This window comes from Bradyrhizobium sp. S3.12.5 (assembly GCF_040548225.1).
Classification (GTDB): domain Bacteria; phylum Pseudomonadota; class Alphaproteobacteria; order Rhizobiales; family Xanthobacteraceae; genus Bradyrhizobium; species Bradyrhizobium cytisi.
This window is the reverse complement of record NZ_JBEPRF010000018.1, coordinates 1-111,667: the sequence shown is the minus strand read 5'-3', so window position 1 is coordinate 111,667 and position 111,667 is coordinate 1. Positions and strand designations below refer to the sequence as shown.

At 64.7% G+C, this 111,667-nt stretch carries 107 protein-coding genes (1 of these 107 cut by a window edge); 58 read left to right on the top strand and 49 right to left on the bottom strand.

The features are described 5' to 3' along the window. A protein-coding gene (locus ABIC09_RS25615; RefSeq protein WP_354111005.1) for a lytic murein transglycosylase crosses the window boundary here: on the bottom strand, nucleotides 1-1,030 show its 5' portion. The gene continues 272 nt to the left of window position 1, outside the view; only the first 1,030 of its 1,302 coding nucleotides appear in the window; the start codon lies at nucleotides 1,028-1,030; the stop codon falls past the left edge of the window. Nucleotides 1,031-1,217: 187 nt separating this feature from the next. Here ABIC09_RS25615 and htpX point away from each other — a divergent pair, with 187 nt between their 5' ends. Together htpX and ABIC09_RS25605 are read left to right on the top strand one after the other, a co-directional pair. Beyond that, the gene (gene htpX / locus ABIC09_RS25610; RefSeq protein ID WP_354111004.1) at nucleotides 1,218-2,174 is read left to right on the top strand and encodes a zinc metalloprotease HtpX; all 957 of its coding nucleotides are present in this window, start codon (nucleotides 1,218-1,220) and stop codon (nucleotides 2,172-2,174) included. Nucleotides 2,175-2,309: 135 nt separating this feature from the next. Beyond that, nucleotides 2,310-2,951 carry a tetratricopeptide repeat protein gene (locus tag ABIC09_RS25605; protein WP_354111038.1) on the top strand — a complete coding sequence of 214 codons (642 nt, stop codon included), beginning with the start codon at nucleotides 2,310-2,312 and terminating at the stop codon, nucleotides 2,949-2,951. A 166-nt stretch (nucleotides 2,952-3,117) separates the two neighbouring features. On the opposite strand, the gene ABIC09_RS25600 is transcribed toward ABIC09_RS25605, so the two are convergent. Together ABIC09_RS25600 and ABIC09_RS25595 are read right to left on the bottom strand one after the other, a co-directional pair. Next, nucleotides 3,118-3,471 (bottom strand): hypothetical protein, encoded by a 354-nt coding sequence (locus ABIC09_RS25600; RefSeq protein WP_354033723.1) that lies wholly within the window; start codon nucleotides 3,469-3,471, stop codon nucleotides 3,118-3,120. Between the two features lie 176 nt (nucleotides 3,472-3,647). Continuing rightward, nucleotides 3,648-4,460, bottom strand: coding sequence for a M90 metallopeptidase family protein (locus tag ABIC09_RS25595; protein ID WP_354111003.1), 813 nt, complete (start codon nucleotides 4,458-4,460; stop codon nucleotides 3,648-3,650). Nucleotides 4,461-4,686: 226 nt separating this feature from the next. On the opposite strand from ABIC09_RS25595, the gene ABIC09_RS25590 reads away from it, so the two are divergent. Next, nucleotides 4,687-4,980: an antibiotic biosynthesis monooxygenase gene (locus ABIC09_RS25590; RefSeq protein WP_045005289.1), complete on the top strand. Its 294-nt coding sequence runs from the start codon at nucleotides 4,687-4,689 to the stop codon at nucleotides 4,978-4,980. A gap of 144 nt (nucleotides 4,981-5,124) precedes the next feature. Here ABIC09_RS25590 and ABIC09_RS25585 read toward each other — a convergent pair whose 3' ends face one another. Then, the gene (locus tag ABIC09_RS25585) at nucleotides 5,125-6,570 is read right to left on the bottom strand and encodes a helix-turn-helix domain-containing protein (RefSeq protein ID WP_354111002.1); all 1,446 of its coding nucleotides are present in this window, start codon (nucleotides 6,568-6,570) and stop codon (nucleotides 5,125-5,127) included. A gap of 208 nt (nucleotides 6,571-6,778) precedes the next feature. Between ABIC09_RS25585 and ABIC09_RS25580 the strand changes: the two genes are divergently transcribed. The 3 genes from ABIC09_RS25580 to ABIC09_RS25570 all read left to right on the top strand — a co-directional run bounded on the left by ABIC09_RS25580 (nucleotide 6,779) and on the right by ABIC09_RS25570 (nucleotide 9,388). Continuing rightward, the gene (locus ABIC09_RS25580; RefSeq protein WP_354111001.1) at nucleotides 6,779-8,413 is read left to right on the top strand and encodes an isocitrate lyase; all 1,635 of its coding nucleotides are present in this window, start codon (nucleotides 6,779-6,781) and stop codon (nucleotides 8,411-8,413) included. 22 nt (nucleotides 8,414-8,435) lie between these two features. After that, complete coding sequence (locus ABIC09_RS25575; protein ID WP_008137787.1) at nucleotides 8,436-8,645, top strand: DUF4170 domain-containing protein; 210 nt, start codon at nucleotides 8,436-8,438, stop codon at nucleotides 8,643-8,645. A gap of 188 nt (nucleotides 8,646-8,833) precedes the next feature. After that, nucleotides 8,834-9,388 (top strand): hypothetical protein, encoded by a 555-nt coding sequence (locus ABIC09_RS25570; protein WP_354111000.1) that lies wholly within the window; start codon nucleotides 8,834-8,836, stop codon nucleotides 9,386-9,388. 97 nt (nucleotides 9,389-9,485) lie between these two features. Here ABIC09_RS25570 and ABIC09_RS25565 read toward each other — a convergent pair whose 3' ends face one another. After that, nucleotides 9,486-10,367, bottom strand: coding sequence for a metallophosphoesterase family protein (locus ABIC09_RS25565; RefSeq protein ID WP_354110999.1), 882 nt, complete (start codon nucleotides 10,365-10,367; stop codon nucleotides 9,486-9,488). A 92-nt stretch (nucleotides 10,368-10,459) separates the two neighbouring features. Between ABIC09_RS25565 and ABIC09_RS25560 the strand changes: the two genes are divergently transcribed. The 9 genes from ABIC09_RS25560 (at nucleotide 10,460) to ABIC09_RS25520 (ending at nucleotide 18,592) form a co-directional block, all read left to right on the top strand. After that, nucleotides 10,460-10,951 (top strand): NUDIX domain-containing protein, encoded by a 492-nt coding sequence (locus tag ABIC09_RS25560; RefSeq protein WP_354033714.1) that lies wholly within the window; start codon nucleotides 10,460-10,462, stop codon nucleotides 10,949-10,951. A 47-nt stretch (nucleotides 10,952-10,998) separates the two neighbouring features. Beyond that, complete coding sequence (locus ABIC09_RS25555; RefSeq protein WP_354110998.1) at nucleotides 10,999-12,150, top strand: hypothetical protein; 1,152 nt, start codon at nucleotides 10,999-11,001, stop codon at nucleotides 12,148-12,150. After that, complete coding sequence (locus ABIC09_RS25550) at nucleotides 12,147-13,082, top strand: glycosyltransferase family 2 protein (RefSeq protein WP_354110997.1); 936 nt, start codon at nucleotides 12,147-12,149, stop codon at nucleotides 13,080-13,082. Before ABIC09_RS25555 ends, ABIC09_RS25550 begins: the two co-directional genes overlap by 4 nt. Nucleotides 13,083-13,136: 54 nt before the next feature. Further along, nucleotides 13,137-13,652 carry a GNAT family N-acetyltransferase gene (locus ABIC09_RS25545; protein ID WP_354110996.1) on the top strand — a complete coding sequence of 172 codons (516 nt, stop codon included), beginning with the start codon at nucleotides 13,137-13,139 and terminating at the stop codon, nucleotides 13,650-13,652. A 6-nt stretch (nucleotides 13,653-13,658) separates the two neighbouring features. After that, the gene (locus ABIC09_RS25540; protein ID WP_148755617.1) at nucleotides 13,659-14,126 is read left to right on the top strand and encodes a DUF1801 domain-containing protein; all 468 of its coding nucleotides are present in this window, start codon (nucleotides 13,659-13,661) and stop codon (nucleotides 14,124-14,126) included. Between the two features lie 126 nt (nucleotides 14,127-14,252). Further along, nucleotides 14,253-15,023 (top strand): IclR family transcriptional regulator, encoded by a 771-nt coding sequence (locus ABIC09_RS25535; RefSeq protein WP_148755618.1) that lies wholly within the window; start codon nucleotides 14,253-14,255, stop codon nucleotides 15,021-15,023. 189 nt (nucleotides 15,024-15,212) lie between these two features. Beyond that, nucleotides 15,213-16,532, top strand: a complete 1,320-nt coding sequence (locus ABIC09_RS25530) for an MFS transporter (protein WP_354110995.1) — start codon at nucleotides 15,213-15,215, stop codon at nucleotides 16,530-16,532. Between the two features lie 10 nt (nucleotides 16,533-16,542). After that, the gene (locus tag ABIC09_RS25525) at nucleotides 16,543-18,168 is read left to right on the top strand and encodes an N-acyl-D-amino-acid deacylase family protein (protein WP_354110994.1); all 1,626 of its coding nucleotides are present in this window, start codon (nucleotides 16,543-16,545) and stop codon (nucleotides 18,166-18,168) included. 40 nt (nucleotides 18,169-18,208) lie between these two features. Next, nucleotides 18,209-18,592 (top strand): RidA family protein, encoded by a 384-nt coding sequence (locus ABIC09_RS25520; RefSeq protein WP_148755621.1) that lies wholly within the window; start codon nucleotides 18,209-18,211, stop codon nucleotides 18,590-18,592. A gap of 54 nt (nucleotides 18,593-18,646) precedes the next feature. Here the strand turns inward: ABIC09_RS25520 and ABIC09_RS25515 are convergent, their stop codons facing one another. The 6 genes from ABIC09_RS25515 to ABIC09_RS25490 form a co-directional block, all read right to left on the bottom strand. After that, the gene (locus ABIC09_RS25515) at nucleotides 18,647-20,914 is read right to left on the bottom strand and encodes a TonB-dependent receptor (RefSeq protein WP_354110993.1); all 2,268 of its coding nucleotides are present in this window, start codon (nucleotides 20,912-20,914) and stop codon (nucleotides 18,647-18,649) included. 148 nt (nucleotides 20,915-21,062) lie between these two features. Continuing rightward, nucleotides 21,063-21,461: a DUF2946 domain-containing protein gene (locus ABIC09_RS25510; RefSeq protein WP_354110992.1), complete on the bottom strand. Its 399-nt coding sequence runs from the start codon at nucleotides 21,459-21,461 to the stop codon at nucleotides 21,063-21,065. A 138-nt stretch (nucleotides 21,462-21,599) separates the two neighbouring features. Further along, nucleotides 21,600-23,663, bottom strand: a complete 2,064-nt coding sequence (locus ABIC09_RS25505) for a hypothetical protein (protein WP_354084831.1) — start codon at nucleotides 23,661-23,663, stop codon at nucleotides 21,600-21,602. A gap of 7 nt (nucleotides 23,664-23,670) precedes the next feature. Beyond that, nucleotides 23,671-26,484 (bottom strand): DUF4159 domain-containing protein, encoded by a 2,814-nt coding sequence (locus tag ABIC09_RS25500; RefSeq protein ID WP_354110991.1) that lies wholly within the window; start codon nucleotides 26,482-26,484, stop codon nucleotides 23,671-23,673. Continuing rightward, a complete protein-coding gene (locus ABIC09_RS25495; RefSeq protein ID WP_354110990.1) occupies nucleotides 26,481-27,425 on the bottom strand; it encodes a DUF58 domain-containing protein in 945 nt (314 codons plus the stop codon). The genes ABIC09_RS25500 and ABIC09_RS25495 overlap by 4 nt, the downstream gene beginning before the upstream one ends. Continuing rightward, entirely contained in the window at nucleotides 27,425-28,423 is a 999-nt protein-coding gene (locus tag ABIC09_RS25490; protein WP_354110989.1) for an AAA family ATPase, read from the bottom strand. Before ABIC09_RS25490 ends, ABIC09_RS25495 begins: the two co-directional genes overlap by 1 nt. Nucleotides 28,424-28,727: 304 nt before the next feature. Here ABIC09_RS25490 and ABIC09_RS25485 point away from each other — a divergent pair, with 304 nt between their 5' ends. From ABIC09_RS25485 to ABIC09_RS25465, 5 genes are read left to right on the top strand one after another with little or no spacing between them, the layout of a single operon-like run. After that, nucleotides 28,728-29,339 carry a DUF1285 domain-containing protein gene (locus tag ABIC09_RS25485; protein WP_354033691.1) on the top strand — a complete coding sequence of 204 codons (612 nt, stop codon included), beginning with the start codon at nucleotides 28,728-28,730 and terminating at the stop codon, nucleotides 29,337-29,339. Next, complete coding sequence (locus ABIC09_RS25480) at nucleotides 29,336-30,016, top strand: CoA pyrophosphatase (RefSeq protein ID WP_354110988.1); 681 nt, start codon at nucleotides 29,336-29,338, stop codon at nucleotides 30,014-30,016. Before ABIC09_RS25485 ends, ABIC09_RS25480 begins: the two co-directional genes overlap by 4 nt. Beyond that, nucleotides 30,013-30,276, top strand: coding sequence for a DUF6111 family protein (locus ABIC09_RS25475; RefSeq protein WP_148755630.1), 264 nt, complete (start codon nucleotides 30,013-30,015; stop codon nucleotides 30,274-30,276). Before ABIC09_RS25480 ends, ABIC09_RS25475 begins: the two co-directional genes overlap by 4 nt. Nucleotides 30,277-30,298: 22 nt before the next feature. Continuing rightward, the gene (locus ABIC09_RS25470; RefSeq protein WP_354110987.1) at nucleotides 30,299-31,567 is read left to right on the top strand and encodes a CCA tRNA nucleotidyltransferase; all 1,269 of its coding nucleotides are present in this window, start codon (nucleotides 30,299-30,301) and stop codon (nucleotides 31,565-31,567) included. Further along, nucleotides 31,564-32,334, top strand: coding sequence for a sulfite exporter TauE/SafE family protein (locus ABIC09_RS25465; protein WP_148755632.1), 771 nt, complete (start codon nucleotides 31,564-31,566; stop codon nucleotides 32,332-32,334). The genes ABIC09_RS25470 and ABIC09_RS25465 overlap by 4 nt, the downstream gene beginning before the upstream one ends. A 53-nt stretch (nucleotides 32,335-32,387) precedes the next feature. Here the strand turns inward: ABIC09_RS25465 and ABIC09_RS25460 are convergent, their stop codons facing one another. Next, nucleotides 32,388-33,209 (bottom strand): outer membrane protein, encoded by an 822-nt coding sequence (locus tag ABIC09_RS25460; protein ID WP_354110986.1) that lies wholly within the window; start codon nucleotides 33,207-33,209, stop codon nucleotides 32,388-32,390. A gap of 206 nt (nucleotides 33,210-33,415) precedes the next feature. On the opposite strand from ABIC09_RS25460, the gene ABIC09_RS25455 reads away from it, so the two are divergent. Next, the gene (locus tag ABIC09_RS25455; RefSeq protein ID WP_354110985.1) at nucleotides 33,416-34,489 is read left to right on the top strand and encodes a TauD/TfdA family dioxygenase; all 1,074 of its coding nucleotides are present in this window, start codon (nucleotides 33,416-33,418) and stop codon (nucleotides 34,487-34,489) included. Nucleotides 34,490-35,015: 526 nt separating this feature from the next. Here ABIC09_RS25455 and ABIC09_RS25450 read toward each other — a convergent pair. After that, nucleotides 35,016-35,261: a DUF3551 domain-containing protein gene (locus ABIC09_RS25450; protein ID WP_354033684.1), complete on the bottom strand. Its 246-nt coding sequence runs from the start codon at nucleotides 35,259-35,261 to the stop codon at nucleotides 35,016-35,018. 826 nt (nucleotides 35,262-36,087) lie between these two features. On the opposite strand from ABIC09_RS25450, the gene ABIC09_RS25445 reads away from it, so the two are divergent. The 4 genes from ABIC09_RS25445 to ABIC09_RS25430 all read left to right on the top strand — a co-directional run bounded on the left by ABIC09_RS25445 (nucleotide 36,088) and on the right by ABIC09_RS25430 (nucleotide 38,713). Further along, nucleotides 36,088-36,948, top strand: coding sequence for a L,D-transpeptidase (locus ABIC09_RS25445; RefSeq protein WP_354110984.1), 861 nt, complete (start codon nucleotides 36,088-36,090; stop codon nucleotides 36,946-36,948). A gap of 540 nt (nucleotides 36,949-37,488) precedes the next feature. Beyond that, the gene (locus ABIC09_RS25440) at nucleotides 37,489-37,683 is read left to right on the top strand and encodes a hypothetical protein (protein ID WP_354110983.1); all 195 of its coding nucleotides are present in this window, start codon (nucleotides 37,489-37,491) and stop codon (nucleotides 37,681-37,683) included. 246 nt (nucleotides 37,684-37,929) lie between these two features. After that, nucleotides 37,930-38,139 (top strand): hypothetical protein, encoded by a 210-nt coding sequence (locus ABIC09_RS25435; protein WP_354110982.1) that lies wholly within the window; start codon nucleotides 37,930-37,932, stop codon nucleotides 38,137-38,139. A gap of 127 nt (nucleotides 38,140-38,266) precedes the next feature. Further along, nucleotides 38,267-38,713, top strand: coding sequence for a methyltransferase family protein (locus ABIC09_RS25430; RefSeq protein WP_354110981.1), 447 nt, complete (start codon nucleotides 38,267-38,269; stop codon nucleotides 38,711-38,713). A 178-nt stretch (nucleotides 38,714-38,891) separates the two neighbouring features. On the opposite strand, the gene ABIC09_RS25425 is transcribed toward ABIC09_RS25430, so the two are convergent. From ABIC09_RS25425 to ABIC09_RS25415, 3 genes are read right to left on the bottom strand one after another with little or no spacing between them, the layout of a single operon-like run. After that, on the bottom strand, nucleotides 38,892-39,116 hold the full coding sequence (locus ABIC09_RS25425) for a GDCCVxC domain-containing (seleno)protein (RefSeq protein ID WP_354110980.1): 225 nt from the start codon (nucleotides 39,114-39,116) through the stop codon (nucleotides 38,892-38,894). A gap of 4 nt (nucleotides 39,117-39,120) precedes the next feature. Continuing rightward, complete coding sequence (gene merP / locus ABIC09_RS25420) at nucleotides 39,121-39,405, bottom strand: mercury resistance system periplasmic binding protein MerP (protein ID WP_354110979.1); 285 nt, start codon at nucleotides 39,403-39,405, stop codon at nucleotides 39,121-39,123. 13 nt (nucleotides 39,406-39,418) lie between these two features. Continuing rightward, complete coding sequence (locus ABIC09_RS25415) at nucleotides 39,419-39,799, bottom strand: mercuric transporter MerT family protein (protein ID WP_354110978.1); 381 nt, start codon at nucleotides 39,797-39,799, stop codon at nucleotides 39,419-39,421. Between the two features lie 51 nt (nucleotides 39,800-39,850). Between ABIC09_RS25415 and ABIC09_RS25410 the strand changes: the two genes are divergently transcribed. Beyond that, on the top strand, nucleotides 39,851-40,285 hold the full coding sequence (locus ABIC09_RS25410) for a MerR family transcriptional regulator (protein WP_354110977.1): 435 nt from the start codon (nucleotides 39,851-39,853) through the stop codon (nucleotides 40,283-40,285). Nucleotides 40,286-40,480: 195 nt separating this feature from the next. Here ABIC09_RS25410 and ABIC09_RS25405 read toward each other — a convergent pair whose 3' ends face one another. Next, nucleotides 40,481-42,262, bottom strand: coding sequence for an adenylate/guanylate cyclase domain-containing protein (locus ABIC09_RS25405; RefSeq protein ID WP_354110976.1), 1,782 nt, complete (start codon nucleotides 42,260-42,262; stop codon nucleotides 40,481-40,483). 299 nt (nucleotides 42,263-42,561) lie between these two features. Between ABIC09_RS25405 and ABIC09_RS25400 the strand changes: the two genes are divergently transcribed. Both ABIC09_RS25400 and ABIC09_RS25395 read left to right on the top strand, forming a co-directional pair. Further along, a complete protein-coding gene (locus ABIC09_RS25400; protein WP_148750116.1) occupies nucleotides 42,562-43,092 on the top strand; it encodes a DUF2380 domain-containing protein in 531 nt (176 codons plus the stop codon). Between the two features lie 234 nt (nucleotides 43,093-43,326). After that, nucleotides 43,327-44,304, top strand: coding sequence for an ABC transporter substrate-binding protein (locus tag ABIC09_RS25395; RefSeq protein ID WP_354110975.1), 978 nt, complete (start codon nucleotides 43,327-43,329; stop codon nucleotides 44,302-44,304). A 130-nt stretch (nucleotides 44,305-44,434) separates the two neighbouring features. Here the strand turns inward: ABIC09_RS25395 and ABIC09_RS25390 are convergent, their stop codons facing one another. From ABIC09_RS25390 to ABIC09_RS25365, 6 genes are all read right to left on the bottom strand, one after another. Continuing rightward, complete coding sequence (locus tag ABIC09_RS25390; RefSeq protein ID WP_354033672.1) at nucleotides 44,435-44,647, bottom strand: YodC family protein; 213 nt, start codon at nucleotides 44,645-44,647, stop codon at nucleotides 44,435-44,437. A gap of 313 nt (nucleotides 44,648-44,960) precedes the next feature. Continuing rightward, nucleotides 44,961-45,701 (bottom strand): HAD family hydrolase, encoded by a 741-nt coding sequence (locus ABIC09_RS25385; protein WP_502917701.1) that lies wholly within the window; start codon nucleotides 45,699-45,701, stop codon nucleotides 44,961-44,963. Beyond that, nucleotides 45,692-46,591 carry an oxygen-dependent coproporphyrinogen oxidase gene (hemF, locus tag ABIC09_RS25380; RefSeq protein WP_354110973.1) on the bottom strand — a complete coding sequence of 300 codons (900 nt, stop codon included), beginning with the start codon at nucleotides 46,589-46,591 and terminating at the stop codon, nucleotides 45,692-45,694. Before hemF ends, ABIC09_RS25385 begins: the two co-directional genes overlap by 10 nt. Nucleotides 46,592-46,595: 4 nt before the next feature. Then, nucleotides 46,596-46,961 (bottom strand): 6-pyruvoyl trahydropterin synthase family protein, encoded by a 366-nt coding sequence (locus ABIC09_RS25375; protein ID WP_354110972.1) that lies wholly within the window; start codon nucleotides 46,959-46,961, stop codon nucleotides 46,596-46,598. A gap of 17 nt (nucleotides 46,962-46,978) precedes the next feature. Continuing rightward, entirely contained in the window at nucleotides 46,979-47,611 is a 633-nt protein-coding gene (queE, locus tag ABIC09_RS25370; protein ID WP_354110971.1) for a 7-carboxy-7-deazaguanine synthase, read from the bottom strand. An 18-nt stretch (nucleotides 47,612-47,629) separates the two neighbouring features. Beyond that, entirely contained in the window at nucleotides 47,630-48,088 is a 459-nt protein-coding gene (locus tag ABIC09_RS25365) for a tRNA (cytidine(34)-2'-O)-methyltransferase (protein ID WP_354110970.1), read from the bottom strand. A gap of 278 nt (nucleotides 48,089-48,366) precedes the next feature. Here ABIC09_RS25365 and petA point away from each other — a divergent pair, with 278 nt between their 5' ends. The 7 genes from petA to ABIC09_RS25330 all read left to right on the top strand — a co-directional run bounded on the left by petA (nucleotide 48,367) and on the right by ABIC09_RS25330 (nucleotide 55,356). Further along, nucleotides 48,367-48,897: a ubiquinol-cytochrome c reductase iron-sulfur subunit gene (gene petA, locus ABIC09_RS25360; protein ID WP_148750101.1), complete on the top strand. Its 531-nt coding sequence runs from the start codon at nucleotides 48,367-48,369 to the stop codon at nucleotides 48,895-48,897. A 62-nt stretch (nucleotides 48,898-48,959) separates the two neighbouring features. Then, nucleotides 48,960-51,023, top strand: coding sequence for a cytochrome b/c1 (fbcH, locus tag ABIC09_RS25355; RefSeq protein ID WP_354110969.1), 2,064 nt, complete (start codon nucleotides 48,960-48,962; stop codon nucleotides 51,021-51,023). A gap of 148 nt (nucleotides 51,024-51,171) precedes the next feature. Continuing rightward, the gene (locus ABIC09_RS25350; RefSeq protein ID WP_354110968.1) at nucleotides 51,172-51,846 is read left to right on the top strand and encodes a dienelactone hydrolase family protein; all 675 of its coding nucleotides are present in this window, start codon (nucleotides 51,172-51,174) and stop codon (nucleotides 51,844-51,846) included. Between the two features lie 56 nt (nucleotides 51,847-51,902). Continuing rightward, the gene (locus ABIC09_RS25345; protein WP_354110967.1) at nucleotides 51,903-52,118 is read left to right on the top strand and encodes a hypothetical protein; all 216 of its coding nucleotides are present in this window, start codon (nucleotides 51,903-51,905) and stop codon (nucleotides 52,116-52,118) included. Nucleotides 52,119-52,158: 40 nt separating this feature from the next. Then, nucleotides 52,159-52,407: a type II toxin-antitoxin system RelE/ParE family toxin gene (locus tag ABIC09_RS25340; RefSeq protein ID WP_354111037.1), complete on the top strand. Its 249-nt coding sequence runs from the start codon at nucleotides 52,159-52,161 to the stop codon at nucleotides 52,405-52,407. A 234-nt stretch (nucleotides 52,408-52,641) separates the two neighbouring features. Then, entirely contained in the window at nucleotides 52,642-54,807 is a 2,166-nt protein-coding gene (locus ABIC09_RS25335) for an anthranilate synthase component I (protein ID WP_354110966.1), read from the top strand. A 9-nt stretch (nucleotides 54,808-54,816) separates the two neighbouring features. Further along, nucleotides 54,817-55,356 (top strand): adenine phosphoribosyltransferase, encoded by a 540-nt coding sequence (locus ABIC09_RS25330; RefSeq protein WP_027529190.1) that lies wholly within the window; start codon nucleotides 54,817-54,819, stop codon nucleotides 55,354-55,356. Between the two features lie 16 nt (nucleotides 55,357-55,372). Here ABIC09_RS25330 and ABIC09_RS25325 read toward each other — a convergent pair whose 3' ends face one another. From ABIC09_RS25325 to ABIC09_RS25285, 9 genes are all read right to left on the bottom strand, one after another. Further along, complete coding sequence (locus ABIC09_RS25325) at nucleotides 55,373-55,705, bottom strand: GIY-YIG nuclease family protein (protein WP_354033664.1); 333 nt, start codon at nucleotides 55,703-55,705, stop codon at nucleotides 55,373-55,375. Nucleotides 55,706-55,795: 90 nt separating this feature from the next. Then, on the bottom strand, nucleotides 55,796-56,464 hold the full coding sequence (locus ABIC09_RS25320; RefSeq protein WP_354110965.1) for a P-loop NTPase family protein: 669 nt from the start codon (nucleotides 56,462-56,464) through the stop codon (nucleotides 55,796-55,798). Between the two features lie 62 nt (nucleotides 56,465-56,526). Beyond that, nucleotides 56,527-57,279: a P-loop NTPase family protein gene (locus ABIC09_RS25315; protein ID WP_148750091.1), complete on the bottom strand. Its 753-nt coding sequence runs from the start codon at nucleotides 57,277-57,279 to the stop codon at nucleotides 56,527-56,529. Between the two features lie 207 nt (nucleotides 57,280-57,486). After that, the gene (locus ABIC09_RS25310) at nucleotides 57,487-58,707 is read right to left on the bottom strand and encodes a M48 family metallopeptidase (RefSeq protein ID WP_354110964.1); all 1,221 of its coding nucleotides are present in this window, start codon (nucleotides 58,705-58,707) and stop codon (nucleotides 57,487-57,489) included. 32 nt (nucleotides 58,708-58,739) lie between these two features. Beyond that, nucleotides 58,740-59,300 carry a LemA family protein gene (locus ABIC09_RS25305; RefSeq protein ID WP_354033662.1) on the bottom strand — a complete coding sequence of 187 codons (561 nt, stop codon included), beginning with the start codon at nucleotides 59,298-59,300 and terminating at the stop codon, nucleotides 58,740-58,742. 135 nt (nucleotides 59,301-59,435) lie between these two features. Further along, nucleotides 59,436-60,416, bottom strand: coding sequence for a small ribosomal subunit Rsm22 family protein (locus ABIC09_RS25300; protein ID WP_354110963.1), 981 nt, complete (start codon nucleotides 60,414-60,416; stop codon nucleotides 59,436-59,438). Between the two features lie 146 nt (nucleotides 60,417-60,562). Beyond that, nucleotides 60,563-64,027, bottom strand: coding sequence for a chromosome segregation protein SMC (gene smc, locus ABIC09_RS25295; protein ID WP_354110962.1), 3,465 nt, complete (start codon nucleotides 64,025-64,027; stop codon nucleotides 60,563-60,565). A gap of 216 nt (nucleotides 64,028-64,243) precedes the next feature. Continuing rightward, complete coding sequence (locus ABIC09_RS25290) at nucleotides 64,244-64,915, bottom strand: DsbA family protein (RefSeq protein ID WP_148750082.1); 672 nt, start codon at nucleotides 64,913-64,915, stop codon at nucleotides 64,244-64,246. Nucleotides 64,916-65,053: 138 nt separating this feature from the next. Continuing rightward, complete coding sequence (locus ABIC09_RS25285) at nucleotides 65,054-65,545, bottom strand: DUF721 domain-containing protein (RefSeq protein ID WP_354110961.1); 492 nt, start codon at nucleotides 65,543-65,545, stop codon at nucleotides 65,054-65,056. Nucleotides 65,546-65,668: 123 nt separating this feature from the next. Here ABIC09_RS25285 and mutY point away from each other — a divergent pair, with 123 nt between their 5' ends. Both mutY and ABIC09_RS25275 read left to right on the top strand, forming a co-directional pair. Further along, nucleotides 65,669-66,766 carry an A/G-specific adenine glycosylase gene (gene mutY / locus ABIC09_RS25280; protein ID WP_354110960.1) on the top strand — a complete coding sequence of 366 codons (1,098 nt, stop codon included), beginning with the start codon at nucleotides 65,669-65,671 and terminating at the stop codon, nucleotides 66,764-66,766. Between the two features lie 75 nt (nucleotides 66,767-66,841). Then, nucleotides 66,842-67,270: a PaaI family thioesterase gene (locus ABIC09_RS25275; RefSeq protein WP_148750077.1), complete on the top strand. Its 429-nt coding sequence runs from the start codon at nucleotides 66,842-66,844 to the stop codon at nucleotides 67,268-67,270. A gap of 203 nt (nucleotides 67,271-67,473) precedes the next feature. Here the strand turns inward: ABIC09_RS25275 and ABIC09_RS25270 are convergent, their stop codons facing one another. Further along, nucleotides 67,474-68,754, bottom strand: coding sequence for a flavin-dependent oxidoreductase (locus ABIC09_RS25270; protein WP_354110959.1), 1,281 nt, complete (start codon nucleotides 68,752-68,754; stop codon nucleotides 67,474-67,476). 127 nt (nucleotides 68,755-68,881) lie between these two features. Here ABIC09_RS25270 and ABIC09_RS25265 point away from each other — a divergent pair, with 127 nt between their 5' ends. Further along, nucleotides 68,882-69,502 (top strand): glutathione S-transferase family protein, encoded by a 621-nt coding sequence (locus ABIC09_RS25265; RefSeq protein WP_354033654.1) that lies wholly within the window; start codon nucleotides 68,882-68,884, stop codon nucleotides 69,500-69,502. 55 nt (nucleotides 69,503-69,557) lie between these two features. On the opposite strand, the gene ABIC09_RS25260 is transcribed toward ABIC09_RS25265, so the two are convergent. Both ABIC09_RS25260 and ABIC09_RS25255 read right to left on the bottom strand, forming a co-directional pair. Further along, nucleotides 69,558-70,256 (bottom strand): FkbM family methyltransferase, encoded by a 699-nt coding sequence (locus ABIC09_RS25260; RefSeq protein ID WP_354110958.1) that lies wholly within the window; start codon nucleotides 70,254-70,256, stop codon nucleotides 69,558-69,560. A gap of 91 nt (nucleotides 70,257-70,347) precedes the next feature. Next, a complete protein-coding gene (locus ABIC09_RS25255; protein ID WP_148750069.1) occupies nucleotides 70,348-71,262 on the bottom strand; it encodes a LysR family transcriptional regulator in 915 nt (304 codons plus the stop codon). Between the two features lie 91 nt (nucleotides 71,263-71,353). Between ABIC09_RS25255 and ABIC09_RS25250 the strand changes: the two genes are divergently transcribed. Beyond that, on the top strand, nucleotides 71,354-71,797 hold the full coding sequence (locus tag ABIC09_RS25250) for a nuclear transport factor 2 family protein (protein WP_354110957.1): 444 nt from the start codon (nucleotides 71,354-71,356) through the stop codon (nucleotides 71,795-71,797). Nucleotides 71,798-72,093: 296 nt separating this feature from the next. Next, nucleotides 72,094-74,103, top strand: coding sequence for a methyl-accepting chemotaxis protein (locus ABIC09_RS25245; protein ID WP_354110956.1), 2,010 nt, complete (start codon nucleotides 72,094-72,096; stop codon nucleotides 74,101-74,103). A gap of 52 nt (nucleotides 74,104-74,155) precedes the next feature. On the opposite strand, the gene ABIC09_RS25240 is transcribed toward ABIC09_RS25245, so the two are convergent. Both ABIC09_RS25240 and ABIC09_RS25235 read right to left on the bottom strand, forming a co-directional pair. Beyond that, nucleotides 74,156-74,836, bottom strand: a complete 681-nt coding sequence (locus ABIC09_RS25240) for a glutathione S-transferase family protein (RefSeq protein WP_354110955.1) — start codon at nucleotides 74,834-74,836, stop codon at nucleotides 74,156-74,158. A gap of 335 nt (nucleotides 74,837-75,171) precedes the next feature. Continuing rightward, a complete protein-coding gene (locus ABIC09_RS25235) occupies nucleotides 75,172-76,302 on the bottom strand; it encodes a site-specific DNA-methyltransferase (protein ID WP_354033648.1) in 1,131 nt (376 codons plus the stop codon). Nucleotides 76,303-76,717: 415 nt separating this feature from the next. Here ABIC09_RS25235 and ypfJ point away from each other — a divergent pair, with 415 nt between their 5' ends. Then, nucleotides 76,718-77,665, top strand: a complete 948-nt coding sequence (ypfJ, locus tag ABIC09_RS25230) for a KPN_02809 family neutral zinc metallopeptidase (protein ID WP_354110954.1) — start codon at nucleotides 76,718-76,720, stop codon at nucleotides 77,663-77,665. Nucleotides 77,666-77,826: 161 nt separating this feature from the next. Then, nucleotides 77,827-78,390, top strand: a complete 564-nt coding sequence (gene moaB / locus ABIC09_RS25225; RefSeq protein WP_354110953.1) for a molybdenum cofactor biosynthesis protein B — start codon at nucleotides 77,827-77,829, stop codon at nucleotides 78,388-78,390. A gap of 208 nt (nucleotides 78,391-78,598) precedes the next feature. On the opposite strand, the gene ABIC09_RS25220 is transcribed toward moaB, so the two are convergent. After that, nucleotides 78,599-79,528 carry a bifunctional helix-turn-helix transcriptional regulator/GNAT family N-acetyltransferase gene (locus ABIC09_RS25220; protein ID WP_354110952.1) on the bottom strand — a complete coding sequence of 310 codons (930 nt, stop codon included), beginning with the start codon at nucleotides 79,526-79,528 and terminating at the stop codon, nucleotides 78,599-78,601. Between the two features lie 61 nt (nucleotides 79,529-79,589). Then, a complete protein-coding gene (locus ABIC09_RS25215; RefSeq protein WP_354110951.1) occupies nucleotides 79,590-80,165 on the bottom strand; it encodes a glycosyltransferase family protein in 576 nt (191 codons plus the stop codon). 304 nt (nucleotides 80,166-80,469) lie between these two features. On the opposite strand from ABIC09_RS25215, the gene ABIC09_RS25210 reads away from it, so the two are divergent. Next, nucleotides 80,470-81,309: an RMD1 family protein gene (locus ABIC09_RS25210; protein ID WP_354110950.1), complete on the top strand. Its 840-nt coding sequence runs from the start codon at nucleotides 80,470-80,472 to the stop codon at nucleotides 81,307-81,309. 23 nt (nucleotides 81,310-81,332) lie between these two features. Here ABIC09_RS25210 and ABIC09_RS25205 read toward each other — a convergent pair whose 3' ends face one another. The 3 genes from ABIC09_RS25205 to ABIC09_RS25195 all read right to left on the bottom strand — a co-directional run bounded on the left by ABIC09_RS25205 (nucleotide 81,333) and on the right by ABIC09_RS25195 (nucleotide 85,492). Then, the gene (locus ABIC09_RS25205) at nucleotides 81,333-81,665 is read right to left on the bottom strand and encodes a GIY-YIG nuclease family protein (RefSeq protein WP_354033643.1); all 333 of its coding nucleotides are present in this window, start codon (nucleotides 81,663-81,665) and stop codon (nucleotides 81,333-81,335) included. A gap of 213 nt (nucleotides 81,666-81,878) precedes the next feature. Continuing rightward, nucleotides 81,879-83,069, bottom strand: coding sequence for an acetate/propionate family kinase (locus tag ABIC09_RS25200; RefSeq protein ID WP_354110949.1), 1,191 nt, complete (start codon nucleotides 83,067-83,069; stop codon nucleotides 81,879-81,881). A gap of 8 nt (nucleotides 83,070-83,077) precedes the next feature. Continuing rightward, a complete protein-coding gene (locus tag ABIC09_RS25195) occupies nucleotides 83,078-85,492 on the bottom strand; it encodes a phosphoketolase family protein (protein WP_354110948.1) in 2,415 nt (804 codons plus the stop codon). Between the two features lie 210 nt (nucleotides 85,493-85,702). Between ABIC09_RS25195 and ABIC09_RS25190 the strand changes: the two genes are divergently transcribed. The 3 genes from ABIC09_RS25190 to ABIC09_RS25180 all read left to right on the top strand — a co-directional run bounded on the left by ABIC09_RS25190 (nucleotide 85,703) and on the right by ABIC09_RS25180 (nucleotide 89,346). Further along, nucleotides 85,703-86,866 (top strand): PA0069 family radical SAM protein, encoded by a 1,164-nt coding sequence (locus ABIC09_RS25190; RefSeq protein ID WP_354110947.1) that lies wholly within the window; start codon nucleotides 85,703-85,705, stop codon nucleotides 86,864-86,866. A gap of 86 nt (nucleotides 86,867-86,952) precedes the next feature. Beyond that, nucleotides 86,953-87,738, top strand: a complete 786-nt coding sequence (rnhB, locus tag ABIC09_RS25185) for a ribonuclease HII (protein WP_148750044.1) — start codon at nucleotides 86,953-86,955, stop codon at nucleotides 87,736-87,738. A 99-nt stretch (nucleotides 87,739-87,837) separates the two neighbouring features. After that, nucleotides 87,838-89,346: a glycosyltransferase family 39 protein gene (locus tag ABIC09_RS25180; RefSeq protein ID WP_354110946.1), complete on the top strand. Its 1,509-nt coding sequence runs from the start codon at nucleotides 87,838-87,840 to the stop codon at nucleotides 89,344-89,346. A 36-nt stretch (nucleotides 89,347-89,382) separates the two neighbouring features. Here ABIC09_RS25180 and ABIC09_RS25175 read toward each other — a convergent pair whose 3' ends face one another. Further along, nucleotides 89,383-90,189 (bottom strand): uracil-DNA glycosylase, encoded by an 807-nt coding sequence (locus ABIC09_RS25175; RefSeq protein WP_354110945.1) that lies wholly within the window; start codon nucleotides 90,187-90,189, stop codon nucleotides 89,383-89,385. 136 nt (nucleotides 90,190-90,325) lie between these two features. On the opposite strand from ABIC09_RS25175, the gene ABIC09_RS25170 reads away from it, so the two are divergent. The 3 genes from ABIC09_RS25170 (at nucleotide 90,326) to ABIC09_RS25160 (ending at nucleotide 95,061) form a co-directional block, all read left to right on the top strand. Further along, on the top strand, nucleotides 90,326-91,987 hold the full coding sequence (locus ABIC09_RS25170) for an electron transfer flavoprotein-ubiquinone oxidoreductase (protein ID WP_148750038.1): 1,662 nt from the start codon (nucleotides 90,326-90,328) through the stop codon (nucleotides 91,985-91,987). Nucleotides 91,988-92,293: 306 nt separating this feature from the next. After that, nucleotides 92,294-94,090 carry a tetratricopeptide repeat protein gene (locus ABIC09_RS25165; RefSeq protein WP_354033632.1) on the top strand — a complete coding sequence of 599 codons (1,797 nt, stop codon included), beginning with the start codon at nucleotides 92,294-92,296 and terminating at the stop codon, nucleotides 94,088-94,090. An 86-nt stretch (nucleotides 94,091-94,176) separates the two neighbouring features. Then, nucleotides 94,177-95,061 (top strand): 4-(cytidine 5'-diphospho)-2-C-methyl-D-erythritol kinase, encoded by an 885-nt coding sequence (locus ABIC09_RS25160; RefSeq protein WP_148750034.1) that lies wholly within the window; start codon nucleotides 94,177-94,179, stop codon nucleotides 95,059-95,061. Between the two features lie 94 nt (nucleotides 95,062-95,155). Here the strand turns inward: ABIC09_RS25160 and ABIC09_RS25155 are convergent, their stop codons facing one another. The 5 genes from ABIC09_RS25155 to ABIC09_RS25135 all read right to left on the bottom strand — a co-directional run bounded on the left by ABIC09_RS25155 (nucleotide 95,156) and on the right by ABIC09_RS25135 (nucleotide 99,758). Beyond that, nucleotides 95,156-96,025 carry an alpha/beta fold hydrolase gene (locus tag ABIC09_RS25155; protein WP_354110944.1) on the bottom strand — a complete coding sequence of 290 codons (870 nt, stop codon included), beginning with the start codon at nucleotides 96,023-96,025 and terminating at the stop codon, nucleotides 95,156-95,158. A 6-nt stretch (nucleotides 96,026-96,031) separates the two neighbouring features. After that, a complete protein-coding gene (locus ABIC09_RS25150) occupies nucleotides 96,032-96,664 on the bottom strand; it encodes a LysE family translocator (RefSeq protein ID WP_354033629.1) in 633 nt (210 codons plus the stop codon). A gap of 43 nt (nucleotides 96,665-96,707) precedes the next feature. Beyond that, nucleotides 96,708-97,970 (bottom strand): beta-ketoacyl-ACP synthase II, encoded by a 1,263-nt coding sequence (fabF, locus tag ABIC09_RS25145; RefSeq protein ID WP_148750029.1) that lies wholly within the window; start codon nucleotides 97,968-97,970, stop codon nucleotides 96,708-96,710. Nucleotide 97,971: 1 nt separating this feature from the next. Then, nucleotides 97,972-98,487: a winged helix-turn-helix transcriptional regulator gene (locus ABIC09_RS25140; RefSeq protein ID WP_354083550.1), complete on the bottom strand. Its 516-nt coding sequence runs from the start codon at nucleotides 98,485-98,487 to the stop codon at nucleotides 97,972-97,974. A gap of 263 nt (nucleotides 98,488-98,750) precedes the next feature. Further along, on the bottom strand, nucleotides 98,751-99,758 hold the full coding sequence (locus ABIC09_RS25135; RefSeq protein ID WP_148750027.1) for a polyprenyl synthetase family protein: 1,008 nt from the start codon (nucleotides 99,756-99,758) through the stop codon (nucleotides 98,751-98,753). Nucleotides 99,759-99,877: 119 nt separating this feature from the next. Between ABIC09_RS25135 and ABIC09_RS25130 the strand changes: the two genes are divergently transcribed. From ABIC09_RS25130 to glyS, 6 genes are all read left to right on the top strand, one after another. Beyond that, a complete protein-coding gene (locus ABIC09_RS25130; RefSeq protein WP_354110943.1) occupies nucleotides 99,878-100,105 on the top strand; it encodes a putative signal transducing protein in 228 nt (75 codons plus the stop codon). Beyond that, a complete protein-coding gene (locus ABIC09_RS25125; protein ID WP_148750025.1) occupies nucleotides 100,098-100,865 on the top strand; it encodes a tRNA1(Val) (adenine(37)-N6)-methyltransferase in 768 nt (255 codons plus the stop codon). Before ABIC09_RS25130 ends, ABIC09_RS25125 begins: the two co-directional genes overlap by 8 nt. A gap of 216 nt (nucleotides 100,866-101,081) precedes the next feature. Then, nucleotides 101,082-101,990: a S49 family peptidase gene (locus ABIC09_RS25120; protein WP_354110942.1), complete on the top strand. Its 909-nt coding sequence runs from the start codon at nucleotides 101,082-101,084 to the stop codon at nucleotides 101,988-101,990. A 106-nt stretch (nucleotides 101,991-102,096) separates the two neighbouring features. Beyond that, a complete protein-coding gene (locus ABIC09_RS25115; RefSeq protein ID WP_008131462.1) occupies nucleotides 102,097-102,288 on the top strand; it encodes a hypothetical protein in 192 nt (63 codons plus the stop codon). A 163-nt stretch (nucleotides 102,289-102,451) separates the two neighbouring features. Beyond that, nucleotides 102,452-103,399: a glycine--tRNA ligase subunit alpha gene (locus ABIC09_RS25110; protein ID WP_354110941.1), complete on the top strand. Its 948-nt coding sequence runs from the start codon at nucleotides 102,452-102,454 to the stop codon at nucleotides 103,397-103,399. Further along, nucleotides 103,399-105,498, top strand: a complete 2,100-nt coding sequence (gene glyS, locus ABIC09_RS25105; protein WP_354110940.1) for a glycine--tRNA ligase subunit beta — start codon at nucleotides 103,399-103,401, stop codon at nucleotides 105,496-105,498. Before ABIC09_RS25110 ends, glyS begins: the two co-directional genes overlap by 1 nt. Before the next feature lie 232 nt (nucleotides 105,499-105,730). Here the strand turns inward: glyS and ABIC09_RS25100 are convergent, their stop codons facing one another. After that, nucleotides 105,731-106,084 (bottom strand): DUF1236 domain-containing protein, encoded by a 354-nt coding sequence (locus ABIC09_RS25100; protein WP_148750018.1) that lies wholly within the window; start codon nucleotides 106,082-106,084, stop codon nucleotides 105,731-105,733. A gap of 221 nt (nucleotides 106,085-106,305) precedes the next feature. Between ABIC09_RS25100 and ABIC09_RS25095 the strand changes: the two genes are divergently transcribed. From ABIC09_RS25095 to ABIC09_RS25085, 3 genes are all read left to right on the top strand, one after another. Continuing rightward, a complete protein-coding gene (locus ABIC09_RS25095) occupies nucleotides 106,306-106,461 on the top strand; it encodes a DUF3096 domain-containing protein (protein ID WP_084291949.1) in 156 nt (51 codons plus the stop codon). Between the two features lie 96 nt (nucleotides 106,462-106,557). Continuing rightward, nucleotides 106,558-109,467 (top strand): pyruvate, phosphate dikinase, encoded by a 2,910-nt coding sequence (gene ppdK, locus ABIC09_RS25090; protein WP_354110939.1) that lies wholly within the window; start codon nucleotides 106,558-106,560, stop codon nucleotides 109,465-109,467. 517 nt (nucleotides 109,468-109,984) lie between these two features. After that, on the top strand, nucleotides 109,985-111,445 hold the full coding sequence (locus ABIC09_RS25085; protein ID WP_354110938.1) for a cell wall hydrolase: 1,461 nt from the start codon (nucleotides 109,985-109,987) through the stop codon (nucleotides 111,443-111,445). Nucleotides 111,446-111,667 lie beyond the last annotated feature (222 nt).

The following is a 111,667-nucleotide window of genomic DNA, read 5'->3' as shown; positions in this document are numbered from 1 at the left end:
AGGCAAGATAACCCGCGGTGGTCGAATAGATCAGCGAGTTATTCCATTCGGTATAGGCCGCGAAATTGGCATACGCCATGAAGGCCGGCCCAAAGCGTCCCATCGGCAGCAGCACGGACGCCGCGAGATTGTCATTCGGCAGTGGACGGCCGTCGGGATAGGTGACGCCGAACTGCGCCCATTTCGAGCGCGGCAGCTGCACGCTGAGGTCGGTCTGATCCCATGGCAGGCTCGAGGGCACCTTGATCTCTTCCAGCCACGGCTCGCCGCGCCGCCACTTCAAGCCCTTGGCGATGTAGTTCGCTGTCGAGCCGATCACGTCGTCCTCGCTGCGCAACAGGTCGCGCCGGCCGTCGCCGTCATAGTCGACGGCATAGTTGACGTAATGCGTCGGCAGGAACTGCGTCTGGCCGAGCTCGCCGGCCCAGGAGCCGATCATCTCGTCGGGCGTGAGATCGCCGCGGTCGATCACCTTCAGCGCGGCGATGGTCTCGTTCGCGAACATCTCCGAACGGCGGCAGTCATAGGCGAGCGACACCAGCGATTTCAGCGTCGGCAGATTGCCCATGTTGACGCCGAAGTCGCTCTCCAGGCCCCAGAACGCGGCGATCACCGCCGGCGGCACGCCGTACTCTTTTTCGGCACGGGCGAACGCCGCAGCGTGTTGCTTGATATGCTGCTGGCCGTTCTGCATGCGATAGGGCGCGGCCATGCGGCCGGCAAATTCGGTGAAGAGCTGGCCGAACACGCGCTGGCCGCGGTCGCGGTTGACGATGCCCTGGTCGTAGACGAGGTAGGGCGAAGCCTCCGCTATCGTTCGCTGCGACACGCCGGCCGCAACCGCCTGCTGTTTCAGGTCGGCGAGGAAGCGATCGAAGCTCTGCCCATTGTGGCACGACGCCGCGCGCGACGAGGGCACCGTGGCCTTGGGCGCGGCAGGCCTTGCGGGTGGCGGCGCGATCTGGGCGGAGGCGGTTGAAGAGAGCGCGAACAGAGCGGCGGCCGCGATCGCAAATCGGGTCTTGGACATGAGGTTTCCGAAAGGGGGAGGAGACGTTTGGATTCTTGACGAAGTTTAATGGAATGCTCGAGCTCAAACCAGTGCCGCGGCTCCGCGACGCACCCTAGAACCTTGCATCCGGGCCGGGGTCATCCCTACCTCGTGTTTGCCGGCCTGCCACGCGTCCAGCGGCCATGGCCGGCTCCAGGAGACGGCCATGAACTATCTGCGTACCGCAATGCTTCTCGCAGGCCTCACCGCCCTGTTCATGGGCGTGGGCTATCTGATCGGCGGCGCCGCTGGCACCATGATCGCGCTCGTGATTGCGGCGGCGACCAATCTCTTCACCTACTGGAACTCCGACCGCGCGGTGCTGTCGATGTACGGTGCCCATCAGGTCGACCGTCAAAGCGCGCCGGAACTGGTCGGGCTCGTTGCCGAGCTTGCGGGCCGCGCAGGCCTGCCGATGCCGCGCGTGTTCGTGATGGACGAAGCGCAGCCCAACGCGTTCGCGACAGGCCGCAATCCCGAGAACGCCGCCGTGGCCGTCACAACGGGCCTGATGAACCAGCTCAGCCGCGAGGAGCTTGCCGGCGTGATCGCGCACGAGCTCGCGCACATCAAGAATCACGACACCCTGCTGATGACTGTTACCGCCACCATCGCCGGCGCCATCTCGATGCTGGCGCAGTTCGGCATGTTCTTCGGCGGCAACCGCGACAACAACGGCCCCGGCATCGTCGGCTCGATCCTGATGATGATCCTGGCGCCGCTCGGAGCCATGCTGGTGCAGATGGCGATCAGCCGCACCCGCGAATACGCCGCCGACGATCTCGGCGCGCGCATCGCGGGACAGCCGATGTGGCTGGCGTCGGCGCTGGTGAAGATCGAGGGCGCCGCGCATCAGGTGCCGAACTATGACGCCGAACGAAATCCCGCGACCGCACATATGTTCATCATCAACCCGCTGTCGGGCCATGGCGTCGACAACCTTTTCGCCACCCATCCCTCGACGCAGAACCGCATCGCGGCGCTCCAGCAACTGGCGGCCGAGCTCGGCGCGCGAGCGACGCCGTCGGTCGGCGCCAACGAGAATTATCCGCCGCAGGGCCCGTGGGGCCGCTCGTCTTCACGGGGTCCCTCGGATCGGCCTTCACGTGGACCTTGGGGCTGATGCGGAATCCGCCGGATTTTGGCTGGCTTTGTGACCTGGCGCACACAGGGCCGGTCTCGCCGGTGTTAACACCTGATCGAGAGTGTTCCTTCGAAAGGGGATGCGTGGCCGGCCCGTCGCCGGTCACCGTCGATGATGACCAGAGCTGCGGTGCCATTGTTGATCGTGCTGGGCGTGGCCATTGGCCTGTCCACGCATACGGTCGTGAATTGCGGTGATGAGGACGAGCCCGACATCTGCTCGGCCGTGATCGGCTTCTCGCCGTTCCGTGGCTCCCTAATCGCCTTCGCCTATGAGGGGCGCGGACGGATCGCGCTGCGCCACGGCGACAACGGCCGGGCGATCGCCGATTTCAACGAGGCCATCCACCTCAATCCCAACCGCGCCTCGCTCTATCGCGACCGCGCGCAGGCGTACCGTCAGAACGGCGAGCTGAGCCTCGCGATTGCCGATTTTGACGAAGCGATCGCGCTCGATCCCAGGCCGGCGCCGCCCTATCACGAGCGCGGCCTCGCTCTCGCCGCCAAGGGTGATCTCGACCGCGCGATTCTGAGCTACAGCACCGCCGTCCGCCTCGACCCCTCCGACCCGCAGGCCCGCCTCGACCGCGGCCTTGCGTTCCTCGCCCGCGGCCAGGCCAACGATGCGCGTGCAGATTTCGAAGCCGCTGTTGCGTTGCCGCCCGGCAAGGACGGCCGCACACGCGCCGCCGCGCGCGCAAAACTCGCCGAGCTCTCGAGCGCCGGGCCGGCCCGCGTCTCGGCGCCGACGCGGTGAGAGGTGTTCTCCCTCGCCCCGTTCTTACGGGGAGAGGGTTGGGGTGAGGGGCTCTATCCGAGAAGATGGTGAGAGTTGGATCTGCGGAGACTCCCCCTCACCCGGATCGCAAGAGCGATCCGACCTCTCCCCGCAAGCGGGGCGAGGTGAAGGGCGCAAGCGTCGGCTACTTCGCCTTCTTGGCTTTGGCCTTCTTGGCCTTCGCGGCCTTCTTCGCCGGCTTGTCCTTGGCCGGCTTCTCGGCCTTCGCCTCGATGGGCGTGCTGGCGGCCAGCCGCATGGCGCGGGAGTAGCTGTCGGCGACATTGTCGGCGGACATCTGGAGGCGCCTTGCGGCGGTGGTGGCCTGCTCCATGGTGGCCTTGGCCATCATCTTGAAGCGGGCGCCGGTCTCCTTGCCCCTGGCCTTGGCCGCAAGGCCGCTGAAGCGATCCCGCCGCTGCTTGGCGCGGGTCATCAGGCCCGTCTGCAGCTGTCTGGCCAGTTGCCGGATCACGACATCCAGGTCGGCGTCCGCCATGTCTTTTATCCTCTTCGAAACAGTCCCAATCGATGCGGCGGGACTATGCAGATCGGGCCCCACCTTGGCAATTCCTGCCCGGGCGTCATCCGCAGCTTCCGGTTACCAAAACTGAAAAGCCGCGCATGTCGCGCGGCTTTTGGCATTGGCTTGGCGCGAGGTGCGCCGTGCCGGCCTTATTTCAGCGAGGCGACCGGTCCGCTTGAGCTTGCTGCCGGATCGGGGTCGAAGCCGAACACGCCGACCAGATATTTGTAATAGTCCGGCATCTTCTCCTTGAGCGCCTCGCGGGTCTTGGGATCGTGGAATTCGCTCTTGCCGGCCAGGAAGATGCTGGCGGTGACCGCAAAGAACTCCATGTGGTTCTTCAGTGCATAGGCTTCCTTGGGCAGGAAATCCTTGGACTTGGCATAGGCGTAATAGCCGATCACGCCCTTGTTGGCGTAGCCGTCCGGCAGCAGGCGCGCGTGATAGGCGTGCAGCATCTCGTGGAGCAGCACGGCCTCTTTCTCGTAACGCATCATGTCCGGCCGGACCATGATGACGCCGAGCCCGGAATCGACCGCGAGGTCGACGGCGTTCGGGTTGGTCCAGCGCTGCTTGTCGTGGTCCCACACCGTTAGCGTCCGCGGGGTGGTGCGCTGGATATCCGGCGTGACCCGGCCGTAGCAGGCGGTTGCGGCGCCTTCGTCGAGGCAGGCCAGCTCGCTCGCGATGATCGGGACGGTACGGAAGAAGCGAAGCACGCGCGGCGAGAACCCGGCGCCTTCGACCACGTCGATCTGCTGCTTCAGATTCTCGGTGAGCTTGTCGACGTCCTTGCGTTCGGAATTCTCCGACACGTCGAACATGTAGCCGCGGTAGCTCTGGAAGCCGGGCGGCAGCGCCTTCGCGGCATCGGCGGACGCGACATCGAGCGAGCCGGCGGTGGACGGATTGGCGAACAGCGCGCCGACAACGGTCGCGGTCAGCAGCAACGCAATGCGCATGATGAACCCCCTGATGTCACTTCACGCGGCAGGATAGGCTGCCGTTGTTTGCGAAAAGTGAGTGGGGCGAGACTAAGGCAGCGATGTTGAGGCGTGCTTAATCCTTGGTTGCAGATCGCGAAGGCGGATTAGGGCAGGGTTAACCAAGCCGTAGATCGGCGGCGCGCTTGGGCGTAACATGCCGCTCGGGCATCAAGCCCGGATCAGAAGCCGAAGGGAGGATGCCATGTATGCCGCCATCCGTCAGGCCAAGGCGAAGAGCGGAAGCGCCGAAGAGCTGGCGCGCCGCATCAAGGACGGCGCCGTTCCGATCATCAGCGACGTCGACGGCTTCAGGGCCTATTACGTCGTCTATGCCGGCGACGACACGGTGACCGCGATCTCCATCTTCGACAAGTTCGAGCAGGCGGAGGAGGCGAACCGGCGTGCCATTGCCTGGATCGAAAAGGATCTGGGGTCGCTGTTGGCGGGGCATGCGAGCGCCGCCGCGGGGCCGGTGATCGTGCATACGCTGGCGTAGTTGGTTGGATCGCTCGCGCCTCAAACTCAACGGTCATCGCCCGGCTTGACCGGGCGATCCAGTACTCCGAGACGGCTATGATTGAACCGATGGCCGCGCCGTACTGGATGCCCCGCTTTCGCGGAGCATGACAACGGAGAGGGGTTACAACTCCCTCGCATTCGAGAACGCGAACGAGCTCACCCGTCGCGTGGTCTCGTCCAGGATCAACGTGCGTGTGATCGGCGGCTCGGCGCGCTGGGCGCAGTTTTCGCGCTCGCAGAGCCGGCAGTTGACGCCGATCGGCGTGCCTTCCGTCTTCTCCAGGTCGATGCCGGTGGCGTAAGTCAGGCGCGCGGCGTGGCGGATCTCGCAGCCGAGGCCGATGGCGAAGCGCGGCTGCGGCTGCGGGTGCGGCGCGACGGGCCGGCGCACCATCTGGGCGATCGAGAAATAGCGCGTGCCGTCGGAGAGCTCGATCACCTGCTTCAGCAGGCGATCCGGCGTGTCGAAGGTCGAGTGCACGTTCCACAGCGGACAGGTGCCGCCGAATTTCGAGAACGGGAAGGTGCCGGAGGAAAAGCGCTTCGACACGTTGCCGGCATTGTCGACGCGCAGCAGGAAGAACGGAATGCCGCGTGCGTTCGGCCGTTGCAGCGTGGTGAGGCGATGGCAGACCTGCTCGAAGCCGGAATTGAAGCGCTGCGCCAGCACGTGGATGTCGTAGTTGAGGGCTTCGGCCGCCGCGAGGAAGGCCGGGTAGGGCATCATCACGGCCGCTGCAAAGTAGTTGGCGAGCGTGATGCGGAACAATCGGCGCGGCGTATCGTCGAGCGGGCCGGCGCGGCCGATGATGGTCTCCAGGGCTTGCGTGCATTCGCCGAGGCCGAGCTGGAAGGCGAGCTGGAAGGCGCGACCCGGAGGGTCGACCAGCTCCGAGATCAGGAGCTGACGGCGGTGACGGTCGAAACGGCGGAGCGTTTCGCGCATCACGTCGACCGGCATGATCCGGGTCTGGATCGAATGCTTTTCGCGCAGGCGCGCGGCGAGCGCGGCATAGAGCCCTTCGGCCGGCACGTTCAACTCGTCCCGCAAGGTTTCGGCGGCCTGCTCGAGCTCCGGGAAATAATTGCGGTTGGCCTCGATCAGCTCGCGCACGCGCTCGACCGGATTGGCCTCGTAGCGCGTGCCGACATCGCGGTCGGCCATTTGCGCTGCCGCCAGCGTCTCGCCCTGGCGCGCCTCGGTATAGGCCGCGTAGAGCCGCTGCAGCGCGTGCGTCACGCCGGGACAGAGCTCGGCGAGGTCGCGCAGCTCCTGCTTGGGGACCTCGATCTGGCGGAACAGCGGATCGGAGAAGACCTCGTTGAGTTCGGCGAAGAAGCGGTCCTCGTCGGCAGTGGCGAGATCGCGCAGATCGAGGTCGTAGGTTTCGGCCAGCCGCAGCAGGATCTGCGCCGTCACCGGGCGCTGGTTCCGCTCGATCAGATTGACATAGCTCGGCGAGATCCCGAGCCCCTCGGCGATCTGGGTTTGGGACAGTCCCAATTGCTGCCGGATCCGCCGGAAGCGCGGACCGACGAACAGCTTTTTCCCGGATACGGCGGGCATTTTCAGGCCTCCAGACGCGCTAAGGACAGATAAGCTGACTTATAATTTTACAAGATTGACAAAATAACATCTATTACATGTTCCGATGTTACATGACATCACCATTCGAATACAAGGCCTCTGTACGAACTTCCCTTTCTCGCGTTTAGCTCCTGTCACGCATTTCGCAATGCACTGTCAAAAATGTCGAGAGACGAGAGAGACGAACATGAACTATCAGCCCCGTGGCATGAACTCCCTGCAGGGTCCGGCTTCGTATCAGAGCGAGATCGAGGCGGCCCAGGCGCTCCTCGAGACCAAGCCGACCTGGAATGGGGTGTCGGCCGAGGCCGTCGCGCGCATGCGCATCCAGAACCGCTTCAAGACCGGCCTGGACATCGCCCGCTACACCGCGGCGCTGATGCGGGCCGACATGGCGGCCTATGACGCCGATCCGACCAAGTATACCCAGTCGCTGGGCTGCTGGCATGGCTTCATCGCCCAGCAGAAGCTGATCTCGATCAAGAAGCACTTCGGTGGCAAGACCGATCGCCGCTACCTCTATCTGTCCGGCTGGATGATCGCGGCGCTGCGCTCCGAGTTCGGACCGCTGCCCGACCAGTCGATGCACGAGAAGACCTCGGTGCCGGCCTTGATCGAAGAGCTCTACACCTTCCTGCGTCAGGCGGACTCCCGCGAGCTCAACGACATCTTCCGCGCGCTCGACAAGGCGCGCAAGGAAGGCGACAAGGCCCGCGAGAAGGAGCTGATCGAGAAGGTCGACAACTTCCAGACCCATGTCGTGCCCGTCATCGCCGACATCGACGCCGGCTTCGGCAACGCCGAGGCGACCTATCTGCTCGCCAAGAAGATGATCGAAGCGGGCGCCTGCGCGCTGCAGATCGAGAACCAGGTCTCCGACGAGAAGCAGTGCGGTCACCAGGACGGCAAGGTCACCGTGCCGCACGAGGTCTTCCTGGCGAAGATCCGCGCCTGCCGCCACGCGTTCCTCGAGCTCGGCATCGAAGACGGCGTCGTCGTGACCCGCACCGACTCGCTCGGCGCCGGCCTGACGCAGCAGATCGCCGTCAGCCACAAGCCCGGTGACCTCGGCGACCTCTACAACAGCTTCCTCGACTGCGAGGAAGTGACGGCGCAGAACGCCCGCAACGGCGACGTCATCATCAACCGCAACGGCAAGATGATGCGTCCGAAGCGGCTGCCCTCGAACCTCTACCAGTTCCGCCCCGGCACGGGCGAAGATCGCTGCGTGCTCGACAGCATCACCTCGCTGCAGAACGGCGCCGACCTGCTCTGGATCGAGACCGAGAAGCCGCATATCGAGCAGATCGCCAAGATGGTCGACCGCATCCGCAAGGTCGTTCCGAACGCGAAGCTCGCCTACAACAACTCGCCCTCGTTCAACTGGACGCTCAACTTCCGCTGGCAGGTCTACGACGCGATGAAGGAAGCCGGCAAGGATGTCTCGAAGTATAACCGCGCCGAGCTGATGAAGCCGGAATACGACGATACGCCGCTGGCGATTGAAGCCGACGAGCGCATCCGCACCTTCCAGGCGGATTCGGCCAAGCGCGCGGGCATCTTCCATCACCTGATCACGCTGCCGACCTATCACACGGCCGCGCTGTCCACCGACAACCTCGCACGCGAGTATTTCGGCGAGCAGGGCATGCTCGGCTACGTCAAGAACGTCCAGCGTCAGGAGATTCGTCAGGGCATCGCCTGCGCCAAGCACCAGAACATGGCCGGCTCCGATATCGGCGACGACCACAAGGAATACTTCGCAGGTGAAGCCGCCCTGAAGGCGGGCGGCGCCCACAACACGATGAACCAGTTCGGCTAACGCCACGCAACAGGAGACTGATATGACCAAGGGCAGCAATTTCTGGGTGATCGGCGGCGAGTTCGGCTCGATGAACTTCCACAAGCTCGTCGAAGGCTCGGCCCAGGTGCAGGGTCCGTTCAAGACCCGCAAGGAAGCTGAAGACGCCTGGCGCTCGGTTTCGGAAGAGAACCGCCACAAGGCCGGCGTCCGTTTCTCGATCGTGGAAGAGCCGTCGCGGGTCTCGGCCTGACGGCTGCCTGACAAATAAGAAGACGTCCAAGGACGGAGGGTCCCATCCGGCGCAAGCCGGGTGGGATCGTCTGCTTTTGGCACACATCAACGGCCTGTGGGTGTCGTAAGTATCTGGAATGATAGGCCCTTTGCGGGCGCTTTGGTTGCTGATAGGTTAATGGCGGAAAGTCGAGGACCAGGCCGACAATGTCAGAGCCCGAGACCAGCGGGACCCATCCCAGCCAGCCGCGCCCGGTGCGGCTGCGCGATGCGCTGCTGCGCGCGCGGATCGAGGCCGCCGACCGGACCGGCGTCGTCGTCGATCTCAGGGATGCCGAGGTGGCGCGGCTCGAGATCCTCAACGACGCGCTCGACCCGCTGTTCGCCCAGGTTCCGGATCAGATCGATTTGTTCGACCGCGGCATCAGCCAGGGCGATACGCCGCGGCTCTGGATCGACGTCGTCGCGCACATCATGATGGGGCGCGACAAGCGGCTGTACCGCTTCGTCCAGGACAGCCGCTTCGGCCGCATCGTGCTCGCCGAATCGCACGACACTGCGGTGATCGTTGACGCCGTGACCGACTACGTCGCCCGCCGCATGATCGAGCGCGAGCGCGCGATGGTGGTGCTGCCCGAGCCGAAGCCGGAGGTCGCGGAGCCGCCCCGCCGCTCGCGCGTCTGGCCGTTCGTGTTCGGCTTCATCCTCGGTGCCGCCGCGCTGTTCGGCGTCGCCGTGCTCGCGGCGCTGCGGAGCTGGTGAGATTTCGTCATTGCGAGGAGCGAAGCGACGAAGCAATCCAGGCTGTCTCCGAGGAAGCAGTCTGGATTGCTTCGCTTCGCTCGCAATGACGGCAAGGCTAAACCACCCGCGCGCGCTTGATCTCGCGGATCTGCAGGTCATGATCGATGCTTCGCACGATCTGCTCGCAGTGCCAGCCGGCATTGTCCTTCTCGATCGCGAACAGATTGTAGGCCGCCGCTGGATGTCGCCCGTGCGCGAGCGCCGAGGCCGACGGCACGCCGATCGCGGGAATGTTGCCGTTCCGACCTGCGAACCACATCGTCGAATGGATGTGGTCGTGCCCGTGCAGGATCAGCTCGACGCCGTGGCGCTTGAGCAGCGCCAGCAGCGCCGCGGAATCCGTCAGCCGCTTCTGCCATGCGCTGGACTTCAGGGGGTGATGCACCAGCAGCACGCGGAAGACGTCCTCGGCCGCGAGCTGATCGAGCACCCGTTCGAGTGCGGCGAGCTGATCGTGCCCGAGCGTGCCCGTCGCCATCAAGGGCGGCGTCGGCACGGCGCTGGAGAGGCTGATCAGCGCAGCCGGCCCGCGCCGGCGCACACCGGGAAAGCCGGTGTTGCCGTCGTCGTCTGCAAGATAGGGCGCAAAGGTCTCGCCGAAGCGATGGCGCGTGACGCGGACATAAGCGTCGTGATTGCCGGGAATCGTGGTGACGCGATCGGGCGGCCCGACCCCGTCGAGCCAGGCGCGCGCCGGCGCGAACTCCGCCTCCATCGCCAGATTGACGAGATCGCCTGTGACCGCGATGTGGTCGGGCGCCTGCGCCTTGATGTCGGCGACCAATGCATCGAGCACCTCGCGGCGGTGGTAGTTGTGACGGTTGCGCGTCCAGTTGACGTAGCCGAGCGCGCGCTTGCCGGCGAGCTCGATCAGCCGCGGCTTCGGCAGCGGCGGCAGATGCGGGTCGGACAGATGGGCGAGCGTGAAAGGTGCCATGGCGCGCGGTTGCCTCGCTATTCGCACGCTGTAATGGCAAGGTCGCCGGCAACGTGCAAGGGACGCTTGAAAGGGCGCTTCAGGAGAGCCTGATGGGGGAACGCCTGGACAAGATCCGACGCAGATTCGAGCCGCTGCTGCGGCGTGTCTTCCACGCCTATTTCCTGCTGGTCCGCGGTATGACGCTCGGCGTCCGCGCCGTGGTGCTCGATGCCGACAACAAGGTGTTTTTGGTCAAGCACAGCTACGTCTCGGGCTGGTATCTGCCGGGCGGCGGCGTCGACTATGGCGAGACCATGGAGCAGGCGATGCGCCGCGAGCTCAAGGAGGAGGGCGATATCGACCTCACCGGGGAGGCCGTGCTGCACGGCGTCTTCCTCAACAGCCACATCTCCCGCCGCGACCATGTCGCGGTCTATGTCGTCAGGCATTTCCGGCAGGACAGGTTGCCGGCGCCCAACCACGAGATCATCGAATGCGGCTTCTTCGACACCGCCGCGCTGCCGGAGGAGGCGACCCCCGGCACGCGGCTGCGGATCGCGGAAGTGCTTCACGGCAGGCCCGTGATTGCGACGTGGCGCTGAGGGCGGGCTATGCTAGTACCAGTCCGAATGGGCGCCACGGAAACCTGATGAAAGCCGCAAAACTCGCCTTCGGCTTGATCTGCCTCGCGATCCTCGCCAGCAACATTGCGACAATGTCGCGCTGGAGCGAGGCGCGCGGGGTCTATGACGACATCTGCTATCTCCGGCAGGCGCATCTGTTCCAGCGCTTCGGCGCCGGTGGGCTCGACACCAACGCGGTCAGGGACGACGACCGCTATTTCGAAGGCAAGCTGAAGGACATTGCCTTCGCCGAATGGAAGGATCCGATCCGCTGGCCCTGCCACAATCCGATGCCGGGCGGCAAGGTCGTGTTGCAATATCCGCCGGGCACCGGCTTTCTGCTGGCGCTGTTTCCGCAAGGCCATCAGGTCGTGCCGCTCTACATTGCGGCGAGCCTGATCCTGTGCGGCCTCGCGCTATCAGGCATTGCCATGGCGCGGACGCTGCCGTCGATCCTGGGCGCTGGCGTGTTCGGCGCGCTTGCCGTCTATCTCATGATCAATCCGGCGAAAGCGAGCTATTCGGTCGCGCCGACCATGGCGCTGTGCGCGGTCGCGGGCTTGCTGACAGCGCTGTGGCTGGCCAGGGGCAAGCGCAGTGTCTTACTGATTGCGCTGATCGGCCTCCTGCTCGGCGCATCCGTGAATTTCAGGCTGCCGAATGCCTTGCTCGCGGCCGGCTACTTCCTCTTCCTCGGCATTCCCTTCCTGTGGACGCGTTCGCTTGCAACGTTTGTGCAGGGCCTCGCCTTCGGTGCCGGCGTGCTCGTCGGCATGGCGCCGACGCTGGCCGCCCAGGCCATCAACGCCGGCAGTGCGCTGTCGACGACCTATGGCAGCGCCGATCTGGTCGCGCCGGCGTTCGATCTTGCGGTTTTCGGTCAGTATTTGCGCGACATGCAGATCGTGCTGATCGTGCTTGCGATCGGCGCGACGCTCTCGCTGTTGTGGTCGCGCGAGGGGCATATGCAGCAGGCTGCCTTCGTCGTTGCCGGCAACCTCGCCGTCAATCTCGGCTTCTTCCTGAGCCATCCGATTTTCACACCGTACTACGTCGTGCCGATTGCGATGTTGTCGCTGTGGACGCTGTCGTTTGCCCGGCTGCTTCAGCCAGCCGAGGCGCGCGAGGCTGCATCGGTCCGGCGCGAGCCGGCCAGTCTGGGAGCGCTGCCGCGATGACATCCGCTCAATCCCGCATCGCCGTGCTGGTGCCCTGCTACAATGAGGAGGCGGCGGTCGCGACTGTCGTCGCCGACTTCCGCAAGGCGCTGCCCGCGGCGGAAATCTATGTCTACGACAACAATTCGCGCGACCGCACCGCTGCTGTCGCGCACGAGGCCGGCGCGATCGTGCGCAGCGAGCGGCGGCAGGGCAAGGGCCACGTGGTGCGTCGCATGTTCGCCGATGTCGAGGCCGACATCTACGTGCTGGTCGACGGCGACGCCACCTACGATGCGCCGAGCGCGCCGCCCATGATCGACAAGCTGCTCGACGAACATCTCGACATGGTGGTGGGCTTTCGCATCGACCAGTCGCAGGCCGCCTACCGTCTCGGCCATCGCACCGGCAACCGCATGCTGACCGGCTTCCTGTCCTCGACCTTTGGACAGGAGTTCAAGGATATCCTGTCCGGGTACCGCGTGTTCTCGCGGCGCTTCGTCAAATCGTTCCCCGTGCTGTCTGATGGCTTCGAGATCGAGACCGAGCTCGCGGTCTACGCGCTGGAGCTGTCGCTGCCGGTTGCCGAGGTCGAGACACCCTATTACGCGCGCCCGGAAGGTTCGTTTTCGAAGCTCAACACCTGGCGCGACGGCCTTCGCATTCTCGGTACCATTCTGAAGCTGTACCGCTCGGAGCGGCCGCTGCGCTTCTTCACCGTGATCGGAATCCTGCTGGCGCTGGCCGCGATCATCCTTGCGATCCCGATCGTCGTCACATTCATCGAAACCGGCCTGGTGCCGCGCCTGCCGACCGCCGTGCTGTCGATGGGATTGACGATCATGGCGCTGCTGTCGATCTCGTCGGGCCTCGTGCTCGATACCGTGACGCGGGGGCGACGGGAGATGAAGATGCTGGCCTATCTGTCCCAGCCGGCGCCGAAAAGGAACTGAAGTCGGGCGCTGCCATGGACTGCCGAACGTCCAGATGCTACTCCGCGAAACAACATGAACGATCTCTCAATCACCATCAGTCCCGAAGCTGCGGGCGACGCCCAGGCGATCGAGCGGCTGCACGAGCGCACCTTCGGCCCCGGCCGCTTCGTGCTCAGCGCCTACCGCATCCGCGAACACGTCGACCATCTGCTCGACGTCTCCTTCACCGCCCGCATCGGCACGCTGCTGGTCGGCTCCGTCAGGCAATTACCGGTCGTGATCGGTGAGACGCCGGCGCTGCTGCTCGGGCCGCTCACCGTCGAGCCGCCATTTCGCAGCCGCGGCATCGGCCGCATGCTGATGGAGCGGGCGCTGAAGGACGCCAGGGACAAAGGCCATCGCCTCGTGCTGCTGGTCGGCGACGAGCCCTATTACAGCCGCGTCGGCTTCAAGCTCGTCCCCAAGGGACGCGTGACCATGCCGGGCCCGGTCGATGCCGCCCGCGTCCTGGTGTTCGAGCTCGTCGACGGCGCCTTCGAAGGCGTCTCGGGCAAGGTCGCTCCCGACTGGAGCAAGGCGCGCGGGTAGGCTCACATGTTCCGGGTGACAGCCGACACATTGCAGGCCTACCTCGATTTCGATCCGCAGCGAAGGCGAGATCTGACCGAACTGCACAAGCTGGTCGTCTCGGTTGCGCCGACCCTCAAGCGCTATTTCCACCGAGGAACGCCCGCGGGAGAGGCGGGAATGCGCATGAAGATGATCGGCTACGGCAAGTTTCGCTACGCCGTCAAGTCGGGAAAAAGCACGGAGTGGCCGGTGATCGGTGTTGCGCTCCAAAAGAACTACATCAGCGTGTACGTGGCGGTTACCAGGCAAGGTGCGCCGATCGTCTCCCGTTATGCGGGAGAGCTCGGCGAACTGCGGATGGGGGGCAACAACTTCAGTTTCGAGCGGTTCGAGGATCTCGATCAGGATGCCGTATCGACCCTCGTCGCGGAAGTTGCCGGCATCTTCAAAGCGGATCCTGAAAACCCCGTTCGCTATATGCAGGGCTCGTGACTCGCCGGTGCCCGGCAAATAGCTCTGGGGCGTTATTCTGAACGCGGAAAGCCGGGCACGCTGTACCGTCGGCGCGGTTTATGCCAAAAACAGCAGGCCGCGAAGCTGACGAAGGACATGTGAAGTTTGGCCGCATCCAAAAAGGGCACCTCGCCCGCGGAACGCCAGAATGGGATTGATCGGACCATCGATCTCCTGGAAGCGCTGCTGCATTTGCGCGCGCCCTCCAGGCTCAGCGACCTCGCCAAGCAGATGGGCGCGCCGCGCTCGACCGTCTATGCCATCGCCAACCGCCTGATCGAGGCGGACCTGCTGGAGAGCGTTGGCGAGGGCGGTCAGGTCTATTTCGGCAAGGCGGTGCATCTCTACGGGCGGGCCTATGCGGAGGCCAATCCCCTGCATCGCCGATGCCGCGAAGCCCTCGACCGGCTGGCGACCCAGCATAGTGCCACCGCGCAACTCTGCGCGCTGCGTGGCCGCAAATATGTGGTGGTCGATACGCGGGACGGGTCGGGCCTGTTCCGGATCACGACGGATGTCGGCATCGAGGTGCCGCTGCCGTGGACTGCATCCGGCAGGTTGCTGCTGGATCACATGAGCCCGGCAGAGATTCGCGCGTTCGTTCCGAAAGAGGATTTTCGCCTTCCGGACGGCCGCGTCCTCGATATCGACGATTTCATCAAGGACGTCGCACGCGCGAGACGTGACGGCAAATGCGTGACGACGGCGCTGTCCGATCGGTTTACGTCGTGTCTTGCCGCCCCCATCCGCGACAAGAAGGGTGTCGCGGTCGCGACGCTCTGCTTCGTCGTTCCCGCGGATTCGGTGAAGGAGCGTAGGACCGCGCTGCTCGACGACCTCGTTGCCACCGCAACCGAACTCTCGGATCGCCACTGAACCCAGTCGACCGGCAGCGCCACGGCCGATGCACTGGCATCGGGCCGTCGCGGCCCCGCGTGTCCACTCTTGACATCATGCCGCTGCAATATCTAACGTAATGCTATAAGATAATGTTGTCCGTTATAAGAGACAATGTAGCAGCCGGCCGTAAGAGGCGCGACCCTGCGTTCCAGGCGAGGATTCGAAATGGCAAATGCAAGACGACAGGTACCCGGGCGACGCTGGCTGATCGGTTGTCTCCTCGGCGTCGGAATTCTCATCAACTACATCGATCGCGTCGGGCTGTCCGCCGCGACGCCCGAGCTCACCAGTGAGCTTGGCCTCACCGCCACCGATATCGGGCTGCTCGGCAGCGCGTTCTTCTGGACCTATTCGCTGCTGCAAGTCCCCGGCGGCATGGTGCTCGACCGCTTCGGCGTCACCATGGTCGGCCGTGCCAGCAGCTTCCTCTGGGCGGTCGCCGCCACCATCACCGCGCTCGCCAGCGGACTTTGGGGAATCGCCGGCGCGCGCCTGTTGCTCGGCGTCGCGGAAGCACCGGCCTTTCCGGCCAGCCAGAAGGCGACCGGGCACTGGTTTCCGCTCGATGAGCGCGCGCGCTCGACTGCGATCTTCGATTCCGCCGCCAAATTCTCCAACGTGATCGGCGTGCCGCTGGTCGCCTATGTGATCTTTCTCTACGGCTGGCGCTGGGGTTTTGGCGTCACCGCGCTGCTGAGCTTGCTGTATTTCGTCGCCTACTACGTCATCTATCGGAATCCGAGCGAGGATCCGAAGCTGTCCAAGACGGAGCATGACTACATCGTCGCCGGCGGCGGCACGCCGGAAGGCCCGGCCACGGCAGGGCAGAGCCGCATGCTCGGCTACCTCTTGCGCAACCGCAAGGTCTGGGGACTGACCATCGGATTCTCCGCCTATGGCTACACCTTCTATCTCTTCCTGACCTGGTTGCCGGGCTATCTCGCGCAGACCATGCATATGAATCTGATGTCGGCCGCGGGCTATTCGACGATTCCCTGGATTTTCGCGACGTTGTCGGACCTCCTGATCGGCGGCTTCCTGGTGGATCATTTGATCGCCCGTGGTTACGACAGCACGCGGGTGCGCCAGTCGGTGATCATCGTCGGCATGCTGATGGGGCTTGCCGTCATCGGCGCCGCCTTCACCGTGAAGCCGGGCTGGGCGCTGCTGTGGCTGTCGATCGCGATCTCGGGATTGTCGGCCGCGGCGCCCGTGGGGTCCTCGATCGTGTCGCTGATCGCGCCGAAGGGCGGGGCGGGAACGGTCGGCGGCATTCTCAATTTCACCAACAACATGATGGGCGTGCTCGCACCGATCGTGACTGGTATAGTCGTCGACTGGACTCAATCGTTTGCCGGCGCCTTCATGATCGCCGGCGTGGTGCTGCTGATCGGCATCTTCTTCTATGTCGTGGTGCTGGGGCGGATCGAATCGATTCCCGATTTCGCCGAGGCACCGCCGCCGGACGCCGTGCCGGTCCACTGAGGAGAGGGCCATGCCCCAAGGAACAAGCCAAAGCAGAGCCAGGGACACTCTCATCCGCAATGCCCGGCTGATCGACGGCACCGGCGCGCCGTGGTTCGAGGCCGACCTGCGCATCAGCGGCAGCCGCATCGCGGCGATCGGCGCCTCGCTGCCGGCGGAGGAGGCCGACATCATCGACGCGCGCGGATGCTATCTCGCGCCGGGTTTCATCGACGCCCATTGCCATGACGACCTGATCTGCCTGCGCGAGCCTGACAGGCCCGAGAAGGCGTTGCAGGGCGTGACCACGCTCGTGGTCGGCAATTGCTGCTTCTCGCTCTATCCGGCGACCGCAGGCTCCGCCGAGATGCTGCGCCTGCACTTCTCGGGTCTCGCCGGCGAAACCCGCTCGAACGAAGTCTTCGACAGTTTCGACGGCTACCGGCTGGCGCTGGAAGGGCCAGGCGTGGCGCTCAACCTCGTCTCGCTGGTCGGACATGCCGCGATCCGGCTCGCGGTGCTCGGTTACGACCGCCGCGCGGCGACGGCGCAGGAGATCGCGGCGATGCAGGCGCTGCTCGCCCAGCAACTCAGGCAAGGCGCTGCCGGCCTGTCGCTCGGTCTCGTCTATCCGCCGAGCGCCTATGCCGACACCCATGAACTGTGCGCGCTGGCGGAGACGGTGCGCGCGCACGGTAAGCTGCTCACCGCCCATATCCGCAGCTACGAAGCGGGCCTGCTGAATTCCATCGACGAGTTCATCGCGATCCTGCGCGCCTCCGGAGCCGCGGGGCTGCTGTCGCATCTGCAATCGGCGGGAAAGCCGAACTGGGGCGCGATCCCCAAGGCGCTCGACCGGCTCGAGGCCGCGCGCGCAGAGGGGATCGATATCTCGTTCGACATGTATCCGTATCCCGCCGGCAGCTCCTACATGCTGCAATTGTTGCCGCCGGCGGCGCTGGAAGGCGGCATCGACGCGTTGCGCGCGCGGCTGCGCGATCCGGCCAGCCGCGAGGCGCTGCGCGTGCTGGTGGAGGAGGGCGATCCCGATCCGCATGCCGCGCAGTCCAAGATCGTGCTGATCGGCTGGCACAATGTGCGCATCTCCGGCACCGGCAATCCCGCGCTGAAGCCACTCGAGGGCAAGTCGATGGTCGATGCCGCGCGCGAGCTCGGCATCTCGCCGTTCGATCTCATGGTTCGGTGCATCGAGGAGGACCAGGGCCAGACCGGCATCATCATGTTCCAGCTCGATGAGGCCGATCTGCGCGCCGCCTTCACCCATCGCCTGCACATGGTCGGCTCCGACGGCATTCCGCGCCCAGGGACCAAGCCGCATCCGCGCGCCTATGGCAGCTTCCCGCGCGTCGCCGGCCGCCTGACACGCGAGCAAGGCTGGCTCACGTTGGAGGACGCCGTGCGGCGAATGACGGCGATGCCCGCCCAGCGCTTCGGCCTGTCCGACCGCGGCATCCTGCGGCCAGGCATGGTCGCGGATCTCACTTTGTTCGACGATACCATCATGGACAAGGCGACGTTCGAGACGCCGACGGAAATGCCCGCAGGCATCCGTTCTGTATTCGTCGCAGGCGAGGCCGTGGTTGCAGACGGACGCAGCACCTTCGCGCGGCCGGGCCGGGCCCTGATCACCGGATGACGGCCCTGCAGACATCATCACCACAGACAGGACGAGACCAATGACGCTGAAACGATATGGCGCGGCCGGCGGCACTGGTACCGGCGGCCAGCACCTTCCTTTTGCCCGCGCGGTCGAGGCCGACGGCTGGCTTTACGTTTCGGGGCAGACGCCGATGGAGAACGGCGAGGTGATCGAGGGCGGCATCATCCCCCAATCGCACAAGGCGATCCGCAACCTGCTCGCCATCCTGACCGAGGCCGGTTACGAGCCCAAAGATGTCGTGCGTTGCGGCGTCTGGCTCGACGATCCCAGAGACTTTCAAAGCTTCAACAAGGTCTTCGCCGAATATTTCGGCGCCAATCCGCCGGCGCGGGCCTGCGTGGTGTCGAGCATGGTGGTCGATTGCAAGGTCGAAATCGACTGCGTCGCCTATCGCAGGTGAGCCGGATTGTGCTGCGTCGGGGCCCGCAGGCGCCGACGCAGGCAAGCCGCACAGCTAGAACCGCTGCGACATGCCGACATAGAAGCCGCGCCGCGGTCCGTATTGCGGGGCGAACACGCCGATGCCGGAGCCGTCGCGGATCTGGTAGATCGTGTCGAACGCATTGACCACGTCGAAGCGCACCGTCGTCGGCTTGTTCGGCGCGACGATGTTGAAATCGTGCGACAGGCCGAAATTGACCTGCGTGTAGCCGGGCAGGTGATCGGTGTTGGCAAAGCCCGAGCGCAGGCCGCTGCCATAGATCATCGACACGCTGTAGCGCGTCCCCTCCCAGAGATAGGAGGCGCCGGCCGATCCCGACAGCATCTGGGCGTGGTCGGTGTAGATGTAATGGCCCGAGATGTAGGCAAGCTCGTCCGCGCCGAACAGATACTGGTTCGAGACGACGCTGGTCGCGATCTGCTTGGCCCAGGCAAGGTTGGCGTAGGCACTAAAATTGCCGTTGCGATAGGTCGACTTCAGCTCGACGCCGACGTTCTCGCCGCGATCGTAGTTGAAGCCGCTGAGCACATAGGCCGCGCCGAACTGGCCATCGTCGAGCAGGTCCCGCGCCTTCTTGTAGTAGGCGTCGGCGCCGACCTCGAGACCGGGGATCGGATAGATCTTCTGAACTACGCCGACATCGAACACGTGCGACCGCTCCGGCAGCACCGGGCTGTTCTGCCCGACCTCCGGCGTCTGCGTGTTGGCGGGCGCGCCGGGCGGGGTCACCAGCGCGAGATTGACCGGTGTCGCGATCACCTGCGAGGGCGGGGTGAAGTTGCGCGCGTAGCCGGCGTGGAAGGTGGTGCCGTCGAACGGCTTCCAGGTCAGGCTGACGCGCGGGCTGAGCTGGTTGGCATCGACAAATTGATACATCTGGTCGAAGCGCAGGCCGGCGTTCAGGGTCAGATTGTTGGTGATCTTCCATTCGTCCTGGACGTAGGTCCCGATCAGCCAGCCGGTCTTGGCGTTGGAATCGAACACCGAGAACGGAGCGTCGATCGTGCCCGCCGTCGGGTCCGCGGGATCGGCCAGCGGCAGCACCGTCGTTCCGCTGTTGACCAGCGTTCGCTCAGCGCTCACCGACAGGCCGAACCGCAGCGTGTGCGCGTAGCCGATGCGCCAGGCGGTGTCCTGCTGGATGCCGTTGACCACGCTCTGGCGATAGACGTCCGAGGAGACGCCGTTGAAGACGAGATCGCCGATCGGGTCGGGGTAGAAGTGCAGCTGGCTGTAGCGGTTGAAGTAGGAGGTCTGGGTATCGAACTCACCGTTCGAAGTCTGGTAGGAGACGACGTTGAACTGGTTGAACTCGTTCTGGTGCTCGTTGAGCCGGGACGAGTCGAAATCCGACACGCCGAAGGCGGTGAAACCCGGCGTCTGGCCGGGATTGTTCGGGATCTGGAACGTCGCATTCGACACGCCGCTCATGAAGGTGAGGCGGCTGGTCGGATCGATCATCGTCGAGAGATAGAGAAATCCCTTCTCCTGGTTGGTGCGGTCGTGGATCGCATTGACCGACGGGGTCGGGTTCTCGATGCCGAGATTGTTCTGGAGAAAGCGTCCCGACAGGAAATACTGCGTCTGCCCGGCGGTCCCGCCATATTCCACGTTGGTCGAGATGGTGCCGTGGCTGCCGCCATAGACGCCGACGACACCGGAATTGTTGAAGGCGTCCGCCTTGGTCGTGATGTCCAGCACGCCGGCGGTTCGCTGGCCGTATTGCGCCGGCAGCGCACCGGTGAGCAGACTGAGGCTGCCGACGATGCCGGTGTCGAGAATCTGCCCGAATGCGCCGACGCCGTCGGGAAGCATGACGCCGTTGATGCGATACTGAAGATTGGCGTGCTCGTTGCGGACGTGCAGATCGCCGCTCGCGGCCGAATCCTGGGTGACGCCGGGGAATTGCAGCAGCACCTTGTCCAGCGAAGCATTGGTACCCTGCGGCAGCGCCTCGATCGCCTGGTGATTGAGCGTGTGGGCCGTGGCGCCGCCGGGCGGAAGCACGCTTTGGCGCGCCGCGTCGAACCGGTCGCTCTGGCCCTCGACGGCGGCGGGAGCCTCGGTCTGTGGCCGTGCCTGCGTTGTCGCACGCCGCTTGGCAACGGCGACGCGAACCTTGGGGCGGCGCGGCGCCTGGGTCTGCTTGGGCGCATCGACTTCGACGCTCGGCAGCGTCGTGGTGGGAGCCGTCGTCTGCGCCATGGCGCTGCCGCCGGGATAGAACAGCGTGAGTGCGGCGAGGCTCGAGCCCGCCAATATTGCTTTTGAAGACACCATTGTCCTGATTTCCGATCGCGCACCGCCGCTTTCTTTTGGAGGCTTTGCGGGCGATACGCGCCGTCGACACGCGACGGATCAATTTCGATAACCTTGCGGGATCGGCGCGACGCGCGGCCGATGCCAAAGGCAGCTCAATCGATGGAGATCAGGACGCAGGTGGGGCGCGCGGCTGGAATGCCGTGCGGGCCGATTGCAGATGGATGAATTCGGCATCGGTGGTGCGGTAAAGCAGCTCGACCGCCTGCGGCAGCAACAGCAGGGGCGGCGTCGCGAACGTGACCGTGGCGGCCATCGCGACCAAGGCGCAGATCGCGCAATTGTCCTCGCCCGGCCGTTCGCGATCGGGATTTGTCGGGGACTGCTTCTGGACCGATGCGCTGTCGGTCGATGCGATGCTCTTGGCGCTGTCGGCCGGCTGAGACTGGGCGAGGGGCGCGGCCTGCGCGAACCAATGGCTATGACCGAAGGTCAGCGCGAACTGCACCAGCATCGCGAACAACGCGAGCCGGGCGCCGTGCCTGATATTCGACCGGAACCACTTCATCTGGAAACGCCACCCCGCATCGCGAGGCGCCGATCGGCGTCGCGATGTTATATTGTAACATCGCAGCAAGGGTCAGCGGATGTCAACCGCCGCCGCAACGGCCAAGGCGGACCGTTGTAAGATGTGTCGTTCCGGCAACTAACGCCCTTCGCGCACCCAGGTCGCGGCGAAGGCGCCGAGCAGCAGCAGCAGGCCGATCAGGCCGGCAAAGATCGGCAGCACGCCGACGCCCTTGACGACGCTGGCGTCGCGCATCCGCACGCCCATCCAGCCGTCACCGGCAAACACGCTGGTCGAGCGCACCGGCACGATGCGCGGCAGCTCGACGCTGCCGCCATCCGCGATCCGCACGGCGCTGCCGCCGGTCGCCTGGGTCAGCGGCTTCAAGGTCTCGGTGGTGGAGGTGACTTCCGAAAACTCCTTCGGATTGGTCGGGCCGACATTGATCAGTGCCTTCAGCGTGCCGTCGGTCGCCTGCCACAGGCCGAGCTCGCTCGCGGGAAGGCTTGCGCGCCACTCGCCGGGATCGCCGGGGCTGAGCGTCAGATCACGCGAGACGCCGGAGGGCGAGGTCACGCTCACCGGCTGCACGCTGTCCGCCATGGTCTGGCGCACCACGACGAGATCCTTGCCCTGCACCTGGAGCCGCAGCGCTTCCTCGTCGAGGTCCGGCTGCTTCATCAGCCAGTGCGACATCCGCCTGAGCAGATCGAGATGCGGACCACCGCCCTCGTAGCCGCGCGCCCACAGCCAGATGTGGTCGGACAGCAGCAGCGCGACGCGGCCCTCGCCGAAGCGCGACAGGAACAGCAGCGGCTTGCCGTCCGCGCCCGTCATCACCGGCGGGTTGACCGAATTGCGGGTCTCGACGGTGCGGAAGAAGCGGCTCCAGTGCGGCGGCTCGAACGCCGAGCCCTCCAGCCCGCGCGTGACGGGATGGCGTTTGCCGATGTCGGAAAGATGCGCATAGAACGGCTTCTCGGTGACGCCGACGGGTTCTGCCGGCAGCACCGTGTCGAGCGGCGTGCGCCAGATGCTGGTGGTCGAGGCATAGTCGGGGCCGGCCGACACCAGCACGGCGCCGCCGGCGCGCACGTAGCGCGCGATGTTGTCGAAATAAGCGATCGGCAGCACGCCCTGGCGGGCGTAGCGATCGAAGATGATCAGCTGGAATTCGTTGATGTGCTGCTGGAACAGCTCGCGGGTCGGAAACGCGATCAGCGACAATTCGTTGATCGGCGTGCCGTCCTGCTTCTCCGGCGGCCTTAGAATGGTGAAATGCACGAGGTCGACGCTGGCGTCGGACTTCAACAAATTGCGCCAGGTGCGTTCGCCGGAATGCGGCTCGCCGGACACCAGCAGCACGCGCAGCTTGTCGCGTACGCCGTCGATGGCGACGACGGCGCGATTGTTCACCGGCGTCAGCTCGCGCTCGAGCGGCGAGGCCTCGATCTCGACGATGTTCGGACCGGCATGCTTGATCTCGACGTCGACGCTGGCGCTCTGGCCGCTCGAGAGCGTGCGCTCGTTGATGACCTCGCCGTCGCGGCGGATCGTGACCTTGGCGCGCTCGCCGGTGACGCCCTGGTCGTCGAGCTTGTAGGTGATGGTCTGGTTCTGGCCGACGATGCCGAAGCGCGGTGCCGCCGTGATCGCGATGCGGCGGTCGCGCTCGTCCTTCTGTCCGGTGACCAGCGCCTGCACCGGCGCCTGGAAACCGAGCGCGGCGGCGTTGGCGGGGATATCGTGAACACGGCCGTCGGTGATCAGGAACGCGCCGGCGACGCGGTCGACCGGCACGTCCGACAGCGCGGAGGCCAGCGCGCCGAACAGCTTGGTTCCGTCGGTCTCGCCGTCGGCCTGTCCGGCATCGACGACGCGCACTTCAAGTCCCTTGATCTTCTTCAGGCTGTCGACCAGCGCCTCCTGCGCCTTCGCGGCTTCCTGGTTGCGCTTGCCGAAATTCTGGCTCGGGCTCTTGTCGACCACGACCGCGGCGACCGAGGTGAGGGGATCGCGGTCCTCGCGCGTGAAGGAGGGATTGGCGAGCGCGAGCAAGAACAGCGCCAGCGCCGCCACGCGCACCGCCGCGCCGCGCGCCCGCGCAACCAGCAGCACGATCGCGATGACCACGATGGCAGCGAGCGCGATCCACAGGACGATCGCGGGAACCAGCGGCGTGAACGCAATGCCGTAATTCATATCGATCCTATTGCCCCAGTCGCTCGATCAGGGCCGGCGCGTGCACCTGGTCGGCCTTGTAGTTGCCGGTCAGCGTGTACATCACGATGTTGACGCCGGCGCGATAGGCGAATTCGCGCTGACGCGGCTCGCCCGGGGTCAGCGGCAGCATCGGCTGGCCGTCGGGACGGAGCGCCCAGGCGCCTGCGAGGTCGTTGGAGGTGATGATGATCGGCGAGACGCCGTCGCCGCCGCGCGCGGGCCGTTGCGCGCTCTCGTCGTCGTCCTCGCGCGGCAGCGCTTCGACCCAGGTCTGGCCCGAGTTGAAGCGGCCGGGGAAGTCGCGCAAGAGATAGAAGGTCTTGGTCAGCACGTGCTCGCGCGGCACCGGCTCGAGCTCGGGCACGTCGAGCGAGGACAGGATCTCGCGCAAGGCCTGCATGCCCGGCGTCTGCGAGGCCCCGTTCTCGCCGGGCGGCGCTTCGACCGCGTCGCGGGTGTCGAAGATCACGGTGCCGCCCTGCTTCATATAGGCGTCGATCTTGTTGATGGCGTCCTGCGGCGGCTTCGGCGCGCCCGGCACGATCGGCCAGTAGATCAGCGGGAAGAAGGCCAGCTCGTCGCGCGCGGGGTCGACACCGACGGGATCGCCGGCCTCGAGCGCGGTGCGCTGCGCCAGGAACAGTGTCAGGCCGGACAGGCCCGCCTTGACGATGGAATCGACGTCGGCATTGCCGGTGACGACATAGGCGAGGCGGGTCTGCGAGGTCGACTTCATCGCGAACTCGTCCGACGCGCTGTCGGCGCGCGACGGCGTCGGCGTCAGCACGGCCATGCCTGCGAGCACGAAGCCAAGCAGGATCATGGCGGGCGCTGCGCGCCGGCGCAGCAGTGCGGCAAGGCCGCCGCCGAGCAGCGCCACGATGATGGCGTCCACCAGAAACAGCGCCAGCGAGCTCGACAGCAGCCAGCCGCGCAAGTCCCGCGGCTCGGCGTTGGTGTAGGTGGCGTGCCGGGCGCGGAGCCCTGCGGTGTTGAGGGCCGCGATGCGGTCGGCGGCTGCGAGCGTGTTCACGGCGAGCGGTCCTTCTGCCGGACCGTAGAAGCCGGGCGGATGATCCGGCGTGGCGCGGTCGCGATAATCAGCCGTCAGCGGCTTGGCGGTGGCCGGCGGCGGGCCGAAAGCGCCGAAGCCGTCGAGCAGATGCAGCGGCGCCAGCGTCTCGGTGCTGGCCTCAGCGGCAACGCCGGCGCCGGGCTTGGCAGTGTAGCCGGACATGTCGACGACGCGCCGGAGCATTTCGACGAAGGTGCCGGACATCGGCAGATCCGACCAGCGCATGTCGGCGCTGACATGGAACAGGCTGACGATGCCCTTGCCGCGATGCTCGCCGGTGACCAGCGGCGTGCCGTCTTCGAGCGAGGCCCAGCTCTTGGTGGCGAGCACCGCATCGGGCTCGGCCAGCACCTGGCGGCTCACGGTGACATCCTTGGGCGCGACGACGCCGGCAAACGGACCGTCGGCGGCGAAGCTGGCAAGATGCTGCGGCTTCTCCCAGGTCAGGCTGCCGCCGAGCGTGCGGCCGCCCTTGCGCAACTTGACCGGCACGAGATCGTCGTCGGCCTGCGCCAGCCGCGGGCCGGCGAACCGGACCAGCACGCCGCCCTGGTCGATCCAGGCGTTGAGACGCTCGCGCAATTCGGGCGCGACCGTGCCGACATCGGCGAGGATGATCATCGGCAGCTTCTGGTCGAGGAATTGGGTGATGCCCTGCTGCGGCGAGCCCTTGTCGGCGAGCCGCACGTCGGCGAACGGCGCCAGCGCGCGCGTCAGGTAGAAGGTCGGCGCCAGCAGCGGCTGCGCGGTCTCACTGGTCGCGCCCGAGACGATGCCGATGGCGCGCCGCCGCCAGCGCTTGTCGAGCAGCTGCACCGCGCCGGCCGAACGCTCGCCGGAGATCTCGAGCCGCGAGATGTCGTTGCGCAGTTCGACCGGCAGGTCGAACGCTGCCTCGACCTCCTTGTCCTGCGGGCCGAAGGTGAAGCGCGCCTCGCCGATCGGCGAGGCCTTCTGGTCCAGTGCCCGCACGGTGCCGGCGGCAATGCCGCTGTCGGTGCGCAGCACCTTCACCGTCATCCTCGCCGCCGCGTTTTCCGCCGCGACCAGCGCCAGCGGGGAGGAGGTGCCGCCTTCGAACACCGTCAAGCTGCGATCCCCTAGGGTCTTGCCGAGCCCCTGCACGAACTCTTCGCCGCGGCCGGTGTCGACGCCGTCAGACAGCCAGGCGATCTCGCAGTCGCCGGTCGCTTTCAGGAAACGATCGATTGCCGTGAGGGTTTCAACGCGCTCGATCGAATAGGGCTTTGGCACGATCTGCCGCAGCGCAACGCGCGCAGCGCCCGCCGGCATCAGCGTGATGTCGCGGTTCGGCTCGGACAGTGGCACCAGTGCGATCGCGCGGCGGTCATTGTCGGCATTGGCAATCAGCTCGTCGGCGGCCCGGATCCGCGTGTCCCAGTTCGAGGCGGCGCTCCAGCCGTCATCGAGCATGATCATCAGCGGCGCCTTGCTGGAGGCGAGGCCGGTTTGCGGATTCCAGATCGGGCCGGCGGCGGCGAAGATCACCAGGGCTGCGGCGAGCAGGCGCAGTGCGGTCAGCCACCACGGCGTCCGCGCTGGCGTCTCTTCCCGTGGTGCGATGTCGAACAACAGGCGGGTCGGCGGAAATTCGATACGGCGCGGCCGCGGCGGCATCACGCGCAACAGCCACCACAGCACCGGCAGGCTGACGAGGCCGATCAGGAGCAGCGGTTCGGTGAAGGCGAGCGGCAATCCCATCATGCGGCCGGCCCCGCCTTGATCGAGGTGGTGCGGGCGCCCGACTTGCTCACCTGCATGCCGGCGTGGAGGAACAGCAACAGCTCGGCAGCCGAGCGGTCGGTCGCGTGCGTCGCGAACAGCCAGTCGAGCTTGTTGGTCTCGGCGCGGATCTGGTCGCGATGCAGCGCCAGCCGCGTGGTGTAATCCTCCACCCAGCTCTCGGCGCGGCCGGCGGTGATCACGCCAAAGCCTTCCGGCTCGACGAACTCGACGCGGCCGGAATAGGGAAAACTCTCTTCGGCGGGATCGACGACCTGCACCAGCGTGCCATGCGCGCCGGATCCGGAGAGCCCTGCGAGGGTGGTCCTGATCTCCGCGAGCGGCGACCAGAAATCCGACAGCACGATGGTCTCGGCCAGCGCGGCAGGAACGAAGGACGGCGGCAGGCTCAGCCGGTCGGCGTCGTCGTGCAGCATCGCCTGCGCCATCTTGTCGATGACGCTGCGGCTTGCGGTCGGCGCCATCAATCCGGGAATGCCGACGCGCTCGCCGCCCGCGACCAGCAGCTCGGCCAGCGCGAACGCAACGATCAGCGTGCGCTCCAATTTGGAGTCACGCGCGGTCTTCGAGGCGAACGCCATCGACGGCGAACGGTCGGGCCAGATCCAGACCGTGTGCGAGGCCTCCCATTCGAGCTCGCGGACATAGAGATGATCGTCACGCGCCGAGCGGCGCCAGTCGACATTCTGCGCCGGCTCGCCGGAGACGAAGCGGCGGTATTGCCAGAAATTTTCGCCGGAGCCGGCGCGGCGCCGGCCATGCAGGCCGTGGATGACGTTGGCGGCGATGCGGCGGGCCTCGAGCACCAGGCGCGGCAGCGAAGCGGCGAGCGTACGGCTTTCGCCATCGGCACGTCGGATCGCTAAAGCCTCCTTTGCTGTGTGCCCGGTCTCTGCGGCCATCAACCGATCCGTGTCTTCAATTGCCGGATCACGTCCGGAATCGTACGTCCCTCGGCGCGTGCCTGGAACGTCAGCGCCATGCGGTGCTTCAGGATTGGCTCGGCGAGGTCGAGCACGTCGTCGACCGACGGCGCGAGACGTCCGTCGATCAGCGCGCGGGCGCGCACGGCGAGCATCAGCGATTGGCTGGCGCGCGGGCCGGGGCCCCAGGCGATGAACTTGCCGGCCTCGCCGCTCTCCTCGCCCGGACGAGCCGAGCGCACCAGCGACAGGATGGCTTCAACCACGGAATCGCCGACCGGCAGGCGGCGCACCAGCCGCTGCGCGGTGATCAGCGCATCTGCATTCATCGAGCCCTTGGCCAGCGTCTCTTCGGCGCCGGTGGTCTCGAACAGGATGCGGCGTTCGGCGTCGCGATCGGGATAGTCGACGTCGATCTCCATCAGGAAGCGGTCGAGCTGCGCCTCGGGCAGCGGATAGGTGCCTTCCTGCTCCAGCGGGTTTTGCGTCGCGAGCACGTGGAACGGTTTTGGCAGATCGTGGCGCGCGCCGGCCACGGTGATGTGCTGCTCCTGCATCGCCTGCAGCAGCGCCGATTGCGTGCGCGGGCTGGCGCGGTTGATCTCGTCGGCCATCAGCAGCTGCGCGAAGACCGGGCCGGAGATGAAGCGGAACGAGCGCTTGCCGGCGGTGCTCTCGTCGAGCACTTCGGCGCCGAGAATATCCGACGGCATCAGGTCAGGCGTGAACTGGATGCGCTTGGCATCGAGACCGAGCGTGACGCCGAGCGTCTCGACCAGCTTGGTCTTGGCAAGGCCGGGCACGCCGATCAAAAGCGCGTGGCCGCCGGAGAGGATGGTGACCAGCGTGTTCTCGATCACGCGATCTTGGCCGAAGATCACCGATGCGATCGCGTCCTTCGCCGCGCGCACCTGGCTCGACACCTGCTCGGCAGAACGGACGATGCCGTCTTCGAGCTTCTCGACACTTTCCGCCATCCGTTAGCTCCTTAAGCCTGTCACGCGGCAATCTTGCGTCGTCAGATCATCTGCCGTCACGTGATCTCGTCACGTGATCACATGGGCCCCATGCTAGACTTGCAGGAAGGCCATGTATTCGTTGAATTAACCTATCCCCACCTTATCGGCTTAGGGTTATGTAGGGCATCACGAAGTGGCGACCTCCACACCGGACTAATGCGGGGTGGAACCGCGCACTGATCTGCAACGTAGACTTACAAATCAGACTTGCACCAATCGTGCCAAACGACATACGTGCGAAATGACAAAGTCAGGGCAAACCATGGCGAACCAAGGGCAGAGCGCCGATCGCGGTCTTGAGGGGCTGACTGCCGCCGCCAAAACTGCTGCCAGTGCCGAAGGCGCCAAAAAGGGCCTGCCTCCGGTGCATTTGTGGAATCCGCCGTTTTGTGGCGATCTCGACATCCGAATCGCGTCCGATGGTACTTGGTTCTACATGGGCACGCCAATCGGGCGTCATGCGCTGGTGCGCCTGTTCTCGACCATTCTCAAGCGCGAGGACGACAAGCATTTCCTCGTCACGCCTGTGGAGAAGGTCGGCATCCGCGTCGACGACGCGCCGTTCATGGCGGTCGAGATGCAAAAGAGCGGCGAGGACAACCATCGCGTGCTGAGCTTCCGCACCAATGTCGACGACTGGGTCACCTGCGATGCCGCGCACCGGCTGCGCTTCGAGCAGGCCAGGGACGGCGGGTTGACGCCATACTTGCATGTCCGCGCCGATCTCTGGGCCAAGGTCACCCGCGCGCTCTATTACGATCTGGTTGACATGGGCGAGGAGCGGATGGTCGATGGCCAGCCGATGTTCGGCGTCGAGTCGGCCGGCGAGTTCTTCGCCATGGCCGACGCGGAGCAGGTGAGGGCCGCACTTTGAACAAGCCTATCTCCAGAAGCGAGAAGAGCGAGCCCGTCGCTTTCGGCGCGGCGGATTTCTTCGCCCGCTCCAGGGCGAAGCTCGGCTTCGACGTTCCGCCCGGCCTGTTTGACCCGAACATCATTCCGGCCTCCGGCGATCCCGGCACCGACAAGATGCTCGAGATCGTCGCGCGCGAGCAGCCGGTGCGCCCCGCAGCCGTCCTGATCGCGGTGGTCGACCATCCCGCGCCGACCATCCTGCTGACGCAGCGCTCGACGAACCTCAACGATCACGCCGGCCAGATCGCCTTTCCCGGCGGCAAGATCGACGCGACCGATTCCTCGCCGCTCGACGCCGCGCTGCGCGAGGCCGAGGAGGAGGTCGGGCTGTCCAGAGATTTCGTCGAGCCGATCGGCTATCTCGATCTCTATGGCACCGCGTTCGGCTTCCGCATCCTGCCGACGGTCGCCAGGGTGCGGCCGGGTTTTCAGCTCACGATCAATCATTCCGAGGTTGATGACGCATTCGAAGTGCCGCTATCCTTCCTCATGAATCCGGTGAACCACCAGGTGCACAGCAAGGAATTCCGCGGCATGGAGCGGTTTTACTATGCGATGCCGTTTGCAGAGCGCTACATCTGGGGTGCGACGGCCGGAATGCTGCGTGTGCTGTATGAGCGGATCTATTCGTCATGATCCGGCCGGTTCTGACCGAGATCGGAATCTTCCTCATCCCCTTTGCCGTCTATGCGCTGTTCCTGGCCGCCACGCGATCCGGCCTGTTCGTGCAATCGTCGTGGCCGATCACCGTCGTCGCGCGCCTCATCCTGGTGGCGCTGGTGCTTGTCATCGCCGGGTTGATCGGGCTGGCGCATTTCTCCGGCGCCGCACCGAACTCGACCTACATTCCCGCCCACATCGAGCATGGCAAGCTCGTGCCGGGCAGGGACAGCTGAATGGAAAGATAAGGGCTGGACAATGAGCGCGGAGCCGATCCTTGAGCCGGTCCTTGCCGGTGCGCCCTGGCTGACCGCGGGCGGGACCGCGCGCGTCCTGCAACTGCTTAACGCCGATGGCGAGGAGGCGCGCGTGGTCGGCGGTACCGTCCGCAACGCGCTGCTCGGCCTGCCGCCGGGCGATACGGATATCGCGACCACGGCGCGCCCCGACGAGGTGGTCCGGCGCGCGAAAGCTGCCGGCATCAAGTGCGTGCCGACCGGCATCGACCACGGCACCGTCACGCTGGTCATCGACAGCGTGCCTTACGAAGTCACGACGCTGCGCGAGGATACCGAAACGTTCGGCCGCAAGGCCAGGGTTGCCTTCGGCCGCGACTGGGTGAAGGACGCCGAGCGGCGCGACTTCACCATGAACGGCCTGTCGGTCGACGCGAACGGCGTCGTCTACGATTATGTCGGCGGCATCGCGGATGCGAGAGCGCGGCGCGTGCGCTTCATCGGCGACGCCGACCAGCGCATCGCCGAGGATTACTTGCGCATCCTGCGCTTCTTCCGCATCCATGCCGCGTTCGGCGCCGGCGAGCCCGATCGCGACGGCTATCTCGCCTGCATCCGCGGGCGCGCGGGCCTTGCCGCCCTGTCGGCCGAGCGCGTGCGCATGGAGATGCTGAAATTGCTGGTGGCGGGCGGCGCATCCGCAGCCACGCTCGCGATGGCCGATGCCGGATTGCTGCAAACGCTGACCGGTGGTGTCGCCTATGCCGGGCCACTGACGGCGATGATCGCGATCGAGCAAGAGCTGCGCTTGCCGCCAAGCGTAACGCGCCGTCTCGCCGCGCTGACGGTGGCCGTGACCGAAGACGCCAAGCGTGTCGCCATGCGCTTGAGGCTCTCCAATGCCGAGGCCAAGGCGCTGGATTCGATGGGCCATCGCTGGTGGCGCTTCGCCACCAAGAACGAGGCCAATGCACGGCGGCTCCTCTACCGGCTGGGGCCTGAGCGCTATCACGACCGTGTGTTGCTGGGCTGGGCGAGGGCCGGCGGCGACGTGACCTCGTCGCGCTGGCGCGAGCTCGCGGAGCTGCCGCAACGCTGGACCGCGCCGAAATTCCCGCTGCGCGCCGCCGACTTCATTGCGCGCGGCATGGCCGAGGGACCAGCGCTCGGACATGTGTTGACACTCGCCGAGGACGCTTGGCTTGCGGCGGATTTTCCACTAGACGAGGCCGCACTCGCTTCCATCGCCGATCAAGCTGCGGCACGCATCAGCCGCGATGAGAGAACGTGACCATCGTCTCAGGCTTCGCCGACATCTCGATGTTTCAGCTTCTGCTGGTCGCGTTGATGGCGTTGTTTGCCTCGATCATCGGTGGTCTTGCCGGTTACGGCACCGGCGCGTTGATGCCGCTGGTGCTGGTGCCGCTGGTCGGTGCCGAGCCGGTGGTGCCGATCATCGCGATCTCCGCACTCTTCACCAATTCCAGCCGTGCGGTTGCCTATCTCCGCTATGCCGATCGCCGCCGTGCGCTGATCGTGCTGGCCTGCGCGGCGCTGACCACCGCGCTCGGCGCCTACGGCTATACACGCCTCACCAATGCCGGAGCTGCACTCGTGATCGGCACCATGCTGATCCTGAGCGTGCCGCTGCGCCGTGTGCTGCGCCGCCGCGAGGTCAAGATCGGCGACACCGGTCTCGCCGCAGGCTCCGTCGGCTACGGCGTGCTGGTCGGCGGCACGTCAGGCTCGGGCGTGATCCTGCTCTCGCTCTTGATGGCCGCGGGTCTCGAAGGCGCCGCCGTGATCGCGACCGATGCGATGATCTCGCTCGGCACCGGTCTGATCAAGATCTCGGTGTTCGGCCTCGCCGGCGCCGTCACCGCGCAGGTGCTCGCCTTCGCGCTCCTGATCGGCGGCATCGCCATCCCCGGCGCGTTCATGGCAAAGGCCTTCGTGGAGCGGATGCCGGTGCACATCCACACCGCGATCCTCGATGTCGCCGTGATCACCGGCGGGCTGGTGATGATCTCCGCGGCGGCGAGGCAGCTGGTCACGTAGATGGCCGGCCCGATTGGCGTTCGTGCAGCGGCCGCCGAACGCCCCGTTCATCTCTAGAAGTTGTAGTTCAGGCCGACGCGCACCAGATTGCCGTTATTACGAAATCGGTACGTGATCGTATTGCCCGCATCGCCCGGAACCGGGGCGTAATCCAGGGTGAGGTTTTGCGTGCCAAGATCGTAGTAGAGGTATTCGAACTTGGCCCTCCAGTTGTTGGCAAATGCGTATTCCAGGCCGCCACCCGCCGTCCACCCGACGCGAACCGCCGCCGAGCTGGCGCTGATCAGAAACGGGCCAGCGCCGTTTGGCACGCCAATGGTATAGATGCTGTCATCGACCTTGCCATAGGCCAGGCCGCCGGTCACGAACGCAAGCAGCCTGTTGTTCAGGGTTGTGAACCCGAGGCGACCGCGTACGGTCCCGAGCCAGCCCAGCTTTTGTGTCGCGGATTCGGTATTGGCGTCGATGATGCCGCCGCCGATGAAAGGGGTCGCCGGGAACACGCGCGTGTCGGTCTTCTTCAGGCCGCTGTAGTTGATGTCGGCTTCAATACCTGCGACCCAATTTGACCCGAATTGGAAATTGTATCCAACCTGACCCCCGCCGGTGAAAGCGGTATTGCCGACGTCGAAGCTCGGAAATTGGCCAACGGCCTGGCGCCCGGAAAAGTCAACGCCGGTGGTCGTGAATGACACGGGGTCCACCCGCCGGTCGCTCCATATGACGCCCACGTTCCCGCCCAGGTAGAACCCGGACCAGCTGTAGGCGACCGGTGCCGCTCCCGCAGGCGCCTTGTACACAGGCGCGAGATCGGCCGCGTTGGCCGAACCAGCGATCAAAATCGTGGCGATAGCAGCAGGAACCCACGTCTGCACGGACCATCTCCCGTTACCCCGTGGGCTTATCTAACCACAAGCACGGGACGATACCTGTGCACTTCAGGCAACACCTTGTGAAATAGTGCAATCCCCTCTCGGTGAGCGGGCCGCCCCTTGCTCGGTGTATGGTGCGGTTGAAGGATTGAGCTGCGAAATTGAAGTTCCGACGTCTTACCTGGCGATCAATCTCAGGAGCCACCACGATGAATGCGGTCTCAGCGCCCGACAGGATCAATCGCCCTCCAGGGAAAATCGATATCCCGTCGGCCTGGCGAGGCGCCGAGATGAAGGCCAATCCTGATCGATGGCTGATATCGCTTGCGGCCAGCGAGATCACGGAACTTGAGAACGCGGCTGAATCCTATCTCGGCAGAAGCAAAGAGATCGCCGATATCACCAGGGACAGCTTTCCGCTTCCTCGCTTCGGCGCGCACCTGGAAGGGCTCAAGACAAGGCTGCTGGCCGGCCTCGGCTTCGAAGTCATCCGCGGCCTCCCGGTGGCAAACTACAGCCAGGAGTTTGCCGCCACGATATTCTGCGGGGTGGGCGCGCATCTGGGGTCGGCGCGGTCCCAGAATGCGGCGGGTCACATTCTCGGTCACGTCCGTGACACCGGCGCCGATGCCAGGGATCCGAACACTCGGATTTATCAGACGTCGGAACGGCAAACGTTCCACACGGATTCCTCCGACGTGGTGGGACTGTTATGCATTCGCGAAGCCATGGAGGGAGGCGATTCTCTCCTCGTCAGCACGTCGACCATCTACAACGAGATGCTCGAGAGGCGTCCCGACCTTGCCGCGCTCCTGTTTGATCCCATCGCGACCGACCGGCGCGGCGAGGTGCCCGAGAACGAAAAGCCGTATCTCGAGATCCCGGTGCTGAATTGGCACGCGGGATTCCTGACCGGGTTCTATCAGCGCCAGTATATCGACAGTGCGCAGCGCTTTGCCGATGCGCCGAGACTGACGCCGGCTCACGTCGAGGCGCTCGATCTGTTCGACGCGCTCGCAAATGATACCACGCTGCATTTTGGCATGCGGCTTCAGCCGGGTGACATGCAGTTCGTCTACAATCATGCCTTGCTGCATGACCGGACCGGATTTCGTGATTGGCCCAATGCAAGCCAGAAGCGTCATTTGCTGCGCCTCTGGCTCAGCATGGAAGGTGACCGGCCGCTGCCCGATTGCTTCAAGCAGCGCTATGGTTCGATCGAGATCGGCAACCGTGGCGGCATCATCACCAAAGGTGCCAGTCTGAACGTGCCGTTGGATTGATGGTCGAAGTCAGACGACGTCGCTCGCCTCGAGCATTACGGGCTGTGCACGGTGGCCAGAAATCGCTCCTTTTCGCCAGGCGCATAACCCTGACAAGCGCCGTAATACGGTTCAGGCTTGTCACAGGAGGGGGTGGACCGGAATTGGGCCGGCGGCGGCGGTGGCGCGTAGGCAAAGCTCGAAGCGGGACCTGGTGCGAACATGCCCTGTTGGGAGTGAACGACAGCGTGCCGGTGGGCGTGATGTACCGGCGCCGCGTTCGCAACGCCGCACAGGGCGATCAAAAGGCTCAAGGCCAAAATGGAACGCATCGCTTTTTCTCCAGCTGCCCTTCGCTCCGTACGTAACGCTCGGCCGCTGAGCCCCAAGGGATAACGGCTTCACGACTGCTCACATCCCCGGCATCATGACCGAAGGGACCAGTCTGGACGTACCGTTGGATTGACGTCCGCGCGTACGCGGTTGCGGGCAGAGAAGCGGACATTAGGGGAGCCGGAGCCGAGCACTCCGATCAGCGTTGCCGTGATCAGCGCGTTCGGGGCGTCCGGGGCGGAGCCGGCTGCTGCAGCTTGAACCGCACGCGTGGGTTGACATCGCAATAGGTGTTCCACCGTCCGGACGCCGAGGCCAGGCACTGTTCTCGCGTCACATACATGCACTCGCCGGGAGCGCCGAGCTCGCCGCCAAAGACGCACCAGGGATAGTCACGCTCTGCGTGCGCTGCGGGAGCAAGCCCCGCGACCATGAAGACAACCAGCGCGGCGATCCGCATGAGATACTCCATCAGTCAGCCGAACGGCGATCGCCGTGGCTGAATGTGGCTAACGAATTGTCGCCCCAGCCGCAAGGATCAATCCAGCGTTACACGACATCGTTCCTGATGAATTGCGAAAGCTGAATCATCAGTTTTTAGGAACGCCCCACATGCGGCCTCGGTTGACGAGCACACGTCGACCTCAAACGGAGTTGAAGAATGCGAAAGACGATTTTCTCAATGGCCATGTGCGCGTTGCTGGCCGCTGCGTCGATCGGTTTCGCCCACGCGCAGGCGGGCGGCAACGGTGCAGGTGGAGGAGCCGGAGGAGCCGGCGCAGGTGCGGCCGCTGGAACAGGCGCCGCTGGCGTGGGAGGAGCCGGGTCCGCGGCCGGTAACGGATCGGGCAGCGGCACAACCGGCATGGGCGGCGGCGCTGGCAGTGCCGGGGCCGGATCCGATGGAGGCACCAACAGCGGCCAGGGCGGGCCCCAGACGCTTCGTCCCGGCAGGAGCAACGATCCCACCGGTCGCTGACATCCTCGCCGCGTGATCTGACAAGAAAAAGGAGACTGCCGAGTTGCGCTCGGCAGCTTCTTTCCTATGAGGGCGTCTTCAGATTGTTCGGACCGCCCCACCGGACATCCGTACGCGCATCTTGCAGTCCGTCAGAAGCGCGTCGTCCACCTCGCGCCCTCGCTATGGAGCGGGACCGTCAAGTCCTGTTCGATCGAACAAGAGTTGGCGTTAACGGCGCTTAACGGTTCCAGTCTGAGCGGAATCGCTTCGAAGTTTGTTAAATTTTGCTGGGTACGTCTTCCAGGCAGTGATCTGGGGGAAAGATATGAGCAAGCGGGCCAAACGTGGAAAGGCAGAGACACTCGCACTCCCAATGGTCGGCAGAGTTGCAATCGGCGCCGTGGCCGTCGCCGCATTGGGGTACAGCTTGCTGTCTCGCCCGGCGAGCGTGCCACCGATACGAAAACCCTCCGCGCACCAGGCCCTGGCGTCGTCAACTCCGGTTTACGTGTCAACGCCGGTTCATGCATCAGCGCCAGCCCCAGCTCCGATTCCTGCTCCGGCGCCTCCGGTCGAACCACCAAAGGCCGCTGACGGTCCCGGAGCATTTGTTCGGCAGGTGGTTGACTACGCCAGCCACCAGACGCCGGGGACCGTGATCATCGATACCAAGAACACATTCCTTTATTTCGTCCTGAACGACGCACAAGCGATGCGCTACGGCATCGGTGTTGGCCGCGAAGGTTTCGCATGGTCCGGTGAGCAGACCGTGGCGCGTAAGACAGAATGGCCGGATTGGCGTCCGCCTGCAGAGATGGTTGTGCGTCAGCCTTATCTGCCGCGGTTTATGGCAGGCGGTCCCGGCAACCCGCTCGGCGCCCGGGCGATGTATCTGGGCGAGACCGAGTATAGAATTCACGGCACCAACAAGCCCGACACGATCGGGAAGCGGGTTTCGTCCGGCTGTATCCGGCTGACCAACGAGGACGTCGCGGATCTCTATGAGCGGGTGAAAGTCGGAGCGAAGGTGATCGTGCTTCCGGCAACCGCTGCCCGTCGACCCTCCCAGGAAGCGCCGCCCGACGCCGCGCTCCGATCGCCAGACCCGGCATCGCCGTCGAACCGGCCCTCGGCAACCAACGCGCAGATGCTGTCTTCTGAACCGAAGATCGCCGAGGCCCGGTAACTCAATCCCTCTTCCCCGGTCTGCAACTACCCGAAGCGGTCAAGCCGATGTTTATCTAAAATTGAGCGTCTGCGGCGCGATCGGTTGACATGCAGCGTACACGCAACCAAACGATGATGTAAGCCGCGTGTGAGGTCGCGAGGAAGGTCGGTAAAATGGGTTTGGCGCTTCTAACCCTTGCGGTCGGGATCATCGCCCTCTTCGCGGCATTGGCATTCTTGCTGCTACGAGCGCCCATTGCTGCCGACAGCTCAACAAGCGAGCAAGCAATAGCTCCGGTCGAAGCAAGCTCGACCTCCCCGAGGCCGGGTGGCGCTGGTTATACGTTGATCGCTGCTGCGGGCATTGGGATCCTTTGGTTTTTTGTTTGGAAGCTGACAGCAATCACGCTGCAGTACCTGTTTGTGAGCGGAAGCTCGTCGCGAGCGTTTCCAATAGTGCCCCTGTCTTTCGCGATTTCTATAGCGGCGATGTGCGCAGTGGTTCTACTTGCACGTCACGTCAACAAATGGCCCAACTCATGACCGACGGCGAACGCTGATGCAGCGCGCGATGATGGGTATAGGCTTGGCGCTCGCACTGCTTGTAGGTCTCTATTTCTACGGATCGCCGCAATACAGAGAACTGAAGAATGCGTGCATTGAAACCGGCATGGACCATTCGGATGCTCCATCGGACGATGATCTGCACCGCTTGTGGATGGCTTGCCGCAAGATAGGCTTTGGCGCTCCGTGATGAAACGAGGCAGGCGGATAAGGTCGGCTTGTGGCCCGTTTGAGATATGCCCACCAGCTCCGAGAATTTCGTTCACCCGGATAGACCCGAAGTCGCCAAGGTCCGGCCAAACCGACGCGAATGACCCGAAACGGAAACCGCGGCCGTAGGCTAAGTGAGCGATTGAGGCGATTTTGAACGTTCTTCGTAGTGAGAAGAACGGCAAATCTGGTATTGTCGTGGGCCCATCAGCGAGGCGATACGCTCATGTTCAAGGTGCTGGACTGGTTTAGATCGCACCCCGTACTGATCGGCCCCGCTCTGCTGCTGACGTCAATCGCGGCGGTTCTGTATTTGTTTATTGACCCCATCACCGTCCTGTTTGTCGCGGTCGTTTCTCTTGCCGCTGGTTTCGCCGCGCTGGTTGACCCAAAGACATACTCCCGTAAGCCGCCAACCGGAACGCACCAGCGTTGAGTGATCTCGGAAGTTCGCTTCTGGCAGAGCCGTGACGTTGCAGTGATTGGAATTACGGTGCACCGTGATAGCCCTCATCTGTGGCGAATGAGATATTATCGGACCGTCCGGTTGAGGTGGCTCAATCATGCTCAAGCTCGCTCCGCCAGTTTGGACGTTGATCTTCATCCTGCTCTGTGTCGCGCTGAGCTGGTTACTGCACTGGCCGGCAATTCCTGGCCTGCCGTTGCCAGCGCTGGGACTGGCGTTGGTGGGACTTGCGTTCATCCCGCCCGTCCTGGCTTTCCTCCTGTTCCGGAGCGAGGATACCGAAATCAATCCGGTGTCGCCGACCAACCGCAAACTCGTCACGCGCGGTCCCTACCGCTTCACCCGCAACCCGATGTATTTGGGCCTCGTCACTCTCGCTCTCGGCATTGCAATATGGATCGGCGCCTGGCCGATGTTCATCGCGCCCGTTGCCGTCTTCGCGACCGTCAACTGGGTCCACATCCCCTTCGAGGAGGCCAAAATGCGCCGCCAGTTCGGCACGGCCTATGATGACTATGTCGCGCGGGTGCGGCGCTGGCTGTGAGACGCCGGCCGTGCGTGCGCAGTGAGCGGATATCCTCAAGCCGGAATTACGGTGCAGTCCGGCACTGACGCCGTAATCGTGTCACCGTAATCTTAGGCATCCACCACGCCAGCAAGCTGGTGTGCACGCTGCCGAGCCAGTCGCGAGTGGTTTGGATCGGCGCGTTGGTCATCGCCTGTTATGCACAGCAGGCGGCCGCACCCGGTTCACCGGAGCGCACCGCCTGGATCGGCGGACACGGCACCGAGCCGTAGGAGCAGAACACGCAGCAATCGCCCGACTTGGGCTTCAGCTTTGTGCCGCAGCCGGTGCATTCATAGAAGAACTGGCAGGCATCGGTCGGCATGGTCTCCGATTTCGCGGCGGCGCAGTGCGGACAGGTGATGGTCGATTGAAGCAGCATCGGATCAGCTCTTGGGCGCGGACGGATAACCCGCCTTCGTGGTCGCCGATGTCAGTTGGTTCACATCGGCCTTGGCGTCGTCATAGATGACCGTTGCCGTCCTGTCCTTGAAGGACACAGCAACCTTGGCAACACCGGGCACGGCTTCGAGGCTACCTTTGACGATGGAGGGGCAGGCCGCGCAATCCATATTGTTCACGGCCAAGGTGATCGTCTTGTCGGCGGCCATCGCTGCTGGTGAGGCGATGATGGCGGCGGCACAGGCCGCGAGGGCGAGGATCTTGTTCATTGGGAATCTCCGGTTACGAATTGAGAAAGAGCGGTGCGATGAAGTCGAGGGCGAGCGCGGCGACGACGAGAATGGTTGCGAGGATGAGGCCCGTTTTGACGAGACGATTTGGCAACGGGCGCGCGCAGGCCTCGCCATCGGCGCAGGCGCGCATTGAGGATCGGTAGACCAGCCAATAGCCGTACCCGAGGAACGCAAGTGTCGCGGTGAGGAAGTACGGCTGGTAGGGGGCAAGCCGAGTGAAGTTCCCGATCCATGCTCCGCTGACCCCAAGACCGAACAGGGCGAGGGGCAAGATGCAACACGACGAAGCCGCGAGGGCCCCAACAAGGCCGCCGGCCGCCATGAGGGTTTGCCGCCGATCGTCGGCGATGTGATCAGCTTGCTTGATCATGATGGGCTAAACCATGCATCCTGTAGCGACTACAGGATCAAGGACTATTTCATGCGCACCATCACGCCTTCGGGAGCCGAAAGCATCTCAATTGGTGAGCTGTCCAGGGATAGCGGCGTGAACATTGAGACCATCCGCTATTACGAGCGGATCAAAATGTTGCCGGCGCCGCCCCGAACCGCAAGCGGTCGACGGGCATACGGACCAGCCGAAAAACGCACATTGGCTTTCATCCGGCGTTCCCGCGACCTCGGATTCACTCTCGAGGAGATTCGCGCCTTGCTGGTCTTAGGAGGGCCGGAGCGCGCTTCGTGTGCCGATGTGCACAAGATTGCCAGCACGCATCTGGCGAACGTTCGCAATAAACTCTCGGATCTTGTCAAGCTTGAAGCCATCTTGGCAGATACGGTCGCGCAATGCTCCGACGGCGCTACGCCCGACTGCCCGGTGCTCGACATTCTCGATGCCGGCAGGCAGAGCGCCTAGGCTCGGCCGATGTTTGACGCGCGTCGGGCTGCGCAAGTCCGATGGCCCATCAGCGAAGTAGCGGCGCACCTTGTTGAGGTCCGCTTGTTGAGGCATGGCGGACTAGATTTGCTCACGTTGAGTTCTTCGCATTTTGACCCAAAGCGGGCGTAGGGCAGGAACGCGCTGAAGTCGGCTTCTGACCGGAAGCGCCCATCACCCTTCCGGCACGCCAGCGAGGCGAAAGCCTTCACACGTGCGCTTGAGCCCGGCAAGAAAAGCCGGGTTGTCACTTTGTTGAGCAGCGACAAAACGACGGATGGTGAAACCTGAGTTGAGCGCAAGTCCCGTTCTCGCAGCAGTTCGCGCCTCATCGAGCGCGCCGGTCAGGCCCAACGCTGCGGCGAGCGACAAATGAGCGATAGGAAAGTTGCGGTTCGCCTCAGTGCTTTGTCGTAGCCAATTGACGGCTTCGACGTCCAAAACAAGCTGTAGCTTCGCCACGCCCACAAAACACGTCCACTGGTAGGCTTCAACGTCGCGAGGGGAGAGACGTAAAGCCTCGCGTATATGGCCTTCGGTCTCGGCAGCGCGACCCAAATAGAATTTGGCAAAACCAAGGGCGGCATGAGAGTTGGCCCTATTCGAGTCCAGCGCCAACGCATGCTCGAATTCACGGATGCCTTGGGCGGCCCGGTTCGTAAAGATCTGGACCCAACCCCGCGCCGAGTGGGCTGAAGTATAGTTCGGCCTGATCGACAATGCCTTATTCACCATCGCCTCAGCCGCTGCAAACCGCGCAGGCCCATCATCCGTGGTAAAGCTGGACCCAATTGCCGTATCAACAGTCGCCAGGCCAATCATTGCTTCGACGTTGCCGGGGTCGAACTCCAGAGCGCGTTCGAAGAAACTCCGCGCCTGCGTTACGTCTTCAGGGCTAAACCCCTTCATCAACCAGGCCCGGCCCTGGAAGTACAAGTCCATCGCATCGGGATGCAGCGTACGCTCGGCTCGTCGCGCCTCAGCCACGATGAGCTGCGCACCTAATGTATTGGCGAGCCTCGATACGATTTCGTCCTGCATGTCGAACAGGTTGACGACAGGTTTCTCGAAGCGCTCGGCCCAAAGATGCTGGCCGCTCCTGGCATCGATCAACTGCACGTTCATCCGAAGCCGCTTGCCACTGCGTTGCACTGAACCTTCGAATACGTAGCGAACGTTTAATTCGCGGCCGACTTGCCGTACATCGACTGGTCTACCCTTGTATGAGACGGCACTGTTTACAAATGAACCACTGATGCGCGACAAGTCCGTGGTCAAACTCTCGGTTACACCATCGACAAAGTAATCCTGCTCGGGGTCACCACTGAGGTTGACGAAAGGCAGCACGACGATTGAAAGACGCGGCGTTGAAAGCGGGCCCTGGCTTGCGCGTTCAACCTGTGTCGCGGAGCTTGGCCCATCCCGGACCACTGCATAAGTCCGGACCGGAAGGGCGATGTTTTTGAGGTTCTGCTCGCCCAAATCAGCGAACTCAACGCCGATTTTACCTCTGACGTGATCATGCACGGAAGACGAGATGCAGATACCACCTGGCTCTGCGATGCTTTCAAGCCGCGCCGCAATGTTCACACCGTCCCCAAAAATGTCATGCGGCTCAACTATTACGTCGCCTATATTGATCCCCGCCCGAAAGGCAATGCGATCGTCTTTGGCCTCGTCGATCGTAAGTTCGTGAGTCCGGGTCTGGAACTGCATCGCAGCTCTAACCGCCTCTACCGCGCTGGCAAACTCCGCCAAAAACCCATCGCCTGTGTTCTTCACGACGCGGCCACCGTGCTCGGCGATTGCTGGGTATACAGCCTCCACTAGGAGCGTCATTAGTTTGGCATGCGTACCCTCCTCGTCATGGTGCATGAGCCGCGAATAGCCCGCCACGTCGGCGGCCAAAATCGCCGACAATCTGCGCTCGACCCGCGACGGCCGCTCTTGCGCCATGAATACAGACCTTTCGACCTGCACGTTCTACGACAAATCCGGCTGCCGCGCCACGACCACTCAATCGAGTTCCCGAAGAAGGCAATAGTAGCGGCTTGATCAATCGGAATGGCCTCCAATCGGTTGCCCGTTCAGCCCAAAATCCGGGCGCGCGCCTAAGAAAAGCTTTGCCCATTGCTCGCCGTCGCAGACCGCCGCGCTGCCATGGACGGCCGCGTAGCGTTACCAAGGATTAATTTCTTCGACAGGAGACGGAAAGAAACGATCTGCTAAGATGGATTCGGCGGAGGAGCATCGCTATGCGCCGCAGCTCAATCCTGCACGCTGTTTCCGCAGCCGCTCTGTTCCTGGGATCCAGCCTCATCTCGGAAGCATCCGCCGAGACCCCCGGCCACGCCCTGGCTGTCTCCGTCGACGATTTCAAATATAAAGACACGTCGAACGAGCCAACCGATCAGACGGCCGTGCATGAAAAGCGATTGCGGGCCTTCATGACCGCGCTGCGGGACGATGTCACGGCGGACCACCGTTTTGAGCTTGTGCCGTCCTCCTGCGCTTCAAATTGTCCGACCGATGGACCGACGTTGCGCGATCGGCTGCGCGCGGCGTCACAGGACGGCGCACAGATCCTGATCATCGGCGGCTTTCATAAGATGAGCACGCTGGTGCAGTTTGCGCAGACCGTTGCTATCGATACAAAATCCCAGCGCATCCTGTTTAGGAAATACTTCCAGTTCCGCGGCGACAACGACGAGGCATGGCAGCGGGTGGAGCGCTTTGTATCGGAGGAGGTTCGCGACCGGCTGCTTGAAAGCACATCGCAGCAATAGACTGTGCATGGCACCGTTAGTCCGCTGCTGGCCCATCAGCGAAGTAGCGGCGCACCTCGTCGAGGTCCGCTGAGTGAGGCATGGCGGACTAGATTTGCGCAGGTCGAGTATTTCGCATTTTGACCCATTCGGACATCGGACCCTGTCAGCGCCTGAGCTGAGAGCCATGGATGGTTGCCCCAGCACCTGGGCTGCGATAGGCGTTTCGCGAGGCCTTTATTCCGCGAGGTTAACATGAGACGACGCGATTTCGTAGCCGGCCTTGGCGCCGCAGCGTTGCCTTTGCCGGCGCGCGCTCAATCGAAGAACGATCATATCGCCCGCGTCGCATACTTAGGTGTTGGTAGCCCGGGCGCCTTCGATCCTCGGCAGATCGCAGGGTTCAAACAAGGTCTGCTCGAGAATGGTCTTGTAGAGGGCAGAACGATTGAGGTTGATTACCTGTGGGGCGAAGGCGATCCAAACCGCGTCAAAGAGCTGGCAGCAGCTCTCGGACAGCGCGATCTCGACGTCATCATCACTGCCGGCTCAGAGGCGACACTTGCGCTCATCGCCACTGGAACCAAGACGCCCATTGTATTTGCAATCATCAGTGATCCGATTGGGACGGGAGTCGTTCAGAGCCTCAGCCGACCCGGCGGCAATGTCACCGGTTTGGCGATGTCTGGCACAGATTTGGAATCCAAACGGGTGGAAGTGTTGAAGGAGGCTGTACCAGCAGCTACAAGGATCATGGTCCTGCACGACCCGAAGGTAGGGCAGGCCGGAGTGGCTGAAGTACAGGTGACTGCGCGTGCGCTCAAGCTTGAACCAATGATCGTACAGGTCGCTGATCCCGGCGAATTTGACGGTGCATTCGCGCACGCGAAGGAACAAGGCGCGGATGCGCTTGTAACGATGGCATCTCCCTTCCTGAACTATAATCGCAAGCGACTGATCGAGTTGGCAGGACGCTATCGATTGGCATCGATTTGGTATGGCGCTGCCTTCGTCAGAGAGGGAGGGCTGCTATCGTACGGTCCGAGCTTTCCGGATATGTACCGCCGGTCGGCCGGCTACGTGGCAAAAATTATCGGGGGCGCAAAGCCCGCCGACATCCCGGTTGAACAACCTGTAAAGTTTGAGATGGTCATAAATCTCAAGACCTCAAAGGCGCTCGGGCTCGAAATTCCAGCGGTGCTGATCGCTCGCGCCGACGAGGTGATCGAATAGCAGGCCATATCAGCAGATGCCCTTCCGCGACATCCAGCGATGTCCGCTCTTCGCCGTTGCTGGCAGAGAAGCGGACATCGGGGCGGGAGCGAAGCGCTCCGATCTAACGAGGATGCGGTCCTAGGCGCGGCTACTCGTCGTCCTCGTCGTCTTCTTCCTCGTCTTCGTCGTCCTCGTCGTCGATTTCCAGGCGCTCGAGCGTGGCCAGCGGCAGCGTCTCGCGGAACAGATCGCCCTCCGAGCCCATCCAGAGACAGACGATGTCGTCGCCCTTCACCTCTGCGACGGTCAGCGGCTGGCCGCCGGATTTCAGCATTACGACGTCGCCGGTTTTCAGTTCCATGAATGGTCCTTTCGGGTTGATCGACGGGAGCGGAGCCTAGCAAGCCGTGATGACACGCCGATCACGGGCTATGGACCCGTGAAGTGCGCCGGCTTGCGTGGACTGCGAAACGTCGATGGCAGAGTTCGCGTGGGAGATCGCTCGATATTCGCTTCAGGATTATTCCGTCCCAGGCGCGGCGATGGTGGCATCATGCGCCTGTTTTGCCCGACGCGTCAACTGATTTCGTAAAATCAGCAGTCATGTTCTGTTTGGCGGCAAGCTGTTGAATTCGCGGTCACGTCCTACTGTGCATGGGGTTGTTTTCGAGATTTCAGCCCGGCACCAGCTCGGTCAGCGAGCGGATGATGCGGTCGGGCCTGACGGTCGAGCCTGCGGGCAGACCGTCGCCGTGCACGTCGATCCAGATCGCATAGATGCCGAGCCGCTGCGGCGTCACGACCTCCCATTCCAGATTGTCGCCGATCATCCAGGTGTCCTCGGCGGCGACGCCGAGCGCCTCCATCGCGTGCAGATAGGCGCGCTCCTCCGGCTTGCCGAAGCCGTGCTCGCCCTCGATCTGGATGTGATCGAAGCGATGGGTCAGCTCGAAGCGCTCGACCTTGGCGCGCTGCATGTCGGCGGCGCCGTTGGTGACCAGCGCGAGCTTGACGCCGTGCGCCTTCAACGCGTCGATCGCATCATGCGCGCCCGGGAAAACGAAGATCGCTTCCTCGCGATAGGTGGTGAAGCGGTCGGCGAGGCGCGCGGCGAGATCGTCGGAGAGGGCGCGATGGCCGTTAGCGGCGAGCGCGGCGAAGCCGCCGCGCACCGTGAGCCGCCGCGCCTCGCCGAGCTTCATCCGCCACGCAGCTTCCGCGCTCGACCAGAACTGCCGCGCATAGGCCAGCACGGCCGTGGCGACCTCTCGCGGCGGCAGCGGCGCGAGCTCGTCGGCGAATTCTTCCGCGATCGTGTTCCAGGCGATCTCGGGCCGGCCATAGGCCGACAGGATGGTGTCGTCCATGTCGATCAGCATGGCGCGGGGGAGAGGTTTCACTACGGTCATGGCCACTTCACCTCCGGCGGCAGCGACGACAGGATCGAATCCACATTGCCGCCGGTCTTGAGGCCGAAGATGGTGCCGCGGTCGTAGAGCAGGTTGAACTCGACATAGCGTCCGCGGCGGATCAATTGCTCCTCGCGATCCTCGGTGGTCCAGGTGCTAGCGAAATTGCGCCTGACGATGTCGGGATAGATCTTCAGGAATGCGCGGCCGACGTCTTGCGTGAAGGCGAGGTCGGCATCCCAGTCGCCGCTGTCGTGCCAGTCGTAGAAGATGCCGCCGACGCCGCGCGCCTCTTTCCGGTGCGGCAGATAAAAATACTCGTCGCACCACTTCTTGTACTTGTCGTAATCGGCAACGCCGCTGGGCTGGTCGCAGGCCTGCTTCATCGCGGCGTGGAAGGCGATTGTGTCCGCGTCCTCCTGCGTGCGTCGGCGGTCGAGCACCGGCGTGAGATCGGCGCCGCCGCCGAACCACGCCTTGGTGGTGACGACGAAGCGCGTGTTCATGTGCACCGCCGGTACGTGCGGATTGCGCATGTGCGCGATCAGCGAGATGCCGGAGGCCCAGAAGCGCGGGTCTTCAGCCGCGCCCGGAATCTGCGCGCGAAACTCGGGCGCGAACTCGCCATGCACGGTCGAGCAATGCACGCCGACCTTCTCGAACAGGCGGCCCGACATCACCGACATCACGCCGCCGCCGCCGGCCGCCCCGCTGTGATCGGTGCGCTGCCAGGGCGTGCGCGCAAAGCGGCCGGCCTCGCCGGGATAGAGGTTTTGCGGCGCGTCGTCCTCGAGCCGCTCGAAGTTTTCGCAGATGTCGTCGCGCAGGCGCTCGAACCAGATGCGGGCGCGGGCCTTGCGGTCTTCGATCAAGCTCGGGTCCAATGTGGATGTCATGCCGTCAGCCTTGCGGACCGTAATAGGTGCAGCTCTCGTTGCAACTGTCGCGGTGGATGCTGACGCGGGTGAGCTTGCCGATATGGGCGAGCCGCTCCCAGACGAAGCGCGAGAGATTTTCCAGCGTCGGGGTGCCGAGCGCCTCGATCTTGTTGAGGAACTTGTGGTCGAGCGTTAGCCGCACCTCCTCGATGGCGCGCTGGAGCAGGCCGAGATCGACCACCATGCCGGTCGCAGGGTCGGGCGTGCCGCGCACCGTCACCTCGGCGCGGAAGGAGTGGCCGTGGATCTCTTCGCTCGCAGCACCAAAGGTCGTTCCCGGCAGCGAATGCGCCGCCTCGAAGCGGAACGATTTCGTCAATTCCCACATCTGTCCGTCAACCCGTCCTATCTGATGCCGAGCGATTTATGCGTCTGCACGCTCAGCCGCCATTGCGGATGGCGCAGGCAATAGTCGATCGCGCGCGCGGTGTTCTCTGCGATTTCGGGCCCGTCCATCGGCTGCAGCGAGAAGCGCTCAAAGGCGAGGCTCTCGAAACTCTCGGGTGCAGCGAGGGTCTGCGGATAGACCAGCTTCAGCTCGTGCCCCTGGCGCAGCAGCAGCTCGCTGCCGCCCTTGGGGCTGACGCAGATCCAGTCGAGTCCCTCCGGCGGCGCGACCGTGCCGTTGGTCTCGACGCCGATCTCGAAGCCGCGGACATGGAGCGCCGCGACTAGCGCGTCATCGACCTGCAGCAGGGGCTCACCGCCGGTCAGCACCACGTAGCGGTTGGAGGCCGCTCCGGTCCATTGCGCCGCGATGGTGTCGGCGAGTTCCGCAGCCGAGCCGTAACGGCCGCCGAGCGTGCCGTCGGTGCCGACGAAATCCGTGTCGCAGAACTGACATGTGGCCTCGCCGCGGTCGGCCTCGCGGCCGCTCCAGAGGTTGCAGCCGGCAAAACGGCAGAACACGGACGCGCGCCCGGCATGGGCGCCTTCGCCTTGCAGGGTCAGGAAGATTTCCTTGACCGCGTAACTCACTGGTCTCTCCTTGTCATATCAATCGAACGGGTTCCGGACCTGCCGCAGCGCTTCGCCTGCGGCTATCGCCGCGCTCATGGCGACATTGAGCGACCGCAGCCCGGGCGTGATCGGGATCACCAGCCGCGCATCCGCGGCCTCGACCACCGCATCGGTGACACCGGCGCTCTCGCGCCCGAATAGCAGGATGTCAGACATCTGGTAACGGAAATCGCGGTAGTCGGTGGCACCTTTGGTGGTGAACAGCAGCAGGCGGTTGCCTTGGCCCACGCGCCACTCCTCGAATTTCGACCAGGAATCGTGCCTGACGATGCTGACATGGTCGAGGTAGTCCATTCCCGCCCGGCGGAAATGCCGGTCGGAGACCGGGAAGCCGGCCGGCTCGATGATGTGGGCGGCGATGCCCAGACAGGCGCACAGGCGCAGAATCGTGCCGGTGTTCTGGGGGATGTCGGGTTGGAAAAGTGCGATCTGCATGAGCAGCGGTCGGTCGGTTGTGGGTCGGAAATGTTTCAATAAAACATCGCCAGCCGCGGAATTCGTGCATTGCACGCTCCTGCGCGGTTAGCGGGCTTGCGCTCGTCCTGCAAGGGTGCCAATAGAACGATTCTGGACTGCTGTTTTCGCCTTGTTTTGGTGGGGACTAGCCAAGTTCTGCCGCCGCGGGGGGCCGCGGGCGCCGGCAGGCTGTTCCGGGGACCTTGGGGGCTCCCGGAGCGGTTCCGTCGGCAGCATAAGAAGAAAGGGTTGGAATCGTGACGACAGCGTCTTCGGCGGACCATCCGACACGCCGTGATTTCTTATTCGTTGCAACGGGGGCAGCTGCAGCAGTAGGGGGCGCGGCCGCGCTCTGGCCCTTTATCTCCCAAATGAATCCTGACGCCTCGACCATCGCCGCCGGTGCGCCGATCGAGGTCGATCTGAGCCCGGTCGCCGAGGGGCAGGACATCAAGGTGTTCTGGCGCGGCAAGCCGATCTACATCAGCCACCGCACCAAGAAGCAGATCGACGAGGCGCGCGCCGTTCCCGTGGCGAGCCTGCCCGACCCGCAGTCCGACGAGGCCCGGGTCAAGTCCGGCCATGACCAGTGGCTGGTCGTGATCGGCATCTGCACCCATCTCGGCTGCATCCCGATCGCCCATGAAGGCAATTACGACGGGTTCTTCTGCCCCTGCCATGGTTCGCAGTACGATTCGTCCGGCCGCATCCGCCAGGGGCCCGCGCCTGCGAACCTGCCGGTGCCGCCGTACCAGTTCGTTTCCGACACCAAAATCCAGATCGGCTGAGCTTCGGACCCGCGTCCGAAGCCTCGAACCGTCTTGTCGTATTATTTCCTCAGGATCGCATCATGAGCGGACCATCCGACTACCAGCCGAGCAATCCGGCCCTGCAATGGATCGAGCGGCGCCTGCCGATCCTGGGTCTCGTCCATTCCTCCTTCGTCGTCTATCCCACCCCGCGCAACCTGAACTACTGGTGGACCTTCGGCGCCATCCTCTCCTTCATGCTCGGGGTGCAGATCCTGACCGGCGTGATCCTGGCGATGCACTACACGCCGCACGCCGATTTCGCCTTCAAGTCGGTCGAGCTGATCGTCCGTGACGTCAATTACGGCTGGCTGCTCCGCAACATGCACGCGGTCGGCGCATCGATGTTCTTTGTCGCGGTCTACGTCCATATGTTCCGTGGCATCTATTACGGCTCCTACAAGGAGCCGCGTGAGGTGCTCTGGATCCTCGGCGTCATCATCTACCTCCTGATGATGGCGACAGGCTTCATGGGCTACGTGCTGCCGTGGGGTCAGATGAGCTTCTGGGGCGCCACCGTCATCACCAATTTGTTCTCCGCCATTCCCTATGTCGGCGAGAGCATCGTGACGCTGCTGTGGGGCGGCTATTCGGTCGGCAACCCGACGCTGAACCGCTTCTTCTCGCTGCACTACCTGCTGCCGTTCCTGATCGCGGGCGTTGTCGTGCTCCACGTCTGGGCGCTGCACGTGGCCGGCCAGAACAATCCTGACGGCGTCGAGCCGAAGACGGAAAAGGACACGGTGCCGTTCACGCCGCATGCGACCATCAAGGACGGCTTCGGCGTTGCCTGCTTCCTGCTGCTCTACGCCTGGTTCATCTTCTACATGCCGAACTATCTCGGCGACGCCGACAACTACATTCCGGCGAACCCGGGCGTGACGCCGCCGCACATCGTGCCGGAATGGTATTACCTGCCGTTCTACGCGATCCTGCGCTCGATCCCGAACAAGCTCGCGGGCGTGATCGCGATGTTCTCGGCGATCATCATCCTGTGCTTCCTGCCCTGGCTCGATGCCGCCAAGACCCGGTCGTCGAAGTACCGTCCGCTGGCCAAGCAGTTCTTCTGGATCTTCGTTGTGGTCTGCATCCTGCTCGGCTATCTCGGCGCGCAGCCGCCGGAAGGCATCTACGTGATCGCCGGCCGGGTCCTGACGGTCTGCTACTTTGCCTACTTCCTGATCGTGCTGCCGCTGCTCGCGCGCATCGAGACGCCGCGGCCGGTGCCGAACTCGATCTCGGAGGCGATCCTCGCCAAGAGCGGCAAGGCCGTGGCCTCTATCATGGTCGCGCTTGTCGCTGCCGGCGCGCTGTTCGTCGGCACCTTGCAGGATGTCCGCGCAGAGGAAGGCGGCACCAAGCCGCCGGGCAACAAGTGGTCGTTCGCGGGCCCTTTTGGCACCTATGACCGCGGTGCGCTCCAGCGCGGCCTGAAGGTTTACAAGGAGGTCTGCTCCAACTGTCACGGCCTGTCCTACATCGCCTTCCGCAACCTCGCGGAAGCCGGTGGCCCTGGCTATTCGGTGGCGCAGGCGGCGGCGTTTGCCTCCGACTACAAGATCAAGGACGGTCCGAACGACCAGGGCGAAATGTTCGAGCGTCCGGGCCGGCCGGCCGACTACTTTCCCTCGCCGTTCCCGAACGAGCAGGCAGCCCGCGCGGCGAACGGCGGCGCAGCGCCGCCCGATTTGTCGCTGATCACCAAGGCGCGCTCCTATGGCCGCGGCTTCCCGATGTTCATCATCGACTTCTTCAGCCAGTACCAGGAGCAGGGTCCGGACTATGTCGCGGCGGTGCTCCAGGGCTTCGAGGACAAGGCGCCGGAAGGCGTGGCCATCCCGGAAGGCTCCTACTACAACAAGTACTTCCCGGGCCACGCCATCAAGATGCCGAAGCCGCTCAGCGACGGCCAGGTGACCTATGACGACGGCTCGCCGGCGACGGTTGCGCAGTATGCCAAGGACGTCACCACGTTCCTGATGTGGACCGCCGAGCCGCACATGGAAGCGCGCAAGCGCCTCGGCCTCCAGGTGTTCGTGTTCCTGATCATCTTCGCGTTCCTGATGTACTTCACCAAGAAGAAGGTCTGGGCCGACTCGCACTGAGCCGCGCACGCGAGACGAGAATGAAAAGGCCCCCGAAAAGGGGGCCTTTTTGTTGGACACGAGCGTGTGTTGTTTGGCGCGATTGCCTATCGCGCGCGCAGCCGCCAAAATACCCCAACCATTCCCCAGAAACTCGTCGGAGGACACCATGGGAACAGCGATCACCTTCAAGCGCCCGGACGGCAAGGACGCATCGGGCTATCTCGCCAATGCCGCACGCGGCAATGCGCCGGGCGTGGTGGTGATCCAGGAATGGTGGGGACTGTCGGACCAGATCAAGGGCCTGTGCGACCGCTTTGCGCTCGCGGGCTTCGATGCGCTGGCGCCCGATCTCTACAAGGGCAAGGTCGTGCCGTATCACGACACTGACGCGGCCGGCAAAGAGATGAACTCGCTCGACTTCATGGACGCCACCACGCAGACGGTGCGCGGCGCCACGCAATATCTGTCGCGCAATGGCGCCAAGGTCGGGCTAACAGGCTTCTGCCTCGGCGGCGCCGTCACCATCATCGGCTCGGTGCACGTGCCGGAGCTCGCCGCCGGCGTCGTGTTCTACGGCATCCCGCCGGAGCAGGCGGCCAAGCCCGCCGACGTCCAAATCCCGCTGCAGGCCCATTTCGCCAACAAGGACGATTGGTGCACGCCGGAGCTGGTCAACGGCTTCGAGAAGGCGATGAAGGCCGCCGGCAAGTCGCTGGAGCTGTTCCGCTATGACGCCGAGCACGCCTTTGTCAACGAGCAGCGCCAGGCCGTGCACGACCGCGAAGCCGCCGAGCTCGCCTGGGGCAGGGCGACGGAGTTTTTCCGGAAGCATCTGGGGTAGGAGAACGGGTCGTTTTCTGCCTGCAGTTGGTATATATTCCGCCCATGACAAAGGTCTTGGAAGATGTGATCGAAAAGGTGAGGAGGCTGCCGGAAGATCAGCAAGCCTACGTCGCCGAGGTGCTTGAACAGATCGTCGCCAACGACGGCGATCTGTTCATTGTGCCCGACGAACATCATGCGGCGGTGCTTGAAGGACTTGAGCAAGCCGAGCGGGGCGAATTCGCGACCGATCAGGAAATGGCCGCGCTCTGGAAGAAGTGCGGGCTGTGAAGCTACGGTACGCTCGGCGTGCCCGCACTGATATCGACGAATTCATGAATATATCGCGCAGCACGACAAGCGTGCTGCCACCTCAGTCGTGCGACGTATCCGGTCCGCCAGCCAATTGCTTGCGAAATATCCGGGCCTCGGTCGTGCGACTGATATGACCAGCGTTCGGGTGTTTCCGATCGTCCCATTCCCGTACCTGATCTATTACCGCGTTACCAATGATGCGCTGGAGGTTATCCATGTGCGTCATGGAAGGCGCGATGAGCCGAAACCGGGCGAACTGCTGTGATCCGGCGACCTTGCCACGGGGGAGCCTGCCCACCCTTGACGCCGCCCCCGCGCCATGGTGAGTATCCGGCCATGAGCACCGCAGCCGGCCCATCCCGTCGTTGGTGGCGCACCTCCTAAGAGGTGGCCGGTGCGATTTCTTTTCCCAGAATCGTCGAAGGTCGCCAGCACAGCGCGGCGGCCTGATCGTTTGTCCTGTGTGGCGTTCCCTCGGCAAGTTTCGTAAGAGGACCCCATGAACAGGACCGTCTTTGCCCTCCCGGCCAGAAGCGACTATGTGACCCGCGCAGGTCTCGCGATCACGCGCGTGGCGGAGCAGTTTACCGGCGGCGCCAACCGGCTCGACGATCTCGTCAGCCTGCTCGACCGCCGCCGCGGCGTGGTGCTGTCGTCGGGCACGACCGTGCCCGGCCGCTACGAGAGCTTTGACCTCGGCTTCTCCGATCCGCCGCTCAAGCTCGAGACCGTTGGCGTCAATTTCAAGCTGGAAGCGCTCAACGAGCGCGGCCAGGTGCTGATCGCCTTCCTCGCTGACGTCCTGCGCGAGCCCTGCGTGGTGATCTCCGAGAAGACGCAATCGCACCTCGCCGGCCACATCATCCGCGGCGATGCGCCGATCGAGGAGGACCAGCGCACGCGTCGCGCCAGCGTGATGTCACTGGTGCGCGACCTCGTCGCCGCCTTCTCCGCCAATGACGACGGGCTGCTCGGCCTGTTCGGCGCCTTCGCCTACGACCTCGTGTTCCAGATCGAGGACCTCGTCCAGAAGCGTCCGCGCGAAACTGATCAGCGCGACATCGTGCTCTACGTTCCCGACCGCCTCCTCGCCTATGACCGTGCCACCGGCCGCGGCGTGGTGATCAGTTACGATTTCGCGTGGAACGGCAAATCCACTGAAGGCCTGCCGCGCGAGACCGCCGAGAGCCCGTACCAGAAGACGCCGCGCCAGGGCTTTGCCGATCACGCGCCCGGCGAATATCAGGCCACGGTGGAGACCGCGCGCGCGGCCTTTGCCCGCGGCGATCTATTCGAGGCCGTGCCCGGCCAGCTCTTCGCCGAGCCCTGCGACCGTTCGCCGGCAGAGGTGTTCCAGCGCCTTTGCGTCATCAACCCGTCGCCCTACGGCGCGCTGATGAATCTCGGCGACGGCGAATTCCTTGTGTCGGCCTCGCCGGAAATGTTCGTGCGCTCCGACGGGCGCCGCGTCGAGACCTGTCCGATCTCGGGCACGATCGCGCGCGGTACCGATGCGATCGGCGATGCCGAGCAGATCCGCCAGCTCCTGAACTCGGAGAAAGACGAGTTCGAGCTCAACATGTGCACCGACGTCGATCGCAACGACAAGGCGCGCGTCTGTGTCCCCGGCACGATCAAGGTCTTGGCGCGCCGGCAGATCGAGACCTATTCAAAACTGTTCCACACCGTCGATCATGTCGAGGGCATGCTGCGTCCCGGCTTCGATGCGCTCGACGCCTTTCTCACCCATGCCTGGGCCGTCACCGTGACCGGTGCGCCAAAGCTGTGGGCGATGCAGTTCGTCGAGGATCATGAGCGCTCGCCGCGGCGTTGGTACGCCGGCGCGATCGGCGCGGTGAACTTCGATGGCAGCATCAACACCGGTCTCACCATCCGCACCATCCGCATGAAGGATGGTCTCGCCGAGGTCCGCGTCGGCGCCACCTGTCTTTTCGATTCTGATCCGGCCGCGGAAGACCGCGAATGCCAGGTCAAGGCCGCAGCCCTTTTCCAGGCGCTGCGAGGCGATCCGCCGAAGCCGCTGTCGGCGTTTGCGCCCGATGCCACCGGTTCGGGCAAGCGCGTGCTGCTGATCGACCACGACGACAGCTTCGTGCACATGCTCGCCGATTATTTCCGCCAGGTCGGCGCCAGCGTCACCGTGGTCCGCTATGTGCATGCGCTCGACATGCTCAAGCAGAAGAGGTGGGATTTGCTGGTGCTGTCGCCCGGCCCGGGCCGCCCGGAAGATTTCGGGATCAAGACAACCATCGACGCGGCGCTGGAGAACAAGCTGCCGGTGTTCGGCGTCTGCCTTGGCGTCCAGGCGATCGGCGAATATTTCGGCGGTGAGCTCGGCCAGCTCACCCATCCCGCGCATGGCCGGCCCTCGCGTGTGCAGGTGCGCGGCGGGCGCCTGATGCGCAATCTGCCGAATGAGATCGTGATCGGCCGCTATCATTCGCTCTTCGTCGAGCGCGACAGCATGCCGGACGTTCTGAGCGTCACCGCCAGCACCGAGGACGGCGTCGCCATGGCGCTGGAGCACAAGACCTTGCCGGTCGCCGGCGTGCAATTCCACCCGGAATCGCTGATGTCGCTCAGCAACGAGGTGGGATTGCGTATTGTCGAGAATGCGTTCCGGCTGGATGCGCCGGTCAATTGAGAGGCACCAATGACCTTTGACCACGATCTGAAGGCGAGCGTCCGCACCATTCCCGACTACCCCAAGCCGGGGATCATGTTCCGCGACATCACGACCTTGCTCGCGGATGCGCGGGCCTTCCGCCGTGCGGTCGACGAGCTCGTCAACCCCTGGGCGGGCAACAAGATCGACAAGGTCGCCGGCATGGAGGCGCGCGGCTTCATCATCGGCGGCGCGGTTGCGCATCAGCTCTCGGCCGGCTTCGTGCCGATCCGCAAGAAGGGCAAGCTGCCGCACACCACCGTGCGGATCGCTTACTCCCTCGAATACGGCATCGACGAGATGGAGATGCATGTTGACGCCATCTCGCCCGGCGAGCGCGTCATCCTGGTCGACGATCTCATCGCCACCGGCGGCACCGCTGAAGGCGCGGTGAAGCTGCTGCGGCAGATCGGCGCCAATGTCGTCGCGGCCTGCTTCATCATCGACCTGCCCGAGCTCGGCGGCGCCGCCAAGCTCCGCGCCATGGACGTTCCGGTGCGCACGCTGATGACGTTCGAGGGGCACTGAGCGATCGCTGCGATCGTCAGATCGCCTCCGCCTTCAGCTCGGCCCGCCAGTGCGTCCCGCGCTCCTTCAGCAGTGCGTCCCTGACATAGGCGGTCTCTTCGTCCTCCAGACGCTCGCATTCGTCGAACGTCAGGCCGGCCTCACCGTGCGCGTTCCAGGCGGCCTGGAGGCTCCGGCAGGGGTGGCCGCCCTGGCGCAGTGAGAACCAGATGCGGTTCCGGATCGTCTCCAGGTTTGGGGCCTGGCCGACCCAGGCCTCGCCCGAAGCCGCACAGCGGATCACGTAGATGCCCGCAATGGTCTTCCGCTCCTTGTAGGCGGCGATGGCTGCTTTCCGGTCGATGCTCACGGCTGCGCTCTGGATGAAGGGGACGTTGATAATCGCCTCACTAAGCCCAACGCGGCCGGCAGTCAATATTATCCGGGTATAATTTGTAACCTAAGATCGCTGCAGGATCAGGCTGAGCTCGAGCTCGCGGAAGGCGAGGTAATTGCGCCGGGTCCACTGGTGCAGCTCGGTCGAGGAGTCCTTCTCCTGGCGCAAATAGCCGGTGAAGGAGAAGTTCAGCCGGTCGATATAGGTCTTGAGGAAGCCGGGCAGCGCCGGCAGCCGGAATAGCCGGCCGCCGGCCATCGCGGGCGGCAGCTCGCCGCGGAGGATGAACTCGTTGTCGACGGTGATCAGGTTCATCCGCGGGATCTGCAGGCGCAGCATCTCATGGGCGCGGGCGGAGACGCGGTCGGTGTCGGCGACGAACAGGATCATCGGGGCGACATGCCGGCGCGCCGCTTCCTTGAGCAGGCCGATCTCGTCGGCCATCTTGAAGAATTCGTCGAAGGCGTGGAAGCCGAGGTCGATGACCTTGGCGAGCCCGTCATCGACGATGACGCGGTCCATCAGCTGCATCTTGCCGTAAGTGTCGATCACGTCGGCGGTCTCGGTCACCTTCGGCAGGTAATCGAGCAGCGACGGCTCCTTCAGATTGACGTCGAAGGCCGCGACATTGCCGTTCTTGAGCAGCAAGAATTCGGCGAGCAGCCGCGCCAGCAAGGTCTTGCCGACCTGCGGGCGGGGCGAGCAGATGATGTAAAGGGGCGTCGCGGGCATCACGAGCTATTATCTGAGCGAACTCACCGCCCAATCCAGCCGTATCCACCCATACTCTGCAACTATTTTTCGCTGCTGCGGCCGCCCGGCTTGGAGCCGACGATGTCGGTCAGGCGGATCCGGTCGAACTCGCTCCAGACGTTCGCCAGCCAGTGCCGGACATAACCGCGCAGCACGAACGAATAGTTCGCGGCATCGTCGTTGATGCCCTTGTTGGCGACAAATTTCAGGAACGGGACAGAGGAGACCTCGACCTGCTCATAGGCCATTTCGTTGAGCTTGGGGATGGTCAGCTCGGTCGCATCCTTGATGCGGTGGAAGTAGGAATTGTAGGTCGACTGGTCCCACTGGAAGAACTGGGTGTCGTTGATGAAGTTCTTCACTAGGAAATACTTGGCGCCGGTCATGAAACCGGCCGTTTCGGCGATCTCGTCCAGCGAGGCGATCGAGGGTCCCAGGATGTGGAACACCGCGAAGGTGATCTGGCCGGCCTTGGCGGCGTCGAGGAAACCGATATCGCGCAGCGAGGCCAGAGCCGGCGAGAGCAGGCCGGCGCGAACGTCGATCACGGTGACCGATGGGCTGGTCGCATTGAGCGTATCGAAGATCTTCATCTGATCGGCCGTCGTCGTCATGTCGACGATTTCGGTGATGTCAGGATGGAAGCGCTTCAGCGTGCCGCGCGGGGATTCCGTGTCGAAGGCGCGGGTCGGCACGTTGTTGGCGGAAAAATAATCGAGCAAGGTGCGCGACACCGTGGTCTTGCCAACCCCGCCCTTGTCCGCGCCCACCACAACCACTGCCGGCTTTGCCATTGCTGTCCCCTAACGCGCGCCCCCGATCGCGAGGTCGCAATCGGCCGGGCCCCAAATCGATGTCCCAAGGATGTCCCAAGTCTGCTGTTGGGCGCGAACATGGCAGAAACAAGGGAGAATTCAAATCCGCAGGCCGCGGTCGTGGCAATTCCCGAGGTTTTTCCCAATCGCTGTGAAACCCGCCGCAAGTTGCGGCAAATCATGTGTTCAATGACGGCCCCAAGGACCCATGGGATTCCCGATCGGACTGCCGGCTGCGGTTCCGGAGGGGCCTGGCGCAGGCAGGGGCGGCGGCGGACTGGTCCGGCTGCCTGCATCGTTCCAGGGGCCTTGCGGCAGCGGCGGCGGGGCGTCTTGCCGGTCGGCTTGCGCCTCCGGCTCTTCCGTCTCGTCGGCGGGCGGCGGCAGCGGACCGGGATCGTGGCCGCCGGCAAACTTCACCAGCGCATCGACCCGGGACTGCACCGACGGGTGGGTCGCGAACAAATCGGCAAAGCCCTCGCGCGGATTGTCGAGGCACAGCTCCATCACCGCCGAGGTCGCACCCGGCAGCTCGCCGCGGTTCTCGATCTTGCGCAGCGCCGAGATCATGGCGTCAGGGTTTTTCGTCAGCTCGACCGAGCCGGCGTCGGCCAGATATTCGCGCGAGCGCGACAGTGCGAGCTTGACCACCTGCGACACCAGCCAGGCCACCACGATCAGCACGACCGCGATGATGATGACCACGATTGCGCCGCCGCCGGAGCTCTTGCTGTCGCTCGACGACGAGGACGATCGCGACGAGGAGGAGGAACCCGACGACCACGAGCCGCCGGAGCTCCAGCTCAGATTCGTGAACAGCCGGAAGAACAATTCGCCGAAGAAGCCGACCACGCCGGCAATGATCACGGCGACGATCATCAGCTGCACATCGCCGTTCTTGATGTGGGTGAGCTCGTGGCCCAGCACCGCCTCGATCTCCCGGTCGTTCAGCGCCTTCAGCAGACCGGTGGTGACGGTAACAGCATATTGCCGCGGGTTGAGGCCGGTCGCGAACGCGTTGAGCGCCGGGCTCTCCATGATCTTCAACTTCGGCATGGTGATGCCGCGCGAGATGCAGAGATTTTCCAGCAGATTGTAGAGTCGCGGCTCCTCCTGCCGGGTGACGTCATGGCCGCCGGTGACGGCATCGATCATCGATTGATGAAAGAAATAGGCGATAATGATCCAGGCAAATGCCGCGACGGTCGCGAAGGGCGCGGCCTTGAGCAGGTCGGCGAAGGCCCGGTTCAGATAATAGGCGACGGTCTCATTGCCGTTGATGACGACTTCGGCGACCAGCGCGCCGGCATAGACCAGCACATAGACCAGCGCGAACAGGCCGGCGAGCAGCAGCATCGAACGAAACTTGTTCGAGGCGATGTGCGTGTAGAGACCATACGCGGCCATGACGCGTTGCCCTGCCGGCCTGTCGGCTCAGATCAGAACTTCACCTGAGGCGCCGCCTCGACCTCGGTGCGGCTGGCGCCGAGATCGAAGAAGTCCTTCTTGGTGAAGCCGAACATGCCGGCGAACAGAGCGGCGGGCATCTGCTGGATGCCGGTGTTGTATTCCTGGACCGCGTTGTTGAAGAAGCGGCGGCTCGCCGCGATCTTGTTCTCGAGATCGGAGAGCTCGCTGGCGAGCTGCTGGAAATTGGTGTTGGCCTTGAGGTCCGGATAGGCCTCCGACAACGCGATCAGCCGGCCGAGCGCGCCGGAGAGCTGGTTCTCGGCGGCGGACACCTGCGCCGGCCCCTGCGCCGACATCGCTGAATTGCGCGCCTTGATGACGTCGTCGAGTGTGCCGCGCTCATGCGAGGCATAGCCCTTCACGGTCTCGACCAGGTTCGGGACCAGATCGTGGCGCTGCTTGAGCTGCACGTCGATATCGGCAAAGGCCTGGCTGACGCGCTGTCCGAGCGCCACCAGCCGGTTGTAGGCGCTGAAGGCGAACAGCACGAGGACGACGATGACGCCGAGAACGATCCAGCCGGTCGACATGGAAAACTCCTGAAGGGAATTGAGGCGGGCAGCGTAAACCAAAATGGCGCCGGGGGGAGAGCCCCGCGCGGAGGGAAGGTAAGACTTGGTCGGACCGGGAACCATCCGAGTTCAAGGCAAAAGCGCCGAACGGGGTTAACTTTCGGACAGAACGGCATCACCCCAGCGCCAGCGGCGGGCGCCCGCATAAGCAGCCTTGTCCCGCCGCGGCACCTTGGCGAGTGCGACGCCGTCCTCAGTGCAGAGCTTGGCCGTGATCTCGGCCTTGCCGACATCCGGCGGCGCCAGCACGCGCGCGGCGCGGGCCGCAGGCGGCGCGCGGGTCAGGGCGACGTAGATGAAGCGCTCGTCCTCGAACGGCACGTCGGCGCCCTTGATCTGGCGGTGCGCCTGCGAGCGCGGCAGGCGCTGGTTGAAATGGCACCAGTCGGGCGCAATGAGCGGGCAGGGCTTTTCGTGCGGGCAGGGCGCGGCGACGAAGGCGCCGGCCGCGGTCAGTTGCTGGCGCAGCGCGAGGATGCGGGCGGTGCCGGCGGGGGTGCCGGGCTCGACTACGACCAGTGCGTGGCGCGCTTTGGCCCACATCGTCTCGGCGAGCTTGCGCTGATCGCTCTCGCCGAGCTCGCCGATGACGTAGCTCGCGACGACGAGATCGGCTTGCGAGACCTCGGCGAGGTTGGCGGCGGCATCGCCCGGCAGATAGCGGCAATCCGACAGACGCGAGCTATCGCGCGCCAGCTCGAGCGCGAGCCGGCTCAGCGTGGCGTTGGCGTCGAGCAGCGTAAAATCCTGCAACGACGAAAAGGCCTCGGCGGCCGCCCAACTCGCGGTGCCCGGGCCTGCGCCGACGTCGAGTAATGTCTCGGGAGCGAGGTCCGGCGCGATCTCGATGAGCGCGCTCAGGCTTGCCGCGACGGCAGCGTAGGTCGCCGGCATGCGCGCGAGCGCATAGGCGAGCGCATCGGCCTCGGACTTGATCGTGCCGGAGCCGCCGCCGGCGCGATAGGTGGTCGAGATCTTCTGCGACCGCTGTGCAGCGTCGGTGCGGGAGAAGCCCTGCAGCCTGGCGTCGAGGGCGGCCTTGAGTTCAGCGGGGAAGGTGGGTGAGATCATCATCCGTCATGCCCCGCGTAGGCGGGGCATCCAGTAATCCGAGAGAGTGCCGTCAGCCGAGAAGCCGCGGCGTACTGGAGCATCCGCCCCGGTGCGCAATTGCGCACAAGGCGGATGATGACGTCAATGGGTTTGGAACGCGCGCAGCCTCACGCCACGTTCTGGTCGAGAATGTCCACGGCCTCTTGCAGGTTCACCGAGACGAGCTGGGAGACGCCGCGCTCGGCCATGGTGACGCCGAACAGGCGGTTCATCCGTGCCATCGTGATCGGATTGTGCGTGATGATGACGAAGCGCGTGTCGGTCGAGGCGGTCATCTCGTGCAGCAGGTTGCAGTACCGTTCGACGTTGTGGTCGTCGAGCGGTGCGTCGACTTCGTCCAGCACGCAGATCGGCGAGGGGTTCGTCAGGAACACCGCGAAGATCAGCGCCATCGCGGTCAGCGCCTGCTCGCCGCCCGAGAGCAGCGACAGCGTCTGCGGCTTCTTGCCCGGCGGCTTGGCGATGATTTCGAGACCGGCTTCCAGCGGGTCGTCGCTCTCGATCAGGTGCAGCGCGGCTTCGCCGCCGCCGAACAGCTCGACGAACAGGCGCTTGAAGTGGTTGTTGACGACCTCGAACGAGGTCAGGAGGCGCTCGCGTGCTTCCTTGTTGAGGCTCTGGATGCCCTGGCGCAGCCGCTTGATGGCTTCGACCAGGTCGTCGCGCTCGGTGACGAGACCCGTGTGCTGGGTCTCGACCTCGCGCAGCTCTTCCTCGGCGCGCAGGTTCACGGCGCCCAGGCGCTCGCGATCGCGGCGCATCTTTTCGAGATCTTCCTCGATGTCGTGCAGCGGCGGCAGCTCGGCGCCGGGCTCGAGCTCGGCGAGGCCGGCGACGGCATGGGGCTCCACTTCGAGCATGTCGCGGATCTCGCGCTCGATGTCCTCGAGCCGGCGCCGCGAACCTTCCATGCGCTCCTCGGCGCGGGCGGTGGCCTCGCGCGAGCTGGAGAGCGCTTCGAGCGTCAGCTTGGCGACGCGATCGGTCTCGGCCATCGCGGTCTCCGCGGCGGCGAGCGCATCGGCGGCCAGGCGGCGGTCGTTCTCCGCATATTCGATCTCGGTGATCAGCGCGCTGCGCTTCTCGGCGAACACGGCGGGCGCGTTTTCGAGATCGCTGCGCTCGATCGAGACCTCGGTGATGCGGGTCTGGATGGTGTCGATATGGGAGGCCGCGCTCTCCTTGCGGTTCTGCCATTCGGTGCGCTCGGCGAGGATCGCCTGGACGCGGCGGTCGGCCAACTCGGCCTCGCGCGCCAGTGCCTGCGCCTCGGCGCGGACCTGCGCGGCCATGCGGCGATGGCCTTCGATGTCGCTGCGGACGGCGGCGAGACGGGTCTCGGTGTCCTCACTCGACGGCAGCTCGCTGATGCCGGCCTCGGCGTATTCGTACGCGGCTTCGGCCTCGGCGCGGTCGGCGGCGAGACGGCTGTGCGCTTCCGACAGCGTCGCCTTGCGCGCGGCGTGGCGGCTGATCTCGCGCTCGGCTGCGGCGTGGCGCTCGCGCGCGACGTTCAGCTCGCGCTGCGCGGCACGCCAGGCCTCGCGGCTGGCACCTTCGGTACTGGCCGCCATCTGCAGCTCGGACTCGGCGTTCTCCAGCGCCTGACGCTTGATCTGCGCGTCGATGCGGGCCTGCTCCAGCTCGTTCTCGATATCGACGAGGCGGGCGCGCTCGGCAAGGCGCCGCGCCGCGCCGGTCGGGGCGTGAGCGGCGGCGACAAAACCGTCCCAGCGCCAGACGTCGCCTTCGGGCGAGACCAGCCGCTGGCCGGTCTTGAGCTGCGACACCAGCTCGGCACCGCGCTCGCGCGGCACGACGCCGATCTGCGCCAGGCGGCGCGTCAGCTCGGCCGGGGCCTGAACGTGGTTGGCAAGCGGGGTGACGCCTTGGGGCAATTCCGGATCGCCGTCGGTGACGCCGGCATTGGTCCAGCGCATCGGCGCCGAGGGATCGACCGGCGCATCGAGATCGTCGCCGAGGGCCGCACCGATCGCTTTTTCGAAGCCCTTGTCGACGGTGATGCCGTCGATGATCGGCGGCCACAGATTCTTGGTCTCGCCGTTGACGATTTTTGAGATCGTGCGCGCCTCGGTATCGAGCCGCTGCACGCGCTTGTCGGCCTCATTGAGCGGCGAACGCGAGGATTCCAGCGTCTGGCGCGCGGCGACATGCGCGGCCTCGCTCGCTTGCGCGGCGGCCTCCGACGTGGCCAGCGTCTGCTCGGCGGTTTCGACCGTTGCGGTCAGCTCGTCGAGATCGCCGAAGCCGCCGGTTTCGTCGGCAAGCTTCTGCTCTTCCGCGGCGACGTTCGCGATCTCCTGGTCGAGACGGGCGAGCTTGTCGCGGTGGGTGCGGACGTTGGCCTCTAGCTGGTTGCGCTTGGCGGTGAGGTCGGCGAGCGCCGTGGTGAGCTCGGCGAACTGCTGCTCGGTTTCGGTCAGCACCGCCTCGGCTTCGTCGACGCGCTCGTCGACGCCGGAGCGCTTCTCTACGCGCGACTTGATCTCTTGCTTCAGCTCGGCATCTTCGGTGTCGAGCCGCTGCAGCGCGACCTCGGCATCCATCGTCTGCTGCTGGGCGCGCGAGATGTCGCCCTCGAACTGGGCGAGGCGGCGCTCGAGCTCGGCGACGCGCTCCTTGGCACGCTCTTCCTCGCGATCGAGCAGCTCGCGGGCATTGGTCAGGCGCTGGAGGCCCGCCGCGGCGCGGGCTTCGGCATCGCGCAGCGCCGGCATTTCGGCGGCACGGATCGCCTGGATGCGGGCGGCTTCGGCCTGGTGCTGGGTGCGCTCGGCCATCTCGCGCACGGCGAGATCGTGGGTGTGGCCGGATTCGTTGACGTCGGCGTGAGCGCCGATCCAGCGCAGATGGAACAGCGTGGCTTCGGCCTTGCGGACCTTGGCCGCGACTTCGCGATAGCGCACGGCCTGGCGGGCCTGCTTCTTCAGGCCGTCCATCTGGCCGGCGAGCTGACCGATCACGTCCTCGACGCGGGTGAGGTTGGTTTCGGCCGCCTTCAGCCGCAGCTCGGCCTCGTGGCGGCGGGCGTGCAGACCGGCGACGCCGGCGGCGTCTTCCAGCACGCGGCGGCGCTGCTCGGGCTTGGCCTGAATGATTTCGCCGATCTTGCCCTGGTGGACGAGGGCCGGCGAACGCGCGCCGGTGGCGGCATCCGCAAACAGGATCTGCACGTCGCGGGCGCGGACGTCGCGGCCGTTGATCCGATAGACCGAGCCGGCCTCGCGCTCGATGCGGCGGGAGATTTCGAGCAGCTGGCTGTCGTTCATCGCCGCCGGCGCAGTGCGATCGGCATTGTCGATCGTCATCGTCACTTCGGCGTGGTTGCGCGCGGGACGGTTGCCGGAGCCGGCGAAGATCACCGCGTCCATGTCGGCGGCGCGAAGCGACTTGTACGAGGTCTCGCCCATCGCCCAGCGCAGCGCCTCGACGAGATTCGACTTGCCGCAGCCATTCGGTCCGACCACGCCGGTCAGGCCGGGCTCGATGACGAAGTCCGTGGGCTCAACGAAGGACTTGAATCCGTGTAGGCGCAGGCGGGTGATCTTCATAAGCACGCATCTCTGTTGGCAGGCGCGAATCCCCCTGCCCGGACAATAGCATGGAAGGCAATGTCGCTGTCTGGGCGAGTCGCGCGGGGCGCCTCATGCGGCGGACAATGGCCGCGGTGTGCCGCGAGGGCAACCTGCGAAAGCCGCTTTTCCCAAGGGATTTATGCCGGGAAAGATACGGCTTTTGAGATGCGGATCAGGATCTTGACGAGCGAATCAGCTCTTCAGCAGCGGATTGATCTTCTTGGCGAATTCCTCGAACGAGGTCTCGCCCTTGATCTTCTCGCCGTTGATGAAGAACGTCGGCGTCGAATCGACCTTCAGAACGTCGCTGGCATATTTCTGGTCGGCGGCGATCTTGTCGAGCAGCGCCTGGTCTTTCAGGCAGGCTTCCACCTGCTGCTGGGTGAGGCCGGCCTGCTTGCCGATCCGCGTCAGCGTCTCCGTGGTGTTCTTCGTCACCCAGTCGTTCTGCTGGCGGAACAGCATGTCGGTGACCGCGAAGTATTTCGGCGCGTCGCCATTAGCGATACAGCGCGACAGCATCGAGCCGGCGGCGGCTTTGATGTCGAGCGGGAACTCGCGGAAGATGTAACGGATCTTGCCGGTGTCGATGTATTCCGACTTGATCTTGGGGAACACCTGCTCGTTGAAGGCCGCGCAATGCGGGCAGGTCATCGAGGCGTATTCGGTGATGGTGACGGGGGCATCCTTCGGGCCGAGCGCCATATCGGGCAGCGACACGGGCTTGGCGACATCGCCGGCGGCCTGAGCCATTGCTTCAGGGATCATGGCTTCAGAGATCAACCGCAGCGGCGAGAGCCCGGCGAGCGCGGCAAGCCCGGTCAGCGACAGCATCGTGGTGAAGGCGCGGCGGGTGATGATCAAGGTCGGCTCCCGAATTGGCATGGTCTCGCGCCCTAAGGCTCATAAGAAGGTTCCCGGGCGGCCTGTCGCTAGCTTGAAACGTGGTTTGAGGCAATGGCGAGCAGCAGGGAGGGGTCCAGATTGGCCGCGAAATGGGGCTCAATTTCGCTTGATGGCGACCCCGAGCCGCGCCAGCGCCGTCTTCAATTCTTCGTCTTCGATATCCCCCAGGCTCTCCGCCACCTTGGCGACGGCCTTGGGGTCCGGCGGGGCGGGCCGCACCGGGCGCCGTGGGCGCGACAGGGGGGCCTGGCGGAAGGCGAGCTTGCCGACCGCGCTCCAGCCGAAGAAGCGGTTGACCCGCTCCAGGATCACGTCGGCCGAGTGCTGGATCTCCAGCGCCATCGGGCCCTCGACCCGCAGCACCAGCGTCGCGGCCTCCTGCGGCTGGCCCTCGACCGGCCGCGGCCATTGCATCTTGAGCGGCTCGGCATGGGCGGCGATCTCAGGTCCGGCAATCTGCGCCCACCTCGTCACCAGCTCGCGCGCCGCAAAACCCTGCTTGGCATAGGCCTCGGCAAAGACGTCGTTGAGCAGGATCCCGAGCGGCTTGGCGCTGATGGGGCCGGGTTTGGGAGGGAATTTGGACATGGGGCCTTATAGCACCTCGGTGCGCGAGCCGCAGAACTCCTCGCAGCGAAGAAAGACGTGGATGCCTGCGACGAGCGCGGGCATGACGTGGAGAGGCCGGTGCATTGTCGTTACAGTAAGGACATGAGCCCCAAATCCGCCCTGAAGGCGAAATCGGAACCCATACTGCCGGAGACCGTGTCGCGCCCGGTCGCGCTGCTCGCCTGGTACGACCGCCACCGCCGCAGGCTGCCCTGGCGCGCCGCGCCCGGCGAGACCTCGGATCCCTACCGCATCTGGCTGTCGGAAATCATGCTCCAGCAGACCACGGTGAAGGCGGTTGGGCCCTATTTCGAGAAGTTCGTCGCGCGCTGGCCTGACGTCACGGCATTGGGAAACGCCTCGCAGGATGACGTGCTGCGGATGTGGGCCGGGCTTGGCTATTATTCGCGCGCACGCAATCTCTATGCCTGTGCGGTGGCGGTCACGCGCGAGCATGGCGGCGCCTTTCCAGACACCGAGGAGGGGCTGCGAACTCTGCCGGGAATCGGGCCCTACACCTCGGCTGCGATTGCCGCGATCGCGTTCGATCGCCACACCATGCCGGTCGACGGCAATATCGAGCGGGTGGTGTCACGCCTGTTTGCGGTCGAGGAGGAGCTGCCGCAGGCGAAGCCGCTGATCCAGCAACTGGCAGCGACGCTGCTGGCCAACTCCCGCGCCGGCGATAGTGCGCAGGCGCTGATGGATCTCGGCGCCTCGATCTGCACGCCGAAAAAGCCGGCCTGCTCGCTGTGCCCGTTGAATGAGGATTGCACGGCGCGTGCGCTTGGAACGCAGGAGAGGTTTCCGCGCAAGGCGCCGAAGAAGAGCGGAACGCTGCGGCGTGGTGCCGCCTTCGTCGTCACGCGCGGTGATGATCTGCTCGTCCGCAGCCGACCTGAAAAGGGCCTGCTCGGCGGCATGACCGAGGTGCCGGGTTCCGACTGGCGCGCCGGACAGCAGGACGCGACGGCAAAACAGCAGGCGCCGGGCTTGAAGGGGCTGTCGCGTTGGCAGCGCAAGGTCGGCGTGGTCACCCACGTCTTCACGCATTTCCCGCTGGAGCTCGTGGTCTACACCGCGAAGGCAGAGGCTCGCACGCGCGCGCCCGAAGGCATGCGCTGGGTTCCGATCGCGACGCTGGCCGACGAGGCGCTGCCCAACGTCATGCGCAAGGTGATTGCGCACGCGCTGGACTGAGGCTCAGGCGGCGCGCCTGCTGCCATGAGGGTGTCAGCAGGTCTACGCTAGGTCTTGACGCTCACGGAGGTTCGCATGGTCAAGACCGCGCTCGACAACTTCAAGAGGCCGCCCTGCGCCGAGCTGTTGGGATGGCGGCTGCTCGATGCCCGTCCAGCGGACGGATGGATCAAGCTCGGCTTCGAGGGCAAGCCTGAGTTCTGCAATCCTGCCGGCTTCATCCAGGGCGGCCTGCTCTCCGCCATGCTCGACGACACCATGGGCCCGGCGGTCCTCGTGATGAGCGAAGGTCGGCTCTACACCACCACGATCAGCATGACCGTGAATTTTCTGAGTCCCGCAAAGCCCGGGCCGATCATTGCCGAGGCAACGGTGACGCAGCTCGGCAAGACGATAGCGTTCGTCGAGGCCAAGCTGATGGCGGAGGATGGCACGGTGCTGGCGACGGCGAGCGCGAGCGAACGGTTGCTGGAGGCGGCGAGGGTGGTCGGAAAAATAGTCTGACGGCATGCGATACCCCTTCTCCCCTTGTGGGAGAAGGTGGCGCAAAGCGCCGGATGAGGGGTATCTATCCGCGAATTCTATTGTGTGAAGTGAACGCGCGGAGAGATACCCCTCGCCCAAGTGAGTCCGCGTCCACCGGCGTCGCGGCCCTCTCCCACAAGGGGCGAGGGCGCATCAATGCGCATCTCGCTTCGTGCGAAAATTCATATCGTCGCCCGCGCGTCTCCGCTCACGATCGGCGGCTTCGCGTTCAGCGCCTCGACCTGGAAGCCCGCAACGCGCTTGTAGTTCGCGGCGATGTCTTCCAGCTCCTTTTGCGACAGCACGTCCGTGACAACCTTGTAGCCATCCGGCGCGCGTTCCTCGACGAGCTGCATCACCTGCTCGGGGCCATTCTTGCGGTTGAGCAGCACGAGGTCGGTGGTCGCAGGCCGCCGCTCGGCTTCATAGGCGAGCAGCGCGGCTTGCGTCGGGCCATGGGCCAAAATCTCGCGGGTGATGGTGCGGGCATCGAGGATCGACTGCGAGGCGCCGTTCGAGCCGATCGGGTACATCGGGTGTGCGGCATCGCCCATCAGCGTGACCTTGCCGAAAGTCCATTGCGACACGGGATCGCGATCCACCAGCGGATATTCGTAGGCGTGCGGGCAGTTTTTAATCAAGCCGGGCACGTCGAGCCAGTCGAACTGCCAGCTTTCGAACCATGGCAAGAACTCTTCCAGCCGCGCGGTGCGGTTATAGTCTTCGCGCCGCCACTGATAGGTCGGCGGCATATGGCGCTCGGCGACCCAGTTGATCAGATGATTGCCCGCCGCATCCGGTTCTTTCGAGATCGGATAGCAGACGAATTTCAGGATCTCGTGGCCGGCCATGATCATGGTGCGGCCGGTCAAGAAGGCCTTTGATGGCGTCACGCCGCGCCAGAGAATGCGGCCGTTCCAGATCGGCGCGCCTTCATGCGGATAGAGCTTTTCTCGCGCGGCGGAATGGATCCCGTCGGCGGCGATTATGATGGCACCTTCGTAAGTCCCGGCCGGTTTGCCGGTAGCTCTGTCGATGAACTCGGCGCGGACGCCGTTGGCGGCCGTCTCGGTCCAGCCGGCCAGATGATGGCTGGTCAAAATGTTGTCGCGGCCGAGCCGCGCGATTGCGGTGTCGAGCAGGAGTTGCTGGAGGGTACCGCGATGGATCGAGAACTGCGGCCATTTGTAGCCGGCTTCCAGCCCGCGCGGTTCGCTCCAGATCGGCTTGCCGTGCTTGGAGAAATAAGCGAGCTCGCGAGTGCGCACGCCGCTGGCATCGAGCTTGTCCATCAGCCCGAGCTCGATCAGCTCGCGCACCGCATGCGGCAGCACGTTGATGCCGACGCCGAGCGGCTTCAGTTCCGCGACGCTCTCGAACACTTTCACGGGAACGCCGATTCCGTGCAGGCTGAGCGCAAGCGTCAGCCCGCCGATGCCGCCACCGGCGATGAGTACCGTCATGACAAACCCCTCCAGGTGCGGGCGTCTTGGCACAGGCGGGCGGATGTGGGCAACTGCGAAGAGAATGTCGTGCTATAGACCTGAGGGACGACAGCCGCTAGTTTCCAAATCTCCCATGAGGTCCGACATGCTCAAGCTCTACTACGCCACCGGCACCTGCGCGCTCGCCACCTACATGACCCTGGAGGAGGCCGGCGCCGACTACACGGCTGAACGGCTGAGCTTCAAGGATAATCAGCAGAACAGCCCGGATTATCTCGCGATCAACCCGAAGGGCCGCGTGCCGGCGCTGGTGACCGATCGCGGCGTCCTCACCGAGACGCCTGCGATGCTGGCCTATATCGCGCAGACCTTCCCCAAGGCGAAGCTCGCACCGCTCGACGATCCCTTCGACTTTGCCCAGGTGCAGTCGTTCAACTCCTATCTCTGCTCGACCGCGCACATCAACCATGCCCACAAGGTGCGCGGCGCGCGCTGGGCGACGCAGGAGAGCTCGTTCGCCGACATGAAGGCGATGGTCCCGAAGACCATGGGAGCCTGCTTCGCCTTGATCGAGCAGAAGATGTTCAAAGGCCCCTGGGTGATGGGCGACCAGTTCACGATCTGCGATCCCTACCTCCACACGCTCTCGCACTGGCTTGAGGGCGACAGCGTCGACATCAATGCCACGCCAAAGATCGCCGATCACTTCAAGCGCATGTCGGACCGCCCCGCCGTGCGCAAGGTGATGGACGCGCAGAAGGCGTGAGGTCTCGAGGGTCGCAGGCTCGGCGATAGCAGCGCGGCTGACCGGCCTTACGAGGCTAGGTCGGAGTGGCCCATAGTTCACGCTCTCCAGCCGGCTCGATCCGATAGCCATGCTGTTTCAAAATGGACGGCGCCTGTTCGAAGGCGCCGTCGTGCAGGGCGAGGAAGATCGTGCTCTTGTGCTCGGACAAGAGCCGCGTCGCACCCGTGAGAGCCAGCGTCTCGGCGCCCTCGATGTCGATCTTGATCAGGTCCGGGGTCGGAAAGTCGTCGAGGCGGACCGTCCTGACCGGCGTGCCCGATCCTGAAATCTTCCCCATGTAACCGTATTCGCTGGCACTCTCGTTGGTGTGAAAAAAGGTCTCTCCCGCCCTGTCGGTGACCGCAGCCTCGATCACTTCGGCATTCTTGATGTTGTTGATATCCAGATGTTTGCGGAGCTTTGTCGCGTTGGCGGGGTTTGCTTCGAACGCAAGAACACGGCCTTGCGGTCCAACGCGCCTGGATAGCATCAAGGTGTAATATCCGGCGTGTGCGCCGACATCAAAAACCGTCATGCCTGGTTTCACCCGGGCCGCGATCGCCTTGGCATGATCGCGTTCATATGTTCCGAGCCAGCAACTCTGGTTGCCGGCTCCGGCGACCCATTTCAGGCCTCGGTTCGGTCCGGTTAGCACCGGCATGATCGACGATGGCGAAACCAGCTTGAACGGAAGACGGATCAACCATCCAAGTGGTTGGTGCGGGTCCAGCATGCTCTCGATCCCCTTCGGTTCCTGTGGCTGGCTCATTAAAGGCACAGGGGCCCCGTTTCAAGTCGAGCGCCCTGCGACGCCGCTGTGGTGCTTATCGCTTGTGTCTCTCCAACTCCCGTCCCGTCTCCAGCATCAGCCGCCGCAGCCAGATCGACCCCGGATCCATCTGGGCCCGCGTCGGATAGAACATGAACTGCTCGTCGATCCCGGGATCGAGCGGCGGCGTCACCGTGACGAGAGCGAGCTGTTTTGACAGCGCCGCGATCAGCCGGCGCGGCACGAACGCGACGAGGTCGGTGCGCGCGGCCACGTGCAGCGCTTCGAGATAGCCCGACACCACCAGCGAGATGTGCCGCTCGATGCCTTTGGTGCGGAGCCATGTGTCGATCAGATCCTCGCTGTTGCCGCGGATGATCACGCCGACATGGCGTGCGGCGAGGAACGTCTCGCGCCGCTTCAGCTTTGCGGCCATGGGATGGCCGCGGCGCACCGCCAGCGCGTCGCTGTCGGTGTAGAGCAATTGGCGGTGAAAACCCTTGAAGGCGTTGCCGATCGAGATCACGAGATCGATGGTGCGGGCGAACTCGGCGTGGAAGATCGCCGGACCCCGCCACGGCACGACGTCGATGCGGACGTTGGGCGCAAGGCGCGTCACCTTCTCCATCAGGGGCGGCATCAGCAGCTCGACCGCGAGGTCCGGCATCATCAGGCGGAATGGCCGCTCGCTGCGCGCTGCGTCGAATTCATCCGGCACGAACAGCCCGCGCACCTGGTCCAGCGCCTGCACAAGCGGCGCGCGCAGCGCTTGTGCTCGCGGCGTCAGCTCCATCCGCGCGCCGGTGCGCACCAGCAGCGGGTCGCCAAAGATATCGCGCAGGCGTTGCAGCGCGTGGCTGGTGGCCGGCTGCGACAGGCCGATGCGCATGGCTGCCCGGCTGACATTGGCCTCGCGCAGCAGCGCGTCGAGCGCGGTCAATAGATTGAGGTCGAGCGAATTCAAATTCATGAGGTGAATAGATATCATATTCACTATCGATTTGAAGAATTGCCGTCGGGCAGCGATGCTCTCCCTGTTGTCACCAAACGGAGATGCCGCCATGAGCGCGAGCGCCAACAAGAAACTGATGCAGGATATTTTCGCCGCCGCCGCCAACCCCGATCCGGCGGTGTGCGACCGCGCGCTATTCGCCGCAAGCCTTGCCGACGACGCCAGATGGATCGTCACCGGCCAGTATTCCTGGTCGCGCACCTTCTCCGGCAAGGATGCGATCATGAATGATTTGCATGGCTATGTGCGCACCCGCCTGCGTGACCGGACGCGCACGGTCGCCGAGCGCTTCATCGCCGATGGCGACATCGTCGTGGTGGAGGCCAAGGGCGACAATGTCACGCCCGAGGGCGTGCGCTACGACAATGATTATTGCCTGGTGTTTCGGCTCGAGGGCGGCAAGATCAAGGAGATCCGGGAGTACTGTGACTCGGTCCTGACCGAGAAGGCGTTGGGCCCGTTTCCGCAAACGGGTGCGAGGGCCGCGAGCTGATTGCAGCAGGCGACGGCCTGACAAACGTCCGTCGCCGCGCCCTTTGCAGCGATCTGCATACGCTTGCGGGCCGTGCGCCAAAACCTTGCGCAGATGCCGCTAATATCAGCAGGTTTTGTGCGGGGCTTTGGAGAGATGCGCGAAAAATTAGAAGGTTCAATTAAGAAGTGTCCCGCATTGTGTCGCGGTGCAGCGCGAGTCGCCTATGAGGTGACGCGCGGCTGCTGGGGTGGCCGTGACGATCGCCGGAGTTGTGCGTCCGCCTGAATTCACATGCTTCCGGGTGGACACTGGGAATGCCGAGCTTTCGTTTGCGGATCAGGGGCCGTCTCTATGCCGGCTTCATGGCGCTGGTCGTGGTTGGTCTCGTGATGGCGGTGGTGGCCATCTGGAATTTGCGGTCGGTGCAGGACCAGGTCGCAAAGGCCTCGGCATTTTCGGACAGCACGGCGCGGGTCCTGGAGATATCGACCCATCTCCAGGCGATCCAGCGCGCCAATCTGCGCTACATCTACGACGCCAATGAGACCGCGATGCGGGAGGCGTCCGAGCGGGAGACCGCGGCGACCGAGCTGTTGCAGGTCGGCGCCAAGGGCACGCTCTCCGAGGCGCGGCGCAAGCTCTACAACGATCTGATCGCCGATATTGCGAAGATGAAAAGCCTGCGCGACAATCTCGGCGACGCCGTCAACGAGGCGCGGACCGGCAAGGCGACGCTGCTGCCAAGTGGCGACGAGCTGACCGTCAAGATGAACAAGCTGGTCGACGTGGCGCGCGCGGCCGTCGACGAGGACACCGCCTCGCTCGTCGCAGACCTCGAATCCCGGCTGCTGCTCGTTCAGATCGCAAACTGGCGCTTCCTGGCGCTGCGCGACACCAAGGGGCCCGCCAATTTCAGAACCAATGTGGACAGGGCTTCGCAACGGCTCGCCGCGCTCGAAAAGAGCCCGCAGGCGAGCGAATTGCGCGCCACGCTCGCGCCGGTGAAGTCCTCGCTCGGAATCTACAAATCCGCATTCGAGACCACGTCGGCCGCGATGCTCCAGGCCGACGAGATCTACCACAAGAGCCTCGCGCCCCTCATCGTCGACAGCATCGCCAAGCTCAAGGTCGCCGAGACCGCCCTCAAGAAGGACTACAAGGACTCGCGCAGCCAGGCCGAAGCCGTGATCGACGGCACGACATCCGTGCAGGCGATCGCGGGCGGTATTGCCACTCTCCTTGGCTTGATCGTCGCCGTCCTGATCGCCCGCAGCATCGTCGGGCCGCTGACCGCGATGACGCGGGCGATGGGCCTGCTCGCCGGCGGCGATATCGAGGTCGAGATCCCCTCGCGCGGCAAGGCCGACGAGATCGGCGACATGGCCAAGGCGATCCAGGTGTTCAAGGACAACATGATCGACACCGAGCGCATGCGCCACGAGCAGACCGAGACCGAGGCGCGGCAGGCCGAGGATCGCAAGAAGGACATGGTCCGGCTCGCCGACCGGTTCGAGCAGGCCGTCGGCGAGATCGTCGATACCGTGTCGTCGGCCTCGAGCGAGCTCGAGGCCTCCGCCGGCACGCTGACGGCGACCGCGACCCGCGCCCAGGATCTGTCGACGGAAGTCGCCTCCGCCTCGCAGGAAGCCAGCGCCAACGTCCAGGCCGTCGCGTCCGCCACCGAAGAGCTGTCCTCCTCGGTTTCCGAGATCGCGCGTCAGGTCCAGGAATCCGCCCGCATCGCTAGCGAGGCGGTCGGGCAGGCGACCAGGACCAACGCCCGCGTCAGCGAGCTCTCCAAGGCGGCTGCCCGCATTGGCGACGTGGTCGAGCTGATCAGCACCATCGCCGGCCAGACCAATCTGCTGGCGCTGAACGCCACCATCGAGGCGGCGCGCGCGGGCGAAGCCGGCCGCGGCTTTGCCGTGGTCGCTTCCGAGGTCAAGGCGCTGGCCGAGCAGACCGCAAAGGCCACCGGCGAGATCGCCCAGCAGGTCTCCGGCATCCAGGCCGCGACGGAAGAATCGGCCGGCTCCATCAGGGAGATCAGCGGCACCATCGAGCGGCTGTCGGAAATCTCCTCGACGGTTGCCGCCGCCGTGGAACAGCAGGGCGCGGCCACGCAAGAGATCTCCCGCAACGTCCAGCAGGCCGCGCACGGCACCCAGCGCGTCTCGACCAATATCGGCGATGTCCAGCGCGGCGCCTCCGACACCGGCTCGGCGTCCTCGCAGGTGCTCTCGGCGGCGCGCTCGCTGTCGGCCGACAGCAACCGGCTGAAGCAGGAAGTCGCCAGGTTCCTGGGCTCGGTCCACGCCGCCTAACAAGCAAAAGGCCACGCGCATGCGCGTGGCCTTTCATCGTGGCAAGCTGTAATCAGGCCACTTTCGTCGTCATATGCCCGAACATGTTGCGGCGCGCCTCGTCGTCCATCTCGGCCTTGAAGGTGAACTTGTCCTTCAGCGCGATCGCGCGCGCTGCCGCGGGGCGCGCCGAGATCTCGTCGATCAGTCGCTTCACGTTCGGGTAGCGCGCAAAGGCGTCGTCGCCGAGCTTGAACGGCACCATCCGCGCCCAGCCCCACAGCGCCATGTCGACGATCGAATAATCGTCGCCGACCATGTAGCGGCGGCCTTTGAGGCGACCGTCGAGAATCTTGTAGTGGCGATCGGTCTCGTACTGGTAGCGGTTGTGGGCGTAGTCGTGGTTCTGGTCCTTCGGCGCAAAATGCTTGAAGTGCACGGCCTGGCCCGAATACGGCCCGACGCCGGTGGCCACGAACATCAGCCAGGACAGCAGTTCGGCGCGGTTCGCGGGCAGGAACTTTCCGGTCTTCTCGGCGAGATAGAGCAGGATGGCGTTCGAGTCGAACACGATCGTGCCATTGTCGTCGATCGCCGGCACCTTGGCGTTCGGATTGATCTTCAGATAGTCCGGTGTGAACTGCTCGCCCGTGCGGGTGTCGATCTTCACGGGCTCGTAGGCCAGGCCAGTCTCTTCGAGCAAGAGCGCGACCTTGGTCGGGTTCGGCGATCCGTTGAAATAGAATTTGAGCATCGGGCGTCTCCCAAGTTTTGGCGCAAGGGTTGGTGCAAGCTTTGGTGGCTGAGAGCGGACGCAGCATCATTGCCGCGCGGCGGCTTTCTCTTGCCTGAATTCCGTCAGGGGGTGCAACCGGCGAGATTGCCGTGCGGCATCTGCGCGCCGCGCAGACCAGCCGGCGTAACAAAGGCGGATCGCCGTCGTAGGGACCACGGTCGCCCCGACAACCGCGGCCGTCATTCCGGGGCGCGCCTCTTGGCGCGAGCCCGGAATCCATCACGCGGCTTGTGACGTGGTTCGATGGATTCCGGGTTCTCGCTTCGCGAGCCCCGGAATGACCAAGGGCTCGGCTATTCCGCCGCCATGCCGGCGCGGATCTCGGCGCGGAGCTCGTCGATCAGCTTGAGACCCTTCTTGGTCTCGACGTGCCAGAAGGTCCAGCCGTTGCAGGCCTGCGCGCCCTGCGCCACCGCGCCCATACGGTGGATCGAGCCGACCTTGTCGCCGAACATGATGGCGCCGTCGGCACGGACCAGCGCGCCAAGCTTCTTCTTGGCGTCGAACAGTTTTGTGCCGGGCATGATCATGCCGCGCTCGATCAGCTCGGAGAACGCCACGCGAGGTGCTTCGCGCGCGGTCATGAACGGGGCGAGGCTCTCTTCCGGCAGCGGCTCGACCGCGGCGATGCGCGCGGCAGCCGCCTTCGCGTAGGTCTTGTCGCGCTCGAAGCCGATATAGGAGCGGCCGAGGCGCTTGGCGACGGCGCCGGTGGTGCCGGTGCCGTTGAAGGGATCGATCACGAGATCGCCGGGCTTCGACGACGATAGCAGCACGCGCGCGAGCAGGCCTTCCGGCTTCTGCGTCGGATGCACTTTCTTGCCGTCGGCACCCTTGAGGCGCTCCTCGCCGGTGCAGAGCGGGATCAGCCAGTCGGAACGTGCCTGGACGTCCTCGTTGGCGGCCTTCAGTGTTTCGTAGTTGAAGGTATAGCCCTTGGCCTTCTCATCGCGCGCGGCCCAGATCATGGTCTCGTGCGCGTTGGTGAAGCGGCGGCCGCGGAAATTCGGCATCGGGTTGGTCTTGCGCCAGACGATGTCGTTCAGGAGCCAGAAGCCGAGGTCCTGCATGATCGCGCCGACGCGGAAGATGTTGTGATAGGAGCCGATCACCCAGATCGTCGCCGACGGCTTCATCGCGCGGCGCGCGGCCAGCAGCCAGGCGCGGGTGAAATCGTCATAGGCGGAGAATGAATCGAACTTGTCCCAGTCGTCATTGACGGCATCGACATGGGATTCGTCGGGGCGCTTGAGATCGCCCTTGAGCTGGAGATTGTAGGGCGGATCGGCGAACACGAGGTCGACCGAACCAGCCTGAAGCTTCGACATCTCGGCGACGCAATCGCCGAGGACGATGCTGTGCGAGGCGGACTCAAAATTTGTGCGGGGCGCCCTTGCAGACGCCCCGCGACGCGACACTACCATGACTCAAGAACTCTGACTCAGGCGACGCTGTCGGCGACGCGGGACCAAACAACCGACTGACCGTTACAATGAAGCGGCAAAGTAAAAATCGACTTAACCCGCCGCTTTCGTGAGCAGACCCCGCATCGCGCGTCGCGCGCGAGTCGTTGCGGATATTTGCCGTGTTTTGCAGTGTGTTTCGCGTTTCTTCGCGTTGCGGGAGTGGCTGAAGCTGCAAAAGACTCCAAATTTCTCTCGGAAAAAAATGCTTGGCCCTCGGAAAAAATTGCTGGCGTCGCACGCTGTCGCACTAGGCAATAATTGCCGAGCGGGATATTGATTAACGCAATGGAAATTCTACGTCTGTGGCGCGGTGAGGGTTTCGCGTTTCCCGCGTGCCCACGCCCTGCAATCGCCGACCTGAGGGAAGCCCGCCATGCGCTACGATGATTTCCGCCGCAGCGACGACGTCGAGGATCGTCGCGACGATGGTGGTGGAGGATTTGGCGGCGGTGGAGGAGGCGGCGGATTCGGCCTGCCGATGGGCGGTGGCGGCCTCGGCATCGGCACCATCATCGTGCTTGGCCTGGTCGGCTATGCCTTCGGCATCGATCCGCGCATCCTGATCGGCGGCGCCGAGATCCTCACGGGTGGCGGCCAGGCGCCGAGCTACCAGAGCGACCGTCCCTCGAGTCAGGCCAAGCGCGGCGCGCCGACCGACGAGATGGGCAGCATGATCTCCGGCATCCTCGGCGAGATCGACGATCGCTGGAGCGAGATCTTCCAGGCCAGCGGCCAGTCCTACACCGGCCCGAAGGTCGTGCTGTTCCGCAACGCCACCAATGGCGGCCGTTGCGGCCGGGCGGAGTCGGCGATGGGTCCGTTCTACTGCCCGCCGGACCGCACCATCTTCCTCGACACCGGTTTCTTCCGAGAGGTCGAGACACGCTTCCGCGGCTGCTCCGGCAAGTCCGCGTGCAATTTCACCACCGCCTATATCATCGCGCATGAAGCCGGCCATCACATCCAGAACCTGCTCGGCATCATCCCGAAGGTGACGCGACTGCAGCAGCAGGCCGGCAGCAAGGCCGAGGCCAATGCGCTCCAGGTGAAGGTCGAATTGCAGGCCGACTGTCTGTCCGGCGTCTGGGTCAATCGCGAGGCGAAGAAGCGCCCGAACTTCCTCGAATCCGGCGACATCGACGCCGCGCTGACCACGGCGAGCGCGATCGGCGACGATACGCTGCAGCGTCAGGCCACCGGGCGCGTCGTGCCTGATTCCTTCACCCACGGCTCGGCCGCGCAGCGCAAGCAGTGGTTTATGACCGGCTATCAGCAGGGCACGCTGCAGGCCTGTAACACCTTCGGCGGCGGCGGGCCGTAGGCACAGGTGCCCGTGCCCCGGACGCAGCGCAGCGCTTTTTTCAGCGGTGCGCTGCAGAGCCGGGGCCCAAATTGCCGGTTACTCAAGTCTCAAAATGGGTCCCGGCTCTGCGCAGCAGCGTTTCACGCCGCAGCGCGTCCGGGACACGAGAGGAATGAGCAATGGCCTCCATCGACGAAACCAAACAGTTCATCCCGCTCAACATCGCGGTGCTCACCGTCTCCGACACGCGCGCGCTCGCCGATGACAAGTCCGGCCAGACGCTTGTCGACCGTCTCACGGCAGCCGGCCATCATCTCGCCGCGCGCGAGATCGTCACCGATGACGTCGAGGCCATCCGCGCCGTGATCCGGCGCTGGGTCGCAGACGCCGGCGTCGACGTCGTCATCACCACCGGCGGCACAGGTTTTACCGGGCGCGACGTCACGCCGGAGGCGATCGAGCCGCTGCTCGAGAAGCGCATGGATGGTTTCTCGATCGCCTTCCACATGCTGAGCCACGCCAAGATCGGCGCGTCGACTATCCAGAGCCGCGCCACCGCGGGCGTTGCGGGCGCAACCTACATCTTCTGCCTGCCAGGCTCGCCCGGCGCCTGCCGCGACGGTTGGGACGGCATCCTCGCTGCTCAACTCGACTACCGCACGCGCCCCTGCAATTTCGTCGAGATCATGCCGCGGCTGGACGAGCACCTGCGCAGGCCAAAGGCGCAGGGCGCGACTGCGTAGGCGGGGACAGTATCGTAGGGTGGGCAAAGCGAAGCGTGCCCACCACTTCTATCGCGATGCTGGATCGGTGGGCACGGCGCTAACGCGCCTTTGCCCACCCTACGATTCCAGACTCGCGGAGAGATACCCCCAAGTGGGCCTGTGTCCGCCGGCGTCGCTGCCCTCTCCCACAACAAGGGGCGAGGGCGCATTCATGCGCATCGCGCAGCTACAGATCCCGTTCCCAGGTCTCGCCGACCAGATCGGCACCGAAGCTATGGTGCTTCTCTTCCTTCACGAGCTTGAAGCCGGTGCTCTGATAGATGCTGCGTGCGGCGACCAGAATGCTTTGCGTCCACAGCGTCATCCGGCTGTAGCCCCGCTCGCGCGCGCCCTGGATGCATTGCTCCACAAGCGCATGGCCGACGCCGAGCCCACGGGCTTTCTTCTCCACCTGCAACAGGCGGAGCTTGGCGATCTCGTCCGTGGCCTTGACCAGAAAGATCGAGCCGACCGGCTCGCCATCGACTTCCGCGATCCAGCAATGCTCGCGCGCGGCGTCGTAATTCTTGATGAACTGAGCGCAGATCTCGGCAACCAGCGCCTCATAGCTGATATCCCAGTTGTAGTCCGCGGCATAAGCGGCGGCTTGCTTGGAGATGACCCAGCCCATGTCACCGACGCGGTGGCTGCGCAGCACGACGGACGCGGGCTGGCTTTGACGTTGCTCCAGCACGGCCTGAATGGTCGCCATCGCCTGCGTTAGCCGCGTTGCATCGCCGGCCGAAAGCTGCGCCAGCATTGCGGCAACCTCGTTTTGCGAGCTCAGGTTCAGCTTGGCGAAGCTCTGGCGGCCCTTGGCGGTGAGGCAGAGCTGGTATTGCCGGCGATCTGCCGGCAGGGGCTTCCGCGTGATCAGCCCCTTTTCGTCAAAGCTCTGGACGATGCGGCTGAGGTAGCCGGCGTCAAGGCCGAGCTCGTTTCCGATCTCTTTTGCCGCGAGGTCGTCGCGATGCGCGAGCTCATAGAGCACGCGAGCCTCGCTGAGCGAGAACGGGCTATCTCCCAGGTGCTGGTCGAGCACGCCGAGCTTGCGGGTATAGAAGCGGTTGAAGGCGCGAACCGCTGCGATCTGGTCGTCGGTACCGTTAATTGGCATGGGACACCTCAATAATTGCCATTGTCAAATAATTAATTGACTTTGGCAAGTATCGGGTGCCTCAAGCGACCATGACGATCCGGCTGCGCAACATTGTCCGGGAGGAGCGGCCGAGCCGCCGCAGTAGCCGCGCCTCGGACCGGCGGGCCTGGGGCGGATAGCCGCCGATCCGGTCGTAATGATCGCGCGCGATCAAAAGCCCCTGATCGCCGAGGGGGCCGACCACCTTGCGAGCGACGGACCACAGGACGTCGCGGAAGCCGGTATCGGCGTAAGGCGAACGGGCGTAGCGGAACACGGCCGCACGATCCCGGCCACTGGCCGCGACGGCCTGGATGAATTGGGTGGTCTCCTCGATCCAGCCGGTGTCCAGCACCGCGCCGGCAGGGAGGAACATCAGCCAGGGCGAACGCGCCTGGAGCGCGCCGGCGGCCAGCGCTGCGCCTTGCGAAGATCCCTCGCAGCCGACGAAGCGACAGCCGGCGACGTCGGCAACGCGCTCGATGACGCCGTTGCGTGTGCCGTCGACCAGCAGGACTTCCTTGATGATGCCTGCCGCGGCACCGGGGACCAGCGCGGCCAGTGTTGCGACCGCGGTCTGCTCGACGCCTTCGGTCGGAATGATGACGCTCAGCATGATTGAGACTTCGATGTCCGCAATTCGGGAGAAGCGCAACGCGTTATGATGTTGTCATAAACATGCTGCGCTGCCGAGTGCAACTTTTCGCAAGCCGTTCGGCGTGCGATGGTAAACCGGCGTGCGCCCGTCCCGGCCGAATATGTCGTGCACGGGTGGTCAAATTGCCGAATGTTTCGGCGATTTTCGGTCTCGTGACCTTCAAACGAGGCTTTTCTCCGCCGATATCGTCGGGGAAACGGCGCTGTTCCCGTGCCGACGGGAAAAACGAGCAATCGCCATTGCGCAAAGCGAGATGTGTCCAATGAACGCCGATCAACTTCCCATTGGCGCGACGCCGCCATTGCCGAAGCCGGAGGCCGCGCCGACCTTGCGGATCCGCGCCGTGATGCTGGGCGAACGCATCAATCCGTCGGGGCTCGAGATCGGCACGCTGGTATCCTCGACGCCGGCTGCCTTCCGGGTCCATGGCGGCCTGGCCGTGATCTTCCGCTACGGCGTCGTGGTGCTGATCGGGCTGTTGCCATCGGAGGAGAAGGTCCTCATCGACGGTCTCAAGTCGCGCGTGACCGGCGAGCTCAGCCCCTATGAGGAGGAGACCGCGCAGGCGCAGCTCTGTCACGACGAAAACGCCGAGGCGATCCAGCCCGGCGGGCCGATCTGCCTCTCGAAATTTTCCGACGAGCGGCTGCTGCTGATCGCGGACGCGCTCGCCAAGAGCACGTCGCTGGCGCGCGACGAGCGTCGCGTCGCTGCGGTCTTCGACGTCATCGAGCCTTTTGCACGCGAGCTCGCCGAGAAAGGCCGTACGTCGCGGCCGCGCAAGGGCATCCTGCAGCTCATCGGCAACGCGCTGCTGGTCCAGCAGCGCGTCGCCGGCCGCGTCGCGGTTGCCGAAAAACCCGATGCGCTCTGGGAAAAGCCGCAGCTCGACCGGCTCTATGCGCGTCTCGAAGACGAGTACGAGCTGAAGGAGCGTCTCGACACGCTCGAGCGCAAGCTCACGGTGGTCGCGGAGACCGCCGATGCGCTGACCGACATCATCGACACCCAGCGCTCGCTGCGCCTCGAGATCGCGGTGGTGGTGCTGATCGTGATCGAGGTCGCGATCGGGTGTTTCCAGATCTATACCGGGGTTCATTGAGCTGAAAGCCGCGAGTTCAGCCCTCATCCTGAGGAGCCCGCAATAGGCGGGCGTCTCGAAGGATGATGAGGTCCGCGCTTCGCCAATTCATGGAGCTCGGCAAAGTCGCCGCGCATGAAAGCTTCCTTCTTGGCGCGACTCCATTTCTTGAGTTTGCGTTCGCATTCGATCGCGTCGGTCACCCTGTCGAACCATTGCGAGAAGACGAGGGTCACGGGTCTGCGCGACCTTGTGTAGCCGGCGAACGTGCCGGCGTTGTGCTGCGCAATCCGGAGCTCAAGCTCGGTTCGCGTCGTCCCGATGTAGTAGCTGCCATCGGCACATTTGAGAATGTAGAGGTATGCGCCTTCTGTCATCGTGCCCGCCCCATCCTTCGAGACGCGCGCAAGGGCGCGCTCCTCAGGATGAGGCTAACCGGCATGCGTGTTTTGGTGCAAGTGCCGAAAAGACTCTTGGCTATCGGACGACTGTCCATCGATTAAAACCTGTTGGTGCCACATACTCGACCTCATCCTGAGGAGCCCGCCAAGCGGGCGTCTCGAAGGATGGCCACAACCTCCCATGCTTTCTCAAGGGAGGCGGCCCCGCTGCAGCACCGCGGCGCAGTGCCGTGCGATCGTCAGTTCCTCGTTGGTCGGGATGACGAGCACATCCACGGCGCTGTCGCCGGCATTGATGCGCTCGCGCGCGGCATCATTCGCCACGGCATCGATGCGCACGCCGAGCCAGGCGAGCCGCTCGCCAATGGCGCTGCGGATTTGCTTGGCGTGCTCGCCGATGCCGCCGGTGAAAACGAGGCACTCCAGTCCTTCAAGCGTGTTCGCCATCACCGTCACCTCCTGTGCCGCACGGAAGGCGAAGAGATCGACCGCCTCGCGCGCCGAAGCCTCGCCGCTCGTCAGCAGCGTCCGCATATCCGCGGAGATGCCGGAAACGCCGAGCAGGCCGGACTCGTGATAGAGCAGGTGCTGCAAATCCTCGACCGTCATCGTTTCCTGCTGCAACATGTAGAGCAGCACGCCGGGATCGATGGTGCCGCAGCGCGTGCCCATGACCAGGCCGTCGAGCGGCGTCAGCCCCATCGTGGTGTCGACGCTGCGGCCGTCGCGCAAGGCGCAGAGGCTCGCGCCATTGCCGAGATGGGCGACGACGGTGCGTCTGGCTGCAAGCTCGGGCGCGATCACGGCGAGCCGCCCCGCGATATATTCGAATGAGAGACCGTGAAAGCCGTAGCGCCGGAGGCCCTGCGCCTCGTAGCGCCGCGGAATGGCGAAGCGGCTCGCGGGCGGCGTCAGGCCGTGATGGAAGGCGGTGTCGAAGCAGGCGATCTGCGTCAGTGCGGGACGGAGCGCCCTGATGGCGCGGACCGGTGCCAGACAATTGGGCTGATGCAGCGGCGCCAATGGCGTGAGTGCTTCCAGCCTCGCATAGACGTCGTCCGTCAGCGCAACCGGGCCGGAATAATCCGGCCCGCCATGGACGATCCGGTGACCCACGGCGCGCAAGCGGTCGTGGCCAAAGTGGTCCTCGACGAAGCCGAGCACATCGGCGAACAGATGGCCGCCATCCGCGTCCGACGTTTCCCTCTGCGTCTCGAACAGCGTCTCGCCCGATGGGCTCCTTGCCACAAGCCTGGGCTTGGCCTCGTGCTCGTCGAGCAGGCCCTTGCAGAGCACGGCCGGTTCGCGGCCCGAGATCTCGAACAGGCCGAACTTGATGCTCGACGAGCCGGCGTTGAGGACGAAGACCGTGTCGGACATGGCTGCCCTTAATCGCCGGCTTCAGCAGGTGTGTTGCCGCCAGCACTGTTCTGCCAGACCCAATCGCGGATCTCCGGCATGTCCTCGCCGTGCTCGCGCACGTAACGCGAATGCTCGATCAACTTGTCGCGGAACTGTTGCTTCACCTGCGCAGCCTTGGTCGCAAGTCCCGGCACACGCTCGATCGCCTCGATCGCGAGGTGGTAGCGGTCGAGCCCGTTGAGCACGACCATGTCGAACGGCGTCGTCGTGGTGCCTTCCTCGGCAAAGCCGCGCACATGTAAGCCGTCATGGTTGGTGCGGTTATAGGTCAGCCGGTGGATCAGATAAGGATAGCCGTGATAGGCGAAGATGACAGGCTTGTCGTGCGTGAACAGGCTGTCGAAGTCGCGATCGGACAGGCCATGCGGATGCTGCTCTTTCGGTTGCAGCGTCATCAGGTCGACGACGTTGACGACACGGATCTTGATGTCCGGCAGCGCCTTGCGCAGGAGATCGACGGCCGCGAGCGTCTCCAAGGTCGGCACGTCACCGGCGCAGGCCATCACCACATCGGGCTCGCCAACCGCGTCCTCGTTGCCGGCCCACGTCCAGATGCCAATGCCGGCGTCGCAATGGTTAGCGGCATCCTGCATCGAGAGCCATTGCGGCGCCGGCTGCTTGCCGGCGACAATCACGTTGATGCGATTGTAAGTGCGCAGGCAGTGGTCGGCGATCCACAGCAGGGTGTTGGCGTCCGGCGGGAAATAGATGCGGACGATGTCGGCCTTCTTGTTGGCGACGAGGTCGACGAAGCCGGGATCCTGATGGCTGAAGCCGTTATGGTCCTGCCGCCAGACATGCGAGGTCAGAAGATAATTGAGCGAGGCGATCGGACGCCGCCACGGCAGATGCCGCGTCACCTTCAGCCATTTGGCGTGCTGGTTGAACATGGAATCCACGATGTGGATGAAGGCCTCGTAGCAGGAGAAGAAGCCGTGGCGTCCGGTGAGCAGGTAGCCCTCGAGCCAGCCTTGGCAGAGATGCTCGCTCAGCACCTCCATCACGCGGCCGTCCTGCGCGAGATGCACGTCGTAGGATTCGACCGGCTCCATCCAGACCCGTTCGGTGGCGTCGAACACGGCATCGAGACGGTTTGATGCGGTCTCGTCCGGACCCATGAGGCGGAAGTTGCGCTCTTGCGCGTTGAGGCGGATGACGTCGCGCAAAAACTTGCCAAGCTCACGCGTCGCTTCGCCCGTGACGCCGCCGGGCTGCGGCACGTCGACGCCAAAACTGCGGAAGTCCGGCAGCTTCAGCTCCTTCTTCACCAGCCCGCCATTGGCGTGCGGATTGGCTCCCATGCGCCTGTTACCTTCGGGCGCCAGCGACTGAAGCTCGGGAATGAGCGCGCCGCTGGCGTCGAACAGCTTTTCCGGCTGGTAGCTGCGCATCCAGTCATCGAGAATCTTCAAATGCGCAGGGTTCTCGCGACAGCTAGCAACGGGCACCTGATGCGCACGCCAAAATCCTTCGACCTTCTTGCCGTCGACCTCCTTCGGGCCTGTCCAGCCCTTCGGGCTGCGCAGCACGATCATCGGCCAGCGCGGCCGTTCGACGCTTGTGCGCCCATCGCGCGCGTGCTGCTGGATAGAACGGATGCTGGCGAGCGCGACGTCGAGCGCGTCCGCCATGGCCCGGTGCATCAATTTGGGATCGTTGCCCTCGACGAACAGCGGCTCGTGGCCGAATCCGCGGAAAAGATCGCGGATCTCGCTGTCAGGCATGCGGCCGAGCACGGTCGGATTGGCGATCTTGTAGCCGTTGAGATGCAGGATCGGCAGCACCGCGCCGTCGTGGGCGGGATTCAGGAACTTGTTGGAGTGCCAGGACGTGGCAAGCGGGCCGGTCTCGGCTTCGCCGTCGCCGACGACGCAGGCGACGATGAGGTCGGGATTGTCGAATGCCGCGCCATAGGCGTGCACCAGCGCATAACCGAGCTCGCCACCTTCGTGGATCGAGCCCGGCGTTTCCGGCGCGGCGTGGCTCGGAATGCCGCCGGGGAAGGAGAACTGCCTGAAAAGTTTTCGCAATCCGTCCGCATCGCGCGGGATGTCTGGATAGATCTCGCTGTAGCTGCCTTCCAGATAGGTGTTGGCGACCATGCCCGGGCCGCCATGACCGGGACCGCAGACATAGATCATGTCGAGGTCATGCGCGCGGATGACGCGGTTGAGGTGGGCGTAGATGAAGTTCAGCCCCGGCGTCGTGCCCCAATGGCCGAGCAAGCGCGGCTTGATGTGCTCGGGCCGCAACGGCTCGCGAAGCAGCGGATTGTCGAGGAGATAAATCTGCCCGACCGAGAGGTAGTTCGCGGCGCGCCAGTAGCGATCGAGGAGATCGAGGTCGCTGCTCGCCGCGGCCGATTGTCGTTGATTTGTCATGTTCCTGCCGACTTTCACCCGGGACCGTCACCAACCGAGTTCCGGCGAGATCGATCCTTCAGCCGCATCAAGCGGGATCGAGGTCACGCGTTGTTGCGTGAGGCCAATAGTCAGCGCGCGAGGTTTGGGCAGCTCTACTGTGCATGGGGTTGTTTTCGCGTTTTTCGTTTCTGTTCTTGATTTGTTCTTTTGACGTGCTATCTTGGCTTCATGAGTCCAGCTTCTTCTTCTGCTCTCAAGCACCCGCCGGTCACGGCGCCCTCCGAGCCGGCGGGTGCGCCTTCTAATTTCCCCGAGCTTGGCGTCGCCATCGACCGTGCGCGCAAGCGTGGGCGGGGCGCGCAATCCAACGCCAGCGGCCGCTACGAGGCCGAGGCACGCGTCGCCTTCGACGACGGCTGGCAGAGCCTGGAAGAGCTGCCGCCGTTCAAGACCACGGTCGGTGTCGACACCTCGCGCAAGGTGATTACCCGCAACGATTCCCCCGACATCGGCTTCGATCGGTCGATCAATCCCTACCGCGGCTGCGAGCATGGCTGCGTCTATTGCTTCGCGCGGCCGACGCATGCCTATCTCGGCCTGTCGCCGGGCCTCGACTTCGAGTCAAAGCTGTTCGTGAAACCCGAGGCGCCGGCGCTGCTCGAGAAGGAGCTCGCGGCCGCCGGCTACGAGCCGCGGATGATCGCGATCGGCACCAACACCGATCCCTATCAGCCGATCGAGCGCGAGCGCAAAATCATGCGCGGCATTCTCGAGGTGCTGGAGCGCGCCGGCCATCCCGTCGGCATCGTCACCAAGTCGGCGCTGGTGGTGCGCGACATCGACATTCTCGCCCGCATGGCCAAGCGCAACCTCGCCAAGGTCGCGATATCGGTGACCTCGCTCGACCCAAAACTCGCGCGCACCATGGAGCCGCGCGCCTCGACGCCGCCGAAGCGGCTTGAGGCGCTGAAGCAGCTCTCGGACGCCGGCATTCCGACCACGGTGATGGTCGCGCCCGTGATCCCCGCGCTGAACGATTCCGAGATCGAGCGCATTCTCGATGCCGCGGCGCACGCCGGCGTCAAGGAAGCCTCCTACGTGCTGCTGCGGCTGCCGCTCGAGGTCCGCGATCTCTTCCGCGAATGGCTGATGGCGAACTATCCGGACCGCTATCGCCACGTCTTCACGCTGATCCGCGACATGCGCGGCGGCCGCGACTACGACGCCAAATGGGGCGAGCGCATGAAGGGCACCGGCCCGATGGCCTGGACCATCGGCCGTCGCTTCGAGATCGCCTGCGACCGGCTCGGGCTGAACAAGCGCCGCGCGAAACTGACCACGGATCATTTTGCCCGGCCAAAGCAGAACGGCGAGCAGCTCAGCCTGTTCTGAGGCGCGGAGCAACAACCTGTCTGAATAACGGGAATTGTTGGGGTTCCCTGTTGCGCAGGCCGGATCGCTTGCGCACGATCCCGGCCATGATTCGGGACAAGTCCACCAAGACACCAGCCAAAGAGGCGTCAAAGAACGACGCTGCCAGGAATGCCGCGCCAGCGAAAGCGAGCTTCCGTCGTGAGCGCGCGCTGATCAAGCGCGGCATCTGGCCGGTGGCTGGCTGCGACGAGGCCGGTCGCGGGCCGCTCGCCGGCCCCGTGGTGGCGGCTGCGGTGATTCTCGACCCCGACCGCATTCCGCGCGGCATCGACGATTCCAAGCGGCTGACGGCGGAGGAGCGCGAGAAGCTTTTCGACAAGATCTGTGCCACCGCCCAGGTCTCGGTCGCGGTCGCCTCGCGCTTCCGCATCGACCGCGACAACATCCTGCGCGCCTCGCTCTGGGCGTTGAAGCGCGCGGTGATTGCGCTGCCGGAGACGCCGAAGCACGTCTTCGTCGACGGCCGCGACCGGCTCGATACCGCATGCGACTGCGAGGCCGTGATCGGCGGCGACGGCATCGTGCTGTCGATTGCGGCCGCCTCGATCGTCGCCAAGGTGACGCGCGACCGGCTGATGTGCGCGCTGGCACAGGACTGCCCGGGCTACGGTTTCGAGCAGCACAAGGGCTACGCCGTCCCCGAGCATCTCGACGCGCTCGACCGTCTCGGCCCCACCGCGCACCACCGCAGCTTCTTCGCCCCGGTCGCCGCCGCCCGCGCCAAGCACATGCCCTGGACCGTCGAGCCGGTGCGGGATCTGTTTGCGGTCACCGAGGTCGAGGTGCAGGTTGAGACCACAGTTGAAATCGATGCTTCGGCAGGCCTCTAGCGTAGACTGTCGTTGCCACGACGCGCAGCGCCCTTTATCAAAACAGGCGTGAGCGAATAGGGCCGGCTGGACGGGTTGGCTGCATCTTGCGGGCGTTGCATGCGGTTTACCTCCCTGGTCATCGAGCTCATTCGCGCCCGGCCGCGGCTGATCGTCTGGATCGCCGTGCTGTTGCAGGCCGCGATGTGGCTGCTGGTGGCGCTCTTGTTCTATCGCACTCCGCCCGGCAGCCTCGCGACCCTGCTGGCCTTCGGCCGCGAATACCAGGTCGGCACTGATCTCGGCCCGCCGCTGTCGGTCTGGCTCGCCGATATCGCCTATCGCGCCGTCGGCGGACATATGTTCGGCGTTTACGTCCTGGCCGAGCTCTGCGAGATCGCGACCTTCATCACGCTCTATCATCTGGCGCGCGCCGTGGTCGGCACGCAGCAGGCGGTGCTCGTTGTGCTCCTGACCATGACGGTGCTGGCTTTCTCCTCGTCCGCGCTCGACTTCGGTCCCCTGGTTCTCGCGCGGCCGATCTGGGCGCTGTTGCTGCTGCATTCCTGGCAGATCATCGGCCAGCGCCGCGGCAATGCCTGGTTCGCCTGGTCGATCGAGGCCGGCCTGCTCCTGCTGACCACGCCGGCCGCGATCTTCCTGCTCGCATTGCTCGTCGTCTTCGCGCTCTCGACCGCCGCAGGCCGCCGGACATTGCGCGCGCTCGATCCGCTGTTCGCGCTCGTCGTCGTCGCCGTGCTGGCGCTGCCCTATGCGGTCTGGCTGATGCGCGCCGAGACCCTTGTGCTGCCGGCCCTGCCGCAAATTGCCGACCTCGGCGCCCGCGCGATCCACGCCGTCTGGCTGCTCGGCGGGCTCGTGCTCGGCGCAGCGGCGGTCCCTGTGCTGACCTTCCTCAACTCACCCCTGTTCGCCGGCAAGACCGAGGAGGCGCCGATCATCTACCGGCCACCCGTCGAGCCGCTCGCGCGCAACTTCGTCCATTTCTTCGCGCTGGCGCCCGCGCTCGGTGCGGTCCTGATCTCCGGCCTGTTCGGGCTCGATGCCGTCATCGGCGGTGCCGGCGTGGTGCTGGTCATGTCGGGCCTCGCCATGGTCGTCGTGGCCGGCGATCTCATTGCGATGCGCCGCGCCCGGATGCTGCGCACGGTGTGGATAGCGGCCATCGTGGCGCCCGCGGCCGGCGTCGTGCTGGCCGTGCTGTTCCTGCCCTGGAGCGGCACCGGTGAGATCGCGACATCGATGCCGGCGCGCGCGATCTCGGACTTCTTCGACGACAGCTTTGCCCGCCGCACCAACCATCGCCTGCGCGCGGTCGCAGGTGAAACCGAGCTTGCGAGCTTGATTGCGATGCACTCCGGCCGGCCGCATCTGTTCATCGAAGGCGCGCCCGTGCGTACGCCCTGGATGTCACAGGCAAAATTCAGCGAGACCGGCGGCGTCGTGGTCTGGCGCGCCTCAGATACTGCCGGCACTCCGCCGCCCGAAATCCTCGCGCGCTTTCCCAGCATCGTGCCGGAAGTGCCACGCGCCTTCGAATGGCTGGTGACCGGCCGCCAGCAGTTGCTGCGGATCGGCTGGGCCATCGTGCGGCCGAAGGGGACGTAAGGCTCTCGCAATGACGGAGAGGGAGTGTCCCGTCCCTCACGCGCCCGCCAGCAACTTCGCGATCGCGCGCAGATCCTGCCAGGCAAGCCGCTTGTAGGACGGCGAGCGCAAGAGGTAGGCCGGGTGAAAGGTCGGCAGCGCGCGGATGGTGCGGCTACCCGTGTCGTAGTCGAACCAGCGGCCGCGCGTCCGCATGATGCCCTCGCGGGTCGAGAGCAGCGTCTGCGTCGAGGGATTGCCGAGCGTCACCAGCACATCTGGGTTCACCAGCTCGATATGACGCTGGATGAAGGGCAGGCAGATCTGCGTCTCCTGCGGCGTCGGCGTACGGTTGCCGGGTGGCCGCCAGGGAATGACGTTGGTGATGTAGGCCGTGGTGCGGTTGAGCCCGATCGCGCCGATCATGAGGTCGAGCAGCTTGCCGCTGCGTCCCACAAACGGAAGTCCCTCGATATCCTCGTCGCGACCCGGCGCCTCGCCGACGAACATGATGCGCGCCTGCGGATTGCCGTCGGCGAACACCAGCCGCGTCGCGGTGTGCTTGAGCGCGCAGCCCTCGAAGTTTTGCATGAGCTCGCGCAGCGCCTCGAGTGTTGGCGCGGTGCGCGCGGCCTCGCGGGCCGAGGCGATAGCGACGTCGGGCGCCGGTGCGGCCTCGCCGCGCATCACCGCAGGCGCGGCGACAGGCCGCGGTGCCTCGGCCGGCACCGCGCGCGGGGCCGGCGGCGGGGCGTCCAATTCCGCCAGGCGGTCGACCGGTTCCTCGGCGAGCGCACAATCGACACCGGCCTCCAGATAGAAGGCGAGAAGCTCTCGGACGGTGGGTGCGGGCTCGGGGATCATTTGGAAAGTCAGACTATTAGTTCATCTTAAGGCGCCTTGCATCCCAACGGAACGCATTTCCGTGGTTGTCCTACCCGGAAAAATCGGAAACAAGGGAGCGCAAATGACGAGGAACCGTCTCAAGGGCTGAGATCAGATGAGCACCGAAGAACTTCCCCCGCGGGAATCCATGGAATTCGACGTCGTCATCGTCGGCGCCGGCCCCTCGGGCCTGGCTGCGGCGATCCGGCTGAAGCAGATCAATGCCGATCTCAACGTCGTCGTGGTGGAGAAGGGCTCCGAGGTCGGTGCGCACATTCTCTCCGGCGCAGTGATCGATCCGGCCGGGCTCGACAAGCTGACCCCGGACTGGCGCGAGGATTCCGACTGCCCGCTGAAGACCCAGGTGAAGGACGACCGCTTCTACTGGATGACGGCCGGAGGCGCGATCAAGCTGCCGAACTTCATGATGCCGCCGCTGATGGACAACCATCACTGCTATATCGGCTCGCTCGGCAATGTCTGCCGCTGGCTGGCGCGCAAGGCCGAGGCGCTCGGCGTCGAGATCTACCCAGGCTTTGCCGCCGCCGAAGTGCTCTATGACGAACAGGGCGCGGTGAGGGGCATCGCCACTGGCGACATGGGCATCGGCCGCGACGGCAAGCCGAAAGACTCCTTCACCCGCGGCATGGAGTTGCTCGGCAAGTACACGCTGTTCGCCGAAGGCGCGCGCGGCAGCCTGACCAAGCAGCTGATCGCCAAGTTCGCGCTCGATTCCAACAGCGAGCCGGCGAAGTTCGGCATCGGCCTCAAGGAAGTCTGGCAGATCGATCCCGCCAAGCACCAGAAGGGCATGATCCAGCATTCGTTCGGCTGGCCACTCGACCTGAAGACCGGCGGCGGGTCGTTCCTCTATCACTACGACGATAATCTCGTCGCGGTCGGCTTCGTCGTGCATCTGAACTACGACGATCCGTATCTGTCGCCGTTCGACGAATTCCAGCGCTTCAAGACTCATCCGTCGATCCGCGGCACCTTCGAAGGTGCCAAGCGCCTTGCCTATGGTGCGCGTGCCATCACCGAAGGCGGCTACCAGTCGGTGCCAAAGCTGACTTTCCCCGGCGGCGCGCTGGTCGGCTGTGCGGCCGGCTTCGTCAACGTGCCGCGCATCAAGGGCGTGCACAATGCGATGGGCACCGGCATGCTTGCCGCTGAGCATGTTGCAGCCGCGCTCGCGGCCGATCGCGCCAACGACGAGATCGTCGACTACGAGAACGCGTGGCGGTCCTCGTCGGTCGGAAAGGATCTGTTCCTGGTCCGCAACGTCAAGCCACTGTGGTCGAAGTTCGGCACCGTGCTTGGCGTCGCGCTCGGCGGCTTCGACATGTGGTTCAACACGCTGTTCGGCACCTCGCTGTTCGGCACGCAGTCCCATGCCAAGCCCGATCGCGCGACGCTCGATCCGGCCAAGCAACACGCGCCGAAGAACTATCCGAAGCCGGACGGCAAGATCTCCTTCGACAAGCTGTCCTCGGTGTTCCTGTCCAACACCAATCACGAGGAGGATCAGCCGGTCCACCTCCTGGTGGCCGACATGAACCTGCAGAAGACTTCCGAGCACGACGTGTTCGCCGGTCCGTCGAATCGCTATTGCCCGGCCGGCGTCTATGAGTGGATCGAGGAAGGTTCGGGCCCGCGCTTCCAGATCAACGCCCAGAACTGCGTCCACTGCAAAACCTGCGACGTGAAGGACCCCAACGGCAACATCACCTGGGTTCCTCCGGAGGGCGGCGGCGGTCCGAACTACGAGGCGATGTAACGGTGCGCCAGGCGACCAAATAGGTCCGAAGGGTGATGTAACGCACGTTCGCGTGAGAACGGGAGCACCACGGGTGCCCCCGGCCACGATAAGGCCATAGTGACAGCGTCTTGGGGCGCTCTTGACCGTCACTTGGCCGATTTGGGGCGTGCGGAAGGGATCGCCCGGCCCGAATCCTTGCGGTGAAGCGCCAAAAGCGGCATTGTCCGGCCCAGACGGTTCCGGGTCCCGTGTCGCCGGCGGCGTTCGCGTGCGAGACGGCCATTTGCTTCAAACCCAGGCACTACAAACTCAAGGCGAGCCCTGATGTTTTCAAATCGTTTCAACCGCTGGACTGCTGCTGCCATCGCCCTTGCCGGCTCTGCGATCGTGGCGGTCCCTGGCGGGGTGCTGGCGCAGACGCCGGATCATCCGGCCGACACGGCGGCGCAGTTTCCGACCCGAAACGATCTGAAGTCGCTCACCACCGCCGGCAGCTATCTCGCCGCCCGTCACGCCAGCGTCGAGCGCGACGCGACCTCGGCCGCCGCCTTTTACCGCTCCGCGCTGCGGACCGACCCCAAGAACAACGAGCTGCTGGACCGCGCTTTCATTTCCTCGCTCGGCGATGGCGACATCGAGGAAGCGGTGAAGCTCGCCGAGCGCATCCTAGCCATCGACAAGACCAATCGCGTCGCGCGCCTCGTGGTCGGCGTGCATGATTTGAAGCTGAAGAAGTATCCGAGCGCGCAGAGCAACATCAACCAGTCGGTTCGCGGGCCGATCACCGATCTCGTCGCAACGCTGCTGTCCGGCTGGGCCGCCTATGGTGCGGGCGATGCCAAGGGCGCGGTCGCGACCATCGATAAGCTGGCGGGCCCGGAATGGTATCCGCTGTTCAAGGACCTGCACGCCGGCATGATTCTCGAGAACGCCGGCAAGGAGAAGGACGCAGGCGCCCGCTTCGAGCGCGCCTACAAACTCGACGATTCCATGCTGCGCGTCAGCGAGGCCTATGCGCGCTGGCTGTCGCGCAACAAGGACGCGGCCTCGGCGACCGCGATCTATGAAGCATTCGACAAGAAGCTCGCCCGCCATCCGCTGATCGTGGAAGGCCTGCGCGAGACCAAGGCCGGCAAGAAGATGCCGTCGCTGGTCGATTCCGCGCAGGCTGGTGCTGCCGAGGCGCTCTACGGCATCGGCGCCACGTTGACTCGTCGCGGCGGCGAAGATCTCGCGCTGGTCTATCTCCAGCTCGCACTCTATCTCCAGCCCAGTCATCCGCTGGCCCTGCTCTCGCTCGCCGACCTCTATGAATCGGTGAAGCGGCCGCAGATGGCGATCAAGATCTATGAGCGGGTCCCGTCGAGCTCGCCCTTGAGGCGTAACGCGCAGATCCAGCTCGCCATCGATCTGGATTCGGCCGACCGCACCGACGAGGCGATCAAGATCCTCAAGGGTGTGACCGCCGAGGACTCCAAGGATATTGAGGCCGTTATGGCGCTCGGCAATATCGAGCGCGGCCGCAAGAAGTTCGGCGACTGCGGCGCGACCTATTCGCGCGGCATCGACGCGCTGCCGGCCGGCAACGACAAGGCCAACAGCGTCTGGTACTACTATCGCGGCATTTGCGAGGAACGCACCAAGGAGTGGGGCAAGGCCGAAGCCGACATGAAGAAGGCGCTCGAGCTGCAGCCCGATCAGCCGCATGTCCTCAACTATCTCGGCTATTCCTGGATCGACCAGGGCGTGAACCTCGACGAAGGCATGAAGATGATCAAGCGTGCCGTCGAGCAGCGGCCCGACGACGGCTACATCGTCGATTCCCTCGGCTGGGCCTATTACCGCATCGGCAACTACGAAGAGGCGGTGAAGAACCTCGAGCGCGCGATCGACCTCAAGCCCGAGGATCCCACGATCAACGACCATCTCGGCGACGCCTATTGGCGCGTCGGCCGCACGCTGGAGGCAAAATTCCAGTGGGCGCATGCTCGCGATCTCAAGCCCGAGCCGGACGATCTGCCGAAGATCGAGGCCAAGATCGCCAATGGCATGACGGATGAGAATTCGAACTCTTCGGCCGCGCAGGCGGACAAGAAGAAAGACGACGGCAAGGGCGGTTGAGGCTGCGCATGATCCGGAAAAGTGTGCAGCGGTTTTCCGACCAGATCATGCGCAAAGCAAAATAAGCAACTGGGGGCGTATCGCCGATGCCGGCGTTGGTTGAAGAAGGGCGCGCGAAGGTCAATCTGAGCCTTCGTGTGGTGGGCCGTCGTGCTGACGGCTATCATGACCTCGAGAGCGTGGTTGCGTTTGCCGATTGTGCCGACCGGCTCACGCTGGAGCCGGGTGGCGGGCTCAGGCTTGCGACCACGGGGCCGCTTGCCGCGGCCTGCGGCGAGACATCAGACAATCTCGTGTTCAAGGCCGCAAAACTGTTGGCCGACGCGGTGCCGAACTTGAAGCTCGGCGCCTTCGCGCTCGACAAGGTCTTGCCGGTTGCAGCCGGGATCGGCGGCGGTTCGGCCGATGCGGCGGCGGCGCTGCGCCTGCTCGCGCGCCTCAACAATTTGCCGCTCGATGATGCCCGCCTGCAAGAGGTCGCACTTGCGACCGGCGCCGACGTGCCGGTGTGCCTGTTCTCGCGCGCCTGCGACATGACCGGCGTCGGTGAGCAGTTGCTGCCGCTGGCGTTGCCGAGCATGCCCTGCGTGATGGTCAATCCGCGCGTGCCGGTTGCGACAAAGGACGTGTTCCAGGAGTTGGGCCTGCGCAACGGCGAACTGCTGGTCGGCGCGACCTCCGTCCTCGACGCCACGGCTTGGCCCGACGAGGGCGCCTCCATCGCCGACTGGGTCGATGTTCTCGAGACCGTCCCCAACGATCTCGAAGCGCCTGCGCTGCGCATCGAGCCGGTGATCGGCGACGTGCTGGAGGCGCTGCGCGACTCCGCCGGCGTCAAGCTTGCGCGAATGTCCGGTTCGGGCGCGACCTGCTTTGCGATCTATGGCGCGCCGGCTGAGGCGCATGCCGCCGCCGAGAAGATCCGCAGGGATCACCCCGGCTGGTGGGTGCATGCGGGGACGTTGAGCTAAGGCGAAAGTGTCGTAGGGGGGCAAAGCGCAGCGTGCCCACCACTTCTATCGTACGATCTGGATGCATGGTGGGCACGCTTCGCTTTGCCCCACCCTACGATAGCTCGCCGAGCCCAAGAAATTGCCGGATCTCACCCAGCACCTCCTCCGGCTTGTCATGCTGCAGCCAGTGCCCGGCGCCGGCGATGATCTCGATGCGCGCCTGCTGGAAATAGCGCTCAAGGCCTGCGGCCCTGGCGCCGGCGAGAAAGCTTTCGCCGGCATTCAGCAACAGCGTGGGGCAGGCGATGCGCGACCACAGCGCGACGTGGTCGTCCGGCCAGAGCCGGTGCGGCGCGGAGGCGCGCTGGTACGGGTCGAACTTCCAGCTATAGGTGCCATCCTCGTTCTGCCGTGCGCCATGTGTTGCCAGGTGAAGCGCGAGGTCGCGGGACAGCCGCTTGTTGTGAAGCACCATCTGCGCGGCCGCGTCCTCAAGGGTCGAATAGCGGCGCGGGGTGCGGTGGTGCAGCCTGTCGAGCTGTCCGACCCATTTGCCGATGCGCTCATGCGTCGGCGGCTTGGGTGAATCGGGCAGCATCGTCACGCCGTCGAGAACGACGAGCTTGGTGACTTGCTCGGGGAATGAGCCTGAAAAGATCAGGCTCACCATGCCGCCCATCGAATGGCCGATGAGGGTCACTTGAGGCGCTGCGGTGTGACGGACAAGCTGGGCGAGATCGTAGACATACTCGGTCAGCGCGTAGCTGCCGCCCTTGGTCCAGTCGGAATCGCCGTGGCCGCGCAGGTCGGGCGCGATCACATGAAAAAGCGGTTGCAGCGAGCGTGCGATGGCGTCCCAGCTGCGGCAATGATCGCGGCCGCCATGGACCAGGATGAGTGGCGGTGCGTCCTCGTTGCCCCAGTCCGCATAATGCAGCCGCAGGCCGTGGGACTCGTAGGTGCGACTTTGCGGGGCGAGCATCGCGGGCTACCCGTTCACCGGACGCCGCGCCAGCGCGAGCGACAGGCCGAGGCCGGCAATGAAGACGCCGGAGCCTTGGGTGAGGCGGCGCATCAGACGCGGCCTTCCGATCAGCTGTGTACGCGTCGCGGACGCCATCAGCACCACGACGACATCGGCGAGCGTGTTCAGTGTCACCGAGATGGTGCCGAGCGCGACGAATTGCAGTGGGGGGCTCGCTCCTGCGGGATCGAGGAATTGCGGAATGAAGGCGAGGAAGAACGCCGCGGTCTTCGGATTCAACGCCTCGACCAGCACGCCGTCGCGGAACGCGCGCTTGTCGCCGACAGGCTCGCTCGCGAGCGACAGAGCCCGGCCGGCGCTGCGAAACGTCTTGATGCCGAGCCAGACCAGATACAGCGCGCCGATGAATTTCACGATGGCAAAAAGCTCGGCGCTGGCCAGGATGATCGCGGAGATGCCGAGGCCGCCGGCGACCACGTGAACCAGGCCGCCCAGCGCCGTGCCGGCGGTCGAGGCAAAGCCGCTGGCGCGCCCTTCCGACACGGTTCGCGCCGCGACGTAGAAGATGCCGGGGCCCGGAATGGCGGCAATGACGAGGGCGGCGGCGAGGAACAGCCAGAAATTCGTTTCAATCATTCCATTTTCGTAGCGCAGCGTGCCGCGATTGCAAGGCCTGTCGTTAGACCATGCGGCGGAAGATCGCGCTGGCATTCACGCCGCCGAAGCCAAAGCCGTTGGAGATGGCGTTGAGCATCGGCATCGGCCGCGCGCGGCCTGCAACAATGTCGATACCATCGGCGTTTGCGTCGGGGGTTTCAAAATTGAGTGTCGGCGGCGCGATCTGGTCACGCAAGGCGAGCACGGTGAAAATCGCCTCCAGGCCGCCGGCGGCACCGAGCAGATGGCCGGTGGCCGATTTGGTCGCGCTCACCGCGATGGCGTTGTTGCGGCCGAACAGCGCAGCGATCGCGCCGAGTTCGCCTTCGTCGCCGGCCGGCGTCGAGGTCGCATGTGCGTTGAGATGCTGCAGATCGGCGGGCGCAAGGTTCGCCTGCCGCAGTGCGATCTCCATGGCACGGCGGGCGCCATCGCCGTCGGGTGGGCCCGACGTCATGTGATAGGCATCCGCGGTGGTGCCATATCCGAGAATTTCGGCGACCGGCGTGGCGCCGCGCGCGAGCGCATGTTCCAGTTCCTCGATCACCAGAATGCCGGCGCCTTCGCCCATGACAAAACCGTCGCGGTCGCGATCGAACGGGCGCGAGGCGCGCGCGGGCTCGTCGTTGAAGGAGCTCGACAGCGCGCGTGCTGCTGCAAAGCCGCCGAGGCTGACGATATCGATGCAGGCCTCGGCGCCGCCGCAGATCGCGACATCGGCCTCGCCTGCGCGGATCATCCGCGCGGCATCGCCGATCGCCTGTACGCCGGCGGCACACGCCGTGACCGGCGTGCCCAGCGCGCCCTTGTAGCCGTATCTGATCGAGACGTGACCGGCGGCGAGATTGGCGAGAAACGAGGGGATCGTGAATGGTGACAGACGGCGCGGGCCGCGCTGCTCGGTGATGCGCACCGCCTCCGCCATCGCAGGGAAGCCGCCGACGCCGGAAGCGATGATGGTCGCGGTCCGCTCCAGTGACGCTGCATCCTGCGGCGCCCATTTGGCCTGTGCGACCGCCTCTGCAGTGGCGAGCAGCGCAAACAGGATGAAGCGGTCCATCTTGCGCTGATCTTTTGGTGCGGCCGCCTCCGCCGGATCGAAACCGCCATCGGCATCGTCGGCCTTGTCGGGCACGAGACCGGCAATGCGCGCGGGCAGCGCCTGCGACCATTGGGGCAGCGGGCGCAACCCGCTTTGACCGGCGAGCAGCCGACGCCAGGACAATTCGACACCACAGCCGAGCGGCGACACCGCGCCCATTCCCGTCACGACGATACGACGCATGTCAGTCTCCAGCCGGCGCGACGGCCGGGTTCATGGCTTTGAGCGTAGTGAGCCGCCGCCGCATCAGGCGGCTCGCGCTGGGGCCTGCGATCACCACCGCATTGGCGGGCGTGATTGGCTGCATGCCGGCGGCATCGACCACGACCGGATCGAGCGGACGACGATCGTCCCGATTGGCCAGCAGGATGGATTCGCCCTTCGGCGCGAGATGCTTGTTGCCCCAGGCGAGCAGTGTGGCGATCACGGGGAAGAAATCCCGCGCCTTGTCCGTCAGCAGATATTCGTAACGCGGCGGCCGCTCGTGATAGCGGCGGCGGACGAACATGCCGGTCTTGGTGAGATGGGCGAGACGCCGCGACAGGATGTTCGGCGCGATGCCGAGATTGCGCTCGAACTCGTCAAACCGCGTCGAGCCCTGAAACGCATCCCGCAGGATCAGGATGCTCCACCACTCGCCAACCGTCTCCACGGCGCGGCCGACCGGGCATTCCAGGATCGAGGGGGACTTTGGCTGCATGACGGGAGGGTAGGTGAGTAGCTTGCAAAATGCAAGTCACTGGGGGCAGTGGCAGATCTGGTGGACGGAGCCGAGGAGACTGCGAAGCCGTAGCTGTTGAGCTATCGCTGCGATTTGAAGTGCACGTTGGCGAGCGATGGCCGTGCGCCATACTCCGTCATTGCGAGCGCAGCGAAGCAATCCAGAGTCTGTCCGCGGAGGCAGACTGGATTGCTTCGCTGCGCTCGCAATGACGAAATTGAAAGAGAGGCGGACCGTCGCGCTTAATGCGACCGTGCCAGACAGAACGCCACCACCTGCTCCAGCGCGCTCTTCATCGGCGAGGACGGGAACAGCGCCAGCGCATCGACCGCCATGGCGCCGTAATGCTGGGCGCGGACGAGCGTGTCCTCGAGCGCGCGGTGCTTGTTCATCAACCCGATCGCGTGGTCGAGATCGCTGTCGCCGATCTCGCCGCGCTCGAGCGCCTTGATCCAGAAGGCGCGCTCAGTGTCGTTGCCGCGGCGGAAGGCCAGCACGACGGGGAGTGTGATCTTACCCTCGCGAAAGTCGTCGCCGGTGTTCTTGCCGAGTTTTGCACTCTTGCCCCCATAGTCGAGCACGTCGTCGACGAGCTGGAAGGCGATGCCGAGATTCATGCCGACCGAACGGCAGGCGGTCTGCTCGGCCTTCGGGCGGTTGGCGATCACGGGGCCGACCTCGCAGGCGGCTGCGAACAGCTCGGCGGTCTTGCCGCGGATCACGGCGAGATATTCGTCCTCGGTGGTCGCGGTGTTCTTGGCGGCGGCGAGCTGCATGACCTCGCCCTCGGCGATGGTGGCGGCAGCCGCTGACAGGATGTCGAGCGCGCGCAGCGAGCCAACCTCGACCATCATGCGGAAGGCCTGGCCGAGCAGGAAGTCGCCGACCAGCACGCTGGCCTCATTGCCCCAGAGCATGCGCGCGGAGAGCTTGCCGCGGCGCATCTCGCTCTCGTCTACGACATCGTCGTGGAGCAGGGTCGCGGTGTGCATGAACTCGACGGAGGCAGCCAACTTGATGTGGCCGTCGCCGGCGTAGCCGGCCAGATTGGCCATGGCGAGCGTCAGCATCGGCCGCAGCCGCTTGCCGCCGGAGGAGATCAGATGATTGGCCACCTCCGGGATCATCGTCACGTCCGAGCCGGTCCGCGAGAGGATCGTGGCGTTGACGCGCTCCATATCAGGGGCGACAAGGGCAACCAGCTCTTCGATCGACGCGCCGGGAGTTTCGAAAGGTACGATGACGGCCACGCCGGTCTCCAATATTTGCCCCGGAGGGGCTATTCTGATGGAAGGACAATAGAAACTGGACGGGGATGCGGCAAGGCCTGTGGAACAATTGACATTTGCCTTTCAGGCAGGAGGCTCGTTTGCGTGAACTGGTTCGGACCAACGATATCGTGCTGGTGTCGGCGATCGGCGCGCTGCTCGACGGCGCCAACATCCATCATCTGGTGCTGGACCAGAACATGAGCATCATCGAGGGCTCGCTCGGCGTCCTGCCCCGGCGGATACTGGTCCATGAGGACGACGCCATCGAGGCCCGGCAACTGCTGACCGAGGCCGGCCTCAGCCACGAACTGCGCAGCGATGATTGACGTCGTCACAGATCTCACCGAGGACGCCTTTCTCGGCGGGCAGCTGCTGTTGAGGCAGAAGCGATCCGGCCATCGCGCCGGACACGATGCCATATTGCTTGCAGCCGCGACCGAGGCCCGCGCTGGCGATCGTGTGGTCGATCTCGGCGCCGGCGTCGGGACGGCCGGGCTGGCGCTGGCCCGGCGCGTGGCCGGGGTCGATCTTTGCCTCGTCGAGATCGATCCGGAACTGGCCGGGCTCGCGCGCGCCAATGCGGCCGCGAATGCGATTGCCGCGGAAGTGATTGTGCTCGACGTCACGGCCGATGCGCAGGCTTTTGCGGCACACGGGCTCATGCCCGACCGCGCCGACTGCGTGTTGATGAACCCGCCCTTCAACGATTCCACCCGGCACCGCGGCTCGCCGGACCAGGCGCGCCACACCGCGCATGTCGCGACCGGGGAGACGCTAAATGCGTGGGTGCATGCAGCGCGGCGCATCCTTCGATCGAACGGCGTGCTGACCCTGATCTGGCGTGCGGACGGAATCGCGGACGTTTTGGCAGCGCTGTCACGCGGCTTCGGCAGCGTGTCGATCCTGCCGGTTCATGGCGAAGCGGGAAGGCCTGCAATCCGTGTGCTGGTCCGCGCGGTCAAAAGCGGCCGGGCCCCGCTGCGATTACTGCCGGGCCTCATGCTTAACAATGAGTCACGCGTGCCTAAAAAAGAGGTGAGGAATATTCTGGAGGGGAGAGCGGTCTTGCCGCTGGCGGAGCCGTGACGGCTTACTGGGGAAGCGATTCCGACTGCTGGTCCTGCGGGGCCGTAAAGCGAATCGCCGTGAAAAGAGCACCGATCAGCATCAACAGCAGATAGATCTTCATGACGTTTCCTCCGCTGCTTCATTGCAGCTTGCCAACGGGCAAACTGCAAAACACGTTCCAGGCAACTTCAATGACAGTCGCGTGATAAGAAATGGTTAACCAGAGGTAACGGCATGGCCGAACAATTGAACGATCGCGAAAATTCCGGCCTGGCCGACAAGCTCATGCAATATCTGCCGGCGCGCTTCCGCCCGGGCACGGCGGTGGTGCCGGTGGTGCGGCTGTCCGGCGTCATCGGCGCGGTGACGCCGCTGCGTCCGGGCATGACGCTGGCGGGCCTCGCGCGGGTCCTTGAGCGGGCGTTTTCGGTCCGCAACGCCAAGGCGGTGGCGCTGGTGATCAACTCGCCCGGCGGCTCGCCGGTGCAGTCACGCCAGATCTACCTGCGCATCAAGCAGCTTGCTGCGGAGAAGAAGCTGAAGGTGCTTGTGTTCGTCGAGGACGTCGCGGCTTCCGGCGGCTACATGATCGCTTGCGCCGGCGACGAGATTTTTTGCGATCCATCCTCGATCCTCGGCTCGATCGGCGTGGTCGGCGGCAGCTTTGGTTTCCAGGAGGCGATCAGGCGGCTCGGCATCGAGCGGCGCCTTTACACGGCCGGCGCGCACAAGGCGATGCTCGATCCGTTCCTGCCCGAAAATCCCGACGACGTCGCCAAGCTGAAGGCGCTCCAGCGCGAGATCCACCAGATCTTCATCGCGCTGGTGAGGGAAAGCCGTGGCGCGCGACTGAAGGGCGCCGACGACACCCTGTTCACCGGCGAATACTGGGCCGGCGAGAGCTCGATCGCGCTGGGACTGGCCGACGGCATCGGCGATCTCCGCTCAACTCTTCGTGCCCGCTACGGCGAGAAGGTTCTCACCCCTGTGATCGCGCAGCCGAGCGGCTTGGTGTCGGGCCTGTTGGGGCGGAAATCGCCCGGCGCGGGCCAGCTTTCAGCCATGGAATCAATGGCCGGGCTGCCGGACGAGCTGATCTCTGCGATTGAGACCCGCGCGATCTGGGCGAAATTCGGGTTCTAGGCCGAACTCTGCCGCGCCATTTGGTCCGGGCTGAGCCAATTGCGGCGCAGCCCGGTCTGCGCAAGAATGTGCGTGGGGGCTGAGCATTGTGAACAAGGAACGACCGATGCCGCCGTTCGTCGCTTTCGCGGGCGTCCTGGGCGGGCTTGCCGTGGTCCGCTGGGCCTACAAGACCGCTGTCCGGATCAACCAGGAGCTGGAGGAGATGCGCCTGTCGCGCGTCGCCGAGGCCGCCCATATGGGGAATATCCAGACGCTGAAGCGTGACCCCGTGACCGGAGCCTACCGGCCGGGTTAGCCGCCGTCATTTTCATACGCCGTCACTCCGGGGCGCCCGAAGGGCGAACCCTGCGCATCGCCCCGGAATGACAGCAGTTTCCGCCCCCTTTACCTTGATTCCCACCCCCGCCGTCGATACGGTCCCGCGCGATTCAAAACCCCCGCGAAAGCCTGATCTGACGATGGACGCCTCATTGCCCGCCCATATGCGCCCGGAACGCTCGTTCCAGGGCTTCATCCTCGCGCTTCAGCGGTTCTGGGCCGAGCAGGGCTGCGTGATCCTGCAGCCCTACGACATGGAGATGGGCGCGGGCACCTTCCATCCGGCGACCACTTTGCGCGCGCTCGGGCCAAAGCCCTGGAACGCGGCCTATGTGCAGCCCTCGCGCCGGCCCAAGGACGGCCGCTATGGCGAGAATCCGAACCGGATGCAGCACTACTACCAGTTCCAGGTGATCATGAAGCCGTCGCCGCCGAACCTTCAGGAGCTGTACCTGAAGTCGCTCGCAGCGATCGGCATCGATTCCGCCGTGCACGACATCCGCTTCGTCGAGGACGATTGGGAGAGCCCGACGCTGGGCGCCTGGGGCCTCGGTTGGGAGTGCTGGTGCGACGGCATGGAGGTCAGCCAGTTCACCTATTTCCAGCAGGTCGCGGGTTTTGAATGCGCGCCGGTCGCGGGCGAGCTCACCTACGGGCTCGAGCGCCTCGCGATGTACGTGCAGGGCGTCGACCGCGTCTACGACCTCAACTTCAACGGCCGCGAAGGCGATGCCAAAGTCACCTATGGCGACGTCTTCCTGCAGGCCGAGCGGGAATATTCGAAGCACAATTTCGAAGTCGCCGACACCGCGATGCTGTTCGAGCAGTTCAAGATGGCGGAAGCGGCCTGCCGGAAATATCTCGACGCAGGCTGGCAAAAAAACTCTGAGTCCGGCAAGCGCAACGCGCATCTGATGGCGCTGCCGGCCTATGACCAGTGCATCAAGGCGAGCCATGTCTTCAACCTGCTCGACGCGCGTGGCGTGATCTCCGTCACCGAGCGGCAGAGCTACATTCTTCGCGTGCGCGAGCTGGCCAAGGCCTGCGGCGAGGCCTGGATCCACACTGAAGCGGGCGGAGCGGCCTGATGCCCGATCTTTTGCTTGAACTGTTCTCGGAAGAAATCCCCGCGCGCATGCAGGCCAAGGCGGCCGACGATCTGCGCCGCCTCGTCACCGACAAGCTCGTCGCCGAAGGCCTCGTCTACGAGGGCGCAAAGGCGTTCGCGACGCCGCGCCGCCTCGCGCTCACCGTGCACGGCATCCCCGCGCGTCAGCCTGACCTGAAGACCGAACGCCGCGGACCGAAAGTCGGCGGGGCCGATGCGGCCGTGCAGGGTTTTCTGAAAGCGACAGGCTTGAAGTCGCTGGACGAGGCCAAGATCCAGCGCGACGCCAAGGGCGACTTCTACATCGCGCTGATCGAGAAGGCCGGGCGTGACGCGATCGACGTGCTCGCGGAAATCCTGCCCGTCATCATCCGCACCTTCCCTTGGCCGAAATCGATGCGCTGGGGTGCGCGCTCCGGAAAACCGGGCTCGTTGAGCTGGGTGCGTCCGCTGCACGCGATCACCGCGACCTTCGGGCCCGAGACCGAAGAGCCAGATATCGTAAAATTCTCGGTCGACGGCATCGAGACCGGCCAGACCACCTACGGCCATCGCTTCATGGCACCTAGCGCGATCTCCGTGCGCCGTTTCGAGGACTACGAAGCGAAGCTGAAGGCTGCAAAAGTCATTCTCGATCCGCAGGCGCGCAAGGACATCATCTTTGCCGACGCCAAGGAGCTGACGTTTGCGCAGGGCTTCGAGCTGGTCGAGGACCAGGTGCTGCTGGACGAGGTCTCGGGCCTTGTCGAATGGCCCGTCGTCATGATGGGATCGTTCGAGGCGGAATATCTCGCGATCCCGGACGAGGTGATCCGCGCCACCATCCGCAACAACCAGAAGTGTTTTGTGGTCAAGGATCCCAAGACCGGGAAGCTGACCAACAAGTTCGTCCTCACCGCCAATATCGAGGCGACCGACGGCGGCAAGACCATCGTCGCCGGCAACGAGCGGGTGATCCGTCCGCGTCTGTCGGATGCGAAGTTCTTTTATGAGACCGACCTGAAGACGAAGCTCGAGGACCGGCTGCCGAAGTTCGAGCAGATCGTGTTTCACGAGAAGCTCGGCACGCAGGCCGCACGCATCAAGCGCATCGAGCGCCTTGCCGCCGAGATCGCGCCGCTGGTCGGTGCCGATGTCGCCAAGGCGACGCGTGCGGCGCATCTCGCGAAGGCGGATTTGCTGACCGAGGTCGTCGGCGAATTCCCTGAAGTGCAGGGCCTGATGGGCAAGTACTACGCACTGGCGCAGGGGGAGGATGCCTCCGTGGCCGCCGCGTGCGAGGAACACTACAAGCCGCAAGGCCCCGCCGATCGCGTGCCGACGGACCCGGTCAGCGTCGCGGTCGCGCTTGCCGACAAGATCGATACGCTGGTTGGCTTCTGGGCGATCGACGAGAAGCCGACGGGATCGAAGGATCCGTATGCGCTGCGTCGCGCGGCGCTGGGCATGATCAGGCTGATTGCCGAGAACGCGCTTCGGCTGTCGCTGATGAAGGTGGCTGCGTCCGCACTCGCCGGCTTGTCGGTGAACCCTACGGATGCGCAGAAGCTCCCGAGCGATCTCCTCGCCTTCTTCGCCGACCGCCTGAAAGTCCAGCTTCGCGAGCAGGGTGCGCGTCACGATCTCGTCGATGCCGTGTTCGCGCTCGGCGGTCAGGACGATCTCCTGATGATCGTCCGGCGCGTCGAGGCGCTCGGCAAATTCCTCGAGAGCGACGACGGCAAGAATCTGCTCGCCGGCATCAAGCGCGCCAGCAACATCCTTGGTATCGAGGAGAAGAAGGACAAGCGCACGTTCGACGGCGCGCCGGATGCTGCGCTCTACAGCCTCGGCGAGGAGAAGGCGCTGGCCAGGGCGATCGGCGAGGTGAAGGCGGAAGCGAGCGCAGCGGTCGCCAAGGAAGACTTTGCCGCCGCGATGAGTGCGATGGCAAAGCTGCGTCCGCCGGTCGATGCGTTCTTCGACAAGGTCCGCGTCAATGACGACGATGCCAAGGTGCGCGAGAACCGCCTGAAGCTGCTGAACGAGATCCGTAGCGCCACGCGCGCGGTGGCGGATTTCTCGAGGATCCAGGATTAGGCTCTCGTGCCCCGGACGCAGCGCAGCGCTTCTTGGCGGTGCGCTGCAGAGCCGGGGCCCATGCTTGCCGTCTGCTCGTAGCTTCTTGGTCCCGGGTCGCGCTTCGCTTGCCCGGGACACGAGAGAAAAAGCCCCACCCGGCGGGGGGAAGACCGGGCGGGGCCTGATGTCCGCCTACGCGATGCGCGTCAGCCTGATTGATGTGACGCGCCGGACATCGAGTTGAACTGCGCTAGTCCAGCACCTCGACGATGCGCCGCGAGCGCGGCTCGACCAGCACGGTCTCGCCGTTCACGACGGTGTAGCGATAGGTCGTCGCGCCGAAACGTTGCGGTACGTCATAATACGTAACGCCGGTGTCAGGTAAGGTGGCACCGACCACCACGCGATCGGGAATGCTGAAGGCCGGCACACGTTGTTCGACGACATAATCGCGGAAGGCCGGCCGCTGTTCGACCGGGATGGTCGGGCCGCTGTCGACCACGGCGGGCGCGCGGCCAACGGTGACACTGGATTGCGCGGACGCCGCGATCGGCGAGCCGAGCGCGACGCCAAGCGCTGCGAGGGCGAGAATCCTGTTCCGCATGGGCAACTCCTTCGAATTGATTTCAGCCGGCGCCAGTGGCGCGACTGGTTGCCAATGCTGCGGCGCGCGTGATGTTCCGGAAAAGGCCTGCCGCATACGCGGCAATTTCAGGCAGTTTTCGCGAAGCGGGGAACCCGTTGCGGCCTCGCGCGTCTCTTCCCGCGGAACCCGATCCGGTATGATCCGCCCGCGATTCGCCTCACGCCACAGGAACACTCTTCATGCATCTCACCATCGCCCACATCTCGCCGATCCTGTCGCTGATCGCGGGTGTGCTCATTTTGATCATGCCGCGCCTTCTCAACCTGATCGTCGCGATCTTTCTCATCATCAACGGTGCGATTGGGCTCGGATTGTTGAAGTGGCTCCATCTCTAGGCCTTCATTTTCCGGAACTCTTCGACTTGCGCGGGCCTGCCCAAAGTGGTGTAAGGCGCGCGATTTCCCATTCCTCTCGCAGGTTGTGTGCAAGCTATGGCCAAAGCCGCCTCGAAGCCTAAAAAACTCCCAGCGAAATCAAAGCCTTCCACCAAGGTGAAGACCGTTCCAGCGGCCCGAAAGGCACTGCCGAAGACGGCCCCGAAGCCGGTCGCCAAGGCCCAGGCAAAGGCCGCAGCCAAGCCGGCGGCGAAGCCCGCTGCGAAGGCTGTGACCAAACCGGCCGCGCCGAAGGCTGCCGCCAAGGCGGCGCCGGCTGCGGTCAAGGCCGGCAAGTGGGTCTACACGTTCGGCGACGGCAAGGCCGAGGGCCGCTCGGAGATGCGCGACCTGCTCGGCGGCAAGGGCGCCAACCTCGCCGAGATGGCCAATCTCGGTCTGCCGGTGCCTCCGGGCTTCACCATCCCGGCCTCGGTCTGCACCTATTTCTACGCCCACGGCAAATCCTATCCGAAGGAGCTGCAGTCGCAGGTTGAGAAGGCGCTAGACTATGTCGGCAAGTTGACCGGCAAGGTGTTCGGTGACACCAAGAACCCGCTGCTTGTCTCCGTACGCTCCGGCGCGCGCGCCTCGATGCCGGGCATGATGGACACCGTGCTCAATCTCGGCCTCAACGACGAGACCGTGGAAGCGCTGTCGGAGCTCTCGGGCGATCGTCGTTTTGCCTATGACAGCTATCGCCGCTTCATCACCATGTATTCCGACGTGGTGCTCGGCTTCGAGCATCATCACTTCGAGGAGATCCTCGACACCTTCAAGGACGGCCAGGGCTATACGCTCGACACCGACCTCACCGCAGATGACTGGGTCGATCTGGTCGGCAAGTACAAGGACGCGGTCGCGCGCGAAACCGGCAAGGATTTCCCGCAGGATCCGCATGACCAGCTCTGGGGCGCGCTCGGCGCGGTATTTTCATCCTGGATGAATGCGCGCGCGGTGACTTACCGCAAGCTGCACGACATTCCGGAATCCTGGGGCACCGCGGTCAACGTGCAGGCCATGGTGTTCGGCAACATGGGCGAGACCTCGGCGACCGGCGTTGCGTTCACCCGCAACCCCTCGACCGGCGAGAGCAAGCTCTACGGCGAGTTCCTGATCAACGCGCAGGGCGAGGACGTGGTGGCGGGCATCCGCACGCCGCAGGACATCACCGAAGAGGCACGTAAGGAATCAGGCTCCGACAAGGCGTCGATGGAAGCGGCGATGCCGGAGGCCTTCAAGGAGCTGACGCGGATCTATACGCTGCTCGAAAAGCACTACCGCGACATGCAGGACATGGAGTTCACGGTCGAGCAGGGCAAGCTGTGGATGCTGCAGACCCGCGGCGGCAAGCGCACCGCGAAGGCGGCGCTGCGCATCGCGGTCGAGCTCGCCAATGAAGGCCTGATCACCAAGAAGGAAGCGGTGATGCGGATCGATCCCGCCTCGCTCGACCAGCTCCTGCATCCGACCATCGACCCCAACGCCAAGCGCGACGTGATCGCGACCGGCCTGCCGGCGTCGCCCGGTGCGGCCTCCGGCGAGATCGTGTTCTCGTCGGATGAGGCGGCCAAGCTCCAGGGCGACGGACGCAAGGTCGTTCTGGTCCGTATCGAGACCAGCCCCGAGGACATCCACGGCATGCACGCTGCCGAAGGCATCTTGACCACCCGTGGCGGCATGACCTCGCACGCCGCCGTGGTCGCGCGCGGCATGGGCAAGCCCTGCGTCTCCGGCTGCGGCACCATCCGCGTCGATTACGGCCGCGGTACCATGAGCATCGGTTCGCGCACCTTCAAGGCCGGCGACGTCATCACAATCGACGGCTCGCTCGGCCAGGTGCTGGCCGGCCGCATGCCGATGATCGAGCCGGAACTCTCCGGCGAGTTCGGCACGCTGATGAAATGGGCCGACCAGGTCCGCAAGATCGGCGTCCGCGTCAATGGCGATACGCCGGAGGACGCCCGCACTGCGATCAAGTTCGGCGCCGAAGGCATCGGCCTCTGCCGCACCGAGCACATGTTCTTCGAGGAGACGCGCATCCGCACGGTGCGCGAGATGATTCTCTCCGAGGACGAGCAGTCGCGCCGTGCCGCGCTCGCAAAACTCCTGCCGATGCAGCGCGCCGACTTCGTCGAGCTGTTCGAGATCATGAAGGGCCTGCCCGTCACGATCCGGCTTTTGGATCCTCCCCTCCATGAATTCCTGCCGCACACCCATGCCGAGGTCGAGGAAGTGGCGCGTGCCATGAACACCGACCCGCGGCGTCTGGCCGATCGCGCGCGCGAGCTGTCGGAGTTCAATCCGATGCTCGGCTTCCGCGGCTGCCGCATCGCGATCGCCTACCCCGAGATCGCCGAGATGCAGGCCCGCGCGATCTTCGAAGCGGCGGTCGAAGCCGAGAAGCGTACCGGCAAGGCCGTCGGCCTCGAGGTGATGGTGCCGCTGATCGCCACCAAGATGGAGCTCGATCTCGTCAAGGCCCGCATCGACTCCACCGCGAAAGCCGTGATGCGCGACACCAACACCAAGCTCACCTACCAGGTCGGCACCATGATCGAGCTGCCGCGCGCCTGCCTGCTTGCCGGTGAGATCGCGGAGAGTGCCGAGTTCTTCTCGTTCGGCACCAACGACCTGACGCAGACGACCTACGGCATCAGCCGTGACGACGCGGCGAGCTTCCTCGGTCCCTACGTGAGCAAGGGCATCCTCGCGGTCGACCCCTTCGTCGCCCTCGACCAGGAAGGCGTCGGTGAGCTCGTCAAGATCGGCGTCGCGCGCGGCCGCAAGACGCGTCCGAAGCTCAAGGTCGGTATTTGCGGCGAGCACGGCGGCGATCCCGCCTCCGTCGCCTTCTGCCACGATATCGGCCTCGACTACGTCTCCTGCTCGCCCTACCGCGTGCCGATCGCGCGGCTTGCCGCCGCGCAGGCTGCGCTTGGCAAGGCGGTTGCTAGCCAGGCGTAAGTCGAAGACTGAATATGAGATGCGAAAGAGGCGGGGCCAAACCCCGCCTCTTTCATTTAAGGCCATACTCCATCCACTCGTCATTGCGAGCATAGCAAGCAATTCACATCACACACTCGCTGTCATCGCCCGCGAAGAAGGCGGGCGATCCAGTACACCGAGGCAATCGTGATTGAGCGGAGAGGCCGCGGCGTACTGGATGCCCGCCTTCGCGGGCATGACAGCGGTGGTCTGGAAAGGCTCCTGGCAACAACGGGACCGCGCGTCCCGTAATGATACGCACACGCAAGAGTTCCTTCACCATTCGCGTTGACCGGATGTTTACCGCTTCAGGTGGGCCCGCATTTACCACGCACGCAATCGCCCCGCGAAAACGCCTGACATTGCTTGAGTGTGTCGGTCGCGCAACGTCGATTAACGCCCCGGCAACCTAAATTAGATACTCACGATAAAGATCGAATTGCACGGATGTACTGCGGCTCGATCTCTCTAGTGTAAGCGTAGCGTGAGCGTATCGATGTCAGTGTTGCGTAACCATCCGAAGGGTGCGCGGTTCGCATCCTTCGGAATCGGTCTCTGCATCTTCGCATTGATGCCGAGAGAGACCGGCTATCAAGACATTGCATCTCTGCTGGCGCGTCAGCCCGGCGTCGCCGAGCGCTGGCAGAAGCAGGTGTTCTCTGCAGCCTCATCGATTCAGCTCGCCACTTACAGTTTCTCGCGCCCGATCGGAACGTCGGTTCCACAGAGCGCAATGGTTCGCCTCGCGAGCCTCGATGGTCGCGACGTCACCGGCACCATCACGCGCAATCCGGTGCTGCAGGCGCCGCCGCGTTACCAGGCCTCCGATTTCCCCAAGGTCGATCGCGCCCTGAAGGGTGATCGCCTCGCCACCGTGACACCTGCTGCGACTCCGGAGGCGGTCGTACCGTCCGCCGCACCTGCTGAGCAAACTCCCGCGACCTCCAACAGCTCGGTGTTCGGCGCCAAGACGGTTCAGTTGCCGGCCGCGTTGCCGCAAGCGATGTCGCCGGAATCCGCGGCCGCGCTCGATCCCGAGCTCCAGGAGGCGATGCGCGCGCCGCCCTTGCCGCAATATGCCAATCCACCGAAGGCCGGCGACAACGCGCTGTCCTTTGCGGCGCAGCCGCTCGCCGCGTTGAAGCAGGCGACGGTCGCTGCCCCGCCGCGCGATCCCTTCAGCGTGAAGACCTCGAACCTGTTTTTCGGCAGCTCCTCGCTCGGCGGCAATGTCGAGAGCATCGAGAGCTGGCAGCCCGGCGCCGAGCCGCTGATCGTGATGCCCGACCCCGATATGAAGCTGGCCTCGCTATCGCCGCCGAATGACGACGTCGCAAACGCGATCGAGAGCGGCGAGAGCGTCGCGCCGAAGGGCGAAGTCAACGCGGACAACCAGCGCGCCAAATCGCCGGCGGAGCGGCTCGCGCTTGACGACAAGTCACGCGCGAAATCGGAAAAGTGTCTCGCCGAAGCCGTCTATTTCGAATCCCGCGGCGAAGCCGTGCGCGGCCAGATCGCGGTCGCTCAAGTGGTGATGAACCGCGTGTTCTCCGGCAAATATCCGGACACTGTGTGCGGCGTGGTCTACCAGAACAAGTACCGGCACTTCGCCTGCCAGTTCACATTTGCCTGCGACAACAATCCCGACGTGATCCGCGAGCCCGAGATGTGGGAGCGCGCCAGGAAGATTTCCAAGGCGATGCTCGACGGCCAGATCTGGCTGCCCGAGGTCGGCAAGTCGACGCACTACCACGCTTATTGGGTGCGTCCGTCCTGGGTCGCCGAGATGAAGAAGATGTATAAATTCGGCGTGCACACCTTCTATCGGCCGCGCAATTGGGGCGACGGCAGCGAGGAGCCGAGCTGGGGTACCCCGGCACAGACCGCGGCACTCTCGGCCGAGCTCGCCCAGGAAGCCAAGAGCTCCGCCGAGATGGGTGTGAGCGAGCGAAGGTAGCCTTTCTTACCTCGCCCCGCTTGCGGGGAGAGGTCGGATCGCTCCTGCGATCCGGGTGAGGGGGTACAGGTCTCTCGACGGTCGCGCATGTGGAGAGAGGCCCCTCACCCCAACCCTCTCCCCGTAAGCTATGGGATGCCCGAAAGTGATTCCCCGGAGTTTATGGATGTGATTCAAGGCCTTTCGACCTGTCTGGGACGGAGGGCCTGCGATGTCTTTTGG

Coding starts and splice junctions, on each gene's coding strand:
- htpX (WP_354111004.1), top strand. CDS start 1,218: ATGAACTATCTGCGTACCGCAATGCTTCTCGCAGGCCTCACCGCCCTG.
- ABIC09_RS25605 (WP_354111038.1), top strand. CDS start 2,310: ATGACCAGAGCTGCGGTGCCATTGTTGATCGTGCTGGGCGTGGCCATT.
- ABIC09_RS25600 (WP_354033723.1), bottom strand. CDS start 3,471: ATGGCGGACGCCGACCTGGATGTCGTGATCCGGCAACTGGCCAGACAG.
- ABIC09_RS25595 (WP_354111003.1), bottom strand. CDS start 4,460: ATGCGCATTGCGTTGCTGCTGACCGCGACCGTTGTCGGCGCGCTGTTC.
- ABIC09_RS25590 (WP_045005289.1), top strand. CDS start 4,687: ATGTATGCCGCCATCCGTCAGGCCAAGGCGAAGAGCGGAAGCGCCGAA.
- ABIC09_RS25585 (WP_354111002.1), bottom strand. CDS start 6,570: ATGCCCGCCGTATCCGGGAAAAAGCTGTTCGTCGGTCCGCGCTTCCGG.
- ABIC09_RS25580 (WP_354111001.1), top strand. CDS start 6,779: ATGAACTATCAGCCCCGTGGCATGAACTCCCTGCAGGGTCCGGCTTCG.
- ABIC09_RS25575 (WP_008137787.1), top strand. CDS start 8,436: ATGACCAAGGGCAGCAATTTCTGGGTGATCGGCGGCGAGTTCGGCTCG.
- ABIC09_RS25570 (WP_354111000.1), top strand. CDS start 8,834: ATGTCAGAGCCCGAGACCAGCGGGACCCATCCCAGCCAGCCGCGCCCG.
- ABIC09_RS25565 (WP_354110999.1), bottom strand. CDS start 10,367: ATGGCACCTTTCACGCTCGCCCATCTGTCCGACCCGCATCTGCCGCCG.
- ABIC09_RS25560 (WP_354033714.1), top strand. CDS start 10,460: ATGGGGGAACGCCTGGACAAGATCCGACGCAGATTCGAGCCGCTGCTG.
- ABIC09_RS25555 (WP_354110998.1), top strand. CDS start 10,999: ATGAAAGCCGCAAAACTCGCCTTCGGCTTGATCTGCCTCGCGATCCTC.
- ABIC09_RS25550 (WP_354110997.1), top strand. CDS start 12,147: ATGACATCCGCTCAATCCCGCATCGCCGTGCTGGTGCCCTGCTACAAT.
- ABIC09_RS25545 (WP_354110996.1), top strand. CDS start 13,137: ATGAACGATCTCTCAATCACCATCAGTCCCGAAGCTGCGGGCGACGCC.
- ABIC09_RS25540 (WP_148755617.1), top strand. CDS start 13,659: ATGTTCCGGGTGACAGCCGACACATTGCAGGCCTACCTCGATTTCGAT.
- ABIC09_RS25530 (WP_354110995.1), top strand. CDS start 15,213: ATGGCAAATGCAAGACGACAGGTACCCGGGCGACGCTGGCTGATCGGT.
- ABIC09_RS25525 (WP_354110994.1), top strand. CDS start 16,543: ATGCCCCAAGGAACAAGCCAAAGCAGAGCCAGGGACACTCTCATCCGC.
- ABIC09_RS25520 (WP_148755621.1), top strand. CDS start 18,209: ATGACGCTGAAACGATATGGCGCGGCCGGCGGCACTGGTACCGGCGGC.
- ABIC09_RS25515 (WP_354110993.1), bottom strand. CDS start 20,914: ATGGTGTCTTCAAAAGCAATATTGGCGGGCTCGAGCCTCGCCGCACTC.
- ABIC09_RS25510 (WP_354110992.1), bottom strand. CDS start 21,461: ATGAAGTGGTTCCGGTCGAATATCAGGCACGGCGCCCGGCTCGCGTTG.
- ABIC09_RS25505 (WP_354084831.1), bottom strand. CDS start 23,663: ATGAATTACGGCATTGCGTTCACGCCGCTGGTTCCCGCGATCGTCCTG.
- ABIC09_RS25500 (WP_354110991.1), bottom strand. CDS start 26,484: ATGATGGGATTGCCGCTCGCCTTCACCGAACCGCTGCTCCTGATCGGC.
- ABIC09_RS25495 (WP_354110990.1), bottom strand. CDS start 27,425: ATGGCCGCAGAGACCGGGCACACAGCAAAGGAGGCTTTAGCGATCCGA.
- ABIC09_RS25490 (WP_354110989.1), bottom strand. CDS start 28,423: ATGGCGGAAAGTGTCGAGAAGCTCGAAGACGGCATCGTCCGTTCTGCC.
- ABIC09_RS25485 (WP_354033691.1), top strand. CDS start 28,728: ATGGCGAACCAAGGGCAGAGCGCCGATCGCGGTCTTGAGGGGCTGACT.
- ABIC09_RS25475 (WP_148755630.1), top strand. CDS start 30,013: ATGATCCGGCCGGTTCTGACCGAGATCGGAATCTTCCTCATCCCCTTT.
- ABIC09_RS25470 (WP_354110987.1), top strand. CDS start 30,299: ATGAGCGCGGAGCCGATCCTTGAGCCGGTCCTTGCCGGTGCGCCCTGG.
- ABIC09_RS25455 (WP_354110985.1), top strand. CDS start 33,416: ATGAATGCGGTCTCAGCGCCCGACAGGATCAATCGCCCTCCAGGGAAA.
- ABIC09_RS25450 (WP_354033684.1), bottom strand. CDS start 35,261: ATGCGGATCGCCGCGCTGGTTGTCTTCATGGTCGCGGGGCTTGCTCCC.
- ABIC09_RS25445 (WP_354110984.1), top strand. CDS start 36,088: ATGAGCAAGCGGGCCAAACGTGGAAAGGCAGAGACACTCGCACTCCCA.
- ABIC09_RS25440 (WP_354110983.1), top strand. CDS start 37,489: ATGCAGCGCGCGATGATGGGTATAGGCTTGGCGCTCGCACTGCTTGTA.
- ABIC09_RS25435 (WP_354110982.1), top strand. CDS start 37,930: ATGTTCAAGGTGCTGGACTGGTTTAGATCGCACCCCGTACTGATCGGC.
- ABIC09_RS25430 (WP_354110981.1), top strand. CDS start 38,267: ATGCTCAAGCTCGCTCCGCCAGTTTGGACGTTGATCTTCATCCTGCTC.
- ABIC09_RS25425 (WP_354110980.1), bottom strand. CDS start 39,116: ATGCTGCTTCAATCGACCATCACCTGTCCGCACTGCGCCGCCGCGAAA.
- merP (WP_354110979.1), bottom strand. CDS start 39,405: ATGAACAAGATCCTCGCCCTCGCGGCCTGTGCCGCCGCCATCATCGCC.
- ABIC09_RS25415 (WP_354110978.1), bottom strand. CDS start 39,799: ATGATCAAGCAAGCTGATCACATCGCCGACGATCGGCGGCAAACCCTC.
- ABIC09_RS25410 (WP_354110977.1), top strand. CDS start 39,851: ATGCGCACCATCACGCCTTCGGGAGCCGAAAGCATCTCAATTGGTGAG.
- ABIC09_RS25405 (WP_354110976.1), bottom strand. CDS start 42,262: ATGGCGCAAGAGCGGCCGTCGCGGGTCGAGCGCAGATTGTCGGCGATT.
- ABIC09_RS25400 (WP_148750116.1), top strand. CDS start 42,562: ATGCGCCGCAGCTCAATCCTGCACGCTGTTTCCGCAGCCGCTCTGTTC.
- ABIC09_RS25395 (WP_354110975.1), top strand. CDS start 43,327: ATGAGACGACGCGATTTCGTAGCCGGCCTTGGCGCCGCAGCGTTGCCT.
- ABIC09_RS25390 (WP_354033672.1), bottom strand. CDS start 44,647: ATGGAACTGAAAACCGGCGACGTCGTAATGCTGAAATCCGGCGGCCAG.
- hemF (WP_354110973.1), bottom strand. CDS start 46,591: ATGACATCCACATTGGACCCGAGCTTGATCGAAGACCGCAAGGCCCGC.
- ABIC09_RS25375 (WP_354110972.1), bottom strand. CDS start 46,961: ATGTGGGAATTGACGAAATCGTTCCGCTTCGAGGCGGCGCATTCGCTG.
- ABIC09_RS25365 (WP_354110970.1), bottom strand. CDS start 48,088: ATGCAGATCGCACTTTTCCAACCCGACATCCCCCAGAACACCGGCACG.
- fbcH (WP_354110969.1), top strand. CDS start 48,960: ATGAGCGGACCATCCGACTACCAGCCGAGCAATCCGGCCCTGCAATGG.
- ABIC09_RS25350 (WP_354110968.1), top strand. CDS start 51,172: ATGGGAACAGCGATCACCTTCAAGCGCCCGGACGGCAAGGACGCATCG.
- ABIC09_RS25335 (WP_354110966.1), top strand. CDS start 52,642: ATGAACAGGACCGTCTTTGCCCTCCCGGCCAGAAGCGACTATGTGACC.
- ABIC09_RS25330 (WP_027529190.1), top strand. CDS start 54,817: ATGACCTTTGACCACGATCTGAAGGCGAGCGTCCGCACCATTCCCGAC.
- ABIC09_RS25320 (WP_354110965.1), bottom strand. CDS start 56,464: ATGCCCGCGACGCCCCTTTACATCATCTGCTCGCCCCGCCCGCAGGTC.
- ABIC09_RS25315 (WP_148750091.1), bottom strand. CDS start 57,279: ATGGCAAAGCCGGCAGTGGTTGTGGTGGGCGCGGACAAGGGCGGGGTT.
- ABIC09_RS25310 (WP_354110964.1), bottom strand. CDS start 58,707: ATGGCCGCGTATGGTCTCTACACGCACATCGCCTCGAACAAGTTTCGT.
- ABIC09_RS25305 (WP_354033662.1), bottom strand. CDS start 59,300: ATGTCGACCGGCTGGATCGTTCTCGGCGTCATCGTCGTCCTCGTGCTG.
- ABIC09_RS25300 (WP_354110963.1), bottom strand. CDS start 60,416: ATGATGATCTCACCCACCTTCCCCGCTGAACTCAAGGCCGCCCTCGAC.
- smc (WP_354110962.1), bottom strand. CDS start 64,027: ATGAAGATCACCCGCCTGCGCCTACACGGATTCAAGTCCTTCGTTGAG.
- ABIC09_RS25285 (WP_354110961.1), bottom strand. CDS start 65,545: ATGTCCAAATTCCCTCCCAAACCCGGCCCCATCAGCGCCAAGCCGCTC.
- mutY (WP_354110960.1), top strand. CDS start 65,669: ATGAGCCCCAAATCCGCCCTGAAGGCGAAATCGGAACCCATACTGCCG.
- ABIC09_RS25275 (WP_148750077.1), top strand. CDS start 66,842: ATGGTCAAGACCGCGCTCGACAACTTCAAGAGGCCGCCCTGCGCCGAG.
- ABIC09_RS25270 (WP_354110959.1), bottom strand. CDS start 68,754: ATGACGGTACTCATCGCCGGTGGCGGCATCGGCGGGCTGACGCTTGCG.
- ABIC09_RS25265 (WP_354033654.1), top strand. CDS start 68,882: ATGCTCAAGCTCTACTACGCCACCGGCACCTGCGCGCTCGCCACCTAC.
- ABIC09_RS25260 (WP_354110958.1), bottom strand. CDS start 70,256: ATGCTGGACCCGCACCAACCACTTGGATGGTTGATCCGTCTTCCGTTC.
- ABIC09_RS25255 (WP_148750069.1), bottom strand. CDS start 71,262: ATGAATTTGAATTCGCTCGACCTCAATCTATTGACCGCGCTCGACGCG.
- ABIC09_RS25250 (WP_354110957.1), top strand. CDS start 71,354: ATGAGCGCGAGCGCCAACAAGAAACTGATGCAGGATATTTTCGCCGCC.
- ABIC09_RS25245 (WP_354110956.1), top strand. CDS start 72,094: ATGCCGAGCTTTCGTTTGCGGATCAGGGGCCGTCTCTATGCCGGCTTC.
- ABIC09_RS25240 (WP_354110955.1), bottom strand. CDS start 74,836: ATGCTCAAATTCTATTTCAACGGATCGCCGAACCCGACCAAGGTCGCG.
- ABIC09_RS25235 (WP_354033648.1), bottom strand. CDS start 76,302: ATGGTAGTGTCGCGTCGCGGGGCGTCTGCAAGGGCGCCCCGCACAAAT.
- ypfJ (WP_354110954.1), top strand. CDS start 76,718: ATGCGCTACGATGATTTCCGCCGCAGCGACGACGTCGAGGATCGTCGC.
- moaB (WP_354110953.1), top strand. CDS start 77,827: ATGGCCTCCATCGACGAAACCAAACAGTTCATCCCGCTCAACATCGCG.
- ABIC09_RS25220 (WP_354110952.1), bottom strand. CDS start 79,528: ATGCCAATTAACGGTACCGACGACCAGATCGCAGCGGTTCGCGCCTTC.
- ABIC09_RS25215 (WP_354110951.1), bottom strand. CDS start 80,165: ATGCTGAGCGTCATCATTCCGACCGAAGGCGTCGAGCAGACCGCGGTC.
- ABIC09_RS25210 (WP_354110950.1), top strand. CDS start 80,470: ATGAACGCCGATCAACTTCCCATTGGCGCGACGCCGCCATTGCCGAAG.
- ABIC09_RS25205 (WP_354033643.1), bottom strand. CDS start 81,665: ATGACAGAAGGCGCATACCTCTACATTCTCAAATGTGCCGATGGCAGC.
- ABIC09_RS25200 (WP_354110949.1), bottom strand. CDS start 83,069: ATGTCCGACACGGTCTTCGTCCTCAACGCCGGCTCGTCGAGCATCAAG.
- ABIC09_RS25195 (WP_354110948.1), bottom strand. CDS start 85,492: ATGACAAATCAACGACAATCGGCCGCGGCGAGCAGCGACCTCGATCTC.
- ABIC09_RS25190 (WP_354110947.1), top strand. CDS start 85,703: ATGAGTCCAGCTTCTTCTTCTGCTCTCAAGCACCCGCCGGTCACGGCG.
- rnhB (WP_148750044.1), top strand. CDS start 86,953: ATGATTCGGGACAAGTCCACCAAGACACCAGCCAAAGAGGCGTCAAAG.
- ABIC09_RS25180 (WP_354110946.1), top strand. CDS start 87,838: ATGCGGTTTACCTCCCTGGTCATCGAGCTCATTCGCGCCCGGCCGCGG.
- ABIC09_RS25175 (WP_354110945.1), bottom strand. CDS start 90,189: ATGATCCCCGAGCCCGCACCCACCGTCCGAGAGCTTCTCGCCTTCTAT.
- ABIC09_RS25170 (WP_148750038.1), top strand. CDS start 90,326: ATGAGCACCGAAGAACTTCCCCCGCGGGAATCCATGGAATTCGACGTC.
- ABIC09_RS25165 (WP_354033632.1), top strand. CDS start 92,294: ATGTTTTCAAATCGTTTCAACCGCTGGACTGCTGCTGCCATCGCCCTT.
- ABIC09_RS25160 (WP_148750034.1), top strand. CDS start 94,177: ATGCCGGCGTTGGTTGAAGAAGGGCGCGCGAAGGTCAATCTGAGCCTT.
- ABIC09_RS25155 (WP_354110944.1), bottom strand. CDS start 96,025: ATGCTCGCCCCGCAAAGTCGCACCTACGAGTCCCACGGCCTGCGGCTG.
- ABIC09_RS25150 (WP_354033629.1), bottom strand. CDS start 96,664: ATGATTGAAACGAATTTCTGGCTGTTCCTCGCCGCCGCCCTCGTCATT.
- fabF (WP_148750029.1), bottom strand. CDS start 97,970: ATGCGTCGTATCGTCGTGACGGGAATGGGCGCGGTGTCGCCGCTCGGC.
- ABIC09_RS25140 (WP_354083550.1), bottom strand. CDS start 98,487: ATGCAGCCAAAGTCCCCCTCGATCCTGGAATGCCCGGTCGGCCGCGCC.
- ABIC09_RS25125 (WP_148750025.1), top strand. CDS start 100,098: ATGATTGACGTCGTCACAGATCTCACCGAGGACGCCTTTCTCGGCGGG.
- ABIC09_RS25120 (WP_354110942.1), top strand. CDS start 101,082: ATGGCCGAACAATTGAACGATCGCGAAAATTCCGGCCTGGCCGACAAG.
- ABIC09_RS25115 (WP_008131462.1), top strand. CDS start 102,097: ATGCCGCCGTTCGTCGCTTTCGCGGGCGTCCTGGGCGGGCTTGCCGTG.
- ABIC09_RS25110 (WP_354110941.1), top strand. CDS start 102,452: ATGGACGCCTCATTGCCCGCCCATATGCGCCCGGAACGCTCGTTCCAG.
- glyS (WP_354110940.1), top strand. CDS start 103,399: ATGCCCGATCTTTTGCTTGAACTGTTCTCGGAAGAAATCCCCGCGCGC.
- ABIC09_RS25100 (WP_148750018.1), bottom strand. CDS start 106,084: ATGCGGAACAGGATTCTCGCCCTCGCAGCGCTTGGCGTCGCGCTCGGC.
- ABIC09_RS25095 (WP_084291949.1), top strand. CDS start 106,306: ATGCATCTCACCATCGCCCACATCTCGCCGATCCTGTCGCTGATCGCG.
- ppdK (WP_354110939.1), top strand. CDS start 106,558: ATGGCCAAAGCCGCCTCGAAGCCTAAAAAACTCCCAGCGAAATCAAAG.
- ABIC09_RS25085 (WP_354110938.1), top strand. CDS start 109,985: ATGTCAGTGTTGCGTAACCATCCGAAGGGTGCGCGGTTCGCATCCTTC.